Source organism: Erythrobacter sp. NFXS35, from assembly GCF_040148725.1.
GTDB lineage: Bacteria > Pseudomonadota > Alphaproteobacteria > Sphingomonadales > Sphingomonadaceae > Erythrobacter.
Genome location: NZ_JAGDEB010000001.1, coordinates 1,194,613 through 1,309,955 on the forward strand (window position 1 = coordinate 1,194,613; position 115,343 = coordinate 1,309,955).

The 115,343-nt window shown below is 64.5% G+C and carries 97 protein-coding genes, 2 tRNA genes and 2 pseudogenes (2 of these 101 only partly in view); 42 read left to right on the plus strand and 59 right to left on the minus strand.

Annotation, left to right across the window (positions count from 1 at the left end):
• The 3 genes from J3454_RS05720 to J3454_RS05730 form a co-directional block, all read right to left on the minus strand.
• Positions 1–2,834: the 5' end (the start) of a beta strand repeat-containing protein gene (locus J3454_RS05720; RefSeq protein WP_349512779.1), read on the minus strand. The gene continues 3,490 nt to the left of window position 1, outside the view; 2,834 of the gene's 6,324 nt are visible here — the first part of the coding sequence; it begins with the start codon at positions 2,832–2,834; its stop codon lies off the left edge, out of view.
• A gap of 1 nt (position 2,835) precedes the next feature.
• Positions 2,836–4,629, minus strand: coding sequence for a ShlB/FhaC/HecB family hemolysin secretion/activation protein (locus J3454_RS05725; protein ID WP_349512780.1), 1,794 nt, complete (start codon positions 4,627–4,629; stop codon positions 2,836–2,838).
• A gap of 345 nt (positions 4,630–4,974) precedes the next feature.
• Positions 4,975–5,850: a 4-helix bundle domain-containing protein gene (locus J3454_RS05730; RefSeq protein WP_349512781.1), complete on the minus strand. Its 876-nt coding sequence runs from the start codon at positions 5,848–5,850 to the stop codon at positions 4,975–4,977.
• Between the two features lie 167 nt (positions 5,851–6,017).
• On the opposite strand from J3454_RS05730, the gene J3454_RS05735 reads away from it, so the two are divergent.
• From J3454_RS05735 to J3454_RS05750, 4 genes are all read left to right on the plus strand, one after another.
• Positions 6,018–6,638: a DUF1826 domain-containing protein gene (locus tag J3454_RS05735; RefSeq protein WP_349512782.1), complete on the plus strand. Its 621-nt coding sequence runs from the start codon at positions 6,018–6,020 to the stop codon at positions 6,636–6,638.
• A 120-nt stretch (positions 6,639–6,758) separates the two neighbouring features.
• Positions 6,759–8,897: a S46 family peptidase gene (locus tag J3454_RS05740; protein WP_349512783.1), complete on the plus strand. Its 2,139-nt coding sequence runs from the start codon at positions 6,759–6,761 to the stop codon at positions 8,895–8,897.
• Between the two features lie 101 nt (positions 8,898–8,998).
• Complete coding sequence (glk, locus tag J3454_RS05745) at positions 8,999–10,006, plus strand: glucokinase (protein ID WP_349512784.1); 1,008 nt, start codon at positions 8,999–9,001, stop codon at positions 10,004–10,006.
• Positions 10,003–12,768 carry a phosphoenolpyruvate carboxylase gene (locus J3454_RS05750; protein WP_349512785.1) on the plus strand — a complete coding sequence of 922 codons (2,766 nt, stop codon included), beginning with the start codon at positions 10,003–10,005 and terminating at the stop codon, positions 12,766–12,768. Before glk ends, J3454_RS05750 begins: the two co-directional genes overlap by 4 nt.
• A 28-nt stretch (positions 12,769–12,796) precedes the next feature.
• Here J3454_RS05750 and J3454_RS05755 read toward each other — a convergent pair whose 3' ends face one another.
• Complete coding sequence (locus tag J3454_RS05755; protein ID WP_349512786.1) at positions 12,797–13,822, minus strand: LacI family DNA-binding transcriptional regulator; 1,026 nt, start codon at positions 13,820–13,822, stop codon at positions 12,797–12,799.
• A 173-nt stretch (positions 13,823–13,995) separates the two neighbouring features.
• Here J3454_RS05755 and J3454_RS05760 point away from each other — a divergent pair, with 173 nt between their 5' ends.
• The 4 genes from J3454_RS05760 to eda all read left to right on the plus strand — a co-directional run bounded on the left by J3454_RS05760 (position 13,996) and on the right by eda (position 19,250).
• Complete coding sequence (locus tag J3454_RS05760) at positions 13,996–15,285, plus strand: sugar MFS transporter (protein ID WP_349512787.1); 1,290 nt, start codon at positions 13,996–13,998, stop codon at positions 15,283–15,285.
• Between the two features lie 91 nt (positions 15,286–15,376).
• Positions 15,377–16,816, plus strand: a complete 1,440-nt coding sequence (zwf, locus tag J3454_RS05765) for a glucose-6-phosphate dehydrogenase (RefSeq protein WP_349512788.1) — start codon at positions 15,377–15,379, stop codon at positions 16,814–16,816.
• On the plus strand, positions 16,809–18,635 hold the full coding sequence (gene edd / locus J3454_RS05770; RefSeq protein WP_349512789.1) for a phosphogluconate dehydratase: 1,827 nt from the start codon (positions 16,809–16,811) through the stop codon (positions 18,633–18,635). The genes zwf and edd overlap by 8 nt, the downstream gene beginning before the upstream one ends.
• A 3-nt stretch (positions 18,636–18,638) precedes the next feature.
• Positions 18,639–19,250 carry a bifunctional 4-hydroxy-2-oxoglutarate aldolase/2-dehydro-3-deoxy-phosphogluconate aldolase gene (gene eda, locus J3454_RS05775; RefSeq protein ID WP_349512790.1) on the plus strand — a complete coding sequence of 204 codons (612 nt, stop codon included), beginning with the start codon at positions 18,639–18,641 and terminating at the stop codon, positions 19,248–19,250.
• Between the two features lie 155 nt (positions 19,251–19,405).
• On the opposite strand, the gene J3454_RS05780 is transcribed toward eda, so the two are convergent.
• Complete coding sequence (locus J3454_RS05780; RefSeq protein ID WP_349512791.1) at positions 19,406–20,329, minus strand: alpha/beta hydrolase; 924 nt, start codon at positions 20,327–20,329, stop codon at positions 19,406–19,408.
• A 134-nt stretch (positions 20,330–20,463) separates the two neighbouring features.
• Here J3454_RS05780 and J3454_RS05785 point away from each other — a divergent pair, with 134 nt between their 5' ends.
• Complete coding sequence (locus J3454_RS05785) at positions 20,464–21,468, plus strand: XdhC family protein (protein WP_349512792.1); 1,005 nt, start codon at positions 20,464–20,466, stop codon at positions 21,466–21,468.
• Positions 21,469–21,497: 29 nt separating this feature from the next.
• On the opposite strand, the pseudogene J3454_RS05790 reads toward J3454_RS05785, so the two are convergent.
• From J3454_RS05790 to J3454_RS05805, 4 genes and pseudogenes are all read right to left on the minus strand, one after another.
• Positions 21,498–21,980, minus strand: a pseudogene (locus tag J3454_RS05790) (nucleotidyltransferase family protein); the annotation flags it as partial.
• A 16-nt stretch (positions 21,981–21,996) separates the two neighbouring features.
• Positions 21,997–24,270 (minus strand): xanthine dehydrogenase family protein molybdopterin-binding subunit, encoded by a 2,274-nt coding sequence (locus tag J3454_RS05795; RefSeq protein ID WP_349512793.1) that lies wholly within the window; start codon positions 24,268–24,270, stop codon positions 21,997–21,999.
• Positions 24,270–24,755: a (2Fe-2S)-binding protein gene (locus tag J3454_RS05800; RefSeq protein ID WP_349512794.1), complete on the minus strand. Its 486-nt coding sequence runs from the start codon at positions 24,753–24,755 to the stop codon at positions 24,270–24,272. The genes J3454_RS05795 and J3454_RS05800 overlap by 1 nt, the downstream gene beginning before the upstream one ends.
• Positions 24,756–24,846: 91 nt before the next feature.
• Positions 24,847–25,551: a VIT1/CCC1 transporter family protein gene (locus tag J3454_RS05805; RefSeq protein WP_349512795.1), complete on the minus strand. Its 705-nt coding sequence runs from the start codon at positions 25,549–25,551 to the stop codon at positions 24,847–24,849.
• Between the two features lie 169 nt (positions 25,552–25,720).
• Here J3454_RS05805 and J3454_RS05810 point away from each other — a divergent pair, with 169 nt between their 5' ends.
• The 3 genes from J3454_RS05810 to J3454_RS05820 all read left to right on the plus strand — a co-directional run bounded on the left by J3454_RS05810 (position 25,721) and on the right by J3454_RS05820 (position 28,394).
• The gene (locus J3454_RS05810; RefSeq protein WP_349512796.1) at positions 25,721–26,086 is read left to right on the plus strand and encodes an ArsR/SmtB family transcription factor; all 366 of its coding nucleotides are present in this window, start codon (positions 25,721–25,723) and stop codon (positions 26,084–26,086) included.
• 13 nt (positions 26,087–26,099) lie between these two features.
• Positions 26,100–26,765 (plus strand): carbonic anhydrase, encoded by a 666-nt coding sequence (locus J3454_RS05815; protein WP_349512797.1) that lies wholly within the window; start codon positions 26,100–26,102, stop codon positions 26,763–26,765.
• Between the two features lie 63 nt (positions 26,766–26,828).
• On the plus strand, positions 26,829–28,394 hold the full coding sequence (locus J3454_RS05820; RefSeq protein WP_349512798.1) for a SulP family inorganic anion transporter: 1,566 nt from the start codon (positions 26,829–26,831) through the stop codon (positions 28,392–28,394).
• Positions 28,395–28,403: 9 nt separating this feature from the next.
• Here the strand turns inward: J3454_RS05820 and J3454_RS05825 are convergent, their stop codons facing one another.
• The 6 genes from J3454_RS05825 to J3454_RS05850 form a co-directional block, all read right to left on the minus strand.
• Positions 28,404–28,769, minus strand: coding sequence for an ArsR/SmtB family transcription factor (locus J3454_RS05825; RefSeq protein WP_349512799.1), 366 nt, complete (start codon positions 28,767–28,769; stop codon positions 28,404–28,406).
• 13 nt (positions 28,770–28,782) lie between these two features.
• Positions 28,783–29,961: a hypothetical protein gene (locus J3454_RS05830; RefSeq protein ID WP_349512800.1), complete on the minus strand. Its 1,179-nt coding sequence runs from the start codon at positions 29,959–29,961 to the stop codon at positions 28,783–28,785.
• Positions 29,962–30,126: 165 nt separating this feature from the next.
• Positions 30,127–31,326, minus strand: a complete 1,200-nt coding sequence (locus J3454_RS05835) for a M14 family metallopeptidase (protein WP_349512801.1) — start codon at positions 31,324–31,326, stop codon at positions 30,127–30,129.
• Positions 31,326–34,394, minus strand: coding sequence for a TonB-dependent receptor domain-containing protein (locus J3454_RS05840; protein ID WP_349512802.1), 3,069 nt, complete (start codon positions 34,392–34,394; stop codon positions 31,326–31,328). The genes J3454_RS05835 and J3454_RS05840 overlap by 1 nt, the downstream gene beginning before the upstream one ends.
• A gap of 2 nt (positions 34,395–34,396) precedes the next feature.
• Positions 34,397–35,359, minus strand: a complete 963-nt coding sequence (locus J3454_RS05845; RefSeq protein ID WP_349512803.1) for an alpha/beta hydrolase — start codon at positions 35,357–35,359, stop codon at positions 34,397–34,399.
• Positions 35,356–36,744 carry a dicarboxylate/amino acid:cation symporter gene (locus tag J3454_RS05850; RefSeq protein WP_502878567.1) on the minus strand — a complete coding sequence of 463 codons (1,389 nt, stop codon included), beginning with the start codon at positions 36,742–36,744 and terminating at the stop codon, positions 35,356–35,358. Before J3454_RS05850 ends, J3454_RS05845 begins: the two co-directional genes overlap by 4 nt.
• Before the next feature lie 209 nt (positions 36,745–36,953).
• Between J3454_RS05850 and J3454_RS05855 the strand changes: the two genes are divergently transcribed.
• Positions 36,954–38,630, plus strand: a complete 1,677-nt coding sequence (locus J3454_RS05855; protein ID WP_349512804.1) for a sensor histidine kinase — start codon at positions 36,954–36,956, stop codon at positions 38,628–38,630.
• On the plus strand, positions 38,627–39,958 hold the full coding sequence (locus tag J3454_RS05860) for a sigma-54-dependent transcriptional regulator (RefSeq protein ID WP_349512805.1): 1,332 nt from the start codon (positions 38,627–38,629) through the stop codon (positions 39,956–39,958). Before J3454_RS05855 ends, J3454_RS05860 begins: the two co-directional genes overlap by 4 nt.
• A 6-nt stretch (positions 39,959–39,964) precedes the next feature.
• On the opposite strand, the gene J3454_RS05865 is transcribed toward J3454_RS05860, so the two are convergent.
• The 13 genes and pseudogenes from J3454_RS05865 to J3454_RS05925 form a co-directional block, all read right to left on the minus strand.
• The gene (locus J3454_RS05865; protein WP_349512806.1) at positions 39,965–43,561 is read right to left on the minus strand and encodes an ABC transporter permease/M1 family aminopeptidase; all 3,597 of its coding nucleotides are present in this window, start codon (positions 43,559–43,561) and stop codon (positions 39,965–39,967) included.
• Between the two features lie 14 nt (positions 43,562–43,575).
• The gene (locus J3454_RS05870; protein WP_349512807.1) at positions 43,576–44,466 is read right to left on the minus strand and encodes an ABC transporter ATP-binding protein; all 891 of its coding nucleotides are present in this window, start codon (positions 44,464–44,466) and stop codon (positions 43,576–43,578) included.
• Between the two features lie 133 nt (positions 44,467–44,599).
• Entirely contained in the window at positions 44,600–45,589 is a 990-nt protein-coding gene (locus J3454_RS05875; RefSeq protein ID WP_349512808.1) for a DUF2891 domain-containing protein, read from the minus strand.
• Entirely contained in the window at positions 45,580–46,530 is a 951-nt protein-coding gene (locus tag J3454_RS05880; protein WP_349512809.1) for a DUF979 domain-containing protein, read from the minus strand. The genes J3454_RS05875 and J3454_RS05880 overlap by 10 nt, the downstream gene beginning before the upstream one ends.
• Positions 46,527–47,210, minus strand: a complete 684-nt coding sequence (locus J3454_RS05885) for a DUF969 domain-containing protein (protein WP_349512810.1) — start codon at positions 47,208–47,210, stop codon at positions 46,527–46,529. Before J3454_RS05885 ends, J3454_RS05880 begins: the two co-directional genes overlap by 4 nt.
• Positions 47,207–50,779, minus strand: coding sequence for a hydantoinase B/oxoprolinase family protein (locus J3454_RS05890; RefSeq protein WP_349512811.1), 3,573 nt, complete (start codon positions 50,777–50,779; stop codon positions 47,207–47,209). The genes J3454_RS05885 and J3454_RS05890 overlap by 4 nt, the downstream gene beginning before the upstream one ends.
• Positions 50,780–50,946: 167 nt before the next feature.
• Positions 50,947–52,614 carry a sulfatase-like hydrolase/transferase gene (locus tag J3454_RS05895; protein WP_349512812.1) on the minus strand — a complete coding sequence of 556 codons (1,668 nt, stop codon included), beginning with the start codon at positions 52,612–52,614 and terminating at the stop codon, positions 50,947–50,949.
• Positions 52,611–53,024 carry a DUF1330 domain-containing protein gene (locus tag J3454_RS05900; RefSeq protein WP_349512813.1) on the minus strand — a complete coding sequence of 138 codons (414 nt, stop codon included), beginning with the start codon at positions 53,022–53,024 and terminating at the stop codon, positions 52,611–52,613. The genes J3454_RS05895 and J3454_RS05900 overlap by 4 nt, the downstream gene beginning before the upstream one ends.
• A complete protein-coding gene (locus tag J3454_RS05905) occupies positions 53,024–53,956 on the minus strand; it encodes a haloalkane dehalogenase (RefSeq protein WP_349512814.1) in 933 nt (310 codons plus the stop codon). Before J3454_RS05905 ends, J3454_RS05900 begins: the two co-directional genes overlap by 1 nt.
• 63 nt (positions 53,957–54,019) lie before the next feature.
• Positions 54,020–55,123: a CaiB/BaiF CoA transferase family protein gene (locus J3454_RS05910; protein WP_349512815.1), complete on the minus strand. Its 1,104-nt coding sequence runs from the start codon at positions 55,121–55,123 to the stop codon at positions 54,020–54,022.
• Between the two features lie 192 nt (positions 55,124–55,315).
• Entirely contained in the window at positions 55,316–55,921 is a 606-nt protein-coding gene (locus J3454_RS05915; protein WP_349513148.1) for an OmpA family protein, read from the minus strand.
• A 36-nt stretch (positions 55,922–55,957) separates the two neighbouring features.
• Positions 55,958–57,775, minus strand: a pseudogene (locus J3454_RS05920) (cation:proton antiporter); the annotation flags it as partial.
• 521 nt (positions 57,776–58,296) lie between these two features.
• Positions 58,297–59,520, minus strand: coding sequence for a TetR family transcriptional regulator (locus tag J3454_RS05925; RefSeq protein ID WP_349512816.1), 1,224 nt, complete (start codon positions 59,518–59,520; stop codon positions 58,297–58,299).
• Between the two features lie 109 nt (positions 59,521–59,629).
• Between J3454_RS05925 and J3454_RS05930 the strand changes: the two genes are divergently transcribed.
• From J3454_RS05930 to J3454_RS05940, 3 genes are read left to right on the plus strand one after another with little or no spacing between them, the layout of a single operon-like run.
• Positions 59,630–62,218 carry a TonB-dependent receptor gene (locus J3454_RS05930; protein ID WP_349512817.1) on the plus strand — a complete coding sequence of 863 codons (2,589 nt, stop codon included), beginning with the start codon at positions 59,630–59,632 and terminating at the stop codon, positions 62,216–62,218.
• Between the two features lie 19 nt (positions 62,219–62,237).
• Positions 62,238–63,236 (plus strand): 5'/3'-nucleotidase SurE, encoded by a 999-nt coding sequence (locus J3454_RS05935; RefSeq protein WP_349512818.1) that lies wholly within the window; start codon positions 62,238–62,240, stop codon positions 63,234–63,236.
• 4 nt (positions 63,237–63,240) lie between these two features.
• Positions 63,241–64,161, plus strand: a complete 921-nt coding sequence (locus tag J3454_RS05940; RefSeq protein ID WP_349512819.1) for a tyrosine-protein phosphatase — start codon at positions 63,241–63,243, stop codon at positions 64,159–64,161.
• A 94-nt stretch (positions 64,162–64,255) separates the two neighbouring features.
• Here J3454_RS05940 and J3454_RS05945 read toward each other — a convergent pair whose 3' ends face one another.
• The 7 genes from J3454_RS05945 to J3454_RS05975 all read right to left on the minus strand — a co-directional run bounded on the left by J3454_RS05945 (position 64,256) and on the right by J3454_RS05975 (position 75,272).
• Complete coding sequence (locus tag J3454_RS05945; RefSeq protein ID WP_349512820.1) at positions 64,256–64,828, minus strand: hypothetical protein; 573 nt, start codon at positions 64,826–64,828, stop codon at positions 64,256–64,258.
• Positions 64,732–65,484: a serine hydrolase domain-containing protein gene (locus J3454_RS05950; RefSeq protein ID WP_349512821.1), complete on the minus strand. Its 753-nt coding sequence runs from the start codon at positions 65,482–65,484 to the stop codon at positions 64,732–64,734. The genes J3454_RS05945 and J3454_RS05950 overlap by 97 nt, the downstream gene beginning before the upstream one ends.
• A gap of 35 nt (positions 65,485–65,519) precedes the next feature.
• Positions 65,520–67,448: a CshA/CshB family fibrillar adhesin-related protein gene (locus J3454_RS05955; protein WP_349512822.1), complete on the minus strand. Its 1,929-nt coding sequence runs from the start codon at positions 67,446–67,448 to the stop codon at positions 65,520–65,522.
• A gap of 2 nt (positions 67,449–67,450) precedes the next feature.
• Positions 67,451–72,484, minus strand: a complete 5,034-nt coding sequence (locus J3454_RS05960) for a hypothetical protein (protein WP_349512823.1) — start codon at positions 72,482–72,484, stop codon at positions 67,451–67,453.
• Positions 72,485–72,609: 125 nt separating this feature from the next.
• Positions 72,610–73,683: a hypothetical protein gene (locus J3454_RS05965; RefSeq protein WP_349512824.1), complete on the minus strand. Its 1,074-nt coding sequence runs from the start codon at positions 73,681–73,683 to the stop codon at positions 72,610–72,612.
• Positions 73,684–73,753: 70 nt separating this feature from the next.
• Positions 73,754–74,245 carry a hypothetical protein gene (locus J3454_RS05970; RefSeq protein ID WP_349512825.1) on the minus strand — a complete coding sequence of 164 codons (492 nt, stop codon included), beginning with the start codon at positions 74,243–74,245 and terminating at the stop codon, positions 73,754–73,756.
• 34 nt (positions 74,246–74,279) lie between these two features.
• Positions 74,280–75,272, minus strand: coding sequence for a hypothetical protein (locus tag J3454_RS05975; protein ID WP_349512826.1), 993 nt, complete (start codon positions 75,270–75,272; stop codon positions 74,280–74,282).
• Positions 75,273–75,509: 237 nt separating this feature from the next.
• On the opposite strand from J3454_RS05975, the gene J3454_RS05980 reads away from it, so the two are divergent.
• The gene (locus J3454_RS05980) at positions 75,510–75,725 is read left to right on the plus strand and encodes a hypothetical protein (RefSeq protein ID WP_349512827.1); all 216 of its coding nucleotides are present in this window, start codon (positions 75,510–75,512) and stop codon (positions 75,723–75,725) included.
• Positions 75,726–76,122: 397 nt separating this feature from the next.
• Here the strand turns inward: J3454_RS05980 and J3454_RS05985 are convergent.
• Positions 76,123–76,213 (minus strand) — tRNA-Ser (locus J3454_RS05985).
• A gap of 428 nt (positions 76,214–76,641) precedes the next feature.
• Between J3454_RS05985 and J3454_RS05990 the strand changes: the two genes are divergently transcribed.
• Positions 76,642–77,640: a peptidylprolyl isomerase gene (locus tag J3454_RS05990; RefSeq protein ID WP_349512828.1), complete on the plus strand. Its 999-nt coding sequence runs from the start codon at positions 76,642–76,644 to the stop codon at positions 77,638–77,640.
• A 96-nt stretch (positions 77,641–77,736) separates the two neighbouring features.
• Complete coding sequence (locus tag J3454_RS05995; protein ID WP_349512829.1) at positions 77,737–78,252, plus strand: CBS domain-containing protein; 516 nt, start codon at positions 77,737–77,739, stop codon at positions 78,250–78,252.
• 12 nt (positions 78,253–78,264) lie between these two features.
• Here J3454_RS05995 and J3454_RS06000 read toward each other — a convergent pair whose 3' ends face one another.
• Together J3454_RS06000 and J3454_RS06005 are read right to left on the minus strand one after the other, a co-directional pair.
• Positions 78,265–78,624 (minus strand): VOC family protein, encoded by a 360-nt coding sequence (locus J3454_RS06000; protein ID WP_349512830.1) that lies wholly within the window; start codon positions 78,622–78,624, stop codon positions 78,265–78,267.
• 3 nt (positions 78,625–78,627) lie between these two features.
• The gene (locus J3454_RS06005; protein ID WP_349513149.1) at positions 78,628–80,718 is read right to left on the minus strand and encodes a RelA/SpoT family protein; all 2,091 of its coding nucleotides are present in this window, start codon (positions 80,716–80,718) and stop codon (positions 78,628–78,630) included.
• A gap of 120 nt (positions 80,719–80,838) precedes the next feature.
• Here J3454_RS06005 and J3454_RS06010 point away from each other — a divergent pair, with 120 nt between their 5' ends.
• A complete protein-coding gene (locus tag J3454_RS06010; RefSeq protein ID WP_349512831.1) occupies positions 80,839–81,813 on the plus strand; it encodes a glycoside hydrolase family 16 protein in 975 nt (324 codons plus the stop codon).
• Positions 81,814–81,899: 86 nt separating this feature from the next.
• A complete protein-coding gene (locus tag J3454_RS06015; protein WP_349512832.1) occupies positions 81,900–82,715 on the plus strand; it encodes a hypothetical protein in 816 nt (271 codons plus the stop codon).
• A gap of 8 nt (positions 82,716–82,723) precedes the next feature.
• On the opposite strand, the gene J3454_RS06020 is transcribed toward J3454_RS06015, so the two are convergent.
• Complete coding sequence (locus tag J3454_RS06020; RefSeq protein WP_349512833.1) at positions 82,724–83,119, minus strand: coproporphyrinogen III oxidase; 396 nt, start codon at positions 83,117–83,119, stop codon at positions 82,724–82,726.
• Between J3454_RS06020 and J3454_RS06025 the strand changes: the two genes are divergently transcribed.
• The 8 genes from J3454_RS06025 (at position 83,120) to J3454_RS06060 (ending at position 90,620) form a co-directional block, all read left to right on the plus strand.
• Positions 83,120–83,186: transfer RNA gene (locus J3454_RS06025), tRNA-Arg, on the plus strand.
• Between the two features lie 30 nt (positions 83,187–83,216).
• Positions 83,217–83,465, plus strand: coding sequence for a hypothetical protein (locus J3454_RS06030; RefSeq protein WP_349512834.1), 249 nt, complete (start codon positions 83,217–83,219; stop codon positions 83,463–83,465).
• Between the two features lie 252 nt (positions 83,466–83,717).
• On the plus strand, positions 83,718–84,437 hold the full coding sequence (pdeM, locus tag J3454_RS06035) for a ligase-associated DNA damage response endonuclease PdeM (RefSeq protein WP_349512835.1): 720 nt from the start codon (positions 83,718–83,720) through the stop codon (positions 84,435–84,437).
• A gap of 86 nt (positions 84,438–84,523) precedes the next feature.
• Positions 84,524–85,042, plus strand: coding sequence for a translation initiation factor IF-3 (gene infC / locus J3454_RS06040; protein WP_349512836.1), 519 nt, complete (start codon positions 84,524–84,526; stop codon positions 85,040–85,042).
• Positions 85,043–85,248: 206 nt separating this feature from the next.
• Positions 85,249–86,709, plus strand: coding sequence for an SLC13 family permease (locus J3454_RS06045; RefSeq protein ID WP_349512837.1), 1,461 nt, complete (start codon positions 85,249–85,251; stop codon positions 86,707–86,709).
• A 186-nt stretch (positions 86,710–86,895) separates the two neighbouring features.
• Positions 86,896–88,209: a cystathionine gamma-synthase family protein gene (locus tag J3454_RS06050; protein WP_349512838.1), complete on the plus strand. Its 1,314-nt coding sequence runs from the start codon at positions 86,896–86,898 to the stop codon at positions 88,207–88,209.
• Between the two features lie 51 nt (positions 88,210–88,260).
• Positions 88,261–89,049 (plus strand): SDR family NAD(P)-dependent oxidoreductase, encoded by a 789-nt coding sequence (locus J3454_RS06055; RefSeq protein ID WP_349512839.1) that lies wholly within the window; start codon positions 88,261–88,263, stop codon positions 89,047–89,049.
• A gap of 104 nt (positions 89,050–89,153) precedes the next feature.
• Positions 89,154–90,620, plus strand: a complete 1,467-nt coding sequence (locus J3454_RS06060) for a metal-dependent hydrolase family protein (RefSeq protein WP_349512840.1) — start codon at positions 89,154–89,156, stop codon at positions 90,618–90,620.
• A 5-nt stretch (positions 90,621–90,625) separates the two neighbouring features.
• On the opposite strand, the gene J3454_RS06065 is transcribed toward J3454_RS06060, so the two are convergent.
• Positions 90,626–91,159: a J domain-containing protein gene (locus J3454_RS06065; protein WP_349512841.1), complete on the minus strand. Its 534-nt coding sequence runs from the start codon at positions 91,157–91,159 to the stop codon at positions 90,626–90,628.
• Positions 91,160–91,362: 203 nt separating this feature from the next.
• Between J3454_RS06065 and J3454_RS06070 the strand changes: the two genes are divergently transcribed.
• Complete coding sequence (locus J3454_RS06070; protein WP_349512842.1) at positions 91,363–91,518, plus strand: hypothetical protein; 156 nt, start codon at positions 91,363–91,365, stop codon at positions 91,516–91,518.
• A 20-nt stretch (positions 91,519–91,538) separates the two neighbouring features.
• Here J3454_RS06070 and pal read toward each other — a convergent pair whose 3' ends face one another.
• The 12 genes from pal to hisB form a co-directional block, all read right to left on the minus strand.
• A complete protein-coding gene (gene pal, locus J3454_RS06075; protein WP_349512843.1) occupies positions 91,539–92,057 on the minus strand; it encodes a peptidoglycan-associated lipoprotein Pal in 519 nt (172 codons plus the stop codon).
• A gap of 47 nt (positions 92,058–92,104) precedes the next feature.
• Entirely contained in the window at positions 92,105–93,514 is a 1,410-nt protein-coding gene (tolB, locus tag J3454_RS06080) for a Tol-Pal system beta propeller repeat protein TolB (RefSeq protein ID WP_349512844.1), read from the minus strand.
• A complete protein-coding gene (gene tolA, locus J3454_RS06085; protein WP_349512845.1) occupies positions 93,511–94,317 on the minus strand; it encodes a cell envelope integrity protein TolA in 807 nt (268 codons plus the stop codon). The genes tolB and tolA overlap by 4 nt, the downstream gene beginning before the upstream one ends.
• An 11-nt stretch (positions 94,318–94,328) precedes the next feature.
• A complete protein-coding gene (locus tag J3454_RS06090) occupies positions 94,329–94,775 on the minus strand; it encodes an ExbD/TolR family protein (protein WP_349512846.1) in 447 nt (148 codons plus the stop codon).
• Positions 94,776–94,920: 145 nt separating this feature from the next.
• Positions 94,921–95,628: a protein TolQ gene (tolQ, locus tag J3454_RS06095; RefSeq protein WP_349512847.1), complete on the minus strand. Its 708-nt coding sequence runs from the start codon at positions 95,626–95,628 to the stop codon at positions 94,921–94,923.
• Positions 95,629–95,632: 4 nt separating this feature from the next.
• On the minus strand, positions 95,633–96,082 hold the full coding sequence (locus tag J3454_RS06100) for a YbgC/FadM family acyl-CoA thioesterase (RefSeq protein ID WP_349512848.1): 450 nt from the start codon (positions 96,080–96,082) through the stop codon (positions 95,633–95,635).
• An 88-nt stretch (positions 96,083–96,170) separates the two neighbouring features.
• A complete protein-coding gene (locus tag J3454_RS06105; RefSeq protein WP_349512849.1) occupies positions 96,171–96,551 on the minus strand; it encodes a histidine triad nucleotide-binding protein in 381 nt (126 codons plus the stop codon).
• Positions 96,551–96,868: a phosphoribosyl-ATP diphosphatase gene (locus J3454_RS06110; RefSeq protein WP_349512850.1), complete on the minus strand. Its 318-nt coding sequence runs from the start codon at positions 96,866–96,868 to the stop codon at positions 96,551–96,553. The genes J3454_RS06105 and J3454_RS06110 overlap by 1 nt, the downstream gene beginning before the upstream one ends.
• Positions 96,869–96,989: 121 nt before the next feature.
• The gene (gene hisF, locus J3454_RS06115; protein WP_349512851.1) at positions 96,990–97,772 is read right to left on the minus strand and encodes an imidazole glycerol phosphate synthase subunit HisF; all 783 of its coding nucleotides are present in this window, start codon (positions 97,770–97,772) and stop codon (positions 96,990–96,992) included.
• On the minus strand, positions 97,769–98,500 hold the full coding sequence (hisA, locus tag J3454_RS06120) for a 1-(5-phosphoribosyl)-5-[(5-phosphoribosylamino)methylideneamino]imidazole-4-carboxamide isomerase (protein WP_349512852.1): 732 nt from the start codon (positions 98,498–98,500) through the stop codon (positions 97,769–97,771). Before hisA ends, hisF begins: the two co-directional genes overlap by 4 nt.
• Positions 98,501–98,510: 10 nt before the next feature.
• Entirely contained in the window at positions 98,511–99,137 is a 627-nt protein-coding gene (hisH, locus tag J3454_RS06125) for an imidazole glycerol phosphate synthase subunit HisH (RefSeq protein ID WP_349512853.1), read from the minus strand.
• 116 nt (positions 99,138–99,253) lie between these two features.
• Positions 99,254–99,862 carry an imidazoleglycerol-phosphate dehydratase HisB gene (gene hisB, locus J3454_RS06130; RefSeq protein ID WP_349512854.1) on the minus strand — a complete coding sequence of 203 codons (609 nt, stop codon included), beginning with the start codon at positions 99,860–99,862 and terminating at the stop codon, positions 99,254–99,256.
• Positions 99,863–99,990: 128 nt separating this feature from the next.
• Between hisB and J3454_RS06135 the strand changes: the two genes are divergently transcribed.
• Genes J3454_RS06135 through gmk form a run of 3 tightly spaced genes read left to right on the plus strand, consistent with a single transcriptional unit; the run spans position 99,991 to position 101,582 of the window.
• Complete coding sequence (locus tag J3454_RS06135) at positions 99,991–100,482, plus strand: SspB family protein (RefSeq protein WP_296717315.1); 492 nt, start codon at positions 99,991–99,993, stop codon at positions 100,480–100,482.
• Between the two features lie 5 nt (positions 100,483–100,487).
• Complete coding sequence (locus tag J3454_RS06140) at positions 100,488–100,874, plus strand: hypothetical protein (RefSeq protein ID WP_349512855.1); 387 nt, start codon at positions 100,488–100,490, stop codon at positions 100,872–100,874.
• A gap of 57 nt (positions 100,875–100,931) precedes the next feature.
• Complete coding sequence (gmk, locus tag J3454_RS06145) at positions 100,932–101,582, plus strand: guanylate kinase (RefSeq protein WP_349512856.1); 651 nt, start codon at positions 100,932–100,934, stop codon at positions 101,580–101,582.
• An 18-nt stretch (positions 101,583–101,600) separates the two neighbouring features.
• Here gmk and J3454_RS06150 read toward each other — a convergent pair whose 3' ends face one another.
• The 6 genes from J3454_RS06150 to J3454_RS06175 all read right to left on the minus strand — a co-directional run bounded on the left by J3454_RS06150 (position 101,601) and on the right by J3454_RS06175 (position 107,618).
• Positions 101,601–102,155, minus strand: a complete 555-nt coding sequence (locus J3454_RS06150; protein ID WP_349512857.1) for a gluconokinase — start codon at positions 102,153–102,155, stop codon at positions 101,601–101,603.
• A 13-nt stretch (positions 102,156–102,168) separates the two neighbouring features.
• Positions 102,169–102,711: a DUF4142 domain-containing protein gene (locus J3454_RS06155; RefSeq protein ID WP_349512858.1), complete on the minus strand. Its 543-nt coding sequence runs from the start codon at positions 102,709–102,711 to the stop codon at positions 102,169–102,171.
• Entirely contained in the window at positions 102,708–103,985 is a 1,278-nt protein-coding gene (locus tag J3454_RS06160) for a hypothetical protein (RefSeq protein ID WP_349512859.1), read from the minus strand. The genes J3454_RS06155 and J3454_RS06160 overlap by 4 nt, the downstream gene beginning before the upstream one ends.
• Positions 103,986–104,218: 233 nt before the next feature.
• Positions 104,219–105,028: an SDR family oxidoreductase gene (locus tag J3454_RS06165; protein ID WP_349512860.1), complete on the minus strand. Its 810-nt coding sequence runs from the start codon at positions 105,026–105,028 to the stop codon at positions 104,219–104,221.
• Positions 105,029–105,164: 136 nt separating this feature from the next.
• Positions 105,165–106,304, minus strand: a complete 1,140-nt coding sequence (locus tag J3454_RS06170; protein ID WP_349512861.1) for an acyl-CoA dehydrogenase family protein — start codon at positions 106,302–106,304, stop codon at positions 105,165–105,167.
• A gap of 120 nt (positions 106,305–106,424) precedes the next feature.
• Positions 106,425–107,618 (minus strand): acyl-CoA dehydrogenase family protein, encoded by a 1,194-nt coding sequence (locus tag J3454_RS06175; RefSeq protein WP_349512862.1) that lies wholly within the window; start codon positions 107,616–107,618, stop codon positions 106,425–106,427.
• A gap of 214 nt (positions 107,619–107,832) precedes the next feature.
• Between J3454_RS06175 and J3454_RS06180 the strand changes: the two genes are divergently transcribed.
• The 8 genes from J3454_RS06180 to J3454_RS06215 all read left to right on the plus strand — a co-directional run bounded on the left by J3454_RS06180 (position 107,833) and on the right by J3454_RS06215 (position 115,044).
• A complete protein-coding gene (locus J3454_RS06180; RefSeq protein WP_349512863.1) occupies positions 107,833–109,329 on the plus strand; it encodes an MFS transporter in 1,497 nt (498 codons plus the stop codon).
• Between the two features lie 78 nt (positions 109,330–109,407).
• Positions 109,408–110,745, plus strand: coding sequence for an acyl-CoA dehydrogenase family protein (locus J3454_RS06185; protein ID WP_349512864.1), 1,338 nt, complete (start codon positions 109,408–109,410; stop codon positions 110,743–110,745).
• A 128-nt stretch (positions 110,746–110,873) separates the two neighbouring features.
• A complete protein-coding gene (locus tag J3454_RS06190) occupies positions 110,874–111,962 on the plus strand; it encodes a Zn-dependent alcohol dehydrogenase (protein ID WP_349512865.1) in 1,089 nt (362 codons plus the stop codon).
• Entirely contained in the window at positions 111,962–113,044 is a 1,083-nt protein-coding gene (locus J3454_RS06195; RefSeq protein WP_349512866.1) for a phosphotransferase family protein, read from the plus strand. Before J3454_RS06190 ends, J3454_RS06195 begins: the two co-directional genes overlap by 1 nt.
• A 205-nt stretch (positions 113,045–113,249) precedes the next feature.
• Complete coding sequence (dapD, locus tag J3454_RS06200) at positions 113,250–114,086, plus strand: 2,3,4,5-tetrahydropyridine-2,6-dicarboxylate N-succinyltransferase (RefSeq protein ID WP_349512867.1); 837 nt, start codon at positions 113,250–113,252, stop codon at positions 114,084–114,086.
• A 115-nt stretch (positions 114,087–114,201) separates the two neighbouring features.
• Complete coding sequence (locus tag J3454_RS06205) at positions 114,202–114,480, plus strand: hypothetical protein (protein ID WP_349512868.1); 279 nt, start codon at positions 114,202–114,204, stop codon at positions 114,478–114,480.
• A gap of 4 nt (positions 114,481–114,484) precedes the next feature.
• A complete protein-coding gene (locus J3454_RS06210; RefSeq protein ID WP_349512869.1) occupies positions 114,485–114,709 on the plus strand; it encodes a hypervirulence associated TUDOR domain-containing protein in 225 nt (74 codons plus the stop codon).
• Complete coding sequence (locus J3454_RS06215; RefSeq protein WP_349512870.1) at positions 114,709–115,044, plus strand: DUF3140 domain-containing protein; 336 nt, start codon at positions 114,709–114,711, stop codon at positions 115,042–115,044. The genes J3454_RS06210 and J3454_RS06215 overlap by 1 nt, the downstream gene beginning before the upstream one ends.
• 16 nt (positions 115,045–115,060) lie before the next feature.
• On the opposite strand, the gene J3454_RS06220 is transcribed toward J3454_RS06215, so the two are convergent.
• Positions 115,061–115,343 carry the end of a dipeptidase gene (locus J3454_RS06220; protein ID WP_349512871.1) on the minus strand. Its footprint extends 1,007 nt past the window's final position, so only the last 283 of its 1,290 coding nucleotides appear in the window; the start codon falls outside the window, past its right edge — the gene reads right to left on this strand; it ends in the stop codon at positions 115,061–115,063.

Below are 115,343 nucleotides of genomic sequence, written 5' to 3' on the forward strand. Positions count from 1 at the left end.
GCGCCGTTCAGTGCCCCTTGGATGCCGGCATTGCCGCCTTCTCCATCGGCACCGGCCTGCCCATTACCGCCAAATGCATTCGCCCCGATAAAGGCGAAGTCGGCAATGACCTCACCGGCGCTGACGGTCAGCACGGCATCGCCGCCGAAAGCGTCCCCGCCGAACCCGCGGGGATCGCCGGTCTGTCCGCCAAAACCGCCGCTGCCGCCAAATGCGTTCGCTTCGACGAACAGCGACCCGAAGCTGGCGACCCCGTTGCCGATCGCGCCGCTGCCGCCGAGCAGTGCCAGTCCGGCCTCTGCCCGGCCGCCGGTCCCGATACCGCCATTGCCGCCCCGACGGATGCTGAATTGGCTCGGCGCGCCATTGCCGCCCCGCCCGCCGGTGCCGCTTGCGTCCACGAAGGCATCGCCGGTGATGTTGAGAAAGCCGTTGTCGCCGCCAGCCAGCAGGAAAGCGCCGCCGTTGAACATCGGATCGGCCTGATTGGGGGTTGCGATACTTCCGCCGGTGCCATTGCCGCCGTCACCGGCCGGAAAATCGCTGCTGTCGCCGTCACCGCCGCGCCCGCCGGAACCGGTGGCAGAAATCAACGCCCCTGCGGCATTGATGGTACCCGGCGAATTCAGGCCGCCATCGGCCTGCAGATAGGCGTTGCCGCCGAATGCGTTGCCGCCATTCCCGCCAAATCCGTCATCGGCATCGCCGCCGATGGCATCGGCATTGGCGAAAACCGTCCCGCCGATGTCGATCAGGCCGGTCAGCACATTGGCGCCCGCAATCCCGCCGAACGCGTCACCGCCATCCGGACCGCCGCCGCCGACCGCGTTGGCGCTGGCGGAAAAATCGGAACCGATAATGAGGCTGCCGTCACCTGCAACGAACACGCGCGCCGTCCCGCCAAGGCCAGTTCCGCCTGTGCCCTGCCCCGACCCGTCACCGAAGTTGGTGCCGCCGAACCCTGATGCCCCGATTAGAACGCCGCCTTCGATCGTGATCGTTCCCGCGCCATCGATTTCGATCCCGGCATCGCCTGCGTCACCCAGCGATCCTTGCTCCGACTGGGCGGAATTGCCGCCGAAGGCATCTGCGAAGATGTCGACGCTTCCGTCGATACCGATCGTGCCTTCGCCGATGATGCTCATCCGCGCCGCGCCGCCGAAGGCATCGGAGCTTGTCAAAGCATCGCTGCCGAAGGCGCTGGCGAAAATGCCGACATTGCCGCCCAGCGTCACCGCGCCGCCTTGCGCTGCGAAAACCTCGGCAAGACCGCCAGTTACAGTCGCGCCATTGGTGAGCGAAGAGACCTGACCGGTCACCCTCGCATTCGCATTCACTTCGACATTGCCGAGGATCGACAGCGAGCCGCCGGTCGAACCGACCAGCGCCGTGCCGCCTGTCGCAGTACCGGCCGTATCGAAGTCGAGCGCCCCGCCGATCGCCTCGGCGGTGACCAGAGCATTGCCGCCGATGGTCATGGTCCCGCCGTCGGACACGTCGATGAGGGCGGTTCCTCCTTGCGCGTTGATCAGGGCGGGATCCTGCAAGCCCATGTCGACGACGCCGAAAGCGCGCGAGGACACCAGCACATCGCCCGTAATGTCGAAGGCTTGGCCATTTGCCGCTGTCAGTTCGGCGTTGCGGCGGCCGACGATCAGCAGGTTGCCATCGACCGAACTTGCCGAATTCACGGCAGTCGCGCCAACGGTATCGGTGCCGATAGCAAGGATACTGCTGGTGGACGCGAAATCCTGCATCAATATGTTGGCTTCGCCGCGTGGCGGGGCGAAAGGATCCGGGCCTTGCCCGAAGACGGCATTGATCCCGTTGCTGATCGTGTCGCCCTGAACATTGCGCCCGAACACATCGTAATTGGCCGAAAGGATGATCTCGCCATTGACGATCCCGGCATCCAGCGCTTCGTCGAAGCCGAGGTTGCCGCTGAAAAGCATGCTGATCGGATCATTCTGGGCGGCCGCCACGCCATAGATCATGTGATTATCGCCGGCCCCGCCGCTCGATTCCCCGCCGACAGTGCCGTTGATGTTCATCACCATGCCGGTGGCCGCCGTGCCGACCGGGATTTCGATATCGAACAATCCGTTGGAAACGCGCAGGTTCACCACTTCGCCCGCGACATAGGCATGGCTGCCGTTGACCAGCGCGGTCCCGGACATCGCCACGTCGGCAGCGACCACCGCGAAGAACGCGTTTTCAGGCGAGGCCGCAATCTGCGCGCCCGCGTCGATCTGGATACGCGCGGTCGATCCGGTCGCTCCGGCAAGCTGAAGGGTACCGTTGTTCTCGAAGAAATTCTGGAAACTGGCATCGGCGGTGTCCAGCGTCGTCAGCAGCAGACTGCCGACATCGAAGGTGGCATTGCTGCCGATCAGGATCCCGGTGGGCGAATAGAACGCGATGAACCCGCCCGGCACCGCATTGCCCGAAACATCGAAGATGCGCGAGAGGACTGTTCCGTCGATCACCACGATATTGCCGTTTGTCGAAGGCAGGATGCGGTTCAGCACAGCGAAGTTGAGCTGCCCTTCACCCGCCTCGAAAATCGCGGTCGTCCCGGTCGGCAGAAAATCGAGCGCATCCCCGTTAACTTCGTCCGGAGTCCAGTTAATCACTGCGGTCTCGCTGAACACACTGATCGTGGTCTGGCCGGGATCCAAGTCGTTGATGCTTGCGCTGCCTACGGTCACGTCGCCCGTCGCATTGATCGCTTGCGCTTCGGCACGCTGCGGCAGGCCAAGCGCCAGTGCCAGCGCGAGGGCCGAGCTGCCACAGCCGACAAGCAGGCGCGAACGGTTCCGGATCGGATCGGTCATATCAGTATCTCCACGGGAACAGGCGGGCACTCAAGGAAATCATGAAGCGCACATCGCCGCGCTCAGTCGCCAGATCGGGCCGTTTGAGCGGAACGGCGATCACCATGTCGCTGCGCAGCCCGCGGCCCCAGTTCAACCGCAACCCGCCACCGGCGGACCACAGGTGATCGGGGTTGGTCGGCCGGCGGCTTGGGTCCTCGTTCCAGACCCAGGCGACATCGGTGAACAGATAGGGCTGAAACGCCACGGCGTCCGCCCCGTTGGGCACAATTGAACCGTAGCGCATCTCGAAGGAACTCAGGATCCCGCTGTCGCCCAGCACCGAACCGGGATCATAGCCGCGCCCGATCGAGAAGCTGCCGGCGGCAAGTTCCTCGAAGGCGGGCAAGGCATCGCCCGACACCTGGCCGATGGTTTCCAGCGCGAAGGTCAGCAGCGGATCGGGGCGATATTCCACCCCTGCATTGATGCGCGCCAGCAGCGGGGTGGGATCGGCCTCGATCCGGCTCGGCGGGGCGGTGCCGCCGATCAGGCAGGCCAGCAGGTTGGGACGGCAATCGGGGCTGGCTGAAAACACGTCCAGTCCCCGGCGCGCCTCGATCCCGTATTGCACCCGCACTTTCGGTTCGAACGGGCTGTAGCCGCCGATGCGCCGGATCGAATCCCGATCCGTCCACGCCCCATCAAGCCGGGCGTAGACCATCCGCACCTTGTCCTCGGTCAGAGGGATGGTGTTGACCGTGACGTTCTGATCGACAATGTCGAAGCCGACATCGGCAAACAGGCTGTGCGCACGGCTGCGCACCAGCGGATAGCTGGCGAAGATGCTGGCGAATACGGTCTCGGATTCGACGTCGAAGCCGGCGATGCCCAGCGTTGGATCGGTGGTGCTCCAGGTGAATTGTCCGCCCAGCCGCAGGCCTTCGCTGCCGACCCGGAAATCATGGCCGATCTGGACCGTCTGCTGTTCGGCGAATTCGAGCGTTGAGAAGACCGAAACCGTGGTGCGATCCCCCATTCCGGTGAGATCGTAAAGCTCGCCGCGCAACACGCCGCCGAACCGCCCGATCGCATCGGATCCGAAGTTCTGGACGTTGAGATCGACCATGCCGCGCTGCCGCAACACGGCGATTTCGCCGACCAGATCGCCCGGCGCACCGTCCGCTGCAGGACGCAGCGACAGGCGCACGTCGAGCCCTGGAATATCGTCGGCAAGCAGCAGGTAGCGCTCTGCAGTGTTGGTGTTGAACACATCGGCGCGGGTCAGCTTTTCGAGGTAGGATGCCGCCAGTTCTTCCGATGGCCCGGCGTCGCCGCGCACCCGCACCGACACCAGCCGGCCGAACACCACATTGAAATCGGGAACCCCGTCGGCAAGGCTCTGCTCGGGGATCTCGACGGTTGCGAGATAGCCCTGGCGCCGCAGCATGGCATTGGCCTCGGCCCGGATGTCGCACAGCACCGAAACCGGCAGTTCGCGGCCCTCGTAAGCACGCCATGCACTATCGAGCGAGAGGCCCGGCACGCGGTCGAGACCATTGAACTGCGCACCTTGCACGGTGAAGCGGATGTCGGCGAGGTCCGGCCTGTCCAGTGCGCAGGGCGCACGTTCGAAATCGCCATCGACAGTGAGCGTGACGGACCGTTCGTCGCGCCGCAATTCGGGCGGAACCAGATCGCTGCGGGTGGGGGGCGCGACGCGTACCTGCTGGGCTGCCGCGGAATCGGCGGCCATCAGCCCTGCCAGCGCAAGACCGAGCGCGGGAACCACGCTCCAACCATGCCGGTGCTTCATCCGCAGCCTCAGCCGGGCGGCGTGAGCATCATCCAGCGGACGCCCGATGGCACGACAGTTGTTCTGAACGATGGACAATTTTCCCCCCGGACGCTTCGTCCCGCAGACGCGGCAATCCCCACGCTGGCTGCGGCAAAAATGCTCAACTTTTTCAGGATCGGTCGTATAGGGTCGTTTTGCCCCGTTTCCGCCCAAACCCCGTCACCCCCAAGCGACTGGCAAGACCCTACAGCGGCATTCGGCAAACACAAGCAATGCGAGCCCATTCTCCCGCGAGAAGGGCTACTTTGTCGCGTTTACACAAGTTGCACCGGAAAGTGGCCGCGGCGAGCGCGCCCTGACGCATCATCCGCCCGCGGCGAGCATCACCTTCGATGACGCCGCCGAAACCGCGCCGGGTTCCACTCTCAGCGTCTCTGGGCGGGTGACAGTGGGGTATGCCTGCTTCAGAACCGCCAGTGCATCGACGATGCCGTCATGGACAGCCGGGCTCTCGGCCTTGATCGCCGCGGCCGAGCGCGCGAAGGCGGAATCGGCGACCTTGTAGAAGCCGTAACCGTCCAGATAGGGCTCATAGGCATCGCCCCGGGCGCTGGTGCGATACATCGAGCTTGCCCGTTCGATCTGGTCCGCGATGATTCCTGCGGCGATGGCGGCATTGCTAGCGCCGCTATCGGGCGCCTTTTGCGCAGCCCCGCGCAAGGCGGAGATGATGGCGTCGTAACGCTGGTCGACTTCGGCCGCGCTCTTGCCGTCGAGCACCGCGACCGAGGCATCGGTCAGCAGCGGCTTGAAATCCTTGACGCCGAGCTTGGCGAATACCGGGTCCATTTCGACCAGCACCTCGGACGCGGGGTGCGCGAACATTTCCGCAGCGGCATCGGTCTTGCCCGCCGCATAGGCATCGCGCGCGGCCACAGCGTGGGCCTCGGTTACGGCCAGCGCGGTGCCGTAAACAATGGGGTCGCTATCCGCGCGGTTGACGGCAACGCCGCCTTCCCCCTCGCCGCCTGCGCCTTCGCCCCCACCGCCGCCCTCGCCTTCGCCGCCGCCTTCACCTTCACCCGCCGCAGCGCCGCTCTCACCGGGTGCGACCGCCTCGCTGGCCGCGCCCTCGCCCCCCGCTTCGCCGCCCGCCTCACCGCCGCAAGCGGTCAGCAAGCCCCCTGCCAATGCAGTGCCAAGGCCAAGTTGGGTCCAGAGTTTGATCTTGCTGTTCATGGCGCGCGGTCGATCCCGATGTGAAGCGTGTTGATTGGGAAGGCCTCCATGACGGAATTGATAATCACTCGCAAGAGACATTTTGAGCGCGGCGCGTAAGGCTTGCCACCCGCTGTCGCGCTCGCTATCGGTAACGTTACAACATTACACAAGGGCGCAGCCTGACGATGGCCACATTGCTTGATCCCGGATGCCGCTGCTCGCATGAGCCCCGCATCCTTCACGCGATCCGCGAAGAAGAATGCAACCTCGCCATCTGGCAACGGGCCGCGTTCGCCGATTTCGTCCCGATGCTGGAAGGCGCCCCGCGCGACCTGCGGTTCGAATGCACCCTTGCGGACCTTGTCGAGAATCTGCGCTCGGGATTGACGGAGAACGGCTTCGGCGGCGTGTCATTGCACACGGCGCTGATCGCCGACGCTGCCTTGCTCGCCGATCTGTTCTGTCAGGCGCTGGACCTCGCCCGGTTCGAACTGCGGCTCGAAGTGGTCCGCACCGATTCCTGCCGCAAGTTCCACGCCGACTACGTCCGCGCGCGGCTGATCACCACCTACGCGGGGGAAGGCACCCACTGGCTGGACGGCGACGACGCCGCACGCGTCGCTGCGGGCGAAGACCCGCTGAGGGTCAACCGGATGAACCCGTTCGATGTCGGATTGTTCAAGGGCAAGCTCGCGACTGACCGGCCGGCCATCCACCGTTCGCCGCCGCTTGCCGGAACCGGCGCGGCGCGGCTGCTGATGGTGCTCAACCCCGCAGCCAAGCAGTTCGTCGATAGCCCGCAATAGGCCATTTCCTGACGCCCGCTTGTGCTTTACAGGCGCTTGCCTGCCCATCATTGGGCGCAACTCAGCAGACTGCCGCACAAGCGCGCGCGGCGGGCCGCATTCACGAGGTGATGCTTTTTCATGAAGAAATTCCTGCTTGCCGGGGCCAGCGCCCTGATCGTTGCAATTCCGGGCGCGGCAATGGCCGACGAAGGCATGTGGCTGCCAAGCCAGACCGGCGCCATTGCAGACGAAATGAAGGCCGCCGGGCTCGAACTCGACGCCGCGACTTTGGGCGATCTCCAGCGCCCGCCGCTGACCGCCATCGCTTCGCTGGGCGGCTGTTCGGCAGCATTTCTTTCGCCGCAGGGTCTGGTCGCGACCAACCACCACTGCGTCGCCGGATCGCTGCAGTATAATTCCTCGCCCGAGGCGGACTACCTAACAGACGGCTTCCTAGCCGCGACGCTGGGGGATGAACTCCCCGCCGCGCCCGGCAGCCGGGTCTACGTGATCGAGGATCTGCGCAACGTCTCCGCCGCGATGCTCAAGGGCGCGGGCAACCTTGAGGGCCGCGCTCGCTACGACCGGCTGCAGGCCAACCGCACCGCGCTGATCGAAGCCTGCGAAAAGCAGGCCAACCGCCGCTGCGATGTGCGCCCCTATTTCGGCGGACAGCAATACTGGCTTCAGCAGCAGCTTGAAATCAAGGACGTCCGGCTCGTCTATGCGCCTGCCGCAGGTGTCGGCAATTTCGGCGGCGAGAAGGACAACTGGATGTGGCCGCGCCACACCGGCGATTTCGCGTTCTACCGCGCCTATGTCGCGCCGGACGGTTCGTCCGCCGCCTTCAGCAAGGACAACGTGCCGTTCAAGCCCAACGCCTGGCTCCCGATCGCCAAGAACGGCGTGAAGGAAGGCGATTTCATCATGGTTGCAGGCTTCCCCGGGACTACCGAGCGCCTGCGCACCGCCGAAGAAGCGCGCTTCTATTACGAGGAACTCTATCCGTATCAGCAAAACATGCTGGCCGAATACGGCGACCTGATCGATGCGCTGACCGCCGGCGATCAGGCCGCGACCATCGCTTACGCCGCGACGCTGCAAGGCGTCGAGAACTACGAGAAGAAGATCGCCGGTCAGCTTGCCGGGGCCGATGCCATCTCGCTGATCGAAAAAAAGGCGGCAGAGGAAGCCGGTTTTCGTAACTGGATCGCCGCCGATCCCACGCGTGCAGCGCAATACGGCCCGGCGCTGGCGGAACTCGACCGGCTGATCGCCGCCAACAACGCCGAGGCGCTGGCCGATGCCAAGCGCGGCATGCTCGGGCGCAGCCAGCTCTATGGTGCGGCACGCCAGCTTTATCGCTGGGCCATCGAACAGGCCAAGCCCGACCGGATGCGCGAACCCGGCTATCAGGAACGCGACCGCGCCTTCAGGGCGCAGGCGATGCAGCGGATCGAGCGGCGCTTCGTGCCCGAGATCGACAAGGCGCTGTGGGAAGACGGCATCGCCGAATATCGCACCCTGCCCGCCGACCAGCGCGACGCCAGCTTCGATGCCTTCATGGAAGGGCGCGATCTGGCGACCTTCTACGCCGAAACCGAGCTGGGAGACACCGCCAAGCGGATGGAGTGGATGAACAAATCGGTGGCCGACTTCAGGGCGTCGGACGATCCTTTCATCCAGCTTGCCGTTGCCACCCATGACGAGGCGATGGCCGGCGAGGCCGAAGAAAAGGCGCGTTCGGGCGACGTGCAGAAGGCCCGGTCCAAGGTCATGGAAGCCCGCCTCGCCTATGCCGCATCGCAGGGCAAGACGATGTATCCGGATGCCAACGGGTCGCTGCGCTTCACCTATGGCAAGGTGAAGGGCAAGGCAGTCGACGGGCAGATCTGGACGCCGTTCACCACCGCCGAAGGCATCCTCGCCAAGCACACCGGCCGCGGCGAATTCGATGCGCCCGACAAGATGATCGAACTCATCAAGGCACAGGAATACGGCGATTACGTCGCGCCGGAACTGGGCACCCTGCCGGTCGATTTCCTCTCCACCGTGGACATCACCAACGGCAATTCCGGCTCATCGACCCTGAATGCACGCGGCGAATTCGTCGGGCTGGCGTTCGACGGGACGATCGAAGGCGTGGTGTCGGACTGGATGTACAACCCCGCGATCAACCGCACGATCCATGTCGACAGCCGCTTCATGCTGTGGACGATGGACAAGGTTGACGAGGCCGACCGGCTGCTGAAGGAGATGGGCGTGACTCCCGAATAAGCTGGCCCGAATAAGCCAGCCTGATTTGAATAAGTATGCGGCGCGTGGGAATCCCGCGCGCCGCCTGCTAAGACCTTTTCCAGCATAGGCGGGAGAAGAAAATGCACGATCTGGTGGCGGTCGATATCGGCGGAACCCATGCCCGCTTCGCCCTCGCCAGCATCGGCGCAGGCGGCGCGATCAGCCTTGATGAACCCGAAACGCTGCACACCGCCGATCATGCCAGCTTCCAGACCGCGTGGGAGGCGTTCCGCAGCCGCAAGGGTGGCACCCTGCCCCCCGCCGTCAGCATGGCGATTGCCGGGCCGGTCGGCAGCCCCGGCAATCCCAACCCCGTGATCCGCTTCACCAACAACCCGTGGATCATCCGCCCCGCGCTGATCCATGAGAAGCTGGGGGTGGAGCGGTTCACTCTCGTCAATGATTTCGCGGCGGTGGCCCATGCGGTCGCGCGCGCCGACGACAGCCAGTTTCTCGATCTCGCCGGGCCGGACAAGCCGCTGGGCCGCGACGGCACGATCAGCGTGCTCGGCCCCGGCACCGGGCTGGGCGTCGCGCACCTGTGGCGTTCGGGCGGGCAGTACCGCGTGCAGGCGACCGAGGGCGGACATATCGATTTTGCCCCATTGGACACGATCGAGGACGCGATCCTTGCCCGATTGCGCCGCCGCCACAACCGCGTTTCGGTGGAGCGGGTGGTCGCCGGCCCCGGTATCGTCGATATCTATCAGGCGCTCGCCGCCTTGGAGCATCGCACCGTGGCCGAATGCGACGCGATCGACATCTGGAACCGCGGCACCAGCGGCGAGGACAGCCTTGCCGCCGCCGCGGTCGACCGGTTCTGCCTGTCACTCGGCTCGGTCGCGGGAGATATCGCGTTGGCGCAGGGCGGCTTTGCAGGCGTGGTGATCGCTGGCGGGCTTGGCTACCGCATCCGCGACACGCTGCTCGCCTCGGGCTTTGCCGAAAGGTTCAAGGCCAAGGGCCGGTTCGAAAGCCTGATGGCAGGCATTCCGGTCAAGCTGATCGTCCATCCCCAGCCCGGCCTGTTCGGCGCAGCCGCCGCCTTTGTGGCCGAGCACTCGCCGGTTCAGGGAGGTAACGTATGAAGACCGTCGCAGCGCTCGAAGCGCGGCTGGGCGAGTTGCACCAGCGCACCCGCGAAACGCCGCTGTTCAACCCGGTGTTCCAGCTTTCGCTCGATCTGTCTCGCGCATTGGAAGGCGGCGAAATCGACCTCGATGACATCGCCACGATGGTAGCCGAGCTTGAATGCGGCGGACTGATGGCGCGCGCGCACAAGCTGCGCACCCTGCTTACCCGCCCCGCAGAAAGCACGCCTGCGCTGGCAGGCGATGACGAAGATTTCGCCGCCTTCGCCGCCCGCTGGCAGCAACCGCAGCTCCACGCTGTGTTCACAGCGCATCCGACCTTCCTGCTTGCGCCCGAACAGGCGGCATCGGTGGCGGCAGCAGCTTCGGCACCGGCGGAGGACGGTGAAATCCAGTGCGCGGCTCCGCCACAGCGCCAGCCGGTCACGCTCCAGCACGAACACCGCGAAGCCGTGGCCGCGATGGGACGGGCGCAGGATGCCCGCGACGCGATTGTCGCGCGGCTACTGGAAGAAGCGCAGTCGCGCTGGCCCACCGAATGGCAGACCTTGCGTCCGCTGCCGTTCCGTTTCGCCAGCTGGGTTGGCTATGACATGGACGGGCGCACCGATATTTCGTGGCACACCTCGATCGCATTCCGATTGTCGGAAAAGGCCGAGCGGCTGGCGCGCTACACCGCCAGCCTCGCAGTGATCGACGCTGCCCATCCGCTGCTCGATACCCTGCGCCCAGCGACCGCCTTTGCCGAGGCGCGCGCGCAGGACTTCGCGCAGGACCTGTCCTCTGCCGAGGCTCTCGCCGCCGCCGCCAACCGGCTGACCTCGCACAGCGCCGACAACCTGCTCTCGCTCGCTCCGGTGATCGCCGCGCTGGAATCCGATGCGCAAGCCGCAGAACCGGCCCGCGCAGTGCGGCTGCTCACGCTCGCCGCGGCGATGCGCGCCGACGGGCTGGGGATGGGCTGGATCCACTTCCGGGTGAACGCCAAGCAACTCCACAATGCGATCCGCCGCCGCCTGCCGGAAGGCGAGGTGATCGACCTCGCCAGCCGGGGCGCGCTCGCCACCTTGCGGCGGATGGTGGACGATGCGCAGCCCCTGCGCACCAATTTTGCCGCGCTGGCAACCGAAAGCTCGACCGCGATTCGCCAGTTCATCGCCATGGCGCAGATCATCCGGCACATCGACGCCGACGCGCCGATCCGGATGCTGGTGGCCGAGTGCGAACAGCCTGCGACGGTGCTGGCCGCGCTCTATTTCGCCAAGCTGTTCGGTCTGGAGCACAAGGTCGATGTTTCCCCGCTGTTCGAGACCGAAGCGGCGCTGGAACATGGCGGGCGGTTCCTCGATGCGCTGCTGGCCGAACCTGCCTATCGCGAATACGCGCGCAAACGCGGCAGGGTCGCGATCCAGACCGGGTTTTCCGATGCCGGACGCTTCGTCGGGCAAATCCCCGCGAGCCTTGCCATTGAACGGCTGCAAGGGCGGCTGGCCGAAGCGATGGCCGCCAACGGCCTCACCGAAGTGGCCGCGCTGGTGTTCAACACCCACGGCGAAAGCATGGGGCGCGGCGCGCATCCGGCATCTTTCCGTGACCGGCTCGAATGGCCGCTGTCGCCGTGGGCGCGGCGTCGGTTTGCGCGGGCGGGCATCCGGCTGGAACCCGAGGTCAGCTTTCAGGGCGGCGACGGCTATCTGTTCTTCGCCACGCCCGAACTGGCGCTGGCCACCCTCACCCGCATCGCCGAAGCGCGCCCGGCTGAAACCGATCTCACCGCGCCCGCCGATCCGTTCTACAACCGCACCGACATCAGCCTCGATTTCTATCGCGCGATCAAGGACCATCAGGGCGAACATCTGGCCAGCCGCACCTATGCCCGTGCGGTGACGGCGTTCGGGCTAGGCCTGCTCAACCCCACCGGCAGCCGCGTTGCGCGCCGCCAGAGCGACATCAATGCCGACCGCGAGATGAGCCTGCGCCAGATCCGCGCGATCCCGCACAACGCGATCCTCCAGCAATTGGGCTATCCGGTGAACGTCATTGCCGGGATCGGCAGCGCCGCGGATGCCAATCGCGAGGAAATCGCCGCACTATTGACCGATTCGGCACGCGGGCGGCAGATCCTGCGCTTGCTGAAGTCGGCCAACGCGCTGGCCAGCATCAAGACGGTGGCGGCGTTCGGGGAACTGTTCAATTCGGCCTATTGGGCCAGCCGCACCTATCGCGGGACGGAAGATCATCTGGCGGGGGCCTGCGCGGCGCTGGCCGAATATCTGGTCGGCGATGACCGGACAGGCGTGTTCCGTCGCCTCGCCTCGCGCCTCAGGATCGATGCGCTGAAGCTGCACCGGCTGACCGATCTGATCCCCGACGACGCGCCCGATCCGGCACGCGAACACGTGCGCCGCCGGATCGGCGTGCTGCAGGCGTTGCGGCTGGCGCTGCTGCAGCACATGTTCCTGAAAGTGGTCGCCGCCCCGGCGTTCAGCCGCGCCAATGATATCAGCCGGGGCGACGTGATCGAGATGGTGCTGACCTTGCGCGTGGACGAGGCGCTTGCGCAATTGCGGCGGGCCTTTCCGGTGCGGGTGCCGGGCCCACGCGACTTCCCGCTCGACGAACCCAGCGACTATCCCGACGGCGGCGAGGAAGGGTATGGCGCGATCGAGCGTGACTTCATGACGCCAATCGCCCGCGCGCACGAACTGGGGCTGCGGATATCGACGGCCATCGCCAACGAATTCGGCGCGCATGGGTGATTGACGAGGTCCCTGACGGGGCCTGCACTCAAGCCCGCAACGTGCTGCCCCGCCGGATCAGCGCCACCGGCACCCGGCGGCGTAACTTGCCGCCGGCATCGTCCAGCACCGCGCCGACCAGCGCCACCCCAGCCTCGGCCGGATCGGGGGCAATGGTGGTGAGCGGCGGGCGGCTGAACCGGCCCGCCACCAGATCATCGAACCCCATCACGCCCACCTGTTGCGGCACTGCCAGATCGGCGCCGGCGAAGGCCTCGATCGCGCCCAGTGCCATTGCATCGCAGGCGGCGAACACCGCGTCAAAATCCTCAGCCCGTTCGATCAGGCGGAGCGCGGCGCGGCGCCCTTCCTCCTCGCGGGTGGCGGCGTTGACGGTGGGGGCAAGGCACGGCTCCATCCCGGCAGCGCGCATCGCCTCGGCATAGCCTTCATACCGTTCGGTGAACTGCACCTGCGGGGTGTTCAGCGCGCCGAGGAAACACGGGCGGCGGTATCCGGCGGCGAGCAGATGTTCGACCGCCAGTTTTCCCGCTGCGCGGTTATCCGACCGCACCCATTCCAGTTCTTCGTATGGTGAACCCCAATAAGCTACCTTGCGGCTTTCGCTTTCCAGACTGCGGAAATATTCCCACGCGGGGGTGTTGGTGGTGGTGCCGATCACCACCAGCCCATCGGCGCGGCCCTGTTCCTGATAGTGGCCGAAGAAATCAGCCTCGCGCGCCTGAAACGATACCAGCGTTTCGAACCCGCGTTCCGACGCCGCGACGCAGACAGAGCCGAGCAGGGCGTAGGCGAAGGGATTGATGCTGGCCGCGCTGTCGCCTTCGCGGCAGATCACCACCACGGCGAGCGTCCCGGTCGATCCGCGCCGCAACCGCGCCGCGCGTTCATCGACGAAATATCCCAGCGCCTCGGCGGCCTCCACTACCTTGCGCCGCGTTGCCTCGGCAATGGCGGGCGATCCCGACAGCGCACGGCTGACGGTCGGCTGGCTTACGCCGGCCCGCTCCGCCACATCGAAGGATGTCGGCCGTCTGGGTGATCCCCCGCTCATGGGTATTCATCTACGTCCTGTTGATATCTCCGCGCAAGCGCGCCCGTGCATCAGGCGTGCAATCAATGTGCATTCCTATTCGCTCTGGCCTATTCGGACTAAAATCTTGCAAAACAATCGCGCATTGCTGCACAAGCGGCGTCTTGAGAACGTTCGCAATGGGGAGAGAGAGCATGGCATTGGCACCCGGTCTGGCGACCAGCACGGATCCTTTGCCGATTGAGGAGGACGGCCCGCAGGTCGATGCGCCGGGACTGAATTATTTCGTCTTCGCGCTGTTCTTCATCTTCGGCGGGATCACCAGCCTGAACGATGTCATCATCCCCAAGCTCAAGGAACTGTTCACGCTCAGCTTTTTCGAAGCGAGCCTGGTGCAGTTCTGGTTCTTCATCGCCTATGCCGTGGTCGGCGTTCCGGGCGCGCGGCTGGTCAAGAAGCTGGGATATATGCGCGGCGCGGTGGCGGGGCTGCTGGCGATGATGACGGGGTGCCTGTTGTTCATCCCGGCGAGCCAGACGGCGCTGTTCCCGATGTTCCTGTTTGCCTATTTTATCCTCGCAACCGGTGTGGTGCTGGTGCAGATCGTCGCCAATCCGCTGATCAGCGTCCTTGGACCGGTGCGCACGACGCATAGCCGCCTGACCTTCGCGCAGGCGTTCAACTCGCTCGGCACGACGATCTTTCCCTATTTCGGCGCTATCCTGATCCTCGGCAGCATCGCCGGGGTGACCGCCGCCGAATTGTCGGGCGCACAACTCGCTGCCTATCGCACCGCTGAAAGTCAGGCGATCATGAACGGCTATCTCGGCCTCGCCGCCGCGCTGGCTGTCGTCGCGGGCGTGGTCTGGCTGTTCCGCACCCGGCTGAAGGGCGAAAAGCATGAACACACCAGCTTGGCCGAAGGGCTTGCGCTGTTGAAGCGCCCGCGCTTCGGGTACGGGGCTGCGTGCATTTTCCTGTATGTCGGGGCCGAAGTCGCCATCGGAAGTTTCATCGTCAATTACCTGATGCAGGCCGAGGTGCTCAACCTGCCCGAACAAAGCGCGGGCAAGCTCATCTCGCTCTACTGGGGCGGCGCACTGGTGGGCCGCTTCATCGGCTCCGCCGTGCTGCGCATGGTCAGCCCCGGCCTGCTGCTCGCCACCGTGGCGGCGGGCGCGATCACGCTGATTGCGATCTCGGCCAATTCCACCGGCACCATCGCAGGCTATTCGCTGCTTGCGGTCGGCCTGATGAACGCGATCATGTTCCCGACGATCTTCAGTCTCGCCTGCGAAAAGCTCGGGCCGCGTGCGGCAGACGGATCGGGGATCATCAATGTCGCGATCTGCGGCGGGGCGGTGGTGCCGGTGCTGTATGGCGCATTGGCCGATGCCACCAGCCTCGCCTTCGCGTTGGTGCTGCCGGCCGCCTGCTATGCCATTATCGCCGGGTTCGGGATCTTCGCCAGAAGGCCTGCGTAACGCCAGAAGCGCTTGAATAAGTATGCGCCGGGGTGGCAGGCTTGCGCGTGCGCGACTAGGTAGAGCGCACGCCAAGAAGGGGCCCCCTTGCATGAGCTTCACCGCTGACCGCCTGCTGCTGTTCGGAGCCACCGGCGATCTTGCGCAGCGGATGCTGCTGCCCAGCCTGTTCGCGCTCGACGCCGACGGGCTGCTCGCGCCCGATCTCAAGATCATCGGCACCGCCCGCAGCGAGATGACCGACAGCGAATACCGCAACTTCGCACGCGCGGCGCTGGAGAAGTTTCTCCCCGCTGACCGGCGCGGGCGGATGGCGGAGTTCATGAACCGCCTCAGCTACCAGTCGCTCGATGCGACCACATTGGAAGGCTATGATGCGCTGGCCGAAAAGGTCGGGGAGCCTGAACGCGGTCTCGCAATCTTCCTCTCGACCGCGCCCAGCCTGTTCGGCCCGACGATCAAGGGGCTGCAATCGGCGGGGCTGACAGGCGAGACCGTGCGGATGTGCCTCGAAAAACCGCTCGGCACCGATCTCGCCTCCAGCTGCGAGATCAACGACGCGGTGGCGGGCGCCTTTCCCGAACACCGGATTTTCCGGATCGACCACTATCTCGGCAAGGAGACGGTGCAGAACCTGCTGGCGCTGCGGTTCGCCAACATCATGTTCGAACCGCTGTGGAACGCGGCGCATATCGATCACGTGCAGATCACCGTGGCCGAGACCGTGGGGCTTGAGGGCCGCGTTGCCTTCTACGACGATGCGGGCGCGATCCGCGACATGGTGCAGAACCACATGCTGCAACTGCTGGCGCTGGTGGCGATGGAGCCGCCTGCGCATTTCGATGCGACCGCCGTGCGCGACGAAAAGGTCAAGGTGCTGCGCGCGCTGCGTCCCGTCGTCGCGGGCGAAACCGTCACCGGGCAGTACCGTGCAGGCGCAATCGCCGGACAGGCCGTGCCGGGCTACGACGACGAATTGGGCAAGGACAGCGACACCGAAACCTTCGTCGCGATCAAGGCCCACGTCGATAACTGGCGCTGGAAAGGCGTGCCGTTCTATTTGCGCACCGGCAAGCGCCTGCCCAAGCGCGTGACCGAGATCATCATCCAGTTCCGCTGCGTGCCGCACTCGATCTTCGCCGGAAAAGGCGCGACGATGCAGCCCAACCGGCTCGTAATCGGCATCCAGCCCGAAGAGAACATCACGCTGTCGCTGATGGCCAAGGTGCCGGGTCTCGACCGCGAAGGCATCCGCCTGCGCTCCGTACCGCTCAACATCGCCATGCCCGACGTGTTCAGCGGCGCAGTGCGGCGGATCGCCTACGAACGCCTGCTGCTTGATCTGGTTGAGGGCGACCAGACCCTGTTCGTGCGACGCGACGAGGTCGAAGCGCAATGGGAATGGGTCGATGCGATCCGCGCGCTGTGGAGCGCCGAAAGCCTGACACCCAGAACCTACACCGCCGGCAGCTGGGGGCCGAGCGCGGCCATCGCGCTCGCTGAAAGGGACGGAGTAACGTGGCATGAGTAGCCTGAACGACACCCTCCACAAGGTCACCCAGCGGGTGATCGCCAATTCGCGCAGCAGCCGCGCCGCCTATCTCGACCTGATCGCCCGCGAAGGCGACAACATGGGCGATCGCAGTGCGGTTTCCTGTTCCAACCTCGCGCACGCCTATGCCGGGATGGAGGAGGACAAGCCCGCGATGGTGGCCGCGCGCGGGCCGAATATCGGCGTCGTCACCGCCTATAACGACATGCTGTCGGCCCATGCGCCCTATTACCGCTATCCCGAACGGCTGAAGATCTTCGCGCGCGAGATCGGCGCCACCGTGCAGGTCGCGGGCGGCACGCCTGCCATGTGCGACGGGGTGACGCAGGGCGAGGTCGGCATGGAACTGTCGCTGTTCAGCCGCGACGTGATCGCGCTGTCGACCGCCGTCGCATTGAGCCATGCGATGTTCGACGGCGCACTGATGCTCGGCATCTGCGACAAGATCGTGCCCGGCCTGCTGATGGGGAGCCTGCGGTTCGGGCACCTGCCGACGATCTTCGTCCCCGGTGGCCCGATGCCCACCGGCATTCCCAACAAGGAAAAACAGCGCGTCCGGCAGCTTTACGCCGAAGGCAAGGCCGACCGCGCCGAATTGCTGGCGAGCGAGATGGCCAGCTACCATTCGCCCGGCACCTGCACCTTCTTCGGCACCGCCAACTCCAACCAGATGATGATGGAGATGATGGGGCTGCACATCCCCGGCAGCGCCTTCATCCAGCCGGGCACGAAGCTGCGGCAGGCGCTCGACCGCGAAGCGGTGCACCGAGTCGCCGCCATCGGGCGCAAGGGCAACGAATACCGTCCGCTGGGCCATTGCGTCGACGAAAAGGCTATCGTCAACGCAGCGGTCGGCCTGCTGGCGACGGGCGGATCGACCAACCATGCGATCCACCTGCCCGCGATGGCGCGCGCGGCCGGGGTGATCTTTGACTGGGACGACCTTTCCGAATTGTCTGGCGCCGTCCCCCTGATCGCGCAGATCTATCCCAACGGATCGGGTGATGTGAACCAGTTCCACGCCGCGGGCGGCATGGGCTATGTCATTGGCGAGTTGCTGGAAGCAGGACTGGCGCACCGCGATATCCTTACTGTCGGGCGCGGCGATCTGTCGGATTACGCGCGCGAGCCGGGACTGGATGACGATACGCTGGTGTGGCGCGATGTCGGCGCGGCGGGCGACGACACGATGCTGCGCCCGGTCAGCGATCCGTTCCGCGCCGACGGCGGGATGCGGCTGCTCACCGGCAATATCGGGCGGGCGTGCTTCAAGACCTCGGCGGTCGATCCCGAACGCTGGACGGTCGAAGCCCCGGCCCGCGTGTTCGAGGATCAGCCATCAGTCGCCGCAGCCTTCAAGGCGGGTGAGCTGGACCGCGATGTGGTGGTGGTCGTGCGCTTCCAAGGCCCGCGCGCCAACGGCATGCCCGAACTGCACAAGCTGACTCCCGTGCTCGGCGTGCTGCAGGATCGCGGCCACCGTGTTGCGCTGGTCACCGATGGCCGGATGTCGGGCGCGAGCGGCAAGGTTCCGGCTGCTATCCACTGCACGCCCGAAGCCTTTGCTAGCGCAGGCGGTGACGGCGGCCCCTTGGCCCGATTGCGCGATGGCGATGTGGTGAAGGTGTGCGCAGTGACCGGTACGCTTTCGACCACCGCGGATCTGGCCGCGCGCGATGCTGCGCCCAATCCGCACGAGCAGCTGGGAACGGGGCGCGAATTGTTCGGGATGTTCCGCCAGTTCGCCGACGGAGCCGAAGCAGGCGCCACCGCAATGCTTGCCACCGGAGGAATGTGACGAATGAGCGCGATTGATGAACTGATGCGCACAGCCCCGGTGATCCCGGTGATCGTGATCGACGATGTCGCCCACGCCGTCCCGCTGGCAGAGGCGCTGGTGGCGGGCGGATTGCGGGTGCTCGAAGTCACGCTGCGCACCACGGCGGCGCTGGAAGCGATCACCGCGATGAAGCAGGTTCCCGGCGCGATTGTCGGCGCGGGCACTGTCACCAACCCGCGCGAACTCGACGCGGCGCTGGCGGCGGGGAGCGAATTCATCGTCTCCCCCGGCCTCACCGAACCGCTCGGCAAGGCGGCGATTGCGGCGGGCGTGCCATTCCTGCCCGGGATCGCCAATGCGGGCGACATCATGCGCGGGATGGATCTGGGGCTCGACCGGTTCAAGTTCTTTCCGGCGATGGCTTCGGGCGGATTGCCCGCGCTAAAGGCATTGGCTGCGCCGTTCGGAAATGTCCGGTTCTGCCCCACCGGCGGGATCGGGCCGGACAACGCCGCAGAATGGCTCGCCTTCGACCGGGTGCTGTGCGTCGGCGGCAGCTGGGTCGTCCCCAAGGGCGCACCGGACAAGGCCAAAGTCGAGGCTTTGGCGCACGAGGCGGCGGCGCTGCGCTAGCGCACTTTCCTACTGTCCGGGCGGCTGACAAGGTCGCCGGAATGACCTGCCGCGCCCACCTCCACCATGGCTTGGAAACGACCCGTGGGGCGGCAGGTTTTCAGTCCTTGGACAGTGTCTCATGTGTCTCCTACACGCCGGGCGATGCGTCGGCGTTAACGAGCCACGTTGCGGTCTTTTGCCAGCAGCCAGCCGAAAATTTCGGGCAGACGCGCCGCCCAGGCGTTCTCCTCGTGCTCGGCGCCTTCGTAGACGCGGCTCTCCCAATCGCGCCCGCGCTGCCAGCCTGCCGCAGCGAAGCGCGCGTCGACCACCTGCTGATAGGGCGCGTAATAGGCATCGAGCGTGGCGGTGCCGTGATCCATCCACACGCGCCGCCCATCGGGCTGGCCCAACCTTGCGGCGAACCAGCCGTCCCACAGCGCCTTGACGCGCTCGCTCTCGCCTTCGACCACCCGCGGATCGACCGCGGGCCAATGCGAACTGACACATCCCGCACGCCCGAACACCTCGGGCCTTTCAAGGAAGGCATAGCAGCTCATCAACCCGCCCATGCTCGACCCGACGATGGCGGTGTCGTCGCGCCCCGGCCGGGTGCGGAACGCCGCGTCGACCCAGGTCTTGAGCGGCCCGGCGATCCAATCGAGATAGCGATCAGACACGACCGTACCGTTGGCGGCGGCGTCCATCTGGGTCCGCAGGCTGCCCGCAGCCGCATCATAGGCGCTGCGGGGGAGATACTGGCGATACCGGTTCTGCCCCGGCGCCCAGATGCCGATGATGATATGCGGCTCGACCTCGCCGCTCGCCGCCGCCGCCAGCATCGCTGTGTCGGCGGCCCAGATCTTGTTGAAGTTCGATTTGGCAACGTCGAACAGATTGTGCCCGTCATGCATGTACAGCACCGGATAGCGCCCCGAAACCGCATCATAGCCCAGCGGCAACCAGATGGTGAGCCGCTGATCGGGCAGGCCCGCAGCAGGCACGCGCTCATATTCGATCAGCCGTCCGGCATCCTCGGCGGCGAGCGGCGCGGCGGTGAATGCCAGCAGGGCGACCACAATTGCGAGCAACCGCATCCTTCGCTCTCCTCCCACCGCGACGTTCCACTTCGGATTAGCAGCCTTGCGTCATTTTGCCACTGTCCAACGCGATTGCACGGACCATGGCGGGCGCTTAGACAACTGCTTCCTCCCACTCAGACAGGCCGCGCATGACAACTTGGCGACTGACCGCCCCAATCGACGATATCCGGGAGCCGCTGGCGCGCGTTCTGGACGGCGGGGAGCGCTTTGCCATCGCCACGCTGGTCGCGGTCGAAGGCTCGGCTCCGCGCGATCCGGGCGCGCAGATGCTGGTGACAGCCAGCGAATATTGGGGCTTCCTGTCGGGCGGCTGCATCGAGGCCGATGTCGCTCGTCACGCCCGCGAAGCAATGGCGGCAGGTGCAGCCCGGGCGCTGCGTTACGGCGAGGGCAGTCCGTGGATCGACATCAAACTCGCCTGCGGGAGCGGGATCACCGTTCTGGTGGAGCCGGTTGCGAAAGAGGATCCGGCGCTAGCTCTGCTGATGGAAAGCCATGCCGCCCGGCAACCAGCGCTGTGGATGAGCGATGGCAACACGCGCCGCGCGCACCCGGCAGAAAGCACGCCCGCCTTCGGATGGGACGGCGCAGGTTATGCCAAGCTGTTCGAGCCGACGCCGCGTCTCGTGCTGATCGGCGATGATGCCGCCGCGCTGGCGGCTGCCGCGATTGCCGTGCAGGCGGGGATGGAGGTGGTGCTGGTCGCGCCTGGTGGTCCCGACCAACCGCCCTATCCCGGCCTGCCCTATGACCGCACCGCCCCGACAGAGGCGCTGGCGACCATCGGAATCGACCGCTGGACGGCGGTGGCAGTGCTCTCGCACGACCGCGAGGATGACGAGCGCGGGCTGGCGGCGGCGCTGACAAGTGACGCGTTCTATGTCGGCGCGATTGGAGCGCGGGCGCGGCTCAATGCGCGGATTGCTAAGCTGCGCGGGCACGGGGTGGGTGAGGCGGATATCGTGCGGCTGCACGCACCCATAGGGCTTCAGGGCTTTGGCAAGGCTCCGCGTGACATCGCATTGTCGCTGGTGGCCGAGGTGGCGCAAGCGTTCCACGCTCGCTCAGCTGCGGCGAGGTCTGCCGGGGCATCGATATCGAGCACCGCGCCCACTGCATCAGTATCGCAATAGGCCACGCCTGCGCTGCGGCCCTTGAGCAGGCTTGCGGCGCCCCGATCGCCTGTCAGCCGCGCCAGATCGGGCAGCGCGGCGGCGGTGAAGGCGACCGGGTGGCCGAGCCTGCCATCGACACGCGGCCGGGCGGCGTAGCCCGCCTGCTCTGCCATGTGGGCGAGCGCCGCGATCAGGTGAACCGGCACCAGCGGCATATCGCCGAGGAACACGAACGCGCCCTTCCCCGGCTCGCCAAGCGCCGCAAGCCCGGTGCGCAGCGAGGCGGCCATGCCTTCCTCCCAGTCCGTGACCGGCACGATCCGGCAGGCAGCGCCCTGGAGCGCGTCCGCAACGGTGGCGTGATCCGCACCAGTGCACACGACCACCTCGTCAAACCCTGCGGTGAGCACTGCCTCGAGCGTGCGGCGGATCACCGGCGCGCCGTCAAGCGACGCGAGCAGCTTGCCCCCGCCGAAGCGCCGCCCCGCCCCAGCCGCCAGCACCAGCGCACTCCAGCCGGGAAGGCTCATGGCGCGCAGCCGCTGCTCAGGCCTTGGCCTGCGTCAGCAGCGGCAGGGTGCGAATCCGCTTGCCCGTCGCCGCGAACAGCGCGTTGGCGAGCGCGGGCGAAGCAGGCGGGACGCCGGGTTCACCGATCCCGCCCATTGGCGCATCGCTCTCGATGAAGTGGACATCGATCATCGGCGGCGCATCGGCCAGTTTCAACAAGTTGTAATCGTTGAAATTGCTTTCGACCACGGCGCCCTTCTCCAGCGTGATTGCCTCACCGATGGCGGAGGAAAGCCCCATGATAAGACCGCCTGCGATCTGCGCTTCGGCATTCACCGGGCTGACCGTGGTGCCGCAATCGACCACCGCCCATGCCTTCAGCACCTTGGGGCTGCCGTCGGGCTTCACCGTCGCTTCGATCACTTCGGCGACGATGGTGCCGAAGCTTTCGACAATCGCGATCCCGCGCCCGGTTCCTTCGGGCAGCGGCGTGCCCCAGCCGGAGCGGGTCGCCACGGTATCGAGCACCGTCTGGTGACGCGAACCTTCGGGCAGGTGCTTGCGGCGGAACTGGTACGGGTCCTCGCCCGCAGCATGGGCCAGCTCATCGATGAAGCTTTCGTTGTAGAACCCGTGCTGGGTCGAATTGACGGAACGCCACGGCCCGTCAATCTGGTTCGACCGGTAGGCGAAGTGCCGCCGCGAAGTCGCAGGCACATCATAGATGAAGCCCACCTCACCCTCGGCATTGTCGCCCTGCACGTAGTCGCTGCGCCAGGCCGCGATCCGGCCATCATCGCCGAGCGTGGCGGAAAGCCGCGCCGAGGTTTGCGGACGGTAGGTGCCGTGCCGCACTTCTTCCTCGCGGCTCCAGATCAGCTTGACCGGATAGGGCACCTGCCTGGCCAGCAGCGCCGCCTGATCGATGATCTCCGTCACATCGGGAAAGCGCCGGCCAAAGCCGCCGCCCATGATCATCGGGTTGAAGATCACGTCATCCATGTCCAGGCCCGCCGCCTTCGCCGCCCGGTCGCGTGCACTGATAGGGTCCTGCAGCCCGCCCCACAGGTGGAGCTTGCCATCCTTGAAATGCGCAGTGAGCGCAAACGGCTCCATCATCGCGTGATGAAGAAACGGCGTGCGGAAATCGGCGGTGATGGCTGCATCGCCCGCCGCCATCAGCGCCGCATCGACATCGCCCACGCTCAAATCGGCATCGGGTTTGCCGGCTTCGCGCAAGCTATCCTGCGCGGCATAGATCGAAGCGGTCGACATTGCGCTGTTACCGCCATCGGTGAACTTGGGCGTGAGCGCCTGCAAGCCCTTGAGCGCCGGCCAGTACCCCTTGGCGACGACGATCACCGCGTCATCAAGTGTCACCACCTTCTCCACCCCAGCCACCGCCAGCGCGGGTGCCTGATCGACGGATTCCAGCTTGCCCCCCCGCACCGGAGCGGCGGCGATGGTCGCCACGCGCATATCCGGAAGCGTGAAATCGATCCCGTAAACCGCGCTGCCATCCACCTTGGCGGGGATGTCGAGCCGGGTCACGGGCTTGCCGATCAGCTTGTAATCCTTGCGCGACTTCAGCACTGGCGCGCTGTCGAGCGAGCGTTCCGCCGCGCCTGCCGCCAATTCGCCGTAACGCAAGCTGCGGCCCGATGCGGCGTGTGTGACTGTGCTGTCGGCTGTCGTCAGTTCGCTTGCCGGGACGCCAAGACGGCTGGCCGCTTCCTCGATCAGCGCAAGCCGCACCGCCGCGCCGACCACGCGCATCCCGCCCTGCCCGGTAAAGCGCACCGCCGACGATCCGCCGGTGATCTGGATCTTCTGCGAACGCGTCAACAGCCCCATGACCGCCGCAGGCAGCGCGTTGATGACGCCGGGATAGCCGGTCATCTCGCCAAGGAAGCTCTGCACCAGCGCGGTGTTGGAAAAGGCAATATCGGACGGCGCCTGCTCGACCTTCAGCTTGCTCCAGTCGGCGTCGAGTTCATCAGCCAGCATCTGTCCGAGCGCGGTATGGGTGCCCTGCCCCATGTCGATATGCGGCGAGAACAGCGTGACGGTGTCGTCATCGGCGATCTTCATCCAGCTGAGGAAATTGTGCTCGCCATCGCCGGTGGTCAGCGCCTTGGCGCGGGCCCGCGCGGTGCTGTCCGTCCAGTAGAGGCCGAACACCCCGCCGCCCACCAGCAGAGCGCTGCCGACGAGAAAGATGCGACGCTTCACGCCCTTCTTCTTTACCGGCGTTTCCGGCGTGGGAGCAGCGCCCACTTCGTCGATATTGGGATTGGGATTGTCGGCCATCATGCCTCTCCCTGCACGGCAGCAGCGGCCGCCTGTCCGGTTGCCGCCAGAATTGCGTCGCGGATACGCGGATAGGTGCCGCAGCGGCAGATATTGGTCATCGCCTCATCGATCTGGGCTTCGGATGGCCTACCGGCTTGCTTGATCAGCGCCACCGCCGCCATGATCTGGCCCGACTGACAATATCCGCATTGCGGCACCTGCGCGTCGATCCATGCCTGCTGGACGGCGTGGAGCGTGCCGTCATTGCTCTTCAGCCCTTCGATGGTGGTCACGGCCTTGCCCGCGATGTCGCTGACCGGCACGCTGCAGGACCGGGTGATCTGTCCATCGACGTGAACCGAGCACGCCCCGCAGGCGGCGATGCCGCAGCCGAATTTGGTGCCGGTCAGCGCAAGATCCTCGCGCAGAACCCACAGCAGCGGGGTATCGGCCTCCGCCTCAACGCTCACATCCTTGCCATTGACGGTAAAGCCGATTGCCACGCGCTTGGTTTCCTTCCCCGGTTTGCCCTGCGAAGAGCCTAGCAGGGCGCGTTGCGCGCGGCCATGGGAAAGACGACGCAGGCGGTCAGTGTCAGACGCTGACTCCCAGCAGCGATCCGATGGCAAAGGTGATCCCCATCGCGAACACGCCCCAGCCCAGCACGCGCAGAACAGCCGGAAGCAGCGGCGCGCCTCCAGTCCGCGCGCCGATCGCGCCGAGCAGCGCCAGCGCCGCGATCGAGACTGCAAGCACAGCGGGGACGATGGCCGAAGCCGGAGCCAGCCACGCCGCCAGCACCGGCAGTGCAGCAGCAGCGCTGAAGGTCATCCCTGACGCGAAAGCTGCCTGCAAGGGCCGCGCCGCGAGCGCATCCGACAGGCCCAGTTCGTCGCGCACATGGGCGGTCAGGGCGTCGTGGGCGCTCAGTTCCCGCGCGACCAGCAGCGCCGTTTCGCGGCTCAACCCCCGATCCTCGTAGATCGCCGCCAGTTCTTCGAGTTCCTCCTCAGGCATCTTCTTCAGTGCCAGCTTTTCGCGCCGGATATCGGCCTGTTCGGAATCGCGCTGCGACGAGACCGAGATGAACTCGCCCGCTGCCATCGACATCGCCCCGGCAACCAGGCCCGCCACCCCCGCGATCAGCACCGCACCCGGCGCGGGCCCCGCCGCCGCCACCCCGATGATCAGCGATGCGACGGATACAATCCCGTCATTGGCCCCCAGCACCGCGGCCCGCAACCAGCCGGTGCGCTGAACATAATGCGGATCGTCGGGATGTGCGCTTGCGGTTGCCATTGGGCCGTTCTCCTGCCGAGCCGAGTGTCGGACGCGCACGCCGCGAATGCAAGCGCATGTGCGCGGCGGTTGATGCACGGGGGCCTTCGCAAGCTGCTTGACCGACTGGGATATATTCAATAGCTTCAAGCATTCAAATCTGCAAACTCTTGCAGATGTGGGAGGGTGTATGCCAAGCAGGATCATCGTATCCCGCGAACTGGCGGATCTGCTGAAGCTGCTGGCGCACCCTGACAGGTTGCGCCTGATCGAAGAGCTGCGCCTGGGCGAGCAGGATGTCAGCAGCATCGCTGCCGCGCTCGATCTGCCCGCGACCCGCGTTTCCCAGCATCTTGCCCCGCTGCGCGCCCACCGGATCGTCGAAGACCGGCGCGAAGGCCGCAATCATTTCTACCGCCTGACCCACCCCGGAATCGCCGCCTGGATCGTCGAGGCGCTTGATTTCGTCGATGTCCGCAACCGCTTTGGTGAAGGCTCGCACATCGATCATGTGCGCGAGCTGTGGACGGCTGACGCTCCCGAGACTTCCAGCTGAGAGGACTACCCGAATGTCGAAATTTGCCCTTGGTGTCATCAAGTTCCAGAGGGAAGTATTCCCCGAAAAGGCCGAGCTGTTCGAAAAGCTCAGTACCGGGCAAAGTCCCGAGGCACTGTTCATCACCTGCTCGGACAGCCGGATCGAAACTGCGATGCTGACTCAGACCGATCCGGGCGAGTTGTTCATCCTGCGCAATGCCGGCAACATCGTGCCGCCACACACCAATCAGACCGGCGGCGTGACTGCATCGATCGAATTCGCCATCGGCGCGCTCCAGATCCCGAACATCGTGATTTGCGGCCACACCGAATGCGGGGCGATGAAGGGGGCGATGAACCGCGCCGGCCTCACCAGCCTGCCGCACGTGCGCGAATGGCTCGGCTTTGCGCAGGGGGCGGTCGACATTACCGAGGCGCTGGGCGCCGGGCTGGATGCAGATGCCAAGATGCGGATGCTGCTGGAACAGAACGTCATCCTGCAGTTGCAGCACCTCCGGACCCATCCCACCGTGGCGGTGGCGCTGGCGCAGAAGGCCGTGAACTTGCACGGCTGGGTCTATGACATCAAGACCGGGGAAGTTTCCGCCTATGACGAGGCGAGCGGCACCTGGGTCCCGGTCGAGGAACGCTACGCCAGCGAAGTCGCCTCGGCCGCAATCGCCAATCACGCCTGCTGACCCAAGCCCGCCTGCCGACAACGCCGCGCACACCACCCCTTTCCGCGCCGGAGCACCATCAAGATGAAGCCAACAGCTACCGATCTGAGCTCTGCGGTTGTCGGGAGGGACTTCCTCGCCTCGATCGTGGTGTTCCTCGTTGCCCTGCCGCTGTGCATGGGCATCGCGATCGCATCGGGCGCGCCGCCCGCACTGGGCCTGATTACAGGCATCGTGGGCGGACTGGTGGTGGGCAGCATCGCCGGATCGCCACTGCAGGTCAGCGGGCCTGCAGCGGGCATGGCGGTGCTGGTGTACCAGTTGGTGCAGGAACACGGGCTGATCATGCTCGGGGTCGTCGGGCTGATTGCAGGCGCGCTGCAGCTTCTCGCCGGGGTGTTCAGGCTCGGCCAGTGGTTCCGGGCGATCTCGCCTTCGGTCATCCACGGGATGCTGGCGGGCATCGGCGTGCTGATCTTCGCCTCGCAATTCCACGTCATGCTGGATGCCGCTCCACGCTCCAGCGGCCTTGCCAACATTGCGGCCATTCCCGAAGCGATCATCAATGCCATCCCGGTCGATGGGTCGGTGCATCACCTTGCGGCGATGGCCGGTTTCATCACCATCTTCACCATCGTCGCGTGGAACAAGTTCAAGCCGAAAAGCCTCGCCCTGTTGCCCGGCCCGTTGTTGGGCGTGATTGTCGGCACGGCTCTCGCCTTTGCCTTCGCGCTGCCGATCACGCTGGTCGAATTGCCGGCCAATCTTACCACGGCGCTGAACATTCCCACCGGCGATGCGCTGGCCGGGTTCCTCGATCCCGACATCATCACGCTCGGCATCGTATTCGCGTTCGTGGCCAGCGCCGAAACGCTGCTGTGTGCCACTGCGGTCGACAAGATGCACATCGGCGTGCGCACCAATTACGATAAGGAATTGCGCGCGCAGGGCATCGGCAATCTCATCTGCGGCGCGGTGGGCGCGCTGCCGATGACGGGCGTTATCGTGCGTTCGGCCGCCAATGTCGAAGCTGGCGCAACCACCCGGATTTCCGCCATCCTGCACGGTGCGTGGCTGCTGCTGGCGGTGGCCGCCTTTCCGTTCGTGCTCAATGAAATCCCGACCGCAGTATTGGCCGCGATCCTCGTCTACACCGGCTACAAGCTGGTGAACGTCGCCCAGATCCGCAAAATCGCCGAATTCGGTCGGCAGGAACTAGCAATCTACTTCGTGACGCTGATCGGGGTGGTGGCGATCGATCTGCTCACCGGCGTCATCCTCGGCTTCGCGCTGGCGACGCTCAAGCTGGTCTACACCTTCTCGCATCTTGAGATCGAAGTGACCAATACCGCCGAAACCAACCGCACCGATGTGTGGTTGAAAGGATCGGCGACCTTCTTCTCGATCCCGCAATTGTCAGGCGCGTTGGAACGGGCGCCCCGCGGATCGGAAATGCATATCCACGTCGAGCGGCTAGAATATATCGACCATGCGTGCCTCGAGATGCTTTCCTCGTGGGAAAAGCTGCACCAGAGCACCGGGGGAAGCCTGACGGTCGAGTGGAACGAATTGGTGCAGCGTTACGGACGACGCTCGCAGGATCCGGGCAAGACATCGATCCCGGGGCTGATGCAGCGGCCCGCAGCCTGATCGCAAGGATCAGATAACCGTCTCGGAAGCCTCCTGCTGCCAAAGGTCCTTCGCCATTGCGATGTCCGTGGCACTGGCCCGGCCGAGACGGTGGGCGATAAAATCGATGCCTTCGATAAGCCACAGGGCCAGTTCCGGCTGGCTGAGGCGATAAACCCGCTGCTGCGCCTTCGATTCGGTTTCCACCAGCCCTACCGCGCGCAGCACGCCGAGATGCTGCGAGACGCGGGTTGGCGGAATCTCCAGCGCCTCGGCCAGCGCGTTGACGGTCAGATCGCCGGCTTGCAGTTTGAGCACCAGACGAATGCGGTCCGGGTGGGAAATCTGGCGCAGGACACTGGCCAGTTCAGTGGCGACAATCTTTCGGCTTGGCACTACGGGCGCCCTTTCACAAAGTGGGGGTGGACTGGATGGCGCGGTTGGCTTTCACCAGAGTAAGACGCGCAGCATCGCCGGTCGTTCCGGCAGGAGAACCAGCGGGCAGAGCGCGCCAATGCGGCACAGCGCGCTTGCTTGGGGCGCCGCCGGAACAGACCAGATCCACGAACTGCGTATCGTCGATTTCAGTGACATAGGGGGCAGGCGAACCGCGCGAAGGCGTCACCACCCCGCTGTCGCGCAATTGCGCGCCGGTCTGGTGGAGGCGCAATGCCGCGGACGTCTTGCCTGCATGGTGCAAGGTCAATGCCAGCGCCTGCACCAGCACCACCGCATCGAGCGCCATGCGGCCCCGCGCCTCGCTCAGCGCCTCGCTGGCCACCAGAGCGACACCGCGACTGCCATGCCACAGCATCGGCCACGGCCCGGCAACGCCGGTCGCCTGCGCAAGCATCGCAAACACAACGCTGCGCAGACAAGGTGTGACGATCAGCGCGTCCCATTGCGGGCGCGGCAACAGCAATCCGGCGAGCGCCTGTTCGACTGCAAGAATTTCGAGCGCGATCCCGTCGCGGCTCAGTGAACGATCAACCATCAACAGCTGCTTGGTCGCCGCATTGCGCTGACTGGCGGGCACGACAATGGCGATCCTGGTGCGCCCCTCTTGCTGCGCCGCACGGAGCATCGCTTCGATAATGCCGGGACGCGGAAGGGGCGCAGCGCGATCATCCTCAGCCTGGCAGCGCGCTGGGTGCGGCGACATCAGCATCAGATCGAGCGCGCCCGCCCGCACCCCGCTGCCCGGCCCATGATCGAACAGATAACTCGCGGCCCAGTCGGCGCGCGGCAGATCGGGACTTTCGGCGTTTTGCAGCGCCACCGGAGAGATCGGCTGCCACGGCGCGAACAGCGGCGCGGCGGGCACGCCAGTGGCAGAACGGGCCCATGCCGCAACCCTTTGCAGACCCGGCGCCCTATCCCCTGCAACCGGCTCCACAGCGATGTCGAGCCAATCCGCAAGGCGCGCAAACCCATCGGCCCACGCTGCATCGGGCGCCGCAACCGGCTCAGCCAGCCGCAGGCCGGTGTTGACCAGCCGCAAGCCGGGGCGGCTTTGCGCAGCGTGTGGGGACACCCCGTGGACCCGATCATGCGCCGTGAATTCCTGCTGGTGATTGGCTTGGTCCATGCTCCGGCCCTTTCGTGTCGGGGTTGCGGAGCGGTATCTAGACCAGCGTGTTTCCTCTGAAAAATTCAATAAATCTTCGAAACCATTCTATTTTGTAGATTGGAAGCTTCGCCGACATCGGATCGGATTGCGCGTGAACGGGCGCGGCGACGAATTAATGCACCTTCAGTCCGCCAACGTGGTCAGTGCTTCGGGCAGGTTTTGCGCCAGCATTCCGGCGGCGGCACGGGTTGCTGGGCGATCGGCCTCGTCGGCGACCTCGTAGGTATAGGCCGGAATGCCATAGGCGGCGTGGAACCAGTTCTTCGCTGTGCCGCTGCCGGGGTTCGCATTGCGCGGTTCGATCGTGAAGGGATAACCCGAAACCGCATTCTCGCGTCCCGCCAGCCACCTTGCAAGAAAACGCTGCTGCGCCGCGCTCGCCTCGTCCTTGCCCTGCACGTAGAACAGGTTGCTGCGGGTTGAGTGAAAATCCACCATCAGCACCGGACGCACGCCCGGCGGCAGTGCATCGAGCCACGTCTTGACGCTGCGGGTTTCGGGCTGGACGAATGCTCCCCAGTCGCGGTTCAGATCCTGCGCGCCGCGATTGGCACGCCAGTGGCCGCGCACCACCCCATCGGGATTGAGCATCGGCACGACGAGAAACTGGAGGTCGGCAAAATCCTGCGGCGCGCGTGCCCGTTCGGCCACCAGCGCATCGACAAATGCGCGCATGGCAATCGCGCCGCTGACTTCGGGGGGATGCTGACGGCCGAGCAAGACCACCAGCCGCGGCGCGTCGGCGCGCCCGATCCGGATCGCCTCGATCGGGCGGCCATCATGCGACTGGCCAATCACGAAGGGTCGTGTGCCCGCCAATTTGCTCCAGCGCGCAAGGTCTGCCACGGCATCGGCGGGCACGATGCTTTCCTGCGCGGATACCACTCCCGTGCCGGTCGGCAGGCGCAAGATCGCCCCTCTGCCGTCCTGCGTCGATTCGATCGGCAATGCGCGCCATTCGCCGTCGCCAGCGGCCAGTTTCGGCGCATAGCGGTGCTGCCCCGCGAGATAGCGCAGCGTCACCGTGATCGGCCCGCCGTCGTCCGCCTCGTAACGGAAGGCATACCATGGGCTGGGATTGATCGGTGGGGCGTGCTCCGGCGTGACCAACAGCGTGAAATCACGCGCGCCATTGATGGCACAGGCCGACGGCGCGGCACCGGCGAAATCGAAATGAAGGCTGGCCGCGTCGGTGCGGCAAGCAGGGGATACCGCTGGCGTTACCTCCACCTGCGGGGCCTCGGGGGGCGGCGCATGCGCACCCGCCCCCTTTGCCAATGCCAGCGCCAGCAACGCCGCCAATTGCCGCAGCGTTGTCCGCATCAGAACGGCTTGCGCAGTTCGACCCGGAAGACCCGTCCACGCGGCGTGTGCAGCGCGCTGAGGTAGCCATAGGTTTCGTCGGCCAGCGGCGGATCCTTGTCGAACAGGTTGTTCATCCCGAACCGAATCCGCGTTCCATCGAGCGCGGTGTCGTTCTCGATAGTGTAGGCGATTGCGGCGTTCACGGTCAGGAAATCATTCACCCGGAAGAAGTTGGCGTTGGGATCATCCGACACGATCGGGTCGTCACGCGTCACACTGGTATCCCACACCTCGCCGACATAATTGGCAAAAAGCGAAAGGTCGACCGGGCCGGTATCCCAGTTGATCGAACCGCTGAAGCGCCATTCCGGCCGCCCTTCGATTTCGAGCAGTTCGCCCAACCCGTCAATCCTGACTTCAGGCGGCAGCGCCCCGGCGACGACCGCATCGATCAGTTCTTGTGCGTCCGGCCCGGCCGACTGGACAAAGCTGTCCAGGCGCGCGGCATTGAGCCGCAGCCGGATCTTGCCGATGCCGAAATCGGGGACGTTGTAGAACAGGCCGAAGTCCATGCCCTTCGAAGTACGGCTGTCGAGGTTGAGGTAGGGATCGTTGACGAACAGGATCTCGCCGGCAGGCGACAGGCTTGTTCCTGCGAACAGATCGATCTCTTCCTGCGTCGGATCGGCGCGCACCACATTGGGGTTCACCCCGCCCGAGAGCCGCCGCAGCAGATCGAGCGCAATCGCGTTGTCATCGCCAAAGGTGCCCACCAGCCCACGCTGCTTCACGCGCCAGTAATCCGCCGTCAGCGTCAGGCCGGGAATGAAGCGCGGCTCGAACACGACCCCAAGGTTGATGCTGGTGCTGTCCTCGGGGGCGAGCTGTTCGCTGCCCGAACGGAAGCTGATCACGCCAGCCCCCGGACACACGCCGAGATCTTCGATGATGCCCTGTTCCACCTGCGCCTGACAGATCACGAAATCGTCACGCGTGTTGGAACGGGTGGTGCCTGCGTCATTGACCTGCACCAGGTTCGGCGCACGGAACCCCTGCGACCAGGCGCCGCGGAAGGTCACGCCGGGGACCACCGTCCACGAGGCTGCAACGCGCGGCACCACGGCGGTTTCGTTGATGTCGGCGAAATGCTCCATTCGGCCTGCCAGCTGCAGATTGAGCGCTTCGATCAGCGGGATATCCATGTCCTCGCTCACCAGCGGCACGAACATTTCGGCAAACGCCGAATAGACCTGCCGCGCGCCGCTGGTATCGGGCGAGGGGCTGGTGCCGGCGACGTCGCTCTCGTTGAACACACCGGTGACGCTGTCGGTCCAGGTGATGGTGCCATCAAGCCGCGGATCGCGATCGTCGAAGAAGGTCTCGCGCCGCCATTCGACCCCGGCCGCGATCCCGACATCGCCGCCCGGCAGAGTGAACAGGTCGTTGCGGCTGACCTTGAAATCCGCCAGCGCAAGCGTGGTGCCGCCTGTACGGAAGACGTCGATCAGGAACGGATCAATCGCGCCTTGCGGATTGGGTGTGCAATCGCCTTCGCCCGGATCGCCGGTCACGCAGCCGCCGTTGAAGGGGTTGTAGGCATCGGGCGTCGAACGGTTGATCGCCTCCTGCATCAGCGTCAACGAAATGCGGTTGCCTTCGAGATCGGTCAGCTTGGCTTCCGAATAGACGAAACCGGTATCGAAATCCCACGACCCGAAATTGCCGCGCAGGCCAGCCACGAGGCGATAGGTATCCTTGTCGACATTAACGGTGCGGTTGCCGACATCCACGAAGCGGTACCGCTCCATGATGAGGTCCGCCCCGCCCGCGTCGATGGTGGTGCCCGGCAGGCGGTTGGGATTGGGCGTCCCGTCGGGCAGCGTCTCCGCGCCGAAGGGGTTCCAATAGGCGTTGCGCGATATCCCCACCGGCACCGCGCTGAGGATTGCCGCAGGGGTGATGTTGCGGCTGCTTTCGGAACGGTAATAGGTTCCTTCGAAATAGGCTTCGAGGCTGTTGTTGAGTTCGTAGCTGAACAGCGCCGCCGCGTTGTAACGGGTCTTTTCGCTGATCAGCGTGGAGCCGAAAGCGCGGTTGTAACGCACAGCCGGGGTCGGCGTAGTGCCGTTACGTGCGCACAGCCCGTTGCCGAAATCGAGCCGGCAACCATCGAAGCTGGAGGGCTGGAGGTAGAAATCGTCATCGCGGATCGGCGTGCGGCTCGATGGGGCCTGGATGTCGAACTGGCCGAACGGGCCGAAGGTGTTGCGGTTGTTGAACTGCGTGTCACCCTCGAAATCGGTGCCCTCCAACAGCGGGGTCTTGTCATCATCGCGGGAATAGGGACGCGCCGAGGACGGCAGTCCGTTCTCGTGAAAGTAACTGCCATAGATGGTGAAATTTGCACGCCCGCCAGCGAAGTCGAAGCCATAGCCGCCATTGAGCAGCGTGCTGTAGAGGCTGGTGCCATCGCCGCCGCGCCATTCGGCCTCAAGAAACCCGCCCGTGCGATTGCCGCGCAGCACGGTGTTGACCACGCCCGCCACCGCATCCGCGCCGTAGATCGCCGATGCACCGTCGCGCAGCACTTCGAGCCGCCGGACGCTGCCCGGCGCGATTTCATTCGCATCAGAGCTGACCACCGGCACCAGCAATTCGGTCTGGAAGCCGGGGCTGAGCACCATCCGCCGTCCATTGATCAGGACAAGCGTGTTGCCGGTGCCGAGGTCGCGCAGGTTGATCGAGGCAACGTCGCCGCGGGCATTGTTCGAGGTGACATCGTTCTGTTCGTTGAACGCGACCCCGCCCGCCTGCGGAATGGCGCGGAACAGATCATCGCCCGAAGCGCCTGCAATGTTCTGGATGTCGATCTCGTCGACCACGGTGACCGGCAGCACGTCATTGATCTTGGCGCCCTGAATCTGGGTGCCGGTGACGATGATCTCGCGCTCGGGCCGGGGTGCGTCGGCGGGAATTTCATCCGCGGCGGCAGGCGCGGGCGCCACCACTTGAGCGTGAACGGATGTGGCAGCAAGCAGGCTGCCACTGCACATCAGGGCAAACCTGCCCAAAATCCGTGTCGACATAATCATTCTCCCTGTTTTTCAATAATTTCAAGCGAGCGTGCCCAGTGCTCGAACAGCGCAGGCCATTGGCTGATGACCTGCCCCGGTTTGCCGAGGCCCCAGCCGTGACCGCCGTCGCGGAACAGATGCAGTTCCGCGCTTGCCCCGGCGGCGACCAGTTTCTCGAACAACAAGATGCCGTGTCCGGGCGGCGTGATCGCATCGTCGGCAGCGGCAAAGATGATGGTGGGCGGCGCGTGCTTGTCCGCATAGGTGTCCAGCGACCATGCCGCCTCGGCCTTGGCGCTAGCCTTGTCGCCCGCGATCTCACGCCGGGTGCGGGTGGTGTCGTAAGGCTTGCGCAGGGTCACGACCGGAAACAGCAGCACCGCGAAATCGGGCCGCGCGGAAACCTGCTCGTAGGCGTCCGCACCGGCATACAGCGCGCGGGCTGGCTGGAGCGCGGTGAACCCGGCAAGATGGCCGCCTGCGGAAAATCCCATGATCCCGATTTTCGCCGGATCGATGGAATATTCGCCCGCGCTGCTGCGGATGATCTTCATCGCCCGCTGGGCATCCATGAACGGCGCGGTGGAATCCCAGCCATCATTGGGCAGGCGATAGATCAGTTCGAAGACGGTAAACCCGCGCGCCTGCAGCCATTGTGCAGCGGGCGTGCTTTCCTTCCACAGCTGGATGCGGAAATAGCCGCCCCCGCCGGCCACCAGCACCGCCGCACCGTTGGGGACCGCCGGCCGATAGACCCGCATCCGCGGCGTGGAAATGTTCCACACAGCGCCATAGGCGGCGCCCTTGTCCCCCAGCACTTCCGGCCCGGTGACATTGCCCTTGGCGGGCGGACGGCCAGGCCACAGCAGGATTTCCTCGGGGCCGCCTTGCGCGGCGGCGAACGGCACGAGCGGCCCGGCTCCGGCGAGCATCGCCAGCAGCGCACCATGCGCCAGCAGATGACGGCGCGCTATCATGGGGTCTTCTCCAGCACTTCGGCGATCTTTTCGCTCACGGGGCCGCTACGTTCGTGACGTTCGATGTCTTCTTCAGGCAGCGGCATGGGCGTGCCCGCCATCGCCGCGGCGAGCCGTTCACGATCAAGCGCGTTTTCCCAGCGCGCCACGACGATGGTGGCCACCGCATTGCCGATGAAATTGGTCAGCGCGCGGCATTCGCTCATGAAGCGGTCGATCCCGAGGATCAGCGCCATGCCCGCCACCGGTACGCTCGGCACCACGGAAAGCGTGGCGGCGAGGATCACGAAGCCCGCGCCGGTCACGCCCGCCGCGCCCTTGGAACTGATCATCGCCACCAGCACCAACGCGAGCTGTTCGGACAGGGACAGGTCGATCCCCAGCGCCTGCGCGATGAACAGCGCGGCCAGCGTCATGTAGATATTGGTGCCGTCGAGATTGAAGGAATAGCCGGTCGGCACCACCATCCCCACCACTGCCTTCTTGCAGCCGGCAATCTCCATCTTTTCCATAAGGCTCGGCAGCGCGGCTTCGGATGACGATGTGCCCAGCACCAGCAGCAGTTCCTCGCGCAGATACCGGATCAGCGCGAAGATCGAGAAGCCGGTGAGGTATCCGACGACCCCCAGCACCACCAGCACGAACAGCAGCGACGTGGCGTAGAAGGTGGCGATCAGCGCCGCGAGATTGGCGAGCGAGCCGAGCCCGAATTCGCCGATGGTGAACGCAATCGCGCCGAATGCCCCGATCGGCGCGAATTTCATCAGCATGTGAACCAGCTTGAACACGACCTCGCTGAACGAGGACAGCACGTCCATAACCAGATCGCTGTGCGGGCGTGTCGATGCAATCGCCACGCCGGCCAGGATTGCGACCAGCAGCACCTGGAGGATATTTCCTTCCGTGACGGCGCTGAACAGGGTCTCGGGGATGATATTGAGCAGGAAGCCGCTGATCGACTGGCCTTCCGCAGTCTTGGCATAACCTTCGACTGCGGCCGTATCGAGCGTGGCGGGATCGATATTCAGCCCTTCGCCGGGGCGCACGACATTGGCGACGACAAGTCCAATGATCAGCGCCAGCGTGGAGAAGAACAGGAAATAGGCGAACGCCTTGCCGGCAACGCTGCCGACTGCCTTCATGTCGCTCATCCCGGCGATGCCGGTGGCGACGGTGAGGAAGATGACCGGCGCGATAATCATCTTCACTAGCTTGATGAACCCATCGCCCAGCGGCTTGAGTGCGGTACCGAATTCGGGCGCAAGGTGGCCGATCAGCGCGCCAAGCGCGATAGCCACCAGCACCTGCACATACAGCTGGCGGTAAAGCGGTTTTTTTGCCGGTGCGGCAATCGCCCCCGGTGTCATGGCTGCCTGCGCGCCCATTATCTGATGGTTTCCCGCCCCTGTCTCTCCACGTCACAGGATCGGGCCGCCGCGCGCCGCTTGCAAGCAAATGGCTTGGCGAGTGGAAATATCGGATATTCAGGGCGCTAGTTCTAGCGAAGGCAAATTTTGTGCGGAAATCCGCACAAAATTCTTGCGCCGAGTGCGGAAAGGCGCACAAGCTTGAAACGGAGGATCTTGGGCGCATCATGCAATACAGGATGGGACGCTGGCATCTGCTGCCGATTGCACTGGCGGCGATCATACTGGTCGGTGCCCTGGCGATGCTCGGGCTCGAAAGGGCGATGCGGGTCAGTGCGCTGGAGGAAACCCGCGCTGCAGCGACCAGTCAGGCAACGATCCTGGCAGCGGGGCTGGAAAGCGAACTCAACAAGTTCAGCCTTGTCCCGCGCGTGCTGGCGGTGGATCCCGAAGTCGCCGCATTGCTGGCGGGCGACCGGTCCCAGCGCGGCGTGCTCAATCGCCGCCTTGCCGCGCTGGCGCAGCAGACCAATGCCGCAGCCATCTACCTGATGGATGCGCGCGGGCTGACCTTGGCGGCGAGCAATTGGGACAGGCCCGACAGCTTCATCGGTTCAAATTACGGTTTCCGCGACTATTTCGCAGGTGCCCGCCGCGACGGCACGGCAAGCGAATTCGCGCTCGGCACAGTCAGCCGCCGCCCCGGCCTTTACCTGGCGGAACGGGTCGGCCCGGCGGATAATCCGCTGGGGGTGGTGGCGGTGAAGGTCGAATTCGACGGTCTCGAAGCCAAGTGGCGCGATGCCGAGGACGGCGTGTTCGTGACCGACAAGGGCGGGATCGTGCTGCTTGCCAGCAATCCCGACTGGCGGTTTCGCGCGGCGGAAAGCACCGGCGAAGCCGCCGCCCCGCGCGATCCGGCGCGCGACACGATGCGCTTTGGCGTGGCCGAACTGCAACCGTTCGAACTGCCTGCCACCGGCACCGCGGCCTCCCCTGTGCGGATGATCGAGAAAATCCAGCCGATCGCCCCGAACGGATGGGAATTGCACCTCCTCGCCGACCCTGCTCCGCGGTTGCTGGTCGCCACAGCCAACGGGCGGCTTGCAGGGGTGGTCGCAATGGCTCTGCTCGCGCTGGCGGGGGCTGGCGCAGTGGTGTGGCGGCGCCAGCGACAGAGCCGCGCGGCGGCGCATGTGGCCCAGCAAACTGCCGCCTTGCGCGACCAGTTGCAGCAGGCCAATCGGCTGGCGACTTTGGGCCAGATCACGGCCGGGCTTGGCCACGAAATCCGCCAGCCGCTCGCTGCGATGCGTGTCTATGCCGAAAGCGGCGAACGCCTGCTCGAAGCCGACCGCCGTGCCGAAGCAGCGGATAATTTCGGCAAGATTGCGCGCCTTGCGGGCCGGATCGGAGAGATTACCGAAGAACAGCTTCATTTCAGCCGCCGCTCCGCCAGAGAGCCGCGCGAGATCACGCTTGCCGAAGTGATCGATGGTTCACTGCTGCTGCTGCGTGACCAGATCCGGCAGAAAGGCATCGCCGTTACACCGCCCGCCACCGAAGCGGCCGCCGCCAAGGTCCGTGCGCGCCATGTCCAGCTGGAACAGGTGCTGGTCAACCTGCTCCAGAACGCGGCGCAGGCCGTGGGCGAAGGTGGCGAGATCGTGATTGCCATCGACGCTGGGACAGGCACAGTGCGTCTCAGCGTCACCGACAACGGCCCCGGCGTACCGGCGGACCTGCGCGACACGCTGTTTCAGCCCTTCGTCACCTCCAAGACCGAAGGCATCGGCCTGGGTCTTGCGATTGCGCGCGACATCATGCGCCAGATCGGCGGCGATCTGGTGCACGAGGCCGCCGCCAGCGGCACGCGCTTCACCATGGTCATGCCTGCCGCATGATTGCCGCACCGCCACCCTTGCGGATCGCGCTGGTCGAGGATGATCCGCCGTTGCGCGATGCCACCATGCAGGCGCTCTGCCTCGAAGGTGCCGAGGTGGTGCCCTTCCCCGATGCCCGCGCCGCGCTGGCGTGGCTCGATGCCGATTACCCGGGCGTTGTGGTGAGCGATGTGCGGATGCCGGGGATCGACGGGATCGCCTTTTTCGCCCGATTGCGCGAGATCGATCCGGACTTGCCGGTCATCCTCACCACCGGGCACGGCGATATCGCCATGGCCGTGGAAGCGATGAAGAACGGCGCGGCGGATTTCCTGACCAAACCCTATTCCTCGGCCGACCTTTTCCGTGCCGTCCGAGCCGCCAGCGAACGGCGCACGCTGGCACTGGAAAACCGCCGCCTGCGCGAGGAAGCGGGACGCAGTTCGGGGCAGGCGATCCCCGGCTCCTCACCCGCTGCACAGCGGCTGCGTTCGGTGATCGAAGGCGTAGCGCGGTCCGAAATCGATGTGGTGCTGACCGGCCCGGCCGGCACCGGCAAGAGCCACGCCGCCCGCCTGATCCACGATGCCAGCGCGCGCCGCACCCGCCCTTTTGTAACTGTCGATGCCGGAATTCTCGCCCACGAAGACGCCGAGCTGCTGTTGTTCGGGCGCGATCCCGGTGGCGGTTCTTCGAGCGCGGGGCTGTCACGCACCGGGTTGATCGAGCGCGCCAATGGCGGGACACTGTTCCTCGATGAGATCGCGGCGGCCAGCGCAGTGCTGACCGCCCGGCTTTTGTCGCTGGTGGAAACTCGCACGGTGTTGCCGATCGGCGCGACCACTGCGCGGCGGCTCAATATCCGCGTTATCATCGCCCGTCTGCCCGATGACGGCTCGCACACCGACCGCGATCCAGTGTGGCACCGTCTGGGCGCGGTTCAGGTCGCCTTTCCCGCGCTGGCGGCGCGGCGCGAGGACGTGCCGGAAATCTTCCGCCTGTTCGTCACCCGCCATGCCCGCGAACTCGATTGCGATGCTCCCTCGATCGGGGAGGCGCAGTGGAGCCATGTGCTGTCCCACGACTGGCCTGGCAATCTCCATGAGCTGGGCGGCTATGCCCGCGCCTTCGTGCTCGGTCTTGCCGATATTGGCGGCCCCGGCTCCGCCATCGCCGGACACCGGCCCCTGCAGCAGATCGTCGCCGATTTCGAGCGCACGGTACTGGAGGACGCACTGCGCCACTGCCGCGGCGACATCGCGCAGCTGCAGGCGATGCTGCAGACCCCGCGCAAGACGATCTACGACAAGCTGGCGAAATACGATCTCAAGCCTGCACGCTTCCGGTAGCCGGCGCTATTCCACCGTCACGACGTTGTCGTCCGAGTTGCGATCGATATAGAAATTATAGGGATCGATCCCGGCGAAAAGCGGCTTTTTCGCGGTGGTGATCGTCACCACCTGTTCGCCCGCGCGCACCGGATGGCGCTCCATCGAAAGCACGTCTGCGGTGTCGAACGCCCCGGCTTCCGGGCGGGCGGTGAACAGGCCGATCTCGATCCGTTCGGCCAGCGCAGCGGGGCTTTCGGTGCCCTTGGCATCGGCATAGAACTTGCCCGCCGCCACATTGATCCGCGTTGTCCAGGTGCCATCGCCATTGCGCTGCGTGCTCGCCGATTTCGCCTTGAGATCATAGATCGTGATCTTCTCGAACAGATCGGTGATCAAGGCCTGATCCGCGGGCGTGGTCGCCTCCTTGCGCAGTTCGGCAATCAGATCGAGGCTGCGCGGATAAGGCGCGCCCTTGAACCTGTAGCGTTCGATCAGCCGTGCCAGCGCGCGATTGACCGCGTCCTCACCCAACCGGTGCTGAAGCAGATACATCACAAGGCTGCCCTTGCGGTAGTGAATGTGCCCCTGGTTCTCGACCCGGATCAGCGGCTGTTCGCCCAGAACGTCGCCCTTGCGGCCGGCAAGATACTGATCGAGCTCGTATTTCAGAAACCGGCGAATCTTGTCCTGCCCGTACAATTCCTTCATCACCATCAGCGCGCTGTATTGCGCCAGCGTTTCCGACAGCAGGGTCGATCCCTGCATGTCCCCGCCCACGATCTGGTGCGCCCAGTATTGGTGGCCCAGTTCATGCGCGGTGACGTAGGACACGTAGTCGATGCTTTCGGGATCGCGCACGTCGGCGGCAAAGCCGATGCTTTCGGAATAGGGCATGGTGCCCGCAAACGCCTGCGCGAAGCTTTGATAGCCGGGAAATTCGATGATCCGCGCATAGCCGAACTGATAGGGGCCGAAATTCTCCGTAAAATAGCCGAGCGAGGCCTTCATCGCCTTCAGCATCGCCGGCACGTTCCAGTCGTGTCGGGGATCGTGATAGACCGACAGGCGGACATCGCCGAACCTGTCCTCGGCCACAGCATAGCGCGCCGATTGCACCGAGAAAAAGTTGAGGATCGGCGCCGGGCTTTCGAACACTGCAATGCGGCGGCCGCCGACAATGTCGTCGGACACCTTGTTGCCCGGCGCAATCGGCACCTGATCGGCTGCGGTGCTGATGGTGATGCGCGAATTGACCCAGTCGGCGCCGATGTAGTTTTGGTTCTGCGCGGCGGTGTCTTCCAGCTTGGCGGTGCGCAGTTCGTCGGGCAGACCCTGCCGGCGCCGCTCGGTGCGGTCCTGCAGCAGGTCCTGGCGGTTCATACCGATGATCGGCGCGAACACGGCATTGTTCACGAAGGTGCCGTTGTCGACGATATCAGTCGCCGCCGAACCATTGGCAAAGCCGCGCCGCCACACCAGCGAGGTGAAATCGAGCCGGGTGGCCGCGCCCGGCGCCAGCGGTGCATCGAATTCGTAGATCCGGTATCCGAATTCGGTGTCATGGCTGGCAAGCTTCGCTCCGGCCACGTCGAGCCGGGTGAATTCCGTCGCATCATCGGCCTGCCGCACGTGCACTTCGCGGATCGGAGCCTGCGTATCGTTGCGCAGCAGATAATGCCCGCGCACATCCATGCGGCGTTGATCGGGATCGATATCGACAATGAACTCCACGTCGGTCACCACCGGGCGGGGCAGGCTTTCGTATTTGAGGTACTTGCGCTCGTATGCGGCGGTCATCGCCTCACGCTCGTCGGCGGTCTGGTAGTCGTTGAGCACCTTGATGTTGTGATTGATGACAAGGCCCGTGCCGATCATCGTGCCAACCGCCGCCAGCGCAATTCCGCCCGAGGCGAGGCTGACGCGCCGCCCCATGCCTTTCAGCCGCGGCCATACCGCGACCACCGTGCCGCGCGGCCAGGCCCAGTGCGCAAACACCAGCAGCAGCACGCCGAACGCGCCCCAATAGGCCCGCGCCCACAGACCGCCCAACCAGAACCCGCCGGTGCCGTTCATGTCGCTCAGCGGTTCGGCCGGACCGGCGCCGAACATGTAGAGCATATTGGAATAACCGAGATTCGACAGGAAGATGCGGCTGACGAACCACACCAGGAACAGCCCCCAGCCGAGATATTTGTTCGGGCTTAGCACCTGAAAGAACACCGCCAGCACCGCGATCAGCAGCAGATCGACGCTCTGCGGCAAGACAAAAGACACAAGGTAAAGGCTGAAATCGATGCTCTGCGCCCCCAGCAGAAGCTGATACGCTATGCCCGCCAGCATGCCCGCGAACGACATCAGCAGGAGCACAGCGAAGATCGCGAGGATTTTGGGTACGAACATCGCCCAGGCCGGCGCCGGAGTGGCATCGACGATCTCGCTGATCTTCACATCGCGCTCGCGCCAGACCAGTTCGCCGCCATAGAACACCGCGACGATCAGGCTGAACAGGCTCACGCCGCCGATCACGGTGCTGACGACATTGGCGGTCAGCGGATAGGACGCGGTGCCGTAAGTTGTTTCCGAAAGTGCCAGATTGAGCCCGGTGAGCGCAAGCGCCAGCAGCAGCAGGACGATCAGGCCGGGGCTTTTCAGCACCAGCAGAGTCTCTGCCTTCAACCTGATCCAGAAACTGCGCAGCGCATGGCCCGCGCCGAAACTGCGGGCAGCGGGGGCGGAAAGGGTGTGCGGGCGCACCGTATCGGCTTTGGCAGCCTTGGCCGCCTGCTTCGCCAGCCGCCGCTGCCGCCAGCGTGACGGCGCACGCTCGGTCATGCTAAATCGCGACCACGCCAGCCCGAGAAACAGCACGCTCCACACCAGCGCCAGCAACCGGTTGATCAGCAGATTGCCTTCAAGCGGGATCGCCTTGGTGTTCATGTCGGCCGCAGTCCAATAGCGCGAAACCTCACCGATCGCGCCCATCGCCAACGGTTCGAACCGGGCGACGGCGTCCTGATATTCCGGCTTGGCCCCAACCACCACGCTGATGGTAAGGTAGCCCATCACCAGCACCAGCACGCCGATATAGCTCGCCAGCATTGATCGGGTGATGGTGGCAAGGCTGAACAACAGCGCCGATGACAGGATCAGGTTGGGGATGGCGATGATCAGGAACGGCCAGGCATAGATGGCAAAGCCGCCCGGGCCGACGGTTTCCGGATCGACCCACGGCATCGCGGAACCGGCCGCGATGCCCAGTGGCACCGCCAGATAGCCGAGGATCGCAATTGACAGACCGCCAAGGAAACGTCCGGCAAGGAACTGGCTACGCCCGACCGGCGTGGCGCGGATCATCGGACCGAACCCGGTCGCATCGTCGCGCACCACCGCATTGGCGACGAAGGAGGTGATCACGAACAGATAGAACAGCGCCATCAGCCCCAGCGCATTGGTGACCGCGAAGGGAGAATTTTCGTGAACCGCACCGGGCGTGCCGATGCTGACATTGGCGCTGGCCGAAAGACCGAAGCCGATCAGGAAGAAGATTGCAACCGAGACCCAGAATACCGGGTTCTTCAGCTGGTAGCGGATTTCGAACGCGGCGAGCGATGCGGTCAGCATTGGGGGCGCTCCTCTCAGGCCGCGGCAGCGGCGACGGGACGGCGCGTTTCGGCAAGCGTGGTGAAATACACGTCTTCCAATCCGCCGACGACCGGCGCGAAGCCTTCGGGCTGGGTATCGCTCAGCACGTGAACCACGATCTCGCCGGCAAAGAAGCGGTGCGAGATGACCTCGTGGCGCTCCTGCATTTCGGCCAGCTGCGTGTGCGGTACGGTGCGTTGCCACACGCGGCCATCGATCGAGCGGATCAGATCGCGCGGTGGGCCTTCCAACTGCACCCGCCCTTGCGCCAGCACTGCCATGCGCGGGCACAAATCGGCCACGTCATCGACGATATGGGTCGACAGGATCACCACCACATTCTCCCCGATCCCGGCGAGCAGGTTGAGAAACCGGTTGCGTTCTTCCGGGTCGAGCCCGGCGGTGGGTTCATCGACGATGATCAGTTGCGGATCGCCGATAAGCGCCTGCGCAATGCCGAACCGCTGGCGCATCCCGCCCGAAAAGCCCGCGATCGCCTTGCCGCGCACGGCCCACAGGTTGGTCTGGCCCAGCAGGTGTTCGACCACCTCCTTGCGATCCTTGGCATTGTTCACGCCCTTGAGCACCGCCATGTGATCAAGCATCTGGTAAGCCGAAATGCGCGGATAGACGCCGAAATCCTGCGGCAGATAGCCCAGCGTGCGGCGCAGCCGGTCCGGCTCTGCCAGAACGTCGATATCGCCGAAGCGGATGCTGCCCGCCGTCGGCGCCTGCAGGCACGCGATGGTGCGCATCAGAGTGGATTTGCCTGCGCCGTTCGGCCCCAGCAGCCCGAACATCCCCTTGGGAATCGACAACGTCACATCGGAAAGCGCGCGCGTGCCATTGGGATAGACGTGGCTGACGCCGGTGAGTTCGAGCATGATTGTCCCCTGTTCTGACACCGCCACACTAGCGCATTGAAGGCGAAGGAAAAGCCGCCTTCGCCGAGTGATGCACGGAATTGATCGAACCTGCCGCCGTTCGTCGATACCGGTGCGCGGTTGGTGCCGCCGATCAACCTTCGGGCAGCAGCGCCAGCAGGGCAAAGCTCGCCAGCCAGTGTTCGCCCATGTAATCGCCCGCAACATGCGGCAGCGCGGCAGCAAGATGCTCGCGCCGAAGCTCGCCGAGCAGCAGGCCCGCAGCCGGATCGGCCAAGGCGGAAGCGCAGCCGCCAAGGCACCATGCGCGGCTGAGATTGAGCCCATCGAGATGGGCGATCTTGCCATCGCTGCGATCCGAGACCACGACCGGACGGCATTCGCGTTCCAGCCAGCCGTTTGCCAGCACCAGCCCATCGAACCACGGGGCGAAGGACAGATGCGGGCGCACTTCGGCCATCAGCAGCGCGGCAATCAGCACCGGAGAGAAGAACTCGTCGCCCCCCGGCTCCCACCCGCGATAGTCGCTGCGGCTGCCGAAGGCGCGTTCGGCCCAATCGTCGATCAGCGCCGCCAGCGCAGGATCGTGCACCAGCGCCCAGCGCCGCGCCAGGACCAGCGCAAAGGCGGTGTTGAAGTGCGTGCCGACCGTGATCGGATAGGTCAGCACCATCAAATAATCGCGGAAGCGCGCCGCGAAGGCCCGCACCAGCGGCTCGAGGCGGCCTGCCCATTCGCGGTTGTCGTGCCTACCTGCTTCGAGGTGGAGATACATCAGCCAGCCCCAACCATAGGGCCGCTCGAACCCGCGCGCGCTGGGCCGGTCGAGATAGGCGAGTTCCACCGCCAGCTTTTCGGGCGTGAAGGTCTGCTCGGCCAGCACGGCAATCTGTGCGGCTTCGGGCGTTGCAGGATATAGCCGCCGCAGCGTGAGCAGCGTCCACCAGCCGTGCACGCAGCTGTGCCAATCGAAGCTGCCGAAAAACACCGGATGCGCCGCACGCGGGGGCCGGACATCGGCCTCGCTCTCGAACACATGCTCGTCCTTGTAAGGGTAAGGCCGCTCCACATGACCCAGCGCGATAGCTGCGAATTTTCTGGCAGTTTCCTCAGTCAGTTCCACAGCAGGAAGGCTCCGACATAGATGATGACGATATTGCACACGAGCAGCGGGATCGCCGTGCCGACCTGCTGGCGGATAACGGCATTCTGATCCTTCAGTTCAAGCAGCGCGGCGGGCACGATGTTGAAATTGGCCGCCATCGGGGTCAGCAGCGTGCCACAGAAGCCCGCCAGCATGCCGACGGCACCGATCACCGCCGGGTTGCCGCCATAGGTTTCCACCAGCAGCGGAATGCCGATGGCCGCCGCCATCACCGGGAAGGCGGCGAAGGCATTGCCCATGATGATCGTAAACAGCGCCATGCCCAGCGCGAACACCACCACCGTCAGGAACACGCTGCCTTGCGGGATCACTCCGCCCGCCAGCCCGCCGATGATATCGCCTACTCCCGCCAGCGCGAACACCGCGCCCAGCGCCGCCAGCATCTGCGGCAGGATTGCCGCCCAGCCGATGGAATCGATCAGCCGCCGCCCTTCCTCGGCAGGCGCAAGCAGCGGCGGGCGCAGCCACACCATTGCCGCCGCCAACGCCAGCAGCACGCCGATGCCGAACAGGATCAGCGTCTCTCGTCGGGGCGCAAACAGACCAGTCTCGGCAAGCGGGCTGTAGTTATACAACAATGTCCCCGCGACCGCCGTCACCGGCACGATCAGCGCAGGGTAGAACAGGCGGTTGCCGAGCCGGGCGGAATAATCGCTGCGTTCCTGCGGCGTGGTGGTGGCGGGCGCGCTGCGCTTGACCGCGCCCGTCCCGGCAATGGCCACCAGCGCCAGCACCAACAGCCCATTGGCGAAATCGCTGAGGTGGCTGCCGAGAAAGAAACTCGCCGCCAGCACGCCCCAGAAGGCGGCATTGCCGATCCGCCCATCACGCAGGGACAGCACCGCCCAGCCCGCGAAGAACGCGCCCGCCAACCAGTAGAGCCATTCATAGGTAATCACGCCAGCGCCCTCCCCGCCCGGCGTCCGAGCCTGCGGTCCAGCGCGGTGATCCGCCAGCCGTGGATGATGAAGGCACAGATCGCGGTCGGGATCGCCCAGACCGACAATTGCAGCGGCGTGAGCGGGTAGCCCGCGCTTTCGAACACGCCCTGAATCAGCAGGATTGATGCGATGGCAAAGAAGATGTCCTCGCCGAAGAACAGCCCGACATTGTCGGTCGCCGCCGCCATCGCCAGCACCTGTTCGCGCTCGTCATCGGCGAGGCTGCCGTGCGATTTTTCCGCCGCCGCCTCGGCCATTGGCGCGACCAGCGGGCGGACGGCTTGTGGGTGGCCGCCGATGTCCTTCATGCCCAGCGCAGCGGTGATCTGGCGAAAGCCGAGATAGATCACCAGCAGCCTGCCCATCGTCGCGCCGCGCACGCCTTCGATCACGGCGCGGGCGCGCTGTTGCAAGCCGTAGCGTTCGAGCAAGCCGATCACCGGCAGGATGATCCACGTGACCGAGATATAGCGGTTGTCGTTGAACGCCTTGCCCAGCGCCTCGACGACCGCGATGACATCGAGGCCCGCCAGCAGCCCTGTCGCCACCGCCGCGCCGACCACCACCAGCAGGGGATTGAAGCGCAGGGCAAAGCCGATCACGACCAGCGCGATCCCCAGCAGAGGCCAGTAGTTCAAGCGTCTTTCTCCCCGAAACCGCCGCCGCCCGGCGTCAGAATCACGAAGGCATCGCCCGGCTGCATCAGCGCCGAACCGGTCGCGCCCAGTTCCTCTCGGCTGCCGTCGGCGCGCTCGACCCAGTTGCGCCCCGCAGCCGCGTCGGCCCCTCCGTGGATGCCGCGCGGCGCAACCTTGCGGCGGTTCGCGAGCATGTTGGCGCGCATTTCTTCAAGGAAGGTCACGCGCCGCACCACCCCGTCGCCGCCGCAATGCCGCCCCTCGCCCCCGGAACCGCGCCGGATGGCGAATTCCTCCAGCCGCACCGGCAGGCGAGTTTCGAGGATTTCGGGATCGGTCAGGCGCGAATTGGTCATGTGGGTCTGCACCGCGCTGGTCCCGTCATGATCCGGCCCCGCGCCCGATCCGCCGCAGATCGTCTCGTAATATTGGTGGCTGTCATTGCCGAAAGTGAAGTTGTTCATTGTCCCCTGAGACGGAGCCAGCCTGCCGGTCGCCGCGAACAGCGCATCGGTGACGACCTGACTGGTCTCGACATTGCCCGCCACCACCGCCGCGCCGGGACGCGGGTTCAACATCGATCCTTCGGGGACGATCAGCGTCACCGGGTTCAGGCACCCGTCGTTCATCGGGATGGCATCGTCGATCAGCGTGCGCAGGACATAGAGCGCCGCCGCCCGGGTGATCGAGCGCGGGGCGTTGAAATTGTCGGGCAATTGCGCGCTGGTGCCGGTGAAGTCGAACACCGCCGAACGGCTTTCGCGGTCGATGCGGATGGCGACCTTGATGACCGCGCCGTTGTCCATCGGATAGGCGAAGGCGCCGTCCTCCAGCCGACCCAGCAGCCGGCGCACGCTTTCCTCGGCATTGGCGATGACGTGGCGCATATAGGCGGCGACCACGTCTGCCCCCTGATCGCGCGCTGCGCCTGCCAGCAGCTCGGCCCCGCGGGTGCAGGCGGCGAGCTGGGCGCGCAGGTCGGACAGGTTGCGCGCCGGATTGCGCGCCGGGTGGGAGCCGCTGGCCAGAACATCGCGCACGGCATCCTCGCGGAAGGTGCCTTCGTCCACCATCAGCAGATTGTCGATCAGCACGCCTTCCTCGGCGATGGTGCGGCTTTCGGGCGGCATCGATCCCGGCGCGATCCCGCCGATATCGGCATGGTGCCCGCGCGCCGCGACAAAGGCGTCGGGTTCATCCCCGTCTTCGCCATAGAACACCGGAACAATCACCGTGATATCGGGCAGGTGGGTCCCGCCGCGATAGGGATCGTTGAGGACATATGCATCCCCGCGTCGGAACCCGCGTCCGTCGCGCCCGCTTCCCCGCGCCTCTATCACGCGGGTGATGGAGTCTCCCATGCTGCCCAGATGCACCGGGATATGCGGCGCATTGGCGATCAGCGCGCCCGCCGCATCGAACAAGGCGCAGGAGAAATCGAGCCGTTCCTTGATGTTGACCGATGTCGCGGTGGATTGCAGCACCACGCCCATTTCCTCGGCGATGGCCATGAACAGGTTGTTGAAGATTTCGAGCCGCACCGGATCGACCGCGGTTCCCGCTGCTTGCTCGCGCGCCAGCGGCACGGCGCGGGTGAGGATCAGGCTGCCTTCCTCCGCCAGCCGCGCCTGCCAGCCCGGTTCGACCACCGTGGTCGATCCAGGGTCGATGATGAGCAGCGGGCCGGGATGCGCCGCACCTTCGCACATTTCAGTGCGAGCGATGGTCGGCCAGTCGCCCGACGCCTTGCCCTGCACGCCCAGCGGATCGGCGATGGCGCTGCCCAGCCCACCCGCCTGCCCGCTCGCCTCGACGCTAAGGGCTTCGACGATAATCGGCGCGTTGGCATCGGAATAGCCGAAGCGCTGGCGGTGGAGCGCGCGGAAGGCGGCGTCCATCGCTTGCGGCGCATCGCAGGCTATTGTGAGCACGCTGTCGCTCCCGGCAAAGCGCAGGCGGGCGTTGGGGCGGATAGCGATGGCTTCGGCGGCAATGCCCTGTTCCAGCAGCACGGCCCGCGCCTCCGCTTCCAGCGCAGCAAGCGGTGCGGCAAAGCTGTCCTCCAGCGGCTGCACCAGACTGACCTCGCGGATCGCCTTTACCGGCGCGAGCCCGATCCCGAAGGCAGACAGCATCCCTGCCAGCGGATGCACCAGCACGGTCTCCATCCCCAAGGCATCGGCGACCTTGCAAGCGTGCTGGCCGCCCGCCCCGCCGAAACAGGCGAGCGCATAGGCGGTGACATCATGCCCGCGCGCGACCGAGATCTTGCGGATCGCATTGGCCATGTTGTCGACCGCAATGGCGAGGAAGCCTTCGGCGATCTCCTCCAGCGGCTTGGGCTGGGGCAAGGCGGCGGCGACCGCTTCCAGCGCCTCGCGCGCGGCCTGCGCATCAAGCGGAGCGTCACCTGCCGGGCCGAAGACATGCGGAAAGAACGCCGGATCGATCCGGCCAAGCAGCAGGTTGCAATCGGTGATCGTCAGCGGCCCGCCCTTGCGATAGCAGGCCGGCCCCGGATTGGCCCCCGCGCTTTCCGGCCCGACGCGGAAACGCGCGCCGTCGAATGAACAGATCGATCCGCCCCCGGCCGCCACCGTATGGATCTGCATCATCGGCGCGGCCACCCGCACGCCCGCCACCACGCTGTCGCCAGTCAGCTCGTAGCTGCCCGCGTAGTGCGCCACATCGGTGCTGGTGCCGCCCATGTCGAAGCCGATCAGCTTGCCATGACCCAGCGGCGTAGCTGCCGCGACCATGCCGACCACGCCGCCCGCCGGACCGGACAGGATCGCGTCCTTGCCGCGAAACGCGCCGACTTCGGCCAGCCCGCCGTTGGATTGCATGAATCGCAGCCGCGCGGCCTCGGGCAATTCGGCCCGCAAGGTGTCGGTATAGCGCCGCAATACCGGCGAAAGGTAGGCATCTACCACTGTGGTATCGCCGCGCGGGATCAGGCGGATCAGCGGCGCGACCTCGTGGCTGGCGCTGACCTGACGGAAACCCGCCGCCCGCGCCATTTCCGCCAGCGCGATTTCGTGGTCGCGGTATTTCCAGCCGTGCATCAGAACAATCGCCAGCGCATCGAAGCCTTCGTCCCGCAGCGCCTCAAGCGCGGCCTGCGCCGCGCCCCGGTTTAGTGCTGTCAGCACGGTGCCATCCGCCCCGACCCGCTCGGCGATCTCGACCACGCGGGCGGGCAATTGTTCGGGCAGGATGATGTGGCGCGCGAAAATCTCGGGCCGCGCCTGCGTGCCGATCCGCAACGCATCGCCGAACCCTCGGGTGGTGAGCAATGCCAGCCGCTCGCCCTTGCGTTCCAGCAGCGCGTTGGTGGCCACCGTGGTGCCGATCCGCAGTTCGGCAATCGGCGCTTCACCCCCCTTTTCACCGTGCCGCGCCATCAGCCGCCGCACCGCCTCGCTGGCGGCATCGGCGTAATGCCCGGGGTTCTCGCTCAGCAGCTTGTCGGTGACGAGCCTGCCATCGGGCGTGGTCGCCACGACATCGGTGAAGGTGCCGCCGCGATCGATCGCGAACCGCCATGCGCCGGGATGTGCCATGCTCATGCAGGCCGGTTTCGTCTGCCGCGCACGGGAATGCAAGCGCGGCAATGTTCCACGTGAAACATTGATGCAGCAGCATGTGGATCAGTTGAGTGACACGATTTCGGCACTGAATTGCACCCGAACTGCACGAAATCGGCACCAAATCGCAAGTTCGTGCCTGCCCAGCGTCAGTTGGGCCAGTAGACCATTTCATCCCCGCGCCGGTATGGCTCGGCCAGTGTCTTGTCGATCGGTACGGGCGTGTCGAAGGTGCTGGGATAGAGCGGCGGCTTGCGCCCGGCATGATGCGCCGCCAGCAACACTTCGAGCGCGGCCCGCTGCCGCGGCGCACTATCGGCGAGGTTGACCTGCTCGGTCGGGTCGGCGGCGAGGTTGTGCAGCCACGCCTTGCCCTGCCGCTCGTTCACCTGCAGCTTCCAGTCGCCTGCGCGCACCGCCTTGTAATAGCCGCTGTTCCAGAACAACGGCGCATCGGCGCGGGGCGGAGTGCCCTTGCCGGTCAGCGCGGGCAACAGATCACGCCCGTCGATTGTCACGCCTTTCGGCAGCGACGCTCCCGCAGCGGCGGCGAGTGTGGGCATGATGTCGACTTGCCCCACGGGCAGCGCAACCCGGCTCTGCGCCGCAATCCGCGCAGGCCAGCGGGCGAACAGCGGCACCCTTATGCCGCCTTCGAAGAACGTCCCCTTTCCCCCGCGATAGGGGGCGTTGAGTGCGTCCAGCCCGATATAGCCGGGGGCTCCATTATCGCTCGAAATAACCACCAGCGTGTTGTCGGCCAGCCCCTCTGCCTCCAGCTTGGCCATGATCCGCCCGACGCTGCGATCGAGCGCGCGCACCATCGCTCCGTACACCCGCAAGCGGTGCGGGCCGATATCGCCCACCGCATCATAATCGGCGCGGGTCGCCTGCAAGGGCGAATGAACGCCCCAGTGCGCCAGATAAAGGAAGAAGGGCCGGTTGCGGTTCGCCTCGATCACCTTCAGGCTTTCATCCGTCCAGTAATCGGCAAGGTATCCGCCCGGCGCGAATTTCTCCCCGCCATTGTAGCTGGTGACGAAATGCGCCGAGGCCCACAGGAAGCGGTCGATCGCGTCGAACCCGATTTTCGCGTTGACTGCATCGGGATGATCTTCAGGCAGGTGCAGCATCCCGTCGAGGTTCAGGCTTTCGTCGAAACCTTGCGCGTTGGGGTGGAACTGCGGCGCACTGCCAAGGTGCCACTTGCCGATATGTACCGTGTGATAGCCGCGCCCCTTGAGCACTTCGGCCACCGTCACTTCCTCGGGCGGCAGGCCCTGATCCTCGAAAGCGGGGGCGACGGCATCGGCCTCGGCCTTGTATTCGATCGGCGGTCGGTCGGGGCTGACATCGGCGGAGACCATCGTCACCACCCGCGCGAAACCGGGCGGGGTGGGCGTGAATTCGAACCCTGTGCGCGTGGCATAGCGCCCGGTCATGAGCTGCGCGCGCGATGGCGAGCAGGTGGCGTTGCCGGCATAGGCCTGCGTGAAGATCGCGCCCTCTGCCGCCAGCTTGTCGATATTCGGGGTCGGCACGCGCCCGCCTGCAACCCCGCCGCCGAAAGTGGAAAGATCATTGGTGCCCAGATCGTCGAAAAGGATGAAGACGATATTGGGCGGGCGCTCGGCAGCGGGCATCGCGGCCTGCTCCGGCCCCTGCTGCCACGGCACCGGGCGGTTCTCGGCCACGTCTACCGTGCTGCGCCAGCGGACGAAGGCGAGCGCCACATCGGTGCGCCAGACCCAGGCCGCGCCTCCCAACACAGCAATCACCGCCGCCGTGCCAAGCACCGCCTTTTGCCAACGCTTCACTCGCCTGTAGCCCGGGTGCAGATGTTGAGCTGTCCCGCCAGCCCTGCCTCTCGGTGCTTCGCAATTGCTTGATATTCGGGCGATTGTACCATCGCGAACATCGCCTTGCGTGAAGGATATTCGGCAATCGCGACCATATCCCACAACTCTTCGACCTCGCCCAGCAAGAGGCCGGTGACAGTGCCTCCGAAGCGCAGCTTGCCGCCCACTGCGGCAATGCAGGCCTGCACCCCGGCGGCGTAGCGCGCATAGGCTTCGCGCCCCGGAAGCTTCGGCTCTGCGCCGTCGGGATAGGCGGCATTCTCCCGGAACTTCAGGAGATTGACCATGCAGATCGGCCCGTCATCATCTGCCGAGAAAAAACGCATGGCCTGCTCGGGCGAGGGGTGAAGCTGGTTGGCGACCTTCATTATTGTCCGTCCCGTCCGGCGACTTCCAGAATGGCGGCAACGAATCCGGCCGGATCATCCTCCTGAATGAAATGGCCGCCGTTCAGCGTGCGATGCGGCTGGCCCGCCGTGCCGGGGACGCGGCCGATGAAGCGGCTTTCGCCCCCACGGGTGATCGGATCGCCATTGCTGAACGCGCACAGGAACGGCTTGTCCCACGCCTCGAACACCTGCCACGCCGTTCGCTGATCAGGCACCGCGGGGTTGCCGGCGAACGGCACCAGCGCCGGGAATATTCGTGCGCCCGCCTTGTAACGCGCATCGGGAAACGGTGCGTCATAGGCGGCGATTTCGGCATCACTCAGAGCGCGCTTCGTGCCCTTGTTGATGATCCGTCCGATCGGAAACAGCGGGCTCCATTTCGAAAACGCTCGCCAGATTGCGAAGGGCCGCGGCGCCGGGCCGCCTTCGGGCAGGCCGCCGTTCGACAGCACCACGCCGGAAAACCGGTCGGGCATGGCCGCCGCCAGTCTGAGGCCGACCAGCGAGCCCCAGTCCTGGCAGGCGAGCGTAATGTTGGTGAGATCGAGCGCCTCAAGCCATTGCCGCATCCAGCCGACATGGGCGGCATAGGTATAATCCGATTTGGCGGCGGGCTTGTCCGACCTGCCGAAGCCGACCAGATCGGGCGCGATCACGCGGTATCCCGCTGCAGCGACAGGGCCGATCATATGGCGGTAGAGATAGCTCCAGGTCGGCTCGCCATGCATCATCAGCACCATCGGCGCATCGCGGGGGCCTTCGTCGATATAGTGGATGCGCAACGGCGTTCCGCTGCCCGCATCGCGGATCTCGAGGTAATGGCTGGCAAAGGGGAAATCGCTGATGTCGGCAAAGGCCGCATCGGGGGTGCGCAGGACTTTGATGGCAGGTCTCCCCTTTATCGCGAACATCGCTAGGTTATGGCACGAAGCGTGTCAAACCGCCGAAAGGGGGACGGCGATACCTGCACAGCGTCAGGCGGCGGGCGTCTCTCCCAGGCCCGGCACCCGGCCCGGCACCCAGTCCTCACCGGCAAAGCGGATCGCGGGCGCGATGTGCCTGCCGCCGCCGTCGCCGGTAACAATGAGTCCGCGTTCGGTAACGTGCGGTGCATCGAGCGCTTCGCGGAAATCGAGCACGGGGGCGAAAGCCACATCCTTGTCGGCGAACCACGCCTCCCACTCGGCGCGGGTCTTCGCGGCGAAGGTTTTGCGCAGGAAGGCCATCAACTCGCCCTGTTCGCCCGCAGGCGCCTCTGCCAGCGGCAGCAGATCCTCGCGCCCCAGTGCGCCCAGAAGATTGCGCGCGAACTTCAGCTCGCGCCCGCCCAGCGCGACATGGGCGTCATCGGCGGTGCGATAGATCTGATAGAACGCGGCCCCGCCAAGGCTGCGCTGCGCTGCTGATTGCGGGCTTTCGCCGCCGGCAATTGCGCTCCCGGCGGTATGCGCGCACCACGGCAGCAGGCTGTCGAACATCGCGCAGTCAATATAGGCGCCCTCCCCGCTACGCTCTCGCCCGATCAGCGCCATCAGCACCGCCGACAGCGCGGTAAGGCCCGCAGCGAGATCGGCGCTCGGCGCGCCCGGCACCACCGGGGTACCATCAGCCCCGTCATTGACGCTGAGAAACCCGGCAAGCGCCTGCACTGCCATGTCATGCGCCGGGTGATGCGCCAGCGCGCCGTCTTGCCCGAAGGCCGAGATCGAACAATAGACGATGTCCGGCCGGATCGCCTTCACCGCTGCGTAATCGAAGCCGAGACGCGCGATCACGCCGGGCCGAAAGCCTTCGACGAACACGTCTGCCCCGGCGATCAGATCACGCAAATGCGCCTTGCCGTCGTCGCTCTTGAGATCGAGCACCACGCTGCGCTTGCCGCGATTGAGGTTGGCGAACCACACCGAATGGGACGCGCCGTTGTAATCATCGAACGGCGCCTGCTCGCGCGCGGGATCGCCCGCCGCAGGCTCGACCTTGATGACTTCCGCGCCCTGATCGGCCATCATCACCGTCAGCATCGGGCCCGGCAAGAACTGCGAAAGGTCGACCACCCGAAAGCCGCTGAGTTTACCCATATGCTTGCGAACCCCTCCAAAATCCGGCGCCTTTCAGACCTCTCCGCCCGCAAGCGTGGCTGTTGTCGACGCAAAACCTAGAATGGCGATCTATGACGAGGTCAAGATCGACCTGCATCAAGAAACGGCGGACTAGTCCGATTATCGTGCCGATGGCGGTGCGCTCATGTCCGCCTTCAGTTCACCACTGCATCAACGAACCGCGCCCGGGTTCTGGTCACGAGCGTCGGGCGGCACAGCGTCGCGGCTGAATTGATCCACCAGTTCCTCCGCCAAGGTCGGCTCTCTTGGTAAGGCCGGTGCTGCGGGTTCAACCGCAACGCGCACCTCCACCCTACGGTTTGCGCGCCGACCTTCCTCGTTCGGGCTACCGTCAGGCAAGGCGTTGGGCTGCACCGGGTTCTGCTCGCCAAAGGGAACCAGTGTGATGCGCTCCTCGGCGATGCCCTGCTCCATGAACCAGTCGCGGACCAATTCTCCCCGCTTCCGCGACACCGCCATATTCACGGCATCGCTTCCCGACGAATCGGTATGAGCGCCGATATACAGCTCGGCTCCGTCGGCAAGCTGCGGGTTCGCGAGTATCCCGTTCAGCTTGTCGATCGCGTCGGCAGATAATTTCTCAGAAGCATCGCCGAAGCCAATGGTGGCGTTCCGGGGCGCAATGGGCGGCACGATCGGTTCGGGATCGACCATGTCGGGACGCATGATCGAGGTCGGCGCCGCCGCCGGCGCCGGCTGCTCAGGCACGGTAACGGCGGCATCCTGCCCTGTATCGTCGCACCCGGCCAGAACCATGAAGGCCAGCAGCACCGGCAGGACTTTCGCGCCCTTTGCGGCTGCCTTCTCCCGTTTCGGAGCCAAACGATCCTTCGGCGGGGCAAAGCTGATGACCGTGTCGCCCGGCCCGGGATTCGGCCGCGCTGCGTGGGTGAAGAATTGCATGCGGCCATCTCCTTTCAACAGCATCAACATGTTTGCGGATTGCGGGAGAACATCCTTGGCATCGTCGAACTTGAAGTTCTCCGAAAGCTTGGTCTTGCGAAGCTGCCAGCCTTGTTCGAGCCGCTCGGTAATTTCGTCGACGCCGTATCCCGATTTGAACAAGGCCCTTCCGCGAAGGGTATCGGGCATGGCCTGACGATCGTCGTCATCCCCCGGCTCGCCAAGCTGGTACACCGCATCCCGCCCGATCTCGTAGGCGAATTCGCTGCACACCAGCGTGTTGTAAGCCTCGTTCTCCGTCGCCGCGACAAGCGCCTGATACGGGGATAGATCAAGATTGTGCTCGGTCGCCTCGTTGAGGATTTCGCCGTGGTAATGGGGCAGATCCTTGCGGCGGGCCCGGGTCAGTCGCTGCCAGCTCGAATCCACGATGATGACCGGCGTCTTCAATTCGCGCATCAGCTCTGCCAGCGCGACGGTCCATGGCGTGCTTCCGACCAAAAGCAGGCCCGGCCGGGTTTCGCCTTTGACCCCCAGAAGCTTTGCCGCAAGATCAATGGTGAAGCCGTGCGCCAGAACCGTTATGACCACAACCGCAAAGCTCAAGCCGATCAGGACATTGCCATCCTCGTATCCAAGTTCGGTCAGGCGCAGGGCAAACAGACCGCTGATTGCCACCAGAACAATGCCGCGCGGGGCAATCCAGGCAACGAACAGGCGCTCGCGCCATGGGATCGAACTGCCCAGCAGGGTCAGCAGCACCGTAGCCGGGCGGACGACGAACAGCAGCGCCAGCAGGAACAATCCGAAGCGCCAGTTCAGATAGGCCAGATCGGACCATTTGAGGGACGCCGAAAGCAGAACGAAAATGCCCGAGACCATCAGGATCGCGACCGTTTCCTTGAACGGGTGGATCGACCGCATCGACTGGACGTTCATATTGGCAAGCGCGATGCCCATCACCGTCACTGCCACCAGCCCCGCTTCATGCTCGATCGCGTTGGAAATCACGAACAGCGCAATCACCGTGACGAACAGGACCGGCACCTTGAGGTATTCGGGCACCAAACCGCGCGGATATGACCAGGCGACAAAGCGGGCGGCGAGATAGCCGAGGACCCCAGCAAGGGCCGCAGCCAGCAGCATCGGCGGGATAATCTCGATCCACGTCGCGCCGGTCGCCGACAGGCGGAAATATTCATACGCAATCACCGCACACAGCGCGCCGGTCGGGTCGTTGACGATCGCTTCCCATTTGAGCAGCGATGCCGGGCGCGCCTGCACCGTGGCCTGCCGAAGCAGCGGCATGACCACCGTCGGGCCGGTAACCACCAGAATCCCGCCGAACAGCACCGCGACGGGCCACACCAGTCCAGCAATTGCGTGAGCAGCCAGAGCCCCGAACAGCCAACCGAGCACAACGCCGATCGTGGCCAATCGCCAAACGGCATCGCTGGTATGCCGCAATTCCCGGAAGTTGAGGCTGAGCCCGCCTTCGAATAACACCAGCGCGACTCCGATCGCCACCATCGGTTCCAGCAATTCCCCGAAGGCATGTTCAGGATCGAAGATGCCGAGCACCGGCCCCGCAAGAAACCCCGCGCCCAGCATGAGCACGATCGCCGGACGGTTGGAACGCCATGCCAGCCATTGGGCACCAATGCCCAACACGCCGATGACGGCTATGACGATCGCCTGTTCCTGCATCGGTGCGCGGGTACTCCTTCAAACAGACAAATGCACGAGCGACCCGATCTATCCCGCACGGAAGGGAGCGTGCAGCCAGCCTGATCGCAATGATCTCATCTTCGCAAACCCTGCTCGGCCTGTCATGTCCCGACCCATTGACGTCACCGTTTGAGATGGTTGCAGCCGCTGGAAAAGGGAAACCAACAGCCATCTCAGCATCTTCGCCATCCTTCAGGTCATTCAATTCGCGGGCCATGGCACCATCGAGCGCCGAGGTCGCCGGGCGACGAAAATCGACGATGAGCGCAGGAGCGATCAGCCGACCGGACGGCTTTGCGTTCGGGCGAACACTTCTGCACTAACATGAAGCGAATTTCACGATCGCCTCATGCTGGCGCCAGAACGAGCGCGAGGGCGAGGTTTGCTCCGACCCGGAATCTGTTTTGCGCTGATTTCGCGGCCATGATCGGCCAGAACTGGAACTTGCCGACGTACTTTTTCTTCCTTCCGGGTGTCGCAGCGGCGCGCTGAAACGGTGATCAGACTTGCGAGACAAACGGCATGAGCGCCTGCCGTGCCCGCCAATCGACCACCCCGGCCTGCGGCTCTGCGAACCGGGCGTCGAAGCCTATTCCCCGGATAATCGCCGAAAAAGCGGCGACCAGCGAAGCGGGCGGCGTCTTACCGCCGAGCATTTGCTGCAGCGACCACGTCCTGCTCGGGTCTTCCATCGACCGGACGACACCGCGCAGGGCCCTGAACTCATCGCCGTTGTAGATCGCCAACTCGATCTCGTCATAGGCCCGCAGCACGGGCTGCCCGCCGCTCAGGACGGCATCGAGAAGTTCGTCGAGCATCACCTGCGGCGAAATAGTCTGTGCGATGAACAATTCGCGCGCGTCGCCGAGCGCCTCGCGTTCATACAGCCGGTGCAGCGCCAGCCTGAGCAGTTCGCTTTTGGAACCGCACAGGTGGAGCACCTTGCCGAGACTCGCCCCGGTGCGGGCGGCGACCGCGCGGAATGTCACCCCGGCGTACCCCTGCTCGGCGAGCAGGCCCGCTGCTGCCTCCGCCATCACCAATGTATCGCCCGCAAGGGGTCTGGTCGGCTCGCGGTATTCGCAGCGGGCAAGATCGCGATGCGTAAGCCGGACATCGTCGCCCGCGAACCGGCGGGCACATAGCCATGTCAGCAACGCTTCCGTCGTTTCCTCAAGCAGCGCCCGATCGAGCAAGGAATCCCACACGAGCAGGTGCCGCGCTGCTTCTCCTGCAGCGTAGAACCCAATCGTCTCGGCATACTCGCCGATGCCGATGCGCCGGGCGAGATCGAGCCAGAAGCTTTGCATCGCGGCCTGCCAAGCGGCGCTCGGCATCCGGCGGGATGCCATCGCAAGCCGCCGCTGCACCACTGCCCAGTCGCAGATTGTCGAAGTCAGAACGCTCACCTGCAATTGCGCCGACACCGGACGCCCCGCGAGCGGGTCGAGTGCCGAAAGCCGGTCCTCCCACCAGCCTTGGGCGGCATTCAGCGCGGCTTCCGAGGCGCATTCATACAGCCGTTCTATATTCTGGAAATGATAATGGATGGCCGACTGTGCTGCACCCGCTCTTCCTACCACCGCCCTGACCGAAATATTCTCGGCAGGCATTGTCGTCCAGATGTCGAGCAATGCGTCAATCAGGCGACTTTGTGTCGATTTTTCAGCATTTTTCTGACCATTATCTGTCCAATATCTGACCTTCTCTCGATCGCTTGTCATGAAGAAGCAGAACCTTTCATTGAGCTTCTTTGTCCCGCCCATACTGTCACATCGCTTACTTACATGCGTTCTAATTAATTTGCGAATCGCATCAAGGGGGCCTTTGAATATGAACACTACCACCACTTCGATGCGCGTTGCGTGCCTAGCCGGCGCGGCGCTGTCCGTGCTGGCTTGCGCATTCCCCGCAGCAGCGCAGAACGCCGCCGCCGAGCAGGATGCCGCAGAGGACGGCAGCGTCATCGTCGTCACCGGCTCGATCCGCGGTTCGCTCGAGAACGCGACCGAGACGAAGCGCGCCGCGCTCAACGTCGTCGATGTCGCCACGGCGGACTCGGTCGGTCGTTTCCCGGACGAGAACATCGCCGCAGCGCTTGCGCGGTTGCCCGGCGTTGCAGTGCAGCTCGATCAGGGCCAGGCGCGCTACATTCAGGTGCGCGGTGCCCCCAATCGCTGGACGTCGGTGGCAATAGACGGCCTGCCCCAGACCGGCACCGACGAAGGCGGCGGCGAGCGCGCCTACCGTTTCGACGCGGTGCCTGCCGTGCTGCTGCAGCAGCTGGTAGTGAACAAGTCGCTCACGCCCGACATCACGGCCGAGGCGATCACGGCGCTTGTCGACCTTCAGACCTATTCTCCGCTCGACGACGGCAAGCTCGGCTTCAGCGTCACCGGCGATGCCGGATACGGCTTCATGGATCTGGGAGAAGGCCAGCAGCGTTCAGGCTCGCTCCGCTTGTCGTGGACGAATGATCGCATCGGTATCGCCGTTGGCGGTTCGCACTACCTGCGCGATCAGGTCACCGACAACCGCGAGGCGGGATATGATGCCAATGGCATTCCGATCGACATCGATATCCGCAATTACGAACTGCGACGCGAGAACAACGGGTTGTTCGGGGCCTTCGAGGTCCGCGCCAGCGATGATCTGAAACTGTTCGTGAATGGCATCTATACCGAATTCGTCGACCGCGAAGAACGCAACGCCTATGAAATCGAACTGGCGGATTCGGGTGCGCGCGGCACCCGTGGGCTGCTCAGTGGCAGCCTCGACAATGTCTCGATCACCACCAACTACAACGACGGGCTCTACGTCAACGAGAATATCATCACGTCGGCGGGGTTCGATTATGACACGCCAGAAGGCGGCGTGAAGGGTATCGTCGGATACACCCGCACCGAGAACACCACCGATCTGCCGCTGATCCAGTCCTCGATCCGCGGGATCAGCGTGGATTATGACCGCAGCGCCGATCCGCGCTTTCCGGTCGTCGATCTGTTCCGCACCATCAATACCGGCGGCGTGTTCTCGCGCGGGGAGCCGCTCGGCGAAATTCCGATCACCGAACAAAGCGTGCCGCGCACCATCCTCATTCCCATCGTCCAGGGGGTTGTCTCCGACGCGTGGTCGGGACGGCTCGATGCGTGGAAGCAGCTTGATGACTTGAAGATCAGCGCCGGGCTCTACGCCACGAAACGCGACATCACCGGCAACAATATCGGGATCGGCGGCATCGTGCCGCTGGCGGCGACCGGGTTCAATCCCAACGATTATGCCACCGACCGCGCCTGGAACACGCAGTTCCCGCTCGGCGTGGGGATCAACTATCTCGACACGCGGGCGATGAACCGCGACCTGCAGTCGGCCCTCGCCACCGCCGGGATCGATCCCGCCAATTTCGTGCTGCCGACATCGTTCTACGATCAGCAAGAGCGGATCTATGCCGGTTATGCGATGGCACAGTGGGATGCCGGGCCGCTCCAACTGGTCGCCGGGTTGCGCGCCGAGCAATACGAGATCGACAATGCCGGCACCGTATTGTTCGGCGGAACAGCCGCGCCGCTTGCCGTCTCGCAGGATTTCTTCGATCTCTTTCCGAGCGTGAATATCCGCTACGAAGCAAGCGACAACATCGTCCTTCGCCTCGGCGGGCAGCGCGGTGTCTCGCGTCCGGCCTATGCAGCGATCCGCGTTGGCGCCTCGATCAGCGATACAGCGGCGACCATCGGTGGCGGCAACCCGTTCCTCACCCCCGAATACACCTGGGGCGCAGACGCAACGATCGAATACTATTTTGCCAGCAATGGGATCGCCTCGATCAGCGGTTTTCATCGCTGGGTCGAAGACGTGCTCTACCAGAGTCAGCAATTGGTGGGTTCCGACCTCTACGACACGGACGGGATCGACCGGTCGAATTACCTGCTCGGATCGACCTTCAACGGCGAGCAAGGCACGCTCTACGGGGTGGAATTCAACGTCGAAACCCAGTTCGATTTCCTTCCCGGAGCGCTGGCCGGACTGGGCGTGCAGGGCAACCTGACGTTGCTGGGCGGCGATTTCGAGGCGCGCAATGCGGCAGGCGATCTCGAAACCTTCGGGTTTCAGGGGCTTTCGGACACGGTCCTCAATGCCTCGGTGTTCTACGAATATGCGGGGCTGTCGCTGCGGGTAGCTTATCAGAAGCGTTCAGAGTTTCTCGACACGATCGGCGGGCTGGGTGCCGGCGAGTTTCGTGACGGGTTCGAAAACCTCGATGTGACCGCGCGATATGCACTGACGCCGAATATCACCTTGTTTGCCGATCTCGCCAACCTCACGGACGAGACATATGTCGCCTTCGAGGGCACACCCGCGACTCCTTCCGAAGTGGAACGGATCGGCGAGCGTTACCTGTTCGGCGTGCGCTTCAACTTCTGATCTGGCGGGAGACCCTGATATGTCATCCAAGTTCAATCTTCTGGCCGCTGCCGCAAGCCTCGCGCTTGTGGGGCAAGGCGCAGAGGCGCGTAACATTGTCCTCACCAATGATGATGGACTGACCAGTAACGTCGTTGCGCTCTACGAGGCGCTCAAGGCAGCCGGGCACGATGTGGTGGTCTCGGTTCCATGCACCAATCAGAGCGGACAGGGGGCCGCTCTTGGAATTGCTCGGCCCCTCATGCCGCTCAAGGCCGCTTGCCTGAACGCCGCCGCGCAGGTCGGCAGCCCCGGTGCAGGCCCGATGACCCGTGAAGGCCTGCCTGCCGACGACTTCTACTATGTTGACGGCACCCCGGTCGCCGCGCTGCTGCATGGGCTCGAGGTGGTGGGCAAGGCCCGCTGGGGTACCGCGCCCGATCTGGTTCTTTCCGGCCCCAACGAAGGCCAGAATGTCGGTGCGATCATCCTTTCCTCGGGCACGGTCAGCGCGGCGCAATATGCAGCGGTCAGCGGCATTCCCGCGATTGCATTGAGCGCGGGGGGCAATACCGAAGCGGCAAGCCTCGATAATCCGGTATCGGACATCGTGGCGGAGCTGACGGTGGATCTGGTCGCCCATCTCGATATGCGCGCAGGCGACGGCGCATTGCTGCCGCCCGGCCTCGCGCTCAACGTCAATTTTCCCGATCAGCCTGCTGGTGCGCTCTGGCAGCTGACCGAGATCGGCAGCTACAATGCCTATAAGGTCGGATTTACCCGAGATATGGCCGCCGCCGCCTCGCCGACGATGAAGGCCATGGCCGAAGCCCGCGGCATGGTGATTCCGCCGCTGCCCGGAGTGAGCTTCGATTACAACACCGCCAGCCCCGCAACCGAGCAGATGGATGATGAAAGCGTGGTGTTCCGCACCGCAATCGCCGTCAGCCCGATGCAGGCGGGCTATGCCTACCCGGCGGGCGAACCGCCAATCGGCCGCGAGGCGCTTGCCGCACTGCTACCGGCCAAAGGGGAGTAATCCGATGCGACGGATGATCCTGCTTCCGCTTGCGGCACTGGCTCTGCTGCCAGCTTGCGAACAGGCTGCCGCACCGGTCGACGCCGCCGCCGCCGTGGTCGGGCCGGTCGCCGCAAACGCCATTGCGCTTAAGGACGAGCGCCGCGTGCTCGACCTTGAAGGTGGGATCAATTTTCGCGACCTGGGCGGCTATCGCACCAATGATGGCCGGGTGACCAGGTGGGAGGTGCTCTACCGCTCGGGATCGCCTGCCGGGTTGACCGCCAGGGATCAGGCCGAACTCGCCCGCCGCGGCATCCGCACCATATGCGATTTCCGCGCCACCGAGGAGCGCGCAGCCGAGCCCAATCCCTATACCTCTGCCAATACCGACGTGGCCTACTGGACCCGTGATTACACAGGTGAGGCCGGCGATCTGATGGCGGTGCTCGGAAGCGCGGACGCAAGCGCCGGAAAGTCGCGCGCGGCGATGATCGCGCTCTACCGCGAACTGCCGGACGATCACGCGGAGAGTTTCAGGCAGATGTTCGCCGTTCTTGCCGAAGGGAAAGTGCCGCTCGCCTTCAATTGCACGGCAGGAAAGGACCGCACTGGCGTGGCGGCGGCGTTGATCCTCACGCTGCTCGGCGTGCCGCGCGAAACCGTGGTGGCCGACTATGCGCTGTCCGACGATCTCGTCGACTACAAGGCGCAGATTGCGGCGAATGCGGACAGCGACGGGCCCTATGCCGCGCTTGCGCAACTGCCTTGGGACGTGGTCGAACCGCTGGTCGCATCGGACCCCGCCTATGTCGAAAGCGCGCTGTCGGCGATCGAGGCAGAACACGGATCGGTGGGCGCCTTCATCGCCGATGTGCTCGCGGTCACACCGGCGATGGAAACGGCGATCATTTCCAATCTTACCGTGGCTTTGCCAGCGCGGTGACTCAGGCAAGGTGGGACACACATCTTCGCAGTTTCATGCACGCCTGCCGCAAGGGTGAGGGAAAAGGCGGTTTGCACGATCGCTCGGCGTTGATCTAATCGGCATTGATTTTGCGATAGTCGAGATTTTCGGCCAACACCGCTGAGACGAGGATCCCCGAAACTTCCCCCGTGGCATCGCGCGAGATCGCAACACGTTGCACGCTTCCGGGACCTTCAGCATTGAACAGGTCTTGCTGATAGCGGTTCAGCGGAATGCGGTTGCCGTCCCCGGTGCGCAGCCACAAGGCCCCGCCGTCGTCGAACAGCCGGACAGCCTGCTGCAGAGAATGGTTGAAATAGACCCCCTCGATTTCAGCGAGATCGAGCGGCGTTTGGGGGACCGGCTCCATTGCGATCCGAGGAGCCGGAATAAAACCGTCATCGCTGATTTGCCAGCGCATTTCCGTGGCGCGGCCATCCGCAAAATCCTGGAATTCGATCCTGATCTCGGTCTTCGGGTTCAGCAGGAAAACCCCTTTGGCGATCTGAGGCAGGGGGCCAGCATCATCCTTGCCGACGGTCGCGAATGTCAGCTGGTCGCCATCACGGCGCAAGGAAAACACGACGCCGGCAAACAGGCGGTAGTCGCCGACATAGCGATCAAGCGCGGCACCGGTTTCAGGCACGAAGCTGATGGACGGCTCCGGCTCCATCCGGTCGCCGAGGAATGCTTCGGCGATGTCGAATGCAAACGCTGGTCCATCCCCAGCGGCGCGAAGATCCGGTCATGGAGAAACTCGGGGAAGGGCTGACCGGATACCCGTGCCACGATTTCGGCAAGCAGCAGGTAGCCGGTGTTGCTGTATTCCTGGCGCTCGCCTGCAGAAAAGTTTGCGCCGCGCTGGCGCAGGACCAGATCGAGCGCCCGCGCTTGCGTAACGGGCGATGATTCCCACCGCCCGGTCAGCAGCAGCAGACTATTGACCTCGCGCAATCCGCCCGTGTGGTTGAGCAGGTGCCGGATCGTTAGAGGCGCCGCCCCCGGTTTGAGTTCGGGGATCACAGCGCGGACATCATCGTCCAACGCAATCTTGCCTTCGTCCGCGAGCAGCACGATCGCAAAAGCGGTGAACTGCTTGGCTACGGATGCGATTTCAAACCGGGTGTCGCCGTTTATCGGCACGCCGTGTGCAATGTCCGCCTGACCTGTCCAGCGTTCGTAGACGACCTTTCCGTCAATCGACACGGCAAGGCTGATTCCGGGCGCATCGGCTTGCTGATATTGGGCGACGAGGGAATCGATACGCGCGTAGCCTTTAAATGGTTGTAGAATCCTCCACACGTCAGACCCGCGCTGTAGCCATTCACGGCAGTTGCCTACTGAATGCGCGCGCGGAACCGGATCGTGAAGCTCGGTTGGTCGCTCGCACCGTCTGAACGGTCCATCCTGCCGGTGGGCGTAATCCGGATTGCGCGCACGTTGGGATCGAAGGCACCGCTCGGCGTGTAGGTGAATGGTCCTGCGAACCCTGGCACGGACGAAAAGCGTACCATTGTTGCGGCATTGAAGGCGTCGAGGCCGCTTTGAGGTGAACCGTCCACAAAGGTCACCGGAGTGCCGGTGGCAAACGCCATGTCGGCAGGCATATCGTCGATGATCACGATAGAACTCGAATCGACCCTCTGCCTACCGACGTTCCGGACGGTAATCGTATACTCGAGGATTGCTCCGGGGATCGCCTTGGGGTTGGTGCTGCCATTCACAGGATCGGAGATCACCACACTGGTCTTGTCGACCTCCAGCACTGCGGTGGTGATGCGGCTGTTGGTGATTGTGCAGGTTATGGTGTCGCCAAGCCGCGGCGTGATACTGCCTCCGACTGTGCTTGGCAGGGTTGTGGCCGAACCGCTCGTGGCATTGCTGCAGGCAAGCGTTGCCCGATAGTTTCCAAGATTGCCTGTACCTGCAGCGATTTCGGTGAGCGTATAGGAAAGGCCGCTATCAAGTTGTACGAACCCTGTGTCGCCCGCATTGACCGTAGACCCCGAACCGGTGGTCGTCGCGGCGGCAATTACTGTCTCGCCTGACATGATCCGAACGGTGAACTGATCGCCGTCGAAGCGTCGGGAGTTGCCGAGCGCCTTCCGCAATCGCAGGCGTGGCTGGGCGCCATTGTTGAAGGTGCAAACCAGAAATTCGCCGAATTCGAGCTGGCCGATGTTCGCGCTGGTGGTGACGAGGCCATTCGGCAGGCTGGCGCGAGTTGCTCCTGCGGTGTTCACGCAAGCCAACGTTGTGACATACTGCGAAAGGACACTTACGCTCCCCGACGTCATGGTCTCGCGCAGCGTGATTGGCACCCCTGCCGCCATGCTCAGCGGCGCGGTCGAGAATGGGCCGGAGCCGCTGCCGCTGGTGGCTCCCTCGGAAATCGTGCTGCCGGTCGAGGTATTGGCGATCTGATAGCTGAATTGATCGGCAGGATTGTTTCGCGTGCCCTGAATAGTGGTTTGGAGCCGGATTGAGGCAAAGCGGATCGCGAACATCACGCCTTGTAGCCCCCCCGCCTGCGTTTCGATAGTTACACTGCTGGGGCTGTTACTGCCGACGATATGGGCGCCCACGGTCCCCGGCCTGCCCGTGATGTTGACGGTGTTGCTGCCAACCCCGGTGATCGACGGGAAGGTCGACCCGCTGATCGGCTGCACCGCATCGAGCAACTGCCACGCGCCGCCGTTGGTGGAATAGCGCAGCGCCTCGTTATCATTACTCGATTCCGCATCGGCGACGACGAAGGAATAGACCGTGGCGCTCGCGCCGACAGGCGGAGTGACCGTGATGTTCGTAAGGTTGATCGTCCGCGATCCGGCAGAAGTGGTGTAGAGCACAGGGCGTCCCGGGATGCCGATGAAGGCGACATTGCCGATTGCCGCGCCGGTCCAGGAAGGCGCTGTCACTGCGTTATAGGCGGTCGAATTGCCTGATACACGCGCGTTGAACGTCAGAACCGATCCGTCTGGAAGCGTGAAACTGAGGTTCTGCCCCGCAGCGGTCCGCGCAGTGGCATCATTGTAACCGGCAAGAGAAAGCCAGCAATAGGTCTGCCAGCTCGCTGGCGCAGTGCCTTGCGCGGCGGCTTGGCCGCAATCCTGTGCCTGTGCGGCCGGGCTCCACAGCAAGCCACAGACAACCAATACAAGCGCTATCAGCCTGCGAAGCATTGTCCAGCCTGCCATCATGCCCGTAACATAGGAGGTTATGGTAAACAGCCGGTTAGCATCGTGGATCTGGCGCAGTACCCGCATCGTCAGCGCCCTAGCCCGAGAAAGCTGAAGCTGTCGGCATCGAAGCTCATCCGCACCGCTGCGAACACGCCCTTGTCGGTGTTGCGCGCGGCGCTGAAATCGCCGTCACGAAAGCCTTCGACATTGTAGCCCACCGTCACCAGCATGCCTTTGACCGGTACCACGCCGATGGTCGGGCCATAGGCAAAGCTGGCGGTGTTATCGTCGAGGTTGCTGCGCACCGTGGCGCTAGCGCCAAGTTCGAAGCGCTCCCCGATTCCGATGCGTCCGTCGGCCCCGACCAGCACCGAGGTGCCCGAGAATTCGGTCCCCTCGAACTGGTCGAAATTGTGCCGCGCGCCGAGGAACAGCGAAACCTCGTGGCGGCGCACCTGCGCGCCGTTCTCTTGGCCTCGGGGCGAGAAGTTGGTCGAGAGGCTACCGACCAGACGGCGCGAGGTCGCATCCCCGTCAACCACCAACGCGGTGCGTCCGGCCCCGCCCGCTCCGCCGATCTCGCCGGCAACGCCGCCGGTGATCTGATCACTGCGGAATTCGAGCCGTCCCAGCATGGCGATCGGCGACCCGTCAGGGCGGTGCGCGAAGGCGATGCTGGCGTCGAGAATTTCCGCCTTGGCCCCGCCAGCGGCCTCGGACAGCGTCCAGGTCGCGCCCGATCCGACCAGACTGCCTTCGCCGAGTTGGCGGATCGCGCCCACCAGCAGGCCCTTGCGGTCCGCAGTCTCGCCGTCGCGAAGTTCTCCTCTGGCGGTCACGCTCCAGCGATCCTTGCGCCAAGCTGCGCCAAACGTGACGGCGGTGAAGTCTTCGAACAGCAACCCGCCGGTCAATTGTCCGCCGCTGGCAGGCGGCTGGGCCGGATTTATGACGCCGCCCGCACCCGGATTGCCGCCGAGCGTGCGGCTGCCGTCAAGTGTGGCGTCGATCGTCAGAGTCGGGCTCACCTGGAGCGTCTGCGACAGCCCGAAGGCGGCAAAACTGCGGGTGCCGTTCTCGCCGATGGTTTCTTCGCCCAGCGTGGTCACCACCTGCCCGCCCTGCCACGGAGCGATCTCGATACCGCCGCGCAGCTGACGCGTATCGAGAGCCTTGCCGTCGGCGAGTTCATAGGTGCCGACAATCCGCACGTCCTGCGTTACGGCATAGAGCACGCCGAAGCGGTGGCGGGCCGGCAGATCGAGGCTTTCTGCCTTGCCCAGCGCCACGGCGGTTCCGGCAGAAAGTTCAAGCTTGTTATCGAACAAGCGCTGGGTCGCGCCCGCTTCCAGCACGGTTGAGGCGGCATTGCTGCCGTCGGCAAGGCGGTCGTCGAAATGGACGAGGCCGATGCGCAGGTCGGTGCGCTGCCGAGCCAACACGATCTGGCCCTGCGCGGCGCGGCGCCGGGTCGGATCGACGAGGCTATCATCCTGCCACAGGCTGCCGACGAAACTCAGTTCCTGGCTTAACAACATACGGCCGTCGACGCCCAGCTTGCGGCGGCCGCGCTCGGCAACGCTCTGCTGGCCGACCCCGTAGTCGCTGTCGATCTGGCGCGCATAAGCAAGCAGGTCGAGGCTGGCGGTCTGGTGCTGGGCTTCCACCAACCACCCGGTTGCAGCTTCGCCCTCGCGGCGGCTGACGCCCAATTCAGCACGAATTTCCGTGTTGTCGCCGACGCGGGCGAGCAAGTCGATCGCGCCGAGATTGGTACGCTGCGCCTGCCCGTCGCGGCCCGTGAGGCCAGCGTCGCTGATTGCGCTTGCGCCGAACCGGATCGCCCCATCGGCGCTGGTCCAGTCGGCCCGAACGCCTGCATTCAGTTCGGCCTCGCCAGCCCCGGCGGCCTCGAATTCGATGACGATGAATTGCGGATTCAGGTTCTCGTCGCGGCTCAATACGGGCGCGGCAAAGCTGATTGTGCCCGAAAGCAGATCGATGTCGTAATCGGTGAAGCGGTTAAGTTCGCGGACCGAGACGATCAGTTCGGGGCGAAAGCGATCGCGAACTTCGATCGTCACCCGTTCGGAATTGGGCAGGATGCGGCGGCTGGCGAGGCTGTAGGGGCCGGAAATGCCTTGGCCCTGAATTTCCTGACGTTGGAACCGGCTGGCGATTTCGGCAGCGAAACCCTGCGCCTTGATCTGGCCGACGCGGGCTTCGGCTTTCACGCCGGTCGCGGTGCGGTTGTAATTGGCGAGGCGGGTCTGGTTGAGGGCGGTCTGGAAGTCGCCGTACAATGCGTAGAAGGTCGCGGTTTCGATGCGGACATACAGCTTTTCGCGGCTGGCGGCGTCGAACTGGCGCGCCGATGCATCGCCGAACACGGTGTAATAAGCCTGCGGGTCGATCGCACCCAGCACGGGGCTGTCCTCGCGCTGCTTGGCGCTGTCGTAGGCGAGAGTGAGCAGGTATTTGCCCAGCACCCGGCCCTTGGCATAAAGCGCGACGCGCGCATCATCTCCCAAATCGCTATCGAACTGTCCGGCCCGTTCCATGTTGTCGGCCACTGAGCGGGCGCCCACGGTACCTTCGGCAAGGCCGATGATGGTCCATTCGATATCGCCCGGTTCGATCCACGCCTCAAGCTCCTGGCGGCGGGTGATCTCTCCGTCGTCGAAGGCGAAGGCGAGCCGCACCGAGCCGCTGACCATCGTCGGAGCGAGTTCAATCCGGGCAAGCCCTTCCGCGCCCTCGACCACCCAGCGCGCCGCGACGGGAGCGGTGCCGGTGAGTTGGTCGAGCTGCTGCCGGTCGATCTGCGCAGCGCTCTGGTAGGGCGAATTGATGGTGAAGCTGCCCGAAATGCCTTCGCGCAAGGGACGTCCATTCCGGTCGAGCACGCGGATGGCCACGATGGGGCGGGTGCGACCATCGGCAACGAGATTGGACAGGGCGGGCAGGAACTCGATCTTTGCCGGTGCGCGTGTGAAGAATACTTCGCGGGTAAAGGTCTTCGTCACCACACCGAAGCTGTTGAAGATCCGCGCTTCGATCATGGTGCGTTCGTTGATGAGGGGCACTCCGCGCCACTGGCTGACTGCATATTTGCCGCGCTCGGGGCTTTGCGTCCCGTCGAAGGCGAGTGGATCGACCGGTTTGCCATCTACGGTCAGTTCCACGCTCTGTCCGCGGCGGTGGCGGATCGCAACGCGGATTGCGGGCGCACGCGGGTTGGCATCTTCCGTCGGAGCAAGAAATCCGTCTTCGCCATCACCGAGCGCAAGGTAATCGGTCACGGTCGAGGCGGGATCCTTCGCTTCGGCGGGCGCGGCCACAGGCACTGCCTGCGACGGCGCCATCGCTGCGGGCGCCGCAACTTCGGGCAGGAGCGCGTGAAAATCGGCGACCACGAGGCTTCCGCCCTGACCGATCGCGAAGCGTGACGAGGCGCTGCCGGCATTGCGGGTCGAACGCGAACAATCGATCATGCGCGCGCCTTCGGGCATGGTCATGCGGGCGACCTGAACCACGTGGGTGCCGGGCACAACGCCTTCGAAATGGTAACGGCCCGCCGCATCGGTGATGGCAAAGCTGCCGTCCTCCAGCATGACCCGAACACCAGCAACTCCAATGCGTTGCGATTCCTCAAGGGTGCAAGGCCCGGCGGTGATGCGGCCAATGATGGTCATCCGGTCGGCAATCCCGTCGCGCACCAGATCGACCGCGGCGCTTGCACGCGACAGCCGACCCAGCGCGTCGCGCACGGTTGCATCATTGAGCACGCGGCCCGGAGGGGCATCCGGCCGGACAGTCATGGCATAGGTCACGCGCGCCGACGCCCCTCCGGCAAGATCCCCCAGCGCGATGGTCAAGACCCGGCCGTCGGGCGAGACCGTAAACGTCTGCGGAGCGGCAGCGCCGTTGATGCGGATAGTGTCGCGGCGCAGGCGCAGCCATCGCGAAGGCACGTCGGTCAGCGTCACCGCGCGCTTCACCCGCGCAGCATCGGCATTGCGCACGGTCACAGCATAGAACACCACGTCGCCCGGCGAAGCGGTTGTGCGCGATGCAGTTTTGACGAGCGCAAGATCAAGCGCCGGCCGGTCGACCGGAATATCGATTGCAACGGGCACCGGGTTGTCGAGCACGAAGGCATCGCCGAACGATCCCTCGCGGATCACGAACGGTCGCCCATCGGGATGGGTGATCTGCGCCAGCATCTCGCGCGGGGCGCTGGATGGAGCGGTGTAGGGCGCGGGCGGCTCGACCAAAAGACGCAAGCTTCCCGTTGTGGTCAACGGAAACCAGAACTCGCCCTGGCCGACCGGCACGGTGCGGCCCGATCCGTCTGTGATCGGCTGACCTGAAATGACGCTTGAAGGCCAGCTGGTGGTGCCATCCTGAGCAAACACCATCGCGGGCGCGCCGGTGGTAGCGTCGATAAGGGTCACACGAGCGCCGTCCACCGGATCACCCGTTTCGCTGTCGAAAACGACTCCGAAGGGATCGACCAGCGCGGTGACTTCCGCCGCCACCAGAACATCGTCGCTGCCGGGGCGCAGCGCGCTGACGGTGATCAGTGAGCCAGGCCCCACACTCAGGCGGCAGTCTTCCTGCACCATCGGCGGAGGAATGCGGCGGGTTTCGGCGACCCCGGCAAACCGGCCGCTGTCTGGCGCGGTCTCGAACAAGGTCATCGTTTCGCGGTCGCCTTCGCCGGTGGTCAGTATCACAGTCAGGCTGTCGATGGCGTTCGGATCGCGATTGGCTTCCACGGCGGTGATTTCGAAGAAGAGCGGCTCCCCGCCGCGCAGCTGTTCGGTCGGCTGAACGATTGCGGTCGCACTTGCGGCGACGGCATCGCCGCCGGGGCTGCCACTCGCGGTGGCGAGGTTGCCGCCGAGCTGGACCGGCGCAGGATCATTCGCACAGCGCGGCTGCCGATACACCAGTTCGGTGCCCGTAGCCGGTGCACGGCGGAACACCCGGATGGCGGGCGGCTGTAGCGGGAGGGTGCTGACGTCGAACTGCACCGGATTGCTGGAAATCCCTCGGCGCGAACCGTCAGAATCCCACGTGGCTTCGGCGATGTTGGTAATGGTACGGACCGACACGCCAGCATTCGTTTGCGCGCTGCTCCCCTCCTGCGGCACGACGAATGGCAGCAGCACTGCAAGGAGTGCCGCTGCCAAATGCCGCAAGGATGGAAACACACGCAAGATCTACGTCTGGATCAGGATCAGTCGATCACGACACGGAAGTAGAGCGAGCGGGTCTGACCAGCTTCGACGTCGAGGAGATCGCCGAGCACTTGGTCCGCGCCCCCAGGCCCGTTCCCTTCTTCGAAGGATCCGCCGGCCGCGCCATTGGTGCAGAGTTCATCGCCGTTGACGAAAATGCCGAAGCTCGGCTCATAGGTGACATCGAACGGCAGATCGTCGGTCACGTCGACATCAGTCGCAGTCGCAGCGCCCGCAGCATTCGCTACGGTGATGCAGTATTCGACCGTCGCCCCCGGAATCGCCTTCGGGTTTGTCGTTCCGTTGACAGGATCGCTGATAAGACGGCTCGACTTGGCGACGGTCACCACCGCGCCAGCGACTTCGAGCGTGCCGATAGCCGCAAAGTCACCTTCGTTATTCCCGTCTTCAGCACCCCCGACGCCGGTACCGTCAGCGAGCACGAAGTCGATCACGTTGACATTATTGACACCATTAGTCGCCTCGAGCTCGGCTCCAAGGCCAGTAGCGCCCGCCTGATGCGCATCCGCCGTCAGGGCTATCTGGAAAGTCTGGCCGTTAACTGCAGCGGTGGTAATCGTTGAAACGACGAACACCGTGCGGATTTCGTCTTCGGCCATTTCGTCGAGGAAAGTGACCTGAACATCGTCAGATCCAGCCTGACCGAAATTGTAGATGCCGTCGCCACCATCAACGAAGAACAGTGCATTCTCTTCATCAATGTTTGCGTCCGCTCCGGTGCCACCCTGATATGATGCCGTCAGATCGAAGTCGACGGTCTCGTTTGACAGGTTGGCGACATCAAACGACAGCACGTTCTGAGTGCCGCCCGGCGTCGCAGTGACATTGCCGGTGTCGTTCGAGGCGACGGTCACGTTAATTCGAGCGTCAACCGTGAAGATGTCGCTCGCCGTCGCGGCATTCTGCGCCACGCCCCCGACATCGAAGCTGACGGAGACATTGTTGGTTATGGTATCGCCTGCGCTGGTCCCTGCGGCCAACGCAGGTGCGCTGGACATTGCGACAAGCGCAAGCGCGCTCACCGCACCCAGCAACTGCTTGGTGGTTCTCATTGGTCTGGTCCTGTGTGTTGCCCCGCGTGATGGTTTCCGCCCGCAGGAGGTGGCGATTATCGTCCGCCGGTCAGCGGATGATAGCTGGATAGGTAAGCCGGCCGGTCGCGCCGGGCGCGATGCTCTCCAACACCCAGCGGACGTGGGTCACGTCGGCATGGGTGGCTGGACGCGCGGCTCCGTCGGAACCGGTGACCGTCAGTGCGCCGAGTCCGCCCCAGGTCTTGCCCCCGTCGACCGACACTTCCAGCGCCGGATCGGCGTCAGGCGAGAGCCGGACTGCGGCGGGCAGCGGGTTGGTGACGGTAAAGTTGGTCACTGCCTCTGCGCCGGTGTTGGCGTAATCGGTGCCGAATATCAGGCGGTCGCCGGGAATGATCGTGCCCGGCTCAACCAGTTCGGTGCGCTCCTTGCCGTCGGCATCGTTGACGACTTTGACGGCCTTCACGTCTCCGGAGAGCGATACCGGGCTGGTCGCGGTCTGCGCCGCGAGCGGCATTGCGGGCGTCGCCAGCGCGGTCGCAGCAACCATCGCGAGCATCAGTTTCTTGATCGAATTCATTGCAAAGCCCCTATCTTCCGATTTTTCAAAATGTTCAGTCAATCACGACTTCGAAGGTGATGGTATGACGGGCCTCGGCGTCGACATTGCCGAGATTGACTGCGATTCCGGCAGTATCGGACGCAGTGCCGACGTCACCGTCGGCGGTGTCGCTCAGCGGGTTGGCGTCAAGCGCCAGTGTGCCGGGTGCGTAGGTGGTGCCTGCAGGAATGGCGTCGGTGACGATCAAATCGTCGATTGTGCCGGTACCGGTGACCTGCGCCTCGATCGCGAAGGTCGCGATGGCGCCGGGAACGGCACTCGTGCCGCCAAAAGGATCACGCAAGGTTACAGACTTGACCAGCGCGACGTTAACGACAGAATTGATCAGTGATCCGCGGGCGGTCGCAAGCGCACCAGTGGTGCCGACAATCGCGTCGCCGCCATCAACTCCTGCGGCATCGAAGGCTGTGCCGGGCGAACCGCTACCGGTCACCGCTTCGGCAGAAAGAGCGACCGTGCTGGTCTGCGTATCGCCCGCGCCATCGGGTACGACCACCAGCACGAACACCGTCAACATGGCGTCGGGCGTCAGGACGGTGGTCGTCTGTGGGCTAGCGAGGATTTCGTCGACCCCCTCCTCATAGGTGCCGTTACCGTTGCTATCTATGGCAATGGCTTGAAAGGAGGCGTCGAAGTCATTGCCCGCAACTGCCGTGTCGGCGACCAAGCGGAATGCCTCGGGGCCGTTGCCTTGGTTGATCAGTTCGAATGCAAAAACCGCCCTTCCCGGACGTCCGGTAATCGGGCCGGGATCGAGTGAGGTAAGCGTCACGTCGAGCAATTCGTCCACTCGCACGATAACGGTGTTGGAATTGACCGTGCGCGCGGTCCCGCCATCATCATAGCTGGCGACCGCGACATTCTCGATCAGCGTGCCGGCTGTCACGCCTTCTGCAAATACAGGCGCAGGCGCAGCCACTCCACCGAGCAGCGCAGACCCGAGGAGAATGGATAACGAGGTGTTGAGGCGAATATCTGTAATCATGCCCCGAGGAATTACGGGCAGATGGTTAGTATTTCGTTAGCTAACAATTTGGGAGCCCGGTCAGCCGTTCGTGGGATTTCCCAGATACGACCGGTTGGTTGCACCGGCTGAATTCGCTAGCGAGGTAAGGCGGGTATCTTCCCGGCACGTGGTAGCCGTCGTTTGGTGATCCCACCACAGGTCCGGCCGCCGCAGCCGGACCGGGTTTCGATTACGGCACTGCGCAAGGCGCATGCTATGCTCGACACAGAACGCGGGCTGCCAATGATAAGGGCAGCGCCAACGTCGCCTTACGACCGCAATATTCTGCGGCTTGCATTCCTGGCTCCCGACATCCAGCAGGCGATCCTTGATGGACGCCAGCCGCAGCATCTCAACCTGGAAACAATCAAAAACATCGAGCTGCCGCTGAGCTGGTCGCAGCAGTGCGAATTGCTGCGATTCCGGCAATAGCGAGAACGCCTGTTATGGCGAACAAAGACCCTGATATGGTCAATTGAGCTCCCTGTTCCGGGTATCTCAATGCCCTGTTCGGGCGATTAACAGGATAACCCCGTTCTCGCCGCTCAGAATACTAAAAACCCGCGATATTCTCAGACCGTTTCTCGAGCGCCTCGCCTAAACTGGCCTGATTTAGCCATCAAATTCACTTTTTTCCCTGTTCTTCCCTGTTTAACAGGCAAACCGAATCGACGCAGGGTCGGCCAGAGACCGGCCGCCAAAATGCTCCCTGATAGCGTTGCAGAGACGGCAAGAATGATGCGACCGTTACGGTTTGGCCTGCGAAAGCGAGCCTGTTCCGCGGGCTTACGCCAGGTCCCTGAAATCAGAGACTAGTGCTGGGGGTGGTTGGCGGAGCAGGTGGGATTCGAACCCACGATACGCTTGTGACGTATACACACTTTCCAGGCGTGCGCCTTCGACCACTCGGCCACTGCTCCGCATGCTCCTTGGCGCGCTATCGCTTCGCTGCTTGAGCGCCGATCTGGCGCGCTGCCGCTTCGCTGCTTGAGCGCCTGTCAGGGCAAGCACGCGCCGATAGCGGCGAATGCGTGGTTCCGCAAGGCGGTGTTCGAGCGGAGGATTGGCCGGGGTGCGCGATCGTGGTAAAGGAGTCGCCGTGGCATGGCGCTGCGCGGATCCGGCATTCCCTGCGAACGCTGCCTCAAGAACCCCTTTCCGCCCTCCAAAACGCGTGGAAAGGGGTTTTTGATTGGCGCCTTTTGTTTCGCCTCAAACGCCGGCGGGCGCGTCCGCGCCCTTGGCTTTCGCGCCATAAGGCGCGGCGGGCTGTCGCCCTTGCGCCCCTGCGGGCCGAGCCAACACTTTCAATCTGGCTATGGCTTTGGTTCGCTGGCACTATGCCTGCATGAACAAAGCACTCCTCGCCGTTTCGGCTGCCCTCGCCCTTTCGTTGCCTGCATCCGCTCAGGAAGAGCCGAAGGGAGCGCCCGCACCTTCGGAAATCGTGGCTGCCGCACCAGCCGGCGACTGGATGGCGATCCCGGCAGAGGACCTGCTGGTGATGACCCTCGCGCCGGATGCGGAGGGCAAGCCGCGACAGGTGGTGATCCAGTTGATGCCCGCGCCGTTTTCGCAAGGCTGGGTGCACAACATCCGGCTGTTTGCGCGGTCGGGCTGGTATGACGGGATTTCGGTCAACCGGGTGCAGGACAATTACGTCACTCAGTGGGGCGATCCCAATTACGACAACCCCGAAGCGGCAGGAGAGCCGAAGCCGCTGCCCGAGGGGCTGAAGGTGATGGAGGAGGCGGAGTATGTCGCGAGCCGGAGCCAAGGCGTGCCCTGCGGTCCGGACGTAATAGACCCAGCCATGTGTAATGGCATCAGCGAAAGGCTACTCGCCAATCTCGTCGCACGAGACGCCTTGGGCCAAGCTGCCTTTTGGGATGGATGGCAAGTCAATCAGGACAGCATGCAAGGAATGTGGCCCGTCCATTGCTACGGCATGGTCGGCGTGGGGCGGAACTATTCGCCGGACACCGGCTCCGGCGCCGAGCTTTATACCGTGATCGGCCATGCGCCGCGCCATCTTGATCGCAACATCGCGCTGGTCGGACGGGTGATCGAGGGGATGCAGCACCTCTCCAGCCTGCCGCGCGGGTCGGGCGCGCTGGGATTCTACACCGCCGAGGAAGCCGCCAAGCGCACGCCTATCCTGTCGGTACGGGTGGCGAGTGACCTCGCCGCTTCCGAGCAACCCGCGTTCGAATATCTCTCGACCGAAAGCACCACCTTCGCGACCTATGCCGAAGCCATCGCCAACCGCCGCGATCCCTTCTTCATCGTGCCCGCCGGCGGCGCGGATATCTGCAACATTCGTGTGCCGGTGCGGCGGGCAGAATAGCGCGACTGCCTTCCGGTCACCTTTTCCCTTACGGAACCCGCATCTTTCACGTACGTTCGTATCCCTGCACCACTCACTCCAAGGGGAGGACACGACATGAAGATCGGTGATCGCAAGGAATTCCACAGCAAGGCTCCGCCGCTCACCTGCCCGCCGGAAACCACCGTATTCGACGCGGTGACGCAGATGGCGAACAAGAATTTCGGCTCGATCTTCATCACCGATGCCGACAATTGCATCCTTGGCGTGATGACGGAGCGAGACATCTTCCGCCGGGTGATCGGCGATAGCCGCGATCCGCAGACCACGCCGGTCAGCGCGGTGATGACCACCGATATCCGCATGGCGCGCGAGGATGACGATGTGCTCGGCTGGTTGCAGGTGATGAGCAACGAACGGTTCCGCCGCCTGCCGATCGTGGACAAGGACAAGCGCCTGATCGCGGTGATGAGCCAGGGCGATTTCGTCGCCTACACCTGGCCGCAAATGCTCAGCCAGCTGACCCAGATGGCACAGGCGACACTGGCCCCGGCGTTCAATCCGATCGCGATTGCCGGCGGGATCGCGGCGTATTCGGTCGTCCTGATCGCTCTGCTGCTGGCGTTCACCTGATCCGGCGACCGGTTAGAGCTTCTGCATCAGCTCGATGCGATTGCCGAACGGATCCTGCGTGAAGAACCGCGCATAGCCATCGATCGACGTGTCGTCGCGCGTGGGAAAACCCGCCGTCTCCAGCCGCTCGCGCAAGCTCGTCAGGTCATCGACCAACAGCGCCGGATGGGCCTTGCGCGCCGGGGCAAAGTCCTGCTCCACGCCAAGATGGAGGTTGCACGATCCGCCCGTGAACCAGCAACCGCTCGGCGATAGCTGAGCGGGCTTGGCGACCTCCTGCATTCCCAGCAGACCGGCGTAAAACGCCCGCGCCCGATCCTCGCCGCCGTGCGGGATTGCCACTTGCACATGATCCAGACCGATGATCGCCATATGCTACTGCCGATCCGCCTGTGCCACCGCATCGCTGGCGCGCAGTGCCGACAAAATCCGGTTGAGGTGCGCCACGTCCTGCACCTCGATCTCGATATCGTAGGTGGTGAAGGGGTGATCGAGATGGGTTTGCACCAGACTGGTCACGTTGGCTTTGTTCTGGGCAAATATGCCCGCCATTTCCGCCAGCGTACCGGGGCGGTCGTACAGCGTTACCGACAATTGCCCCAGCGCGCCGACCGAACGGCTGCCCCAGGCAAGGTCGATCCAGTCATTATCCACCCCGCTCGCCAGTTCGAGGCAGTCGATGGCGTGAACCAGCACGGTTTCGCCCTTGCGGCGAATGCCGACGATGCGGTCGCCGGGCACCGGATGGCAGCAGGTGGCGAGATCGAAGGCAACGCCGGGTGTGAGGCCGCGGACGGAGATCGCGCGTTCGCGCCGGGTCCAGTGTTCGTCATCCTCGATCCCGGCGGTGCAGCCGGGAACCAGCGCCTCCATAACCTCGCGGTCGGTCAGTTTGGCAGCGCCGATGGCGTACATCAGGTCTTCGGGTTCATCCATCCCGAGCCGCTGCAGCGCGCTGCGGATCGCCTTCTTGCCGATCCGGGCGGGCACGCGGGCGGCGATTTCATCGAACAGTTTCGATCCGATTGCGGCGACCTCGTCACGTTCTTTCAACCGCACTGCCCGACGGATCGCGGCGCGCGCCTTGCCGGTGACGACGAAAGCCAGCCATGACAACTGCGGCGCGGCGCCGGGGTTCTTGATGATCTCGACCACGTCCCCGTTGGTCAGCGGCGTGCGCAGCGGCATATGCCGCCCGTTGATCTTCGCTCCGACGCAGGCGAGGCCCAGATCGGTGTGCACGGCAAAGGCGAAATCGACCGCGGTCGCGCCCTTGGGCAGTTGGAACAGTGCGCCCTTGGGGGTGAAGGCGAAGATCCTGTCCTGATAGATCGCCAGCCGCGTATGTTCGAGCAGTTCCTCGGCATCGTGGCTCTGTTCGACAATCTCAATCAGGTCGCGCAGCCAGCCCACCTGCCCGTCGGCCTTGTCCGATTGCTTGTAGGCCCAGTGCGCGGCGAGGCCGAATTCATTGCGCCGATGCATCTCGCGCGTACGGATCTGGACTTCGACCCGCATCGAGTTTTCGTACATCAATGACGTGTGCAAGCTGCGATAGCCGTTGGTTTTCGGCGTCGAGATATAGTCCTTGAACTTGCCCGGCAGGAATTGCCACGTCGTGTGCAGGATGCCGAGCGCGCGGTAGCAATCCTCCTCGCTGTCGGTCAGGACGCGGAAGGCCATGATGTCGGTCACCTGTTCGAAGCTGACATGGCGTTCGGCCATCTTGTGCCATATCGAGAAGGGGTGCTTTTCGCGGCCCGAAACCTCGACCCTGAGGCCGGCTTCGGCAAGCCGCTGCTTGACCTTCAGGGCGATGTCATCGACCTGCCCGCCATCCTGACTGCGCAGCTGCTCTAGCCGGGTCTCGATGGTGGCATAGCCTTCCGGCTCCAACTCGCGGAACGCCAGCGCCTGCATTTCGCGCATATATTCGTACATCCCCACCCGCTCGGCCAAGGGCGCGTAGATATCCATCGTCTCGCGCGCGATCCGCTGGCGCTTTTCGGGCGACTTGATGAAATGCAGCGTGCGCATGTTGTGCAGCCGGTCGGCCAGCTTGACCAGCAGCACGCGGATATCTTCCGACATGGCGAGCAGGAACTTGCGCAGGTTTTCCGCCGCGCGCTCGTTCTCGGGCATGGTCTCGATTTTCGAGAGTTTCGTCACCCCGTCGACCAGCCGCGCGACTTCGGGGCCGAAATGCGCCTCGATATCCTCGATGGTGGCGAGCGTATCTTCCACCGTATCGTGCAGCAGCGCGGTGATGATGGTCGACTGATCAAGCTTCAGATCGGTCATCAACCCGGCGACTTCGACCGGGTGGCTGAAATAGGGATCGCCGCTGGCGCGCTTTTGCGTGCCGTGCTTCTGCACGGTGTAGACATAGGCGCGATTCAGCATCGCCTCGTCGGCATGCGGATCGTATTCGAGAACCTTCTCGACGAGTTCGTATTGGCGGAGCATCGCCAATGAATATGTGCGCCGCAGCAAAGCGGGGCAAGGATTATCGCAGGATGCACGCGCCGGTGTGGCCATCCCGGTCAGCCATGCTATTTCGGAAAATGAAATCCGGGAGAGAATTGCATGAAAACTGCCCCCGTCAGGCTGGCCCTGCTCGCCGCCGCACTGGTCGTGCCGACAGCCTCGATTGCCGCCGACACGAGAGGCGACGCCGTGGTCGCAAGTGCCGAAGCACGCCCGCTGGTATTCGCTGACGAGTTCGATGCCGGCACGCTCAACCGCGAAAAGTGGAACATTGTCGGCATGGATTTCTGGGTCAACGAGGAACAGCAGGCCTATCTCGACAGCCCCGACACGATCCGGTTTGCATCCGATGTCGCAGGCGCCGATGGCGGCGTTCTGGTGCTGCGCCCGGTCTACCGGCCCGGCGTGGATACCCGCGAGGACCGCAAGGCCGACTTCATCTCGGGTCGGATCAATTCACTCGGGAAGGCCGACTTCACCTATGGCCGCATCGAGGCGCGGATCAAGCTGCCTGCCGACGAGGGCGTGTGGCCCGCGTTCTGGATGCTGGGCGATGGCCGCTGGCCCGATACGGGCGAGATCGACATCATGGAATATGTCGGCGAAACCGACTGGATCGGCGTGGCCCTGCACGGTCCGGGCTATTCGGGCGAGACGCCGATGGTGAACAAGCATTTCTTCGCAGAGGGCCCGGACGCGACCGATTGGCACACTTATGGAGTCGAGTGGACGAAGGACGCGATTCTGTTCGAGCTCGATGGCAAGCTGGTTTACCGCGCCACGCGCCCCGATGATCGATTTCTACGGCCAATGGCGGTTCGACACGCCCAAGCACCTGATCCTGAACTTCGCGCTGGGCGGGATCTATCCCTTCAAGACCAGCGGGATCGCACAGCCTTACAAGGGCCTGCCGCAAGCCACGGTGGACCGAATCAAGGCCGGCGAGGTCGCGATGTATGTCGACTGGGTGCGGGCTTACGCGCCGCTGGCGGACAAGTAGGCTCTTCGGCTGGCTTATCACCAAGTGGCGCGGCACGCCATACCCATCAGTATGCCGCCAATTTTGTCGCATGAAAACAAGAGAATATCCATCGACTTCGTTAGCACCGCCTTTACCGCCTTTCCCTAATCTCGCAGCGTGAAGGGCAGGAGCGGTTCACTTGGACGGTTACAAACTAATCTTTGACACGTATCTCGCCCTCGTCGCGGTGGGGATTGCGACTGTCATGCTGAGTGGTATAATTCTGGCGGTCTTTGGGAAACGGCGGCGCAATCTGCGGATGACAATCGCCGGAACGGTTGTCGCCGCCCTCCCATTCTTAATCTTTTGGTGGTCGAGTTTAAGCGCAGAATGGAGCTACGCTGACCGCAAGCACGAGATCGCCCAATTAAAGCGCCACGCTCTTCCCGCTGATTATCCCCGAACCGCCATTGTCCTCGGCGGAGAGACAACGGGAGCGCTAAAAGCTTACATGGTGCTCGGCTACGTTGAAGAGATCCGCAGCGCCCAGAGCCGATACAACGGCTTATTCATTCTCGGCTCAGCCACCGTCCCGATCCGACCGATTTCACCAGAATGCCGGGCAACAGCCGCCAGCTATCTACAGAACATCCTCTCTGACAATCCGGCCTACTCGACCCGCTATATCGAGCTTTCGCCATGCTTGCGAGAAGTCGGCACGCGGGACATTGATGTCGGTCTGCCCGATGACGCCCTCATGATCCGTCGCGACTTGGAGGCGTTGAACCGGGAGCAAGGGCGCAAGGCATGGAGCAACGGGATCGTCGAGATCTCCGTGCGTCGCAAGGGACAGGAAACCCTCCTCGACTACGCAGAAAAGCCCCTGATAGAGAAATTTTATTCGCCCATTACTCCGCTTCCCGAAAGCCTCGAGACCGGTCCTCCACCTGATCCAAACCGGATGATAATCCGCATGTTTGGATTACCCAAGCCAGGTATCGAGCCGAACAGCTAAATGCTGCCTCAGCTCCAGGTGGCCCGCGGCGGCAGGCTCATCAGGATCGCGTCGATATTGCCGCCGGTCTTCAGGCCGAAGATCGTGCCGCGGTCGTAGACGAGGTTGAATTCGGCATAGCGCCCCCGGTATTCGAGCTGGCGTGCCTCGTCTTCCGGCGTGAAGTCGCTGCCCATCCGCTTTCGCACCAACTCCGGAAACACGTCGAGGAAGGCCTTGCCGACATCCTGCGTGAAGGCGAGGTGACGGTCAAAGGCGGCATCATCGGCACATTCGAGATGGTCGTAGAATATCCCGCCAACTCCGCGGTGCACCTCGCGGTGGGGGATGTAGAAATATTCGTCCGCCCATTTCCTGTAGCGTTCGTAATAGGTCGGGTTGTGGCCCATGCAGGCGGCGCGCATGGCGGCGTGGAACTGCTCGGTATCCTCTTCGAAGGGGATCGGCGGGTTCAAATCCGCCCCGCCGCCGAACCATGCCTTGGTCGTGGTCAGGAAGCGGGTGTTCATGTGTACCGCAGGCGTGTGCGGGTTGGTCATGTGCGCGACCAGACTGATGCCGGTGGCGACGAAGCCGGGCGCATCGGCGCTGGCGCCGTTGATGCTGCCTGCGAATTCCTTGGCAAAGCTGCCACGCACGGTCGAGACATTGACCCCGACCTTCTCGAACACCTTGCCCTTCATCAAGCCCTGCACCCCGCCGCCGGGATCGGCGTTGCCTTCCTCCTCGCGGCTCCAAGGCGTGTATTGAAAGCTGGCGTCCGACCCCGCCTCGCGCTCGATACTCTCGAATTCTGCGCAGATCGAATCGCGCAGGGATTCAAACCATGTCCGCGCGCGCGCCGTCTTGTCAGACCAATCCATAAATCCCCGTTCACCCTAAACCTGTCGAAGGATTGTCCTTCTCTCCAACGAACGGGTTAGAAGAAAAGGCAAGGCTTCGACAAGGCCAGCATGAATGGTTTTTGTTGCAGGCGCGCATAAAGCCAGCAAAGGAAGGCGCATGGTTCCCGCTATGTTCGCCCCCTTCCCGTTCGCCGGGCATGAAATGCTGCTGGGTCAGGGGCGTGCGCTTTACTGGCCTGCGGAACGTGCGCTGCTGGTGGCCGATCTCCATCTGGAAAAAGCCAGTTGGTATGCGCAGCGCGGTCAGATGCTGCCCCCCTATGACAGCCGCGACACGCTGGAACGGCTGGCCGATGCGGTACGGATCACGGGTGCGCGGCGGGTGATCACGCTGGGGGACAATTTCCACGATGACGCGGGCGCGCTGCGGCTGGACGCCCATTGCATCGGGATGCTCGAGGCGCTGACCCGCGCGCTCGACTGGGTGTGGATCACCGGCAACCATGACGAGGAACTCCCGCGCGGGTTCGGCGGGACGATTGTGCCTGAACTGGAGGTCGGCGGGATCACCCTGCGCCACGAAGCCCGCGCCGGAGAGACCGTGCCGGAATTGTCCGGGCATTATCATCCCAAGCTCAGAGTGAATGTCAGGAACCGTCACATCGCCCGCCCTTGTGCCGTTATGGGCCGCAGCGCCGCCGGCGCCGAGCGGATGATTCTGCCCGCCTTCGGCACGCTGACCGGCGGGATGGATGCCGGCGCGCCGGAAATCTGCGCCGCGCTGCAACCCGTCCACCGGATCGAGGCACTGATGCCTGCGCGGGGTCAGATTGCACGCTTTCCGCTGTGGCGCGCGGCGGCGCAAGACTCCACCTAGCGCTCGCCCGCGTTTCGCACTATGGAGCGCGCAGCACGTAAGCAACCACAGGAGAACACCCCATATCACGTCCACCCCGGCGCTCGATGGCCCCGCCCGTAAAAAGCGGCCCTCGGTTTGATAACATGATCAATGTCCCCAAGGTCCGCGTCATCGATGACGAAGGCGAAAACCTTGGCGTGATGTTCACCCGCGAAGCGATTGAGCAGGCCAATGAAAAGGGTCTGAACCTCGTCGAAGTGTCCCCCAATGCGGACCCGCCGGTGTGCAAGTTCCTCGATGTCGGCAAATTCCGTTACGAAGCGCAGAAGAAAGCCAATCTGGCGCGCAAGACGCAGAAGACGCAGGACATCAAGGAAGTGAAGATGCGTCCCAACATCGACACGCATGATTATGACGTGAAGATGCGCAACGTCACGAAATTCATCGACAATGGCGACAAGGTGAAGATCACCCTGCGTTTCCGCGGGCGCGAAATGGCGCACCAGCATCTCGGCATGGACCTGCTCAAGAAGGTGCAGGACGATGTTGCCGAAATCGCCAAGGTCGAAGCTTTTCCAAGGCTCGAAGGTCGGCAGATGCTGATGGTATTATCCCCGAAATAACGCGCTGCAAAGCGTCTGGAATGTGTCAGGGGCAGCGCAGCAAAGCTGCCCCGGCGTTCGTCACAAAGGGTGTCGTCGCGCGTCTGGGGATGGTCAATGCCGCACGTTTGGCGGCGAATGAATAGGCTCGTCCGGCGGCGGGACTTGCCGCGGCACCCATCGCCCTGTTAGGCCCCGGTGGGGAAAACGAGGGGAGCCTGCCAGCCATGAACGCGCGCGCCATCGGCCTTGCACTCGGCCCGCTGGCGTTTGCCCTGACAATGCTGGTCCCGCCACCTGCCGCGATGCCGCCGGGCGCGTGGCTGGTCGCCGGGCTGGTGGTGTGGATGGCCGCCTGGTGGATGACCGAGGCGGTGCCGATGGCGGTGACAGCAATGCTGCCGTTCCTTGTCTTGCCGCTGACCGGAGTCGCCACCGCCGATACGACGGCGAGCGATTATTTTTCGCCGATCCTGTTCCTGCTGCTGGGCGGCGCTTTCGTTGCGCTGGCGATCGAACGCACCGGGTTACACCGCCGCCTGAGCCTCGCGATCTTGCGCGTGGTCGGCGGCAATGGCGGCCCCGGAAGGTTGCTGCTGGCCTTCATGATCGCTGCGGCGCTGCTGTCGATGCTGATCTCCAACACCTCCACCGCGCTGATCATGATGCCGATGGCGCTCGCCGTGCTGAAGGGTGGTAGCCCGCCCTCAAGCAGCGGGGCGGTAGGGCAACAAGGCCCGCCCTCAAGCAGCGAAGCGGTAGGGCAACAAGAAGGCATCAATGGCGCACTGCCGATGGGGATCGCATTTGCCGCCAGCATCGGCGGCCTGGGCACCATTGTCGGATCGCCCACCAATGCGATTGCTGTGGGACTGTTGGACACCATTGCGGGCGTGCGGATCAGCTTTGCCCAGTGGTCGCTATACGGCATCCCTGTGGTGCTGGTGGGGGTGCCGCTGGCGGCGTGGATCATTGGCCGGGTGCAGGGAATCGCCGCACATCCTTTCGATCTTGCCGCTGCGCGTGCGGCCATCGCCGCGCCCGCACGGTGGAGCGCTGCCGAACAGCGGCTGGCGGTGCTGGTCGCCCTGACCTTTGCCGGCTGGGTCACGCAGCCGCTGCTCGCGCCGCTGTTGCCGCCCGGGGCGTGGACGGACGGATCGATCGCCACCCTTGCCGCGCTGTCGCTGTTCCTCATCCCGGACGGGGCGGGTCGTAGCCTGCTGGTGTGGGACGAGGCGAAAGCTGCACCGTGGAGCGTGATCTTCATGTTCGGCGGCGGACTCGCACTGGCGGGAGGAATGCAGGGATCGGGCCTGACCGATTGGCTGGGAGAGGCGCTGCTGCCGCTCGCATACTGGCCGCTGCTGCTGGTCGCACTCGCGGTGACCGCGCTGGTGATTCTCGTCACCGAATTCGCCAGCAACGTGGCGACGGCGACCGGCATCATTCCCGTGGTCGCGGCGCTGGTGGTGGCGCTGGGAGCCGATCCGGTGCTGCTGGCGCTACCGGCTGCACTGGCGGCAAGCTGGGGCTTCATGCTGCCCGCCGGCACCGGTCCCAATGCCATCGCATGGTCAACCGGGCGGATCAGGATCGGGCGCATGGTAACGGCGGGCGCGCTGCTCGATGTGGCGGGGGTGTTCCTGATCGTCGGCGCGGTGTGGGGCATCGCGTCGCTCGTCTGAACCGGCAATCTGCCTGTCTGAAACTCGGCCTGCCCAGCTTGCAAGCCACCCGTCGGCACGATACCTCCCGACCAGCAACGCGGCAGCAGCGGAGAGGCGTTCCTGCGGAGGTTAGGAACGGGCGCCCTGCTGGCCGTGACAAGCTCCCGCCTTCCTGGGAGCGTGAGCAAAGGAAGGACACGGCCCATGCCTGACGCCGTCGACGCTGTTGATACCCCCACCCCGCGCCGCAAACCCAAACCCGCCAAGCGCGCAATCGGAGGGCGCCCGCTGAAGCCGTCCACGCTGATGATGGGCCACGGCTATGATCCGGTCCTGTCCGAAGGATCGCTGAAAGCCCCGATCTTCCTCACCAGCACCTTCGCTTTCGAAAGCGCGGCGGCAGGCAAGCGCCATTTCGAAGGCATCACCGGCCTGCGCGAAGGCGGCGCGGAAGGCCTCGTCTATTCGCGCTTCAACGGGCCGAACCAGGAGATCCTCGAAGATCGGCTCGCGGTGTGGGACGGGGCGGAGGACGCGCTGACATTCAGCAGCGGGATGACCGCGATCTGCGTCCTGATGATGGCCTATTGCAGCCAGAACGACGTGATCGTCCATTCCGGCCCGCTTTATGCGGCATCCGAAGGCTTCGTCGCCAAGGTGCTGAGCCGGTTCGGCATCACCTATGTCGATTTCCCCGCCGGTGCGACGCGCGAGGAACTCGATACGGTGTTGGCGAAGGCCAAGGGGCAGGCCGACGCACAGGGCGGCAAGGTGGCGATGATCTACCTCGAAAGCCCCGCCAATCCGACCAACGCGCTGGTCGATATCGAGGCGGTGAGGGACGCGCGCGACTCGGCTCTCGCAGGCACTCCAATTGCCATCGACAACACCTTCCTTGGCCCGCTGTGGCAGCGCCCACTGGAGCATGGCGCGGATATCGTCGCCTATTCGCTTACCAAATATGTCGGCGGCCATTCCGATCTTGTCGCGGGCAGCATTGCCGGGGCGAAACGGTGGATGGACCCGGTGCGCGCGCTGCGTAACACCATGGGCGGAATCGTCGACCCCAACACCGCCTGGATGCTGCTGCGTTCGCTGGAGACGGTCGAACTCAGGATGCAGCGTGCGGGCGAGAATGCCGCGAAGGTGTGTGCCTTCCTGCGCGATCACCCCAAGGTCGAGGGATTGGGCTATCTCGGCTTCATCGCCGATGCGCGCCAGCAGGACATCTATGATCGCCACTGTCTGGGCGCAGGCAGCACCTTCAGCCTGTTCATCAAGGGCGGCGAGGCGGAGAGTTTCGCGTTCCTCGACAACCTCACCATCGCCAAGCTGGCCGTCAGCCTCGGCGGGACGGAGACGCTGGCGAGCCACCCGGCGAGCATGACCCACCTTTCGGTTCCGCACGCACGCAAGACCATGCTGGGCATAAGTGACAATCTGGTGCGCATCAGCATCGGGATCGAGGATGCCGACGATCTGATCGCCGATTTTGCGCAAGCGCTCGAACACGTGTGAGTTTTCTCCCCCGCCTGCTAGATCACGCGCAGTGCGAGGGGAGAACCAGCCATGACCGACAGCCGCAAACCCGTATTCCTGGTGCTTGGCGCAGGCGCCGGGATCGGGGGGAATGCCGCTTTGCGCTTTGCTGCGGGGGGCTATCACGCGGTACTGGCGCGCCGGAGCGATGGGGACGGCCTTGCGCGGCTGGTCGATACCATCGAGGCGGCGGGCGGCAGCGCCAGCGGTACCCTGCTCAACGCTGCCGAGGACGGGACGATCGAGGAACTGGTGGCGCGCACCGAGGCCGACATCGGCCCGATCGCTTGCGCGCTCTACAATCTCGGCGCGCAGATCGGGACCCGCGCCCTGCCCGACACCCCGCATCGCACATTCGAACTGGGTTGGCGGCTCGGCACCTATGGGGTGTTCCGGCTTGCCCACGCGCTGTTTCCGGCGATGACGGAGCGGGCAAAGCGCGGCACGCCGGGCGCACTGCTGGTCACGTCATCGACAGCAGCAATGCGCGGCAATGCCGGGCAGCACAGCCACGCGGCAGCGATGGGCGGGCGGCGGATGCTGTGCCAGACCCTCAATGCCGAATTCGCCCCGCAAGGCGTCCATGTCGCGCATGTCGTGGTCGATGGTGCGGTCGATGCGCCCGACACGCTCGGCAAACTACTGGGCGACAAGTTCGATGGCTTCAAGCAGGCCAAAGGCGCCGACGGCATCATCGATCCGGCGGCTTTGGCCGAAACCTACTGGCACCTTGCCCACCAGCCACGCAATTGCTGGAGCCAAGAGGTGGATGTGCGTCCATGGACCGACGTGGCGTGGTGGAACGACAACCCGGATTAGTAGCTTCCACCCTTCGCCCGGCCCGCGCCGGACCAAGCGGTTAGGTTTCAAGGCGATTTTCTGATATCGCTCGCATGCCATTTGGCGATCGGAGGGGATGCACGATGGGTCTGGAATGTTGCGGGCACGACGCTGCGGAGCCACAGGCCGCGTGGGTCAATCCCTGCCTGTGCGGATCGCCCAAAACGCAGGCTGCCTTCGCCCGGATTGAATCCGACATTTCTCGGCGAGAGGCGCTGGGCGGCAGCGCAGCGGTGCTCGGCATGTTCGCGGGCTTCGGCCTCGCTCCCTCCTATGCCCGCGCGCAAACGCCGGGTCGGCCCACCGTGCTCACCAACCTCGCCTTTTTCGACGGCAACAGCCCCAAGATGCATAGCGGGCGCGAGATCGTGGTCGAAGGCGGAACGATCAGCGCCATCGTCGGCGCCGGAAGCGGGCCGCAGGATGCGGAGCGGATCGATTGCGGCGGGCGCAGCGTCACGCCCGGCCTGATCGACTGCCACTGGCACGCGACGCTGGTCAGCGTCAGCCAGATCGCCGCGCTGACGCAGGACATTGCGCTCGTGCATCTGATCGCCGGACAGGAAGCGGGCGCAACGCTGATGCGCGGCTTCACCACCGTGCGCGACACCGGCGGCCCGGCGTTCGGTCTGAAGATGGCGGTGGATCGCGGCGTGCTGCCGGGGCCGCGCATCTTCCCGAGCGGCGCGATGATCTCGCAGACCTCGGGCCATGGCGATTTCCGCTTTCTCAACACCCTGCCCCGGATGGACAGCGATCCGGCCGACTACACCGAACGCACCGGCGTCGCCGCGATCGCCGATGGCGAGGCCGAAGTGCTGCGCCGCACCCGCGAACAATTGATGAAAGGCGCGAGCCAGATCAAGATCATGGCGGGCGGCGGGGTTTCCTCGCTCTACGATCCGCTCGACACCGCGCAATTCCTTGAAGAAGAAATGCGCGCAGCCGTGCGTGCGGCGGCGGACTGGGGCACTTACGTTTGCAGCCATGTCTACACCTCGGACGGCATCCAGCGAGCACTGAGAGCGGGCGTGAAGTCGATCGAGCACGGCCAACTCGCCGATCTCGAAACCATCCGCATGATCCGCGAAGAAGGCGTGTGGTGGTCGATCCAGCCGTTCCTCGCCGACGAGGATTCCAATCCCAAGACCGATCCTGTGCAGATCGCCAAGCAGGAGCAGGTTTCGGTCGGCACCGTGCGCGCCTTCGAACAGGGGCGGGCCGAGGGCGTGAAGATGGCGTTCGGCACCGATATCCTGATGAACCCCGGCGGGTCGCGCAGCCAGGGGCGGCAATTGGCAAAGCTCACCCGCTTCATGTCGCCGTTCGACGCGCTTAAAATGGCGACCGGGGCGGCGGGCGAACTGCTGGCGATGTCGGGCGAACGCGCGCCTTATCGGGGCAAGCTGGGCGTGATCGAACCGGGGGCGCTGGCCGATATTCTGGTATGGGACGGCGATCCGGCGACCAGCCTCGACTTCCTCGGCGCCCCCGATGCCAACCTCAAGCTGGTGATGAAAGGTGGTCGGGTTTTCAAGGAGGCGCTTTAGCCTGCTTAACCCCGCCACTCGCGGCGCTCTTCGGCGGCACGCAGGACTTCGTAGCTGGTCTGGATCAGCTGGAACTGCTTGGCAGCCTCCGCATCGCCCGGCTTAACATCGGGATGCACTTCCTTGGCACGGGCGCGGTAGGCTTTCTTGACCGCCGCGAAATCCGCGTCCGCTTCCAGCCCCAGCACTTCAAGCGCGCGCATTTCGTCGACACTGCGCGAGCCGTCGCCCGATCCGGCCCAGCCATAATGCGCCGCCTCGGCGTAGCCCGCGTTCTCGGCCTGCTCGGCGCGGGCGCGTTCCTGCGTCTCGGCCTTGTCCAGCCCTTCGAAGTAGTCCCATTTCGAATTGTATTCGGCGGCGTGCTTCTGGCAGAAATACCACCGGTCGCGGCTGTTCGGGGCTTTGGGGGCGGGGCAATTGCCGGGTTCATCGCAGCCGTGCCGGTCGCAGATGCGCACGTTCACGGCTTCTTGCGAGGAGCCATAGGCGCGCCAGCGCGGGAACCCCCAGTCGAGCGAACGCTTGGCGCGGCTCATGCGCGCGGTCCGGCGGCAAGGCTGCGGGCGGCGCGCGGGCCGCGAATGTCGTTGGTCGATGGCATCAGGCGATCAATCTAGGGGAGGTGGCGAATAAAGCAAAGCGATGCGATCACGGGAACCAGTTGCAATGTGAAATGTTGCATTGCGATAGATCACTGATGCAGCGGGATTGCCCCCCATCGCACGGAAAGAACAGGACCATGAGCCAGCAATTGACCCTCTCCAGCCTGTTCTCGGTGCTCGCGCTGGCTGGCCTGTGCATCGTTACCGGCGCACGCGATCTTGCGAGTGCCGAACCGCCGGCTGCGCCCTATGCGGCGCAGGCCGAGCTTGCACCCGGCCTGCTTCAGGGCTGATTATTGCCTGATTTCAGCGTTTAATTGATGATAACAGATGCCGCGCGGCGGTTCTGCGCCCACGCGCTTTCGTTCGATGCCAGCGCCGTCGGACGCTCCTTACCATAGCTCACCACCGCAATCCGGCCCGGATCGACGCCGAGGCTGACGAGGAAGTTCCTGGCCGAATCCGCCCGGCGTTCCCCCAAAGCGAGGTTGTATTCACGCGTGCCGCGCTCGTCGGCATGGCCTTCGATGGTGAAGGTGACTTGCGGATAGCGCGCGAAATACTGCGCCTGCGCCTGCAATGCGGCGGCATCCTGCGAATCGATGTCGTAGCGATCCGTGTCGAAATAGATCGTTGTCGCAGATCCGACCGCACCGGCGAAATGCTGCTGCGAGCCGACTTGCGGGCCGGTGGGCTGCACCTGCGGGGTCGGTTGGGTTGTCTGCGCGGTTACGGCCGGCGGCGGCGGCAGCTGCTCGGGCGCCTTCTTGGCGCAGGCAGCAAGGGTCGTGGCCGAAGCCAGCAGCAGGATCGTGGCAATTTTCGTGTTCATCGCTCTTTTTCCTTTCAAATGAAGTCTATCAGACAGGTGACGTCGCGTCACGGACGGATCGGTCCCCACGCGGGGTCGGACGCGTCGACCGGGGTCGGCAGGCGGCGCTCGTTCTCACCGGTCAGATCGACCTGCCAGATGCCCGAGCGGCCGGTATTCTTCTCGGTGCGGAAGAACTGGATGATGCGGCCATTGGGCGCCCATGTCGGCGCTTCGTCCTGCCAGCCGCGGGTCAACACGCGCATATTGCCGCCGCCGGTGTTCATCACCGCGACGTTGAAATCCCCGGCGATGCGGGTGAAGGCGATCTGATCCCCGCGCGGGCTCCATTCGGGCGTGGCGCAGCGCCCGCCGAAAAAGCTGATGCGCTTCTGGTTGGAACCATCGGCATCCATCACATAGCATTGCTGGCTGCCCGAACGGTCGCTTTCGAACACGATCTTGCGGCCATCGGGCGAGTATGATCCGCCCACGTCGATGCCGGGATTGCTGGTCAATCGCACGCTTTGCCCGCCGGTCGCCGGGACACGGTAGATGTCGGTATTGCCCGCGACCGCCATCGAATAGAGGATCGACTGGCCATCGGGCGACCAGCGCGGGGCGATGGTGGGATTGCGGTTTTCGGTCACCAGCGTCTGCTTTCCGCTGCCAATGTCATAGACATAGATGCGGGGATTGCCGTCGACATAGCTGAGATACAGGATCTTCGAATAATCGGGCGAATAGCGCGGGGTGAGCGCGGTCGCGCTGCCCAGCGTCAGGAAGCGGTGGTTGGCCCCGTCGCTGTCCATCACCGCGAGCCGCTTTACCCGGCGGTCCTTCGGCCCGGTTTCGGCGATATAGGCGATGCGGCTGTCGAAGAACGGGCTTTCGCCGGTGAGGCGCGCAAAGATCAGGTCCGAACACTTGTGTGCCGCGCGCCGCCAATCGGCGGGGCCGACCACCCAGCCTTCGCGCACCAGCTCGTCCTGCAGAGCGACGTCGTAAAGGTAACAGCCGACCACCAGCTTGCCATCGTCACGCGCGCGGACATAGCCGTGCACCAGCATTTCCGCGCTGCGTCCGCTCCATGTGCTGAACGCGGGTGCGGTGATCTGGGTGAAGCTGGGCTGCGGGAGGCTGTCGGGGCCGACCGGCTTGAACAACCCGTTGTTGCGCAGGTTGGCGGTGATGACCCGCGCAATCTCACGCCCCAGCGCGCCGGTGCCGTCCGCATTGGCGGGCGTGGGCCGTTCACGATCGGTGGCGAAGGCGGGAATGGCGATGCCGATGTCCGACCATGCGGATTCATCGGTGACGGTAAAGGAAATCCCCTCATCCGCCTGAGCCTCCGAAGCTTCGGTGGTAGTGGTTTCAACCGAACCATCTTCACCAATCGGCGCGCCGAGATCCTGCGCGACCGCCAATGCGGGAAGCGCTGCTGTAAACATCAGGGCGGCAAACAAGGGGAGTTTCATCGTGATGTATTCCTATCAAACCGAGCACCTCGGACGGTCTTCCAAGCCTCGTAATATTCAGCGGGCAAATCGAACGGTGCAGCAAGCTGGACTGCGCGGATCGCATTTTCTGCATGGCGTGCAGCCTGTGCGCGGTTGGAATCACTGACGCCGCTCTGGCTGCGCAAACGGGGACGGCCTTTAAGGCTACCATCCTCGTTCAAATCAAAATCGACCAAAGTCACCAGTTGGTCAACGTCCACTCCCTGCGGCGCCGTCCAGTGTGGCTTCACCTGTCGGGCGAGTGCCTGACCGATGGAAGCCTTGGCACTTGCCCCAATCTGCGAGGCAGGTGGGCGGGTTTCCGTGGTAGTTGTCGAAGATCCGGCCCCGGCGAGAAAATCGTCCCCGATCAGGCTCCCACCGCTCCGCTCCGCCGCCTTGGCCGGGGTTGCGGCAGGTTTGGAGGGCGCGCGGTCAGGACGCGATCGGTCACGGGTGGGCTGGGTGGCAGCGGTGCGGGCGGTGCGCTGAGTGGGCGGCGGCGTGGGCGCGGCACGCTCCGCACGCTCGGCGGAGTCAGGCGCAGGCGCGGGATCATCGGCCAGCGTCGGAGCAATCGCAGCGCGGCTTTCGGCCACCGGATCGGGCGAGGCGGCCTCCAGCCCCACTTCGGTCGCAAGGCTCACCGTCATCCGTTCGGGAAACACCGACACTTCGCTACGCACCGCCTGCATCAATAGCACCGCCACGAGCGCGCCGTGCAGCACCAATGCTGCGGCAAGGCCGACCTTTTCCTCGTTTCGGAATGCGATTGCTCCCATTGTCGTCCCGGTTATGGCGGTGAAACTGAACCGTCGGTGACCAGCGAGATCGACGTAAAGCCCGCCCGGCCCAACTCGCCCATAACCTGCATCACCCTGCCGTAATCGAGGCTGCGGTCGCCGCGCAGCACGACCAGCGGTTGCTCGCCGCCGCGGTCGAGCGATTCGAGCGCCTCGGGAAAGGCGCCTGCCGACACGGCCTCATCCTCGATATAGATCACGCCCGCCCGGTCGATGGAGATGGTGATCTGGTCCGGCTGCTCCTCGACTGCCGCAGCGCGGCTTTCGGGCAATTCCACCGGCACGCCGACCGCAGGCAGCGTTACCGTGACCATGAAGATGATCAGCAACACCAGCATCACGTCCACCAGCGGGGTGACGTTGATCTCGGCCATCGCGGCGCGCCGCGTGCGCTTGGTGCCTCTGCGGCGGGAGGAGGAGGCGACACCCATCGCCATCAGTCAGCACTCCCGTTGCGTGTGGCACCCAACGGCGGCGCAGCCGCCGCAAGGGCGACCGCCCGCCCGCAGCGACGCGACCGCAAGGTCGCATGAGCGAGGATTTCGCGCGCCCGGACGCGCGTGCGGAAAACAAAAAACTCCATCACACCCGATCCAACTCGCGGCTCAGCCCGGCGTGGACCTTGTCGGCGAAACGTTGCAGCTTGGCTTCGTACACGTTCACCGCGCCCGAGAAGCGGTTATAGGCAATCACCGCCGGGATGGCTGCAAACAACCCGATGGCAGTGGCGAACAGCGCTTCGGCGATGCCGGGGGCGACCACAGCAAGGCTGGCGCTTTGCTGCGCGCCGATCTGGAAGAAGCTGTTCATGATCCCCCACACCGTGCCGAACAGGCCGACAAAGGGCGCGACCGATCCGACCGTGGCGAGGAAGTTCAACCGCCCGGCCAATTCGTCCGCTTCTTCGGCGACCTGGCTTTCCATCGCCGCGCCGATGCGCTGGCGGGTCGCCTCGCGGTCGACCGGCTGTTTGGCGGTGGATTTCTTCCATTCGTCCAGCCCCGCGCCGACCACGCGGGCGGCGGGCACTTCCTTGCGATGCTGCTTGCCGACCAGCGCGTTCGTGTCACGATCCTCCCAGAACACGCCCTCATATTCGCGCGAGGCCTTGTCGAGCTTGCCGATCCGCAGGGAGAAGGACACGATGATCATCCATACCCAGATGCTGGCCACGATCAGGCCCAGCATCACCGCCTGAACGATGATGTCGGCCTGCAGGAACAGTTCGAGCGGGTCGAGCCGGGTGGCCACAGGGGCCGCACCGGCGGCGCTGGAGAGGGCGAGCGTCACGGGTTCAGGTTTCCTCGTTCATGAAAGTCTGGAAGGCGGTGCGCCATGCGGCGGGCTGACGGCGCGGGCGGCCATCCAAGGTGATGAAGCCGACCCGCAGGTTCGCCTCGCACAGGATATCGTCCCCACGCCGCGCAATCTGGTGCATCCGGCACGATGCCGCACCGAGTTCGGTACAGCGGGTTTCGATCACCACATCATCGTCCAGCTTGGCCGGGCGCAGATATTTGAGGTTCACGTCGGACAGCGCATAGGCGCCTTCCCCGCTCTCGATGGCTTGGCGCTGGTCGATGCCGAGCAGCCGCAGCAGATCACTGCGGGCGCGCTCGAACCATCGCAGGTAGTTGGCGTGGTAGGTGATCCCCGACAGATCGGTGTCCTCGTAATAGACCCGCACCGCATAAAGATGCCGCGCTCCTTCGAGAATGCCGCCGGGAGGATTGGGAGAGATCATCACGCGCCACCTAGCGCAGCGGGGAATCGCTGCAAAGCCGAGTGTGGTTTTTTGTCGATGAACGGCAGTGGAATAAGGGCGCGATGCCTCAGCGCTTGCTAATCATCGGCCCCAAGGGCTGGCCGCCGAAAATATGGACGTGAAGATGTGGCACTTCCTGCCCGCCATGCGCGCCGATGTTGGCGAGCAGGCGGTAACCGGGCTCGACCAGCCCCTTCGCCCGCGCCACTTCGCCCACCGCACGGATGAACCCGGCGATCTCGGCGTCGGAGGCCTTGGCGGAGAAATCGTCCCAGCTGACATAGCGGCCCTTGGGGATCACCAGCGTGTGGATTTCCGCCTGCGGGCTGATGTCCTCGAAGGCGAAGGCCCAGTCATCCTCATAGACCTTGCTCGACGGAATTTCCCCGCGCAGGATTTTGGCGAAGATGTTGGTGTCATCATACGGCAAGGTCGCATCGATCGGCATCATTCGCTCCGTGCAGCTTTTTCGGCGAGGCCCGAAGTGCCTTCGCGGCGGTCAAGTTCGGCAAAGACCTGTTCGAGCTTTACGCCCTTTTCGGCGAGCAGCACCAGCAGGTGAAACAGAACATCCGCCGCCTCGCCCACCAGTTCGGCCTCGTCCCCGGCAAGCGCGGCGATCACCGCCTCGGTGGCTTCCTCGCCGAGCTTCTGGGCGATTTTCTTGATCCCCTTGGCGTGAAGCTTCGCCACATAGCTGTCCTCCGGCGATCCAGTCAGGCGCTGGGCGATGGTGGCTTCGAGGCGGGAAAGGGTGTCTGACACGGATCAACTCTCGTCATTGCGAGCGCCGCAGGCGCGCGGCAATCCAGAGCGCCTCACGAGCCGCTCTGGATTGCTTCGCTACGCTCGCAATGACGATATTTCAACCGCGCGCGGGCAAGCGTCATATCCCCCGGGCCGGAAGGCCGGCATCGCGGAGCGCCTTGTGCGCCTCGGCGATGGTGTGAGTGCCGAAGTGAAAGATGCTCGCGGCAAGCACGGCGCTGGCGTGGCCGTGGCGCACCCCGTCGACAAGGTGATCGAGGTTCCCGACACCGCCGCTGGCGATCACCGGCACGCTGACCCGGTCCGCGATGGTGCGGGTCAGATCGAGGTCGTAGCCGGCTTTCGTGCCGTCCCCGTCCATCGAGGTGACGAGCAGTTCGCCTGCGCCCAGTTCCGCCACCTTCATGGCGTATTCGATCGCATCGATCCCGGTCGGCTTGCGTCCGCCGTGAGTGAAGATTTCCCACTTGGGCGCTTCCTCGCCGGTGGTCGGCACCACGCGGCGCGCGTCCACGCTGGCGACGACGCATTGGCTGCCAAAGCGCGCGGCGATCTCGCCCACCAGTTCGGGCCGGGCAACCGCTGCGGAGTTCACCGCGACCTTGTCCGCGCCCGCCAGCAACAGCGCGCGCGCATCCTCGGGGCTGCGCACCCCGCCGCCGACGGTCAGCGGCATGAAGCACACCTCCGCCGTGCGCCGCACCATGTCGAGCAGCGTGCCGCGCCCTTCGTGGCTGGCGGAGATGTCGAGAAAACACAGCTCGTCCGCCCCCGCCGCATCATAGGCGCGCGCCTGTTCGACCGGATCGCCCGCGTCCTTGAGATCGACGAAATTGACGCCCTTGACCACGCGGCCATCGGCCACGTCGAGGCAGGGGATGACACGGATGCGGACGGTCATTCAGCCCGCGCCCCCATCGCAATCGCCGCCGCCAGATCGAGCCGCCCTTCATACAGCGCCCGACCGGTAATAACGCCCTCGATCCCCTCATGCGCGTGGAGCGAGAGCATATGGATATCGTCCAGCCCCTTGACCCCGCCGCTGGCAATCACCGGGATGTCCACGCGGCGGGCCAGATCGACGGTCGCTTCGATATTCACGCCTTTCAGCAAGCCGTCCCGCCCGATATCGGTAAACAGCACGCTGGCGACGCCCGCATCCTCGAACCGGCGGGCGAGATCGACCACGGGAACGTCGGATACTTCGGCCCAGCCCTCGGTCGCGACCATCCCGTCCTTCGCATCCACCGCGACGACGATGCCGCCTTCCCATTCGCGGGCCATCTCTTTCACGAATTCGGGGTTCTTGAGCGCGGCAGAACCCATCACCACCCGCGCCACGCCGAGGTTGAACCAGCCTTCGACCGCCGCTGCATCGCGGATACCGCCGCCCAGTTGGACATAGCCGGGAAAGGCTTCGATGATCCCTTCCACCGCCGCGCGGTTGCGGCTTTCGCCCGCGAAGCTGCCGTCGAGATCGACAACGTGCAGGTGTTCGGCCCCCGCTTCAGCGAAGATCAGCGCCTGTGCGGCGGGATTGTCGCCGTAGATCGTGGCGCGGTCCATATCGCCTTCGGCAAGGCGTACGACCTGACCGTTCTTCAGGTCGATGGCTGGGAAGACGATCATGCCAAATCCTTCATGGGAACCACTCCAGAAAGCGCCGGAGCGTCGCAAGCCCGTAAGCCTGGCTCTTTTCCGGGTGAAACTGCACGCCAAGGATATTGCCGCGCGCGACCGCTGCGACCAGCCCCTCGCCGTGGTCGGTCATGGCTGCGATATCCGCGCCATTTGTCGCAGCGAAGTGATAGGAATGGAGGAAATAGGCCTCGCCCTCCTCAATGACTTCATGATCCTTGGCGTGGGGCAGGACAGCGACATCGTTCCAACCCATGTGCGGCACCTTGATGCTCGCATCGGTCGGTTCGATCAGCCGCACCTCGCCCGCAATCCAGCCAAGCCCCGGCGTCTCGCCATGCTCCAGCCCGCGAGTCGCGAGCAATTGCATCCCGACGCAGATGCCGAGGAACGGCGCGCCGCCGATCTGCACCCGCTCGGTCATCGCCTCGACCATATGCGGGATGGCGCGCAGCCCTTCGGCGCAGGATTTGAAGCTGCCGACACCGGGCAGGACTATGCGATCCGCTGCGCGCACCACGTAAGGATCGGCTGTAACGGTGACGCTAGCCCCCGCCGCCTTGAGCGCATTGTTAACCGAGTGAAGGTTGCCCGCGCCGTAATCGACCAAGGCGACCACCTCAGCCATTCTTGTTTTCCGCACGCCCCTCCGGGCGCGCGGTCCTCGCTCTGCGCGCAGCTAAGCTGCGCCCGCTGCGGGCGGCCAGTCGGCCTTGCGGCTGCTTCGCAGCCGGATGGCTGTGCTCACCCACCCAACTGCCCCTTGGTGCTCGGAATCGCCCCGCCTTTGCGCGGGTCGCGTTCCACCGCCTGCCGCATCGCGCGGGCAAAGCCCTTGTAGATGCTTTCGCAGATGTGGTGGTTGTTGGTGCCGTAAAGCAGTTCGATATGCAGCGTGATCCCCGCCGCCTGCGCCACCGAATGGAACCAGTGCTCGATCAGCTCGGTATCCCATTCGCCTAAGCGTTCCTGCGTGAAGCCCGCCTTCCACACGATGAAGGGCCGCCCGGAAATATCCAGCGCCACGCGCGAAAGCGTCTCGTCCATCGGCGAATAGGCCGCGCCGTAACGCCCGATCCCGGCCTTGTCGCCCAGCGCCTGCGCAATCGCCTGCCCCAGCGCGATGGCCGAATCCTCGGTCGTGTGGTGCTGGTCGACATGCAGATCGCCTGCGACCTTCATCGTCACGTCGATCAGCGAATGGCGGCTGAACTGTTCGACCATGTGATCGAGAAAGCCGATCCCGGTCGACACATCATATGCGCCCGTCCCATCGAGATCGACGGCAATCGCGATCCTTGTTTCGGTGGTGTTGCGCTCTACCGAGCCGGTGCGGGAAGGAGTGCTGGCCATGCCCCGGCGCTATAGTCGTCTCGGCGGCGCTGACAAGCATTCGCCTCGCCGTAGATTCCCGGTCAATCGCGCGGCGAACGCCGGAAAGGCTTGACCAACCCCGCGCGCCTCGCCACGATTCAAGCTGTATGAGCACCGAAACGCCCGATAGCCTGATCCCCTACGACGAGATCGTGCAGGAAGCCCTGCGCGCCGTGGTCGGCCGGGTGCTGGGTTCGATCGTCAATCGCGGCGCGACCTTGCCGGGTGCGCACCATTTCTACATCACCTTCAAAACCGGCGCGCCGGGCGTGTCGGTGCCGCCGCATCTGCGTGAACGTTTCCCCGACGAGATGACGATCGTGCTGCAGAACAAGTTCTGGGATCTCGAAGTCGGCGCGCAAGGGTTCACCGTCAGCCTCACCTTCAATCAGGTGCCCGCCAAGCTGGTGATTCCCTTTGCCGCAATCACCGCCTTCGTCGATCCGGCAGTCGATTTCGGGCTGCAATTCCAGGCTGCGGTCGATGAACTGGCTCCCGAGGCGCATGAGATCGCCGAGAATGACGGTTCCGAGCCCGATGGTGACGGCGATGGGGACGGGTCCAACGTCGTCAGCGTCGATTTCGGAAGGAAGAAGTAGGCGCGATGGTGCGACGGAGGATCTCGACCAAGCGCACCGACGCCGAAAAATCCGGCGAATCGCGGTTGCCCTCGCCCGATCCGGCCACCAATCTGATGATCGCCGATGTCGTGCTGCGCGGGGCGAACCTGCTGCTTCGCAAGCGGCTCGAAAAGGGGCTTCTCACCGGCCAAATCGGTTCCGACAATGCAAAACGGCTGGTCGAGAACCGCGGGGTTATGAGCACGGTCGCACTGTGGGGAGCGAGCCGACTTGCCACCCGCTCGCCGGTCGGGCTGGCGGTGGTCGCGGGCGGGCTGGCGGCCAAGGTGCTTTATGATCGCGGCAAGCGGGTTCAATCCAAGCGCCGCGCCCGAAAGACAACCGGAACCACGCCCGACGCCGAATCCTGACCGTGCATTCACCCGCGCGCCCTTGATTTGTGCGCCTGTGTTGGTGCAACGGGGACTATGGGCGAAACTTCACACCACGCAGACGACACGCTCCACCGCCGGGGCCTGATGTTCATCCTGTCCTCGCCATCGGGCGCGGGGAAGACGACCCTGTCGAAGATGCTGCTCGCCGCCGATAGCGAGATCAGGCTGTCGGTCTCGGCCACCACCCGCCCGCCGCGCGCCGGAGAGATCGACGGGGTGCATTACCACTTCGTCACGCCCGAACATTTCGACCGGATGATCGAGGAAGACGATTTCTACGAATGGGCCGAGGTGTTCGGCCACCGCTATGGCACGCCCAAGGGCGCGATCCGCACCGCGCTGAAGGACGGGCAGGACTTCCTGTTCGATATTGACTGGCAGGGCACCCAGCAGCTGTACCAGAAAGACCAGCAGGACGTGGTGCGGGTGTTCATCCTGCCCCCTTCGATCGACGAACTCCACCGCCGCCTTGCCGGCCGCGCGACCGACAGCGTCGAGGTGATCGCCGCCCGCATGGAACGCGCCCGCGCCGAAATTAGCCACTGGGACGGCTATGACTACGTCATCATCAACGACAACGTGCGCGAATGCTTTGCCAAGGTTCATGCAATTCTGGAGGCCGAACGTATGAAGCGCGCCCGCCAGACCGGGCTGATCCCGTTCGTGCGCGGTTTGATGGGCTAGGCTGCCATCGGCCCTGGCCTAAGGCGATGATGCGCTGCCAATGTACCGCGAGACAATCCGCACGATCGTTTCGTGGGTCGGCAAGGTCGCATCGAGGATCAGCACGTCCTGCTCCTCGGCGGGCTTCTCCAATGCGGCGATCTGGCTCTCCACAAGCGCTTCCGGCATGTAATGGCCTGCCCGCCCTCGCACCCGCCTGCGCGCCTCGTCGGGGCTGATGTCGAGGTGAACGAACCGCAGGTTCTTCGGGGCAGCCTGTCGAAGCACATTGCGGTAACCGCGTTTCAGGGCGGAGCAACTGAGGACGCCCGGACTTGCAGCGCGGCGCCATTCTGCGATTTGCCCGGCGACGGCATTCAGCCAAGGGACCCGATCCTCGTCCCGTAGCGGCAGGCCGCGGCGCATTCTGTCGATGTTTGCGGACGGGTGGAGGTCGTCGCCTTCGACGAACGGCCATTGCAGGTGCGCTGCAAGCCCGCGGGCCAGCGTGGTCTTGCCCGAACCCGAGATTCCCATCGCCACGATGATCGGCGGAGCGACGGATTGCTCCGCAGGATCGCGCAGGTCTGCCAATGTCGCAGGGATGCTAGCCGCCGTCGCCCGCTCTCAGCCGTTCCATGACCGCAAGATGCCGCAGCACCACCGGGTCCGATGCCGCCGCGAGCGAGCGCAACTGCGGGTTGTCGCCGCTTTGCGCAAAACCCGACAGCAGGTCGTGGGTTTCCTTGTGGGCCAGCACCTGCTGATCGAGATAGGTCTTGTCGAAGGCGTCATCGGGCGCGGTTTCGAGATGTTCGATCAGCTTGGCGCGGCGGGTGTCGAGGTTCTCTGGCGGCAGCGGCGCGCCCGCGGTCTCGTTCATCCGCAGCGCCGAGTGCATCTGGTGCGTCATGGCGGTGTGATCGACGATCATCTTCTGCGCCGCCGCACGCACCCCTTCCGAACGGCTGCGTTTCAGCGCGATCTGCGCCGCCTCGATCTCGTAGCGATTGCCGATCGTGGCGTTCTCGATGAAGGCGGCCGTGGAGGTAGCGCCGGCGGTCTTGGCCTTGGCGCGGCCCATCATCCCGCCCATCACATCGCTGGCCTTGTCCATCGTGTGGCGGAGCGTTCCGTGTTGCTCGGTCATTCTGCAAACTCCCTGCGGGCCTGCTGTTCGGCCTTGGCATATTCGGTATTCTCGCCCGTTCCGCTGTCGCGCAGGGCGATGATCGGGTGGTCGCCTTCGGTGGCGAAGCGGTATTCCTGGCTGAACTCGCTGCGGTGTGCGGCGATCACGTCCTCGCTCGGCACGCTGCCTTCGTTGACCTGATGCTGGTAGTCGAAGAAGCGGTGGCCCTGCGGCAGATCGTTGATGGGCACGAATTCGCTGTCCCAGCTGGTCCAGTCGACCGTCCGGTCGAGCACGTCGCGCACATACTCCTTGTTCGGCTCGAAAGTCATCGGGTTGTCGATCCCGCCCTTGGGGAAGAAATCCGCCGCATCCAGCCCGTGCACCGCCTTCAGCCCGTCGCACGCCACCCGAAGGTGTTCGAGCTCCATCGCGAGGTGCAGTTCCCAGATGCCGCGAATGCGCGGATCGGTCTCGGTCTCGCAAGCCGACCAGTAGAGCCAGCATTCGTTGTATTCGTGGAGCACCCAGTTGAGCATTTCGGGCGTCATCGGATCGAGAATCGATTCGTAGTGGGTGACGTGCTGCTCCTCGATCATTGCGATCTCCTGATACAGCGCGCGGGCAAGCGGGTGTTCGGGCCGGTTGCCGACCGTCATGTAGAAGTTCATCGTCTGCTGCTCGGCCGAAAGCACGGTCAGCGCGTTCAGGATCGACTGCACGCTTGCCGCTTCCACCGTCATCGGGCGGCGCAGTTCGTCATGCGGGTCGCGGTGCTGGAAGATCGTCGGGCGGCCCGGCAGGATTTCGGTGAGGTCGCCGGTGATCGCCTCGGCTTTGCGGCGTTCGCCCATCAGGTCCATCAGGTTGGCGTAGCGATAGAGGTGGTCGTAATCCTCCAGCACGCCGAATTCGTAGACCTGCTTGAGGTAGGGATCAGGCTCGTGACGGGCGATCCACGAGGTAAGATCGACGGCGACCTGTTCATAGCCGATGGTGTTGGCAATGCTGCTCTCGCTGCCGGGGATCAGCCAGTTGACGGCCTTTTGCTGCTGCTGTTCGACACGCCGGACCATGGCGAGCGCCTGCTTGATCCCGCTGTCGGCAGTGCGGCGCGCGGCGTTGTGCGAATTCATGATCGCTTCGACCTCGATGCCGTTCATCAGGATCACGCGGCAGCGGGTATAGGGATGCACATCTTCGGTGCGGTAAGGCTCCACCGCAAGTTCGGACCAGCTGCGCAACTGGCGATCCAGCGGGATGCCTTTTTCGCTGAGGGGGTTGAATGCCATGGTTCTCTCCGGGGGTATGATCTGTCTCTTGGGGGCGCGTGACGGAGACGATGTGACCCGGCCGGCGGTGTGCGGCCCTAACTTGTTTGATTAGAGTCGGCGTGGGTGCGGCGGAGCGTGAACCGACCAAGCCCGATTGCTGCGGTGGCGAGGCGCAAAGGTCGCATGACGCGCGAACGAATAGGGCCGCCGGATCGCTCCGACGGCCCATGTAGGATCGTATGGCGAAAGGCTCAGCCCTTGCCGCCCGGATCGGCGAAATGATTCGGCAGCAGCGCGTTGACCACGCCGCCGTCCACCGTCAGCGTGTCGCCGACCACATAATCGCCCGCGCGGCTGCACAGGTAGATCGCGGCAGCGGCCATGTCTTCGGCAGTGCCGATGCGCTTGGCCGGGATACCCGATGCGCTGGCGTCGGGGGCGTCCTTGGCGGCCTTGTTCATCTCGGACGGGAAAGCTCCCGGCGCGATCGAGGTGACTACGATATTGTCCTGGATCAGCCGCGCCGCCATGCGCCGCGTCAACTGGATCACCGCGGCCTTGGAAGCCTGATAGGCGTAGGTTTCCCACGGGTTGATCCGCTGCCCGTCGATCGAGGACACGTGGATGACCTTGGCCGGGTGTCCGGCCTTGCCGCCCGCGACCAGCAGGTCGTGGAGCTTCTGGGTGAGGAAGAACGGGGTCTTTACGTTCAGATCCATCGTCCGGTGCCACCCGGCCTCGTTGAATTCGAGGTAGGGCTGGCCCCATGCCGCCCCGGCATTGTTGATGAGGATATCGAGCCGGCTCTCACGCGCCTTCATTTCGTCGGCGAGCGCGACCATGCCGTCCATCTGGCTGAGATCGGCGGGGATGCCGATGACCCGGTCGGCGCCGAATTCGTCGATGGTCGCCTGCATCTGCTCGACCTTGCGCGCCGAGATATAGACCCGCGCGCAACCTGCCGCGAGCAAGCCTTCAACGAACATCTTGCCGATGCCGCGGCTGCCGCCGGTAACCAAGGCGATGCGCCCTTCGAGGCTGAAAAGTGATTGAATGTCCATGTTTCTCTCCATGCTCCCCTCCCGCCTGCGGGAGGGGTTGGGGTGGGAATGGGCCGCCCGAGGCCCACCCTGCTGCGACTAGCCAGCAAGCTGGCAAGTCTCGCTCCCCTCCCGCAAGCGGGAGGGGCCAGGTAGATCAATACCCGCTCAAGGTCGCCACGCGGTTCGCGTGGAAATAGGCATCGCCCAGAAATTCGGCCAGAGCGCGGTCGCGCTTCATGTAGAGGCCGATGTCGTATTCATCGGTCATGCCGATGCCGCCATGCATCTGCACGCCTTCCTGCACCGCAAGGCGCGCGGTCTTGGCGATCTTGGCCTTGGCGACGCTGGCCATCAGATCGGCCTGCTGGCTGCCCGCATCGAGCAATTGCTGCGCCTTGATCGTCACGGCGCGGGCAATCTCGACTTCGGAATAGAGGTGGCTGGCGCGGTGCTGGAGCGCCTGAAACTCGCCGATCAGCTTGCCGAACTGCTTGCGCTGCTTGAGGTAATCGACCGTCATGTCCATCGCCCCGCTAGCAACGCCGACACCTTCGGCTGCCGCACCGACCCGGCCCGCCAACAGCATCGCATCGAGCACCGCGCGCCCGCCGTCGATCTCGCCGATCACGGCATCGCCATCGAGTTCGACACCGTCGAAGCGGGTGTGGGTCGCCATCGAGCTATCCACCAGCCGCACGGCGTCATGACTTATGCCGGCAGCGTCCTTGGGCACGGCAAAAAGGGTGATCCCTTCCGCATCGTCGTCCGCGCCCGAGGTGCGCGCCGCGACCACGATCATGTCGGCGCTGGCACCCTGAATGACGAAGCTTTTCGAGCCGGTCAGGCGGAACCCGTTGCCCGACTTCTCGGCGCGGGTGGCGATGCGGCTCGGGCGGTGCTTGGCTGTCTCGTCGATCGCAACCGCGAACACGTGATCGCCTGCAATCAGGCCGGGCAGATAGCGGCCCTTGATGTCGTCCGAACCGTGGTTCAGCGCAGTCGCGGCCAGCACCGACGAAGTGAGGAACGGCGACGGCGTAAGATTGCGGCCGATTTCTTCGAGCACAATCCCGGCCTCGACATGGCCCATGCCCAGCCCGCCGTCGGCTTCGCTCACCAGCATCCCGGTGAAACCCATTTCGGCCATCTGCTTCCACAAGCCGTGGCCGAAGCCGTCCCTGCAATCGCGGTCGCGCCAGTGGCGCAGTTGTTTGGCAATGTTGCCTTCTTCAGCGATGAAGCCGCGCGCGGTGTCGGCCAGCATCGCCTGATCGTCGTTATGATACAGGGGCATTGGTTTTCCCTCTCCAATTGTTCGTCTTCCCGGGCTTGACCCGGGATCCCGCTGCATTCGTGCCCTGCCGCAAAAGAAGCGGAGCCCCGGGTCAAGCCCGGCGAGGCGCGGGTTTCTAAATCAGGCGCCCGGCAGATCCAGAATGCGCTTTGCGATCACGTTGAGCATCACCTCGCTGGTGCCGCCCTCGATCGAATTGGCCTTGGTCCGCAGCCAGCCACGGGCCGGTTTGCCGCCGCCGGTGTCCTCGCTCTCCCATTCGAGGCTGCGCGAGCCGCCGACCGCCATCATCAATTCATGGCGGCGCTTGTTCAGTTCGGTGCCGACATATTTCATCATGTTGGGCTGAGCGGGATGCGCCTTGCCGACCTTGATCTCATCGAGGAACTTCTCGCCCATCGCGGTGTAGGCCAGCGCATCGACATCGAACATCGCGAGTTCGGCGCGCAGAACCGGATCCACCTCGTCGCCGGTGCGGGCCGATGCGCGCTTCATCGCTGCGCCGATTGCTGCGGTGCGATCCCCGCCGCCCGCGCCTGAGATCATCTCGCGTTCGTGGCCGAGCAGGTATTTGGCGACGTCCCAGCCGCGATTGATCTGGCCCACGTAGGCGGGAATATCCTCGCCGTAGGACTTGGGCACCTTCACATTGTCGAAGAAGGTTTCGCAGAACGGCGAATTGCCGCTGATCAGCAGAATCGGCTTGGTCGACACCCCTTCGCTCGCCATGTCGTAGAGCATGAAGGTGATGCCCTTGTACTTGTCGTTCTTGTCTGTGCGGACGAGGCAGAAGATCCAGTCGGCCTGATCGGCATAGGACGTCCAAACCTTCTGACCGTTGACGATCCAGTGGTCTTGCTTGTCGTCGCCATAGGTCTGCAGGGACACAAGGTCGCTGCCCGAACCGGGTTCGGAATAGCCTTGGCACCAGCGGATTTCGCCGCGCGCGATTTCATTAAGGAAGCGCTGCTTCTGCCCCTCGGTGCCGAAATGCAGCAGCGCCGGGCCGAGCATCCAGATGCCGAAGCTGCTGAGCGGCGGGCGCGCACTGATGCGGCCCATTTCCTCGCGCAGCACCTTCGCCTGTTCGGGAGAAAGGCCGGCACCGCCATATTCCTTTGGCCAGGCGGGCACGGTGTAGCCCTTAGCCAGACATGCTTCGAACCACGCCTTTTGCGCATCGTTCTTGAAGGTCGCGCGGCGGCCGCCCCAGTAGATGTCGTCCTCGTCGCGGACCGGTTCGCGCATTTCGGCCGGGCAATTTGCCTCCAGCCACGCACGCGTTTCACTGCGGAATGTTTCCAGATCAGCCATCAGCCGATTCTCCTCTCGCTTATGCTTTCACTTGACGCTTACGTTATCGTCATTTGCACACAGCCTGCAAGCGCTCTTCGCCCGCCCCGCAATGCCGTAGCGTCAGCGGTGACGCGATTGACGCCGCGCGCAATCGGTCTAGGTTCGAAACCGAAAACGGGAGAGAGACATTGCCGGGAATCGCCGGACTGGTAGCCGCCAGAGGCCGCTGCGCGTGAGCGGCGGTGCGGGCATCATTGCAGGCAAGCTGCCGATGCGGCTGAAGCTGATCCAGGGCTTCGGAGCGGTGGCATTCGGCGTGAAAGACAATGGTTTTTCGTTCTTTCTGCTGATCTTCTACAATCAGGTGCTGGGTATGGATGCGGGGCTGGTTAGCCTTGCGCTGCTGATTGCGCTGCTGGTGGATGCGGTGGTCGATCCGATTCTGGGCAACCTGTCGGATCGCACCTACACCAGCTGGGGCCGCAGATTGCCGTGGCTTTATGCCGCGCCGATCCCGCTCGCCTTTGCGTGGGTCATCATGTGGAGCCCGCCCGCAGGCGACGCGCCGAGTTTCGCCGGGCTGGTGGCGATAGCCATTGCCGTGCGCGTGCTGCTGTCGGCGTGCGAGGTGCCATCGGTCAGCCTTGTGCCGGAAATCACCGCCGATTACGACGAACGCACTACCTTGTTCCGCTATCGCGCACTGGGCGGATGGATCGGCGGGCTGGGCATGATGGTACTGGCCTACACCGTGTTCATGCCGGGGCCGGAAGGCCTGCTGCAGCGCGAAGGCTATTACGCTTTCGGCGTGTTCGGCGCGATCCTGATGGCCGTTTCGGTGATCGGGTCCGCGATCGGCCAACACCGGCTGGTGGCCCGCCTGCCGGCGACGAAGCCTGCCCCGTTCACCATCAAGGGCGCGTTTGCCGAAATCCGCGAAGCCTTTTCCGAACGCGCCTTCCTGATCTTCGCGGTGGGCGGACTGGCCGCCTATGTCCATCAGGGGCTCAACTTCTCGATCACCAATTATATCAACCTGTTCGTCTTGCAGCTGACCCGCGGCCAGCTGATGTTCTTTCCGCTGGTCTTGCTCGGCGCGGTGGTGCTGATGTTCGTGACCATCGGGCCGCTGCACCGGCGGTTCGGCAAAGCCAAAGCGGCCGGGCTAGGCATGATCGTCGGCACGGTGCTGGGGATGGTGCCCTACACGTTGCTGCTGCTGGGGTTCTGGCCCGTGCCCGGCAGCACCGCATCGGCAGCGCTGTTCTTCGGCTTTGCGATGATTGCAACCGGCCTTGGGATCATTTCACTGGTGTCGGCCACTTCGATGATCGCCGAAATCGTCGAGGCGTTCGAAGAACGCACCGGCAGGCGCGCGGAAGGATCGTTCTATTCGGGCAACTGGCTGGTGCAGAAATGCGCGACCGGCGCCGGCATTTTCCTTGCCGGACAGATCATCGGCTTTTCGCAGCTTGCCCCCGATGCCGTTCCCGGCAGCGTGCCGCAAGGTGTGCTCACCAGCCTGCTGCTGTCCTATGGCAGCGCCATGCTGTTGCTGGCGGTGATTTCCGCCTGGTGGCTGGCGCGCTTTCCGATCAGCCGCGAAGAGCATGAGGAACGCATCAATCGGCTGGCCGAACGCCGGGCACAGGACAACCGCGATGCCGTAGCGGCAGCCGCTGACATGCCATTTCTGGCCGCCGACGGAGTGCCCGCGCCCAACAAATGAGAGCTTGGCGCAGCCATGAGGCTCTGCCACGGTCACCCGCAGATTCGAAGCAATCAAAGACGAGAGAGGAATACCCCCATGGATTTCGAACCCACAGAACGTCAGGTCTACTGGTCGGGCCGTGTGCGCGATTTCATCGCGGCGCATGTGCGCCCCAACGTGCCTGTTTACAACGAACAGGACCGCGCGGGCGATCGCTGGAAGGTGATTCCGATCGTCGAGGAAACCAAGGCCAAGGCCAAGGAAGCCGGCATCTGGAACCTGTTCATGCCGCCGCGCAACGACAGCCATCACCATGTCGACGATACCTTCGAATTCGAAGGGCCGGGCCTCACCAACCTCGAATATGCGCTGTGCGCCGAGGAAATGGGCCGCATCGGCTGGGCGTCAGAAGTGTTCAACTGCTCCGCGCCCGATACCGGCAACATGGAAGTGTTCCACCGCTATGGCACCCGCGAACAGAAGGAACAGTGGCTGCGCCCGCTGATGAACGGCGAAATCCGTTCGGCCTTCCTGATGACCGAGCCAAACACCGCCTCGTCTGATGCGACCAACATCGAGACCCGGATCGAGCGGGACGGCGACGAATACGTGATCAACGGGCGCAAGTGGTGGTCGTCGGGCCTCGGCGATCCGCGCTGCAAGATCGCGATCGTGATGGGCAAGACCAATCCCGATGCACAGCGCCACGCGCAGCAATCGCAGATCCTGATGCCGATCGACACCCCCGGCGTGACCATCCTGCGCCACCTGCCGGTGTTCGGCTATGACGATGCACCGCACGGCCACATGGAAGTCGAAATGAAGGACGTGCGCGTCCCCGCCGACAACATCCTTCTGGGCGAAGGGCGCGGGTTCGAGATCGCTCAAGGGCGCCTCGGGCCGGGCCGCATCCACCACTGCATGCGCACCATCGGCGCCGCGGAAGTGGCGCTGGAAAAGATGTGCCGCCGCCTGCAGGAACGTGAGGCGTTCGGTAAGCCGGTGTACAAGCATTCGGTCTGGGAAGAACGCGTTGCACGCGCCCGCATCGATATCGACATGACTCGCCTGCTCTGCCTCAAGGCGGCCGACATGATGGACAAGGTCGGCAACAAGGCCGCCAAGCAGGAAATCGCGATGATCAAGGTGCAGGCCCCGAACATGGCGCTGCGGATCATCGACGACGCCATTCAGGCGCATGGCGGCGGCGGCGTGTCCGACGACTACGGACTTGCTCGCAGCTACGCCAACCAGCGCACCCTGCGTCTGGCTGACGGCCCGGATGAAGTCCACGCGCGTTCCATTGCGCGCATGGAATTCGCCAAGCACGCACCCAACCCCGGCCCCACAGCCAACGCGTTGCGCGGCGATCATGGGCGCGCTGCCAATGATGGCGAAAGCTTCAGCTCGGGCGACATGGGCGTGGCGCGCTGATCGGGCGAGTTAGTTGATGAAATACACCTTGGGGGCGGCTTCAACGAATGGTTGCCCCCAACCCCTACACGCAGCGATCCTGTAGGAGCCGCGCGAGCGGCAATCCAACACGAGGGAAGAGGAACCCCATGGCCAAGGCTGCCATACTTGAAACCCCCGGCGAGGGTCTGAGAATCGCCGAAGTCATCTATGCCGATCCCGGCCCGCATGAAGTGCTGATCGACACCAAGGCCTGCGGGCTGTGCCATTCGGACCTGCACTTCATCGACGGCCATTACCCCCACGCCCTGCCCGCCATTCCGGGGCACGAAGCGGCGGGTGTGGTGCGTGCGGTCGGCAGCGAAGTGCGCACGGTGAAACCGGGCGATCATGTCGTCTCCTGCCTCAGCGCCTTCTGCGGCCATTGCGAATTCTGCGTAACGGGTCGCATGGCGCTGTGCCTTGGCGGGGATACCCGCCGGACCAAGGGCGATGCGCCGCGCATGACCTTCACCGATGGCGCGCCGGTTGCGCAGATGCTCAACCTTTCGGCGCTTAGCGAACAGATGCTGATCCACGAACATGCCTGCGTCGCCATCGACAAGGACATGCCGTTCGATCGTGCCGCCGTCCTCGGCTGCGCGGTGACGACCGGGGCGGGCACGATCTTCAACGCCTGCAAGGTGACGCCGGGCGAAACCGTGCTGGTGGTCGGCTGCGGCGGAGTGGGTCTGGCCGCGATCAACGCGGCCCGGATTGCGGGCGCGGGCAAGATCATCGCCGCCGATCCGCTGCCTGAAAAGCGTGAACTGGCCAAGGTGCTGGGCGCGACCCACACCGTCGATGCGCTGGCGGAAGACGCCGCCAAGCAGATCATCGCGATCAGCGGCGGCGGGGTCGATTGGGGAATCGAGGCGGTCGGACGGCAGGCCTCTGCCGATCTCGCGGTCGCCAGCCTCAAGCGCGGCGGGACGGCGGTGATCCTCGGCATGATGCCGCTGGACTGCAAGGTCGGGCTTGGCGCGATGGACCTGCTCGGCGGCAAGAAGCTGATGGGGGCGATCATGGGGATGAACCACTTCCCGGTCGATCTGCCGCGTCTGGTCGATTTCTACCTGCGCGGGCTGCTCGATCTCGACACCATCATTGCCGAGCGCATCTCGCTCGATCAGGTCAACGAAGGGTTCAACACAATGCGCGCCGGTCATTCGGCGCGCTCGGTGGTGGTGTTCGACTGATGACAGACGCTCCCAACATCGATTTCGACAAGGAAATGGTCGGCACCGTCGCAGTGACCGAGAGAGACGCGCTCGATCTGAATGCCCTGACGGCGTGGTTCGAAGCCAATGTCGAAGGCTTCGCCGGCCCGATCAGCTACACCAAGTTCAAGGGCGGGCAATCCAACCCGACCTACCGGATCGACACGTCTGCACAAAGCTTCGTGTTGCGCCGCCAGCCGTTCGGCAAGCTGCTGCCTTCTGCGCATGCGGTCGACCGCGAATATACCGCGATGACCGGCCTGTTCCCCACCGGCTTCCCCGTGCCGCGCACTTATGGGCTGTGTGAAGACCCGAACGTGATCGGTGCCATGTTCTTCGTGATGAGCATGGCCGACGGGCGCAGCTTGTGGAACGGCGCACTGCCCGGCCTGACCCCCGAAGAACGCCGCGCGCATTATCACGCGTTGATCGACACCATGGCCGATCTGCACCTCAACAAGCCCGACCAGATCGGCCTTGGCGACTACGGCAAGCCGACCGATTACTGCGCGCGCCAGATCGCCCGCTGGACCAAGCAATACAAGCTCTCCGAAACCGAACATATGCCGGAAATGGAGCGGCTGATCGCGTGGCTGCCCGAAACCATCCCGCCGCAGCACGAAAGCAGCGTGGTGCATGGCGATTACCGGCTCGACAACGTGATCTTCCACAAGAGCGAAGCCCGTATTATCGCGGTGCTCGATTGGGAGCTTTCGACGCTCGGCGACCCAGTGGCCGATTTCAGCTACCTGATGCTCAACTGGTTCCAGCCTGCCGATGGTCGCGCCGGATTGCAGGGGCTGGATCTTGCCGCGCTGGGTATTCCCACGGTCGACGAAGCGGTCGAACGCTACGTCGCGCGCACCGGCTATCCCGTCCCGCCAATGGACTGGTATTTCGCCTACAACCTGTTCCGCTTGGCCGGGATCATGCAGGGCATCAAGAAGCGCGTGATCGACGGCACAGCCTCATCCGCCCACGCTCAGGCCATGAGCGAGCGGGTGCGCCCGCTGGTCGAACGGGCCCATGAATTCGCCCTCGCCGCCGGAATGGAAGCGTAGTTTTTCGCACGCCCCTCCGGGCCCGCATCCTCGCCGCGTTTCGCGCTACGCGCGAGCGGCTGCGGGCGGTGTTCCTGGCGTTCTACCGCTTCGCTACTTGAGGACGGTCGCACTTGCGGCCCTATGGGCCGTTTGCGTAACGCTTGCCGACTTACGCAAGCGCGGCTAGCAGCACCCACCTGCTGATTTCGCGCCGGAGGATACCATGAGTGACAAGCTGATCGCCACGATCGAGAAGGCATGGGAAAACCGTGCCGATCTCACTTCCACCAGCGATCTGCGGCACGCGGTCAGCGATGCGCTTGCCATGCTCGATTGCGGCGAGGCGCGCGTCGCCGGGCCCGACGGGAACGGAGGCTGGCAGGTCAACCAGTGGCTGAAGAAGGCGGTGCTGCTGAGCTTCCGCCTCAACGACAACCGGGTGATGGACGGCGGCGCGGCGGGTGAAGCGGCGTTCGACAAGGTGCCGCTGAAATTCGCCGGTTGGGGCGAAAGCCGCTTCCGCGAGGCGGGCTTCCGCGTGGTTCCCGGCGCCGTGGTGCGGCGCGGCAGCTTTATCGGCAAGGGCGCGGTGCTGATGCCCAGCTTCGTCAATATCGGCGCCTATGTCGGCGAAAACACCATGATCGACACCTGGGCGACGGTGGGTTCGTGCGCGCAGATCGGGGCGAATGTCCATATCTCGGGCGGCGCAGGGATCGGCGGCGTGCTGGAACCGCTGCAGGCCGAACCTGTCATCATCGGCGACAACGCCTTTATCGGCGCGCGTTCCGAAGTCGCAGAAGGTGTGCGCGTGGGCGAAGGCGCGGTGCTTTCCATGGGCGTCTATCTGGGCGCATCGACCAAGATCGTGAACCGCGCCACGGGCGAAGTGCACATGGGCGAGGTGCCGCCTTTTTCGGTGGTGGTCCCCGGTTCCATGCCCGGCAAGCCGCTGCCCGATGGCAGCCCCGGCCCCAGCCTCTATTGCGCCGTGATCGTCAAGACCGTGGATGCGCAGACCCGATCCAAGACCGGGATCAACGAGTTGCTGCGCGACTGAATCGCGCGGCGCTCGCGCCTCGTTCCGGCGCATTTATGCCTCGTCCGAACCTCTTGGCCGAAACAGCGCCATGACCAGGACGTTGATTCCTGCAGCATGATTGCAGGAGATATTTATGCCGACACCAGATCGCGGAACGCGGATCGATCAAGACGACGCCAAGGCAGGCACCAAGGAAGGCGTGGTGCGCTGGGTTCTGCTGATCAGCACCGGCCTTGCCATCATCGCGCTCACCATCGTCTGGGTGACTGGCGCTCTCACGGAGGGCGAGGTCGAAAGCGAGGCAACCGCTACCGGACGGATCGAAGAGCGGGTGGATGACGACGAGAGAACGATGGACGGGATCAATCCCGAGGTCGGCGACGAATTCACCGACATTCAAGACAGCGAGTAGGCCGATGAGCGAAAAGTTCGGGAAAGGCCAGAAGGTCAAATGGCAGTGGGGCAGCGGCGAAGGCAGGGGCAAGGTGGTCGAACGGTTCGAACGCGATGTCACCAGAACGCTTAAAGGCTCCGAGATCACCCGACACGGCAGCACCGACAACCCCGCCTATCTGATCGAGCAGGACGATGGCGATCAGGTGCTGAAACTTGGCAGCGAACTTGAAGCGGACAAGGGCTGATGGACGGGGACGACCGTGAGGATGTCTACCGGACCTTCGGCGAGCGGGTGAACATGGCGCCGAAGGAACTGGAGGAATGGCTCCAGACCGACGATTCGCAATCGGTCGGCGATAGCGACGACGGCGGCGAAAGCACCGGTCATGCCTCGGGCCGGCGGATCATCGCCATCAAGCGCACGCACAAGGCCGACCTGTCCGACGACGATTACGCGCATATGCGCAAGGTCAACGGCTATATCGCGCGCCATTGCGCCCAGCGGCCAGGCGGCGACATTGCCGATACTCGGTGGCGGTACAGTCTAATGAACTGGGGCCACGACCCGCTCAAGGATTGAGCGGGCCCTCCCATATTCACGGCTGCGACGAAGCGATGAGCGTCTCGATCGGGGCCATGTCGCGCACGCTGGCGGAATAGGCTTCTGCCGCGCGCATGACCCTTATCGCGTTGCGACTGGCGATCATTTCCAGTTCCGCCTGCGAATAGCCGCGCCGTGCCAGCTCGGCGAACAGCAGCGGATAGCCGCGCACATCCTCGAACCCCACCGGGCCCGACGGCATCCCGTCGAAGTCGCCGCCGATGCCGATCGATTCCACGCCTGCAATGTCGCGGATATGATCGATGTGATCGGCCATA

Coding starts and splice junctions, on each gene's coding strand:
- J3454_RS06000 (WP_349512830.1), bottom strand. CDS start 78,624: ATGGCGATCATCGGTCTGGATCATGTGCAAGTGGCAATCCCGCACGGC.
- J3454_RS05900 (WP_349512813.1), bottom strand. CDS start 53,024: ATGAAGGTCGCCAACCAGCTTCACCCCTCGCCCGAGCAGGCCATGCGT.
- infC (WP_349512836.1), top strand. CDS start 84,524: ATGGCCCCGCCCGTAAAAAGCGGCCCTCGGTTTGATAACATGATCAAT.
- J3454_RS06060 (WP_349512840.1), top strand. CDS start 89,154: ATGGGTCTGGAATGTTGCGGGCACGACGCTGCGGAGCCACAGGCCGCG.
- J3454_RS05805 (WP_349512795.1), bottom strand. CDS start 25,551: ATGGCAACCGCAAGCGCACATCCCGACGATCCGCATTATGTTCAGCGC.
- J3454_RS05840 (WP_349512802.1), bottom strand. CDS start 34,394: ATGTCGACACGGATTTTGGGCAGGTTTGCCCTGATGTGCAGTGGCAGC.
- J3454_RS05970 (WP_349512825.1), bottom strand. CDS start 74,245: ATGAATTCGATCAAGAAACTGATGCTCGCGATGGTTGCTGCGACCGCG.
- tolA (WP_349512845.1), bottom strand. CDS start 94,317: ATGGGAGCAATCGCATTCCGAAACGAGGAAAAGGTCGGCCTTGCCGCA.
- J3454_RS06070 (WP_349512842.1), top strand. CDS start 91,363: ATGAGCCAGCAATTGACCCTCTCCAGCCTGTTCTCGGTGCTCGCGCTG.
- J3454_RS06190 (WP_349512865.1), top strand. CDS start 110,874: ATGGCCAAGGCTGCCATACTTGAAACCCCCGGCGAGGGTCTGAGAATC.
- J3454_RS05820 (WP_349512798.1), top strand. CDS start 26,829: ATGAAGCCAACAGCTACCGATCTGAGCTCTGCGGTTGTCGGGAGGGAC.
- pdeM (WP_349512835.1), top strand. CDS start 83,718: ATGGTTCCCGCTATGTTCGCCCCCTTCCCGTTCGCCGGGCATGAAATG.
- hisA (WP_349512852.1), bottom strand. CDS start 98,500: ATGATCGTCTTCCCAGCCATCGACCTGAAGAACGGTCAGGTCGTACGC.
- hisH (WP_349512853.1), bottom strand. CDS start 99,137: ATGGCTGAGGTGGTCGCCTTGGTCGATTACGGCGCGGGCAACCTTCAC.
- J3454_RS05965 (WP_349512824.1), bottom strand. CDS start 73,683: ATGAGAACCACCAAGCAGTTGCTGGGTGCGGTGAGCGCGCTTGCGCTT.
- J3454_RS05995 (WP_349512829.1), top strand. CDS start 77,737: ATGAAGATCGGTGATCGCAAGGAATTCCACAGCAAGGCTCCGCCGCTC.
- J3454_RS05810 (WP_349512796.1), top strand. CDS start 25,721: ATGCCAAGCAGGATCATCGTATCCCGCGAACTGGCGGATCTGCTGAAG.
- J3454_RS06005 (WP_349513149.1), bottom strand. CDS start 80,718: ATGCTCCGCCAATACGAACTCGTCGAGAAGGTTCTCGAATACGATCCG.
- eda (WP_349512790.1), top strand. CDS start 18,639: ATGAGCGCGATTGATGAACTGATGCGCACAGCCCCGGTGATCCCGGTG.
- J3454_RS05845 (WP_349512803.1), bottom strand. CDS start 35,359: ATGATAGCGCGCCGTCATCTGCTGGCGCATGGTGCGCTGCTGGCGATG.
- J3454_RS05870 (WP_349512807.1), bottom strand. CDS start 44,466: ATGCTCGAACTCACCGGCGTCAGCCACGTCTATCCCAATGGCACGCGC.
- J3454_RS05740 (WP_349512783.1), top strand. CDS start 6,759: ATGAAGAAATTCCTGCTTGCCGGGGCCAGCGCCCTGATCGTTGCAATT.
- J3454_RS06170 (WP_349512861.1), bottom strand. CDS start 106,304: ATGCCCCTGTATCATAACGACGATCAGGCGATGCTGGCCGACACCGCG.
- J3454_RS05865 (WP_349512806.1), bottom strand. CDS start 43,561: ATGCTGACCGCATCGCTCGCCGCGTTCGAAATCCGCTACCAGCTGAAG.
- J3454_RS05940 (WP_349512819.1), top strand. CDS start 63,241: ATGCGACGGATGATCCTGCTTCCGCTTGCGGCACTGGCTCTGCTGCCA.
- J3454_RS06100 (WP_349512848.1), bottom strand. CDS start 96,082: ATGATCTCTCCCAATCCTCCCGGCGGCATTCTCGAAGGAGCGCGGCAT.
- J3454_RS05975 (WP_349512826.1), bottom strand. CDS start 75,272: ATGATTACAGATATTCGCCTCAACACCTCGTTATCCATTCTCCTCGGG.
- J3454_RS05930 (WP_349512817.1), top strand. CDS start 59,630: ATGAACACTACCACCACTTCGATGCGCGTTGCGTGCCTAGCCGGCGCG.
- gmk (WP_349512856.1), top strand. CDS start 100,932: ATGGGCGAAACTTCACACCACGCAGACGACACGCTCCACCGCCGGGGC.
- J3454_RS05915 (WP_349513148.1), bottom strand. CDS start 55,921: ATGGTTCTGGCCGGGTGCGACGATACAGGGCAGGATGCCGCCGTTACC.
- J3454_RS05830 (WP_349512800.1), bottom strand. CDS start 29,961: ATGGACCAAGCCAATCACCAGCAGGAATTCACGGCGCATGATCGGGTC.
- J3454_RS05815 (WP_349512797.1), top strand. CDS start 26,100: ATGTCGAAATTTGCCCTTGGTGTCATCAAGTTCCAGAGGGAAGTATTC.
- J3454_RS05730 (WP_349512781.1), bottom strand. CDS start 5,850: ATGAACAGCAAGATCAAACTCTGGACCCAACTTGGCCTTGGCACTGCA.
- J3454_RS06205 (WP_349512868.1), top strand. CDS start 114,202: ATGCCGACACCAGATCGCGGAACGCGGATCGATCAAGACGACGCCAAG.
- J3454_RS06185 (WP_349512864.1), top strand. CDS start 109,408: ATGGATTTCGAACCCACAGAACGTCAGGTCTACTGGTCGGGCCGTGTG.
- J3454_RS05955 (WP_349512822.1), bottom strand. CDS start 67,448: ATGCGGGTACTGCGCCAGATCCACGATGCTAACCGGCTGTTTACCATA.
- J3454_RS05850 (WP_502878567.1), bottom strand. CDS start 36,744: ATGGGCGCGCAGGCAGCCATGACACCGGGGGCGATTGCCGCACCGGCA.
- J3454_RS06090 (WP_349512846.1), bottom strand. CDS start 94,775: ATGGCGATGGGTGTCGCCTCCTCCTCCCGCCGCAGAGGCACCAAGCGC.
- J3454_RS06215 (WP_349512870.1), top strand. CDS start 114,709: ATGGACGGGGACGACCGTGAGGATGTCTACCGGACCTTCGGCGAGCGG.
- J3454_RS05795 (WP_349512793.1), bottom strand. CDS start 24,270: ATGGCCGACAATCCCAATCCCAATATCGACGAAGTGGGCGCTGCTCCC.
- J3454_RS06165 (WP_349512860.1), bottom strand. CDS start 105,028: ATGGACATTCAATCACTTTTCAGCCTCGAAGGGCGCATCGCCTTGGTT.
- J3454_RS05750 (WP_349512785.1), top strand. CDS start 10,003: ATGAAGACCGTCGCAGCGCTCGAAGCGCGGCTGGGCGAGTTGCACCAG.
- J3454_RS06055 (WP_349512839.1), top strand. CDS start 88,261: ATGACCGACAGCCGCAAACCCGTATTCCTGGTGCTTGGCGCAGGCGCC.
- J3454_RS06045 (WP_349512837.1), top strand. CDS start 85,249: ATGAACGCGCGCGCCATCGGCCTTGCACTCGGCCCGCTGGCGTTTGCC.
- J3454_RS05725 (WP_349512780.1), bottom strand. CDS start 4,629: ATGAAGCACCGGCATGGTTGGAGCGTGGTTCCCGCGCTCGGTCTTGCG.
- J3454_RS05760 (WP_349512787.1), top strand. CDS start 13,996: ATGGCATTGGCACCCGGTCTGGCGACCAGCACGGATCCTTTGCCGATT.
- J3454_RS06195 (WP_349512866.1), top strand. CDS start 111,962: ATGACAGACGCTCCCAACATCGATTTCGACAAGGAAATGGTCGGCACC.
- J3454_RS06160 (WP_349512859.1), bottom strand. CDS start 103,985: ATGGCATTCAACCCCCTCAGCGAAAAAGGCATCCCGCTGGATCGCCAG.
- J3454_RS05990 (WP_349512828.1), top strand. CDS start 76,642: ATGAACAAAGCACTCCTCGCCGTTTCGGCTGCCCTCGCCCTTTCGTTG.
- J3454_RS05910 (WP_349512815.1), bottom strand. CDS start 55,123: ATGGGTAAACTCAGCGGCTTTCGGGTGGTCGACCTTTCGCAGTTCTTG.
- J3454_RS05890 (WP_349512811.1), bottom strand. CDS start 50,779: ATGAGCATGGCACATCCCGGCGCATGGCGGTTCGCGATCGATCGCGGC.
- J3454_RS05735 (WP_349512782.1), top strand. CDS start 6,018: ATGGCCACATTGCTTGATCCCGGATGCCGCTGCTCGCATGAGCCCCGC.
- J3454_RS06175 (WP_349512862.1), bottom strand. CDS start 107,618: ATGGCTGATCTGGAAACATTCCGCAGTGAAACGCGTGCGTGGCTGGAG.
- J3454_RS06050 (WP_349512838.1), top strand. CDS start 86,896: ATGCCTGACGCCGTCGACGCTGTTGATACCCCCACCCCGCGCCGCAAA.
- J3454_RS06135 (WP_296717315.1), top strand. CDS start 99,991: ATGAGCACCGAAACGCCCGATAGCCTGATCCCCTACGACGAGATCGTG.
- J3454_RS05780 (WP_349512791.1), bottom strand. CDS start 20,329: ATGCGGTTGCTCGCAATTGTGGTCGCCCTGCTGGCATTCACCGCCGCG.
- J3454_RS05980 (WP_349512827.1), top strand. CDS start 75,510: ATGCTCGACACAGAACGCGGGCTGCCAATGATAAGGGCAGCGCCAACG.
- J3454_RS05860 (WP_349512805.1), top strand. CDS start 38,627: ATGATTGCCGCACCGCCACCCTTGCGGATCGCGCTGGTCGAGGATGAT.
- J3454_RS05855 (WP_349512804.1), top strand. CDS start 36,954: ATGCAATACAGGATGGGACGCTGGCATCTGCTGCCGATTGCACTGGCG.
- J3454_RS06065 (WP_349512841.1), bottom strand. CDS start 91,159: ATGAGCCGCGCCAAGCGTTCGCTCGACTGGGGGTTCCCGCGCTGGCGC.
- J3454_RS05835 (WP_349512801.1), bottom strand. CDS start 31,326: ATGCGGACAACGCTGCGGCAATTGGCGGCGTTGCTGGCGCTGGCATTG.
- hisF (WP_349512851.1), bottom strand. CDS start 97,772: ATGACCGTCCGCATCCGTGTCATCCCCTGCCTCGACGTGGCCGATGGC.
- zwf (WP_349512788.1), top strand. CDS start 15,377: ATGAGCTTCACCGCTGACCGCCTGCTGCTGTTCGGAGCCACCGGCGAT.
- dapD (WP_349512867.1), top strand. CDS start 113,250: ATGAGTGACAAGCTGATCGCCACGATCGAGAAGGCATGGGAAAACCGT.
- edd (WP_349512789.1), top strand. CDS start 16,809: ATGAGTAGCCTGAACGACACCCTCCACAAGGTCACCCAGCGGGTGATC.
- J3454_RS06010 (WP_349512831.1), top strand. CDS start 80,839: ATGAAAACTGCCCCCGTCAGGCTGGCCCTGCTCGCCGCCGCACTGGTC.
- J3454_RS06105 (WP_349512849.1), bottom strand. CDS start 96,551: ATGCCGATCGATGCGACCTTGCCGTATGATGACACCAACATCTTCGCC.
- J3454_RS05905 (WP_349512814.1), bottom strand. CDS start 53,956: ATGTTCGCGATAAAGGGGAGACCTGCCATCAAAGTCCTGCGCACCCCC.
- J3454_RS05785 (WP_349512792.1), top strand. CDS start 20,464: ATGACAACTTGGCGACTGACCGCCCCAATCGACGATATCCGGGAGCCG.
- tolB (WP_349512844.1), bottom strand. CDS start 93,514: ATGAAACTCCCCTTGTTTGCCGCCCTGATGTTTACAGCAGCGCTTCCC.
- pal (WP_349512843.1), bottom strand. CDS start 92,057: ATGAACACGAAAATTGCCACGATCCTGCTGCTGGCTTCGGCCACGACC.
- J3454_RS06020 (WP_349512833.1), bottom strand. CDS start 83,119: ATGCGCGCCGCCTGCATGGGCCACAACCCGACCTATTACGAACGCTAC.
- J3454_RS06140 (WP_349512855.1), top strand. CDS start 100,488: ATGGTGCGACGGAGGATCTCGACCAAGCGCACCGACGCCGAAAAATCC.
- J3454_RS05755 (WP_349512786.1), bottom strand. CDS start 13,822: ATGAGCGGGGGATCACCCAGACGGCCGACATCCTTCGATGTGGCGGAG.
- hisB (WP_349512854.1), bottom strand. CDS start 99,862: ATGGCCAGCACTCCTTCCCGCACCGGCTCGGTAGAGCGCAACACCACC.
- J3454_RS06155 (WP_349512858.1), bottom strand. CDS start 102,711: ATGACCGAGCAACACGGAACGCTCCGCCACACGATGGACAAGGCCAGC.
- J3454_RS06210 (WP_349512869.1), top strand. CDS start 114,485: ATGAGCGAAAAGTTCGGGAAAGGCCAGAAGGTCAAATGGCAGTGGGGC.
- J3454_RS05925 (WP_349512816.1), bottom strand. CDS start 59,520: ATGACAAGCGATCGAGAGAAGGTCAGATATTGGACAGATAATGGTCAG.
- glk (WP_349512784.1), top strand. CDS start 8,999: ATGCACGATCTGGTGGCGGTCGATATCGGCGGAACCCATGCCCGCTTC.
- J3454_RS05935 (WP_349512818.1), top strand. CDS start 62,238: ATGTCATCCAAGTTCAATCTTCTGGCCGCTGCCGCAAGCCTCGCGCTT.